Origin of the sequence: Yersinia sp. Marseille-Q5920 (assembly GCF_946902935.1) — a bacterium.
GTDB lineage: Bacteria > Pseudomonadota > Gammaproteobacteria > Enterobacterales > Enterobacteriaceae > Yersinia > Yersinia rochesterensis.
The window spans coordinates 1-115,343 of the sequence record NZ_CAMPQA010000013.1 but is presented as its reverse complement, the minus strand read 5'-3'; the positions used below and the strand labels follow the sequence as shown (position 1 = coordinate 115,343).

The window sequence follows — 115,343 nt, the reverse complement described above, 5'->3', positions numbered from 1 at the left end:
GACCCGTTGATTAAGTTGCATATCAATCCGAGTCCCAAGCCGAATAACTATCGCGCTGCGAATCCATTCAAGTAAGCCAATAAATACAAATATTCCCAGTACCAAAATAGTGAGCATCAATAATGTCATGGTATTCGCTGACGCCAAAACGCGATCATAAACCTGCAGCATATAAATAGCGGGGGCCAACATTAAAAGATTAATTACTGCGGTAAATAGCCCTATTCCCCAGAGACTCTTCTTATGATGGGCTAAAACAGAAAGGATAGTCAGAGACTCCGAGGAAGTCTCTGGGATTTTATATGATTCCATGGCGTCCATTCCCATACTAAAAGTAGGATTACTGTCTGAGTTAGCGCTGTTTTATTTCTCAAATACAATAATTTAAACCCTTAGTGATACAAATATAACCAGTATCATCCAAGGTATGACGGTAATATTATCAACTCACCAAAAAAATAATTTTTACAATCTTTATTAAGCAGCTAATAATATTTCAACATTAGCGGCGGTCCCGACAGTATCAATTACTGGCGCGTCATTGATAACTTCGCTGGCGGCCTCAAACTGACTGGCAATAGCCATATCTTTAAGCGGTGTATCTACGTCAATACCTTGCGCTTTCAGCTTTTTCAGTATCGGTTCGGCATCGCCTCTTAATAAACTGTATACGCCGAGATCTTTACCACTTAGGCAGTCATGATGAATGTAGGAATGGAGCAACATATAAAATGAACTTTCTATATCATCTGCAATATCTAGTCCGTCAAATTTTAACTTCTCATTCTTAAGTCGATAATATATTTCATGGTCGAGCTGGCCTTTACTTAACTCAATATTAGAAAGAGACGATATTTTCTCACCAAAATACAAGCTTCCGTTGATGCCCGCAGTGACTTGCTGATTAAATAGATCATCACCTACCATTGATGTGGTTGCTACATACCCAGTGGTTATCGCTACATTATTCTGCTGAGGATTGATTCTTCCATATGCATAGAGACTCCCTGAATCGGCTGGGCTGTATGACCCTAACTGAAAAATATAATCTTCATCTGAGTTATCAGACGGTGCTAGCGTCATATCGCCGAAATAATTAGCCCATTTACGTGTATATGAAGAAATAGACTCATGACTGATTTTTTTATCATATGTGATAGTAACGGCCATAATAATATCCTTTTAATTATGCGGCTAATAACTCTTGTGGCACACCGACAGTTTCAATATCTAATGTATCGACCATAATATCGCTGGCAATATCAAACTGACTGGCGATAGCCATATCTTTAAGCCGAGTGTGCACATCAATGCCTTGTGCTTCCAGCTTCATTAATATGGGTTCTGCATTACCTCTTAGTAAGTTGTATATTCCAAGATCCTCTCCACCTTGATAGTTTTTATCCTCATTCAGTACATAAGATAAAGTATAAATAGAATTAGTTATATCATCTGCAATATCTAATCCGCTGAACTCCAATTGCACTTCCTGAAGTTGCAACTGTTCAAATCCTATACCTTTCAGATCAGATGTAGGGAATAAATTTTCACCTAACTCTAAACTCCCGCTAATATCTGGAATTAAGTGCTGATCGAGTAAATCCTCTATATCTATATTAATCGTTGCTACAAACTCTGTCACTATTGCTGCTTTTTTCTGATCGTAAAGATGGGAGCTGGCCGCAGCAATTTTTCTACCGGAAACTGGAGGGGAGGGTTTAGTGGAGGAGATAATACTGTATTCTATATCTGGTTTAATCAAAACCATATCATCAAATTTAGTTGCCCATTGATGAAGATAGGAAGAAATTGTTTCATTTTTAATTTTTGGTTGATACTTTATTTCCACAGTCATAATAGTATCCTTTCATTTGACCATTAATAATATATAACTCGCCATTGAGTTATATATCTCTACGGAATAAAATAAAGTTACAATGTCTACCGCAAGCGGTATACGCCAAACCAACCAGAGTCGCTCGCGGTGGTTTTGTTTTATTTATCTAAAAATGATATTATCATGATCTTTATTACTATTATGCTGCCATCAATATTTCGGCACTATCATATGAACCGATAGTATCAATAATTGGCGCATCAGCCATCATTTCACTTGTGGTATCCAACTGGCTGGCAATCGCCATATCTTTCAGTGGAGTATTGATATCAACACCTTGGGCTTTGAGGAGTTCCAACATTGAGTCGGCATTGCCTCTCAGCAAATTGTATGTGCCTTGATCGGCCCCATCTTGGTAAGGTTTGCCTGGTTCAGCGTGTATCGCACGAGATAATGAACAGGCTGAATGATAAAAATCACCTTCAATTTCTAAGCCATCGAATCTCAACTGCACTTGTTCAAGTTGTTTAGCGGTATTATCAGTATTAGAAATTAATGACTCACCAAACTCCAAGGATTGAATATAATTATCAATCCCCATTCTTCCATTATCACCCAAGAGCGTCCCACCAATAATTATTGCTTCGCTCTGATAAGGGCTTTTAAAACCAGCAAGAACGATTTCATTATTATCATTAGCGTCGATATCGCTAAAGAAATAATATAGCTCATCAATATTACTGGCCTGAACTAAGTCACCGTAAGCAGTAGCCCACTGCTGGGTATAAGAAGATATGGTGTGGTCTGCGAATTGACTGTGATATTTAATAGTTACTGTCATAATAATATCCTTTTAATTGACAATGAATCTATATCCCATCAATGAGTCATATATATCTACGGGATAAAATTACAGTAACCACCGCCAGCAATATATGCCAAACCAACCAGAGTAGCTCGCGGTGGTTTATTTTATTTATCTAAAAATCATATTATGATGGTATTTATTACTATTATGCAGCCATCAATATATCGCCACCATCATATGCTCCGACAGTATCAATCATTGGCGCATCTGCCATCATTTCACTGCTGGTATCGAACTGGCTGGCGATAGCCATATCTTTCAGTGAGGTATTGATATCAATACCTTTGGCCGCGAGTATTCCCAACAGGGGTTCTGCATTGCCACGCATCAAACCATAAGTGGCTTTATGCATCTCGCCTTGGTGGTTTTCTGCCATGGTTTTGTTAACATCATAGTCACCGGTAATATCTATATTGCACAATTTCAGTTGCACATCATTAAGCTGCTTACCAATACCATTTTGATTATCAGCCAATGATTCACCTAACTCCAAGCCTTCCATTTTGCCGTAGAAAGTATGCTGAGGCATAAAGGAGTACTTCAACTCGCCTTCAACAATTATCGCGGTACCCGTACCGTGCGAGCTACTCACTGAATATTGGGTCCCATCAAAAAATCCACCACCAGCGAATTGACCAAAATCCTTGGAGTATCCTTCAGCCCCAGTGTCTTTGATATCGCCATGCTTAGTGGCCCACTGCTGAAGATATGAAGAAAGGGTATAATCTTTAAATTCGCTATTATATTGAATACTTACTGTCATAATAAATCCCTTATATTAAACAACAAATATATGACTCATCATTGAGTCACTTCGACCGACAGATAAAAATAACACTTCACCTGAAGACTTTACATTCAATATCTATATCTATTCTCTGTATTTTAGTTTTGTATTAAAAACTAAAATTTATATTCAAAACCACCCTGAATAGTTCGGCCCCGATTCGGGGAAAAAGAAATTGAATCACCATAACTAACAAGATAAGCACGATTGGTTATATTTTCTATTGAGCTGCGCAAAATTAAATTATTAGTTAGCTTATAACTGGCATAAAGATCAAATATGGTATATTTCGGCCAATCTGCAACATAAGCGGTATTTGCATACCCATAGTTATTAATGACTGAACTATCTTGGTGTCCTTTGTTATAACGAATAACGGTACCGAGATCCAGCTTTTTATCAAAAATTCTACCACCTAAAGTTAAACTACCGCGATCACCAGGTAAATAAGCGGAAGATCCAAATAAGTTTCTTGCTGCCCGGCAGTCAATAATATTGTTTATTTTATTATTAATAACACTATAATGCCCATATTTATTATTACCGGCAAGATTTTTCACCCCCCCTAACCAAGCCCTTTTTGAACAAATACTATTGACACCAATCATTCTGGTATAATTAAGGTTGGTATAAAATAAACCCATATCATAACTTAATTGATATTCCAGACCACGAAATTGGGTTGCCAGTAAATTATTAATATAGGTGGCATTAGCAAAGCTACCCCCTCCATGCAAGGGCTTTTCTTTGGATAGCTCAAGATTGACATAATTAGTCACACGGGTATCAAAGTAGGCCAGTTTGGCCACCAGACGATCTTCTTCAATAAACAGATTACTGTGCTGGATATTAATGCCGGTTTCCCAGGCTTTGGAATGCTCTGCTGCCAGCAGCGGATTGGGCAAAATCCAGCCGTGACCATGGGCGCTGCCGGTGGCCAGCACTTCGGTAATCGCCGGTGGCCGCCAGGACTTACCGTAATTGCCAAAAAACTCCAGCCATTGCACGCCAGGTTTGATACCAATGGCTGCCGTGGGTGACAGTTGCTGTTCACGGCGATCGACCTCCCAGGCCATTGTCATCGGTGTAATTACACACCGCTTCCATTCGTTGGTAACATGTTGCTCATGTACCTTTTTGTTACAGCGGTTTTCACGGGTATAAGCTGCTCGGAAATCTTCGCTCTGCATCCAGGTATTTCCTTGTAACCTAAATTGGTCGTGACGCAACCCCCCCTCCAACCGCAGCCAATTATCATAATCATAATTCAACTGAGCAAAAGTGCTGGTAATGGCGCGCTTACCCGGAGGGGTGATGCCTAGCATCGACTCATGAGTGGAGTTGCCAGAGGAACGGTCACTAAACCACTCAAGACCATAATTGAGGCGGAATTGGTGGTGGTCAGCAAGGGTAAAAAAACTGGTGTTTTGCAGTTGTAAACCCCGGGTACTCAGCCGGGTTTGAGTCCAGAATTTATCGCGGAAAACAACATTGGCATTATGAGTATTAGTTTTATCATCAGTATCAACGTAATAGATTTTCGCCGTTAGATCTAGCCAGGCGATATGCTCGGGCTTGAGGCTATAATCCAGCCCAATATTGCGATTCGCCACGTTACTCACACTGCTGCTTACCCAGCCATGCTTTCCTATTCCTGGCCCTTCTTTTACCATGGTCATAAAGCCGGCATTAGGGCTATGTATTTGGGTTTGCAGATAACTGAATGTTAACCGTTGGTCGGCGGATAAATTCCAACCCAACTTGGCCAGTTGTGAGTGCATTTTATAATTAGTGAATGGCACTTTATTATTTTTAATATCATAACTTAATTTTTCTGTGGCTGTGCCAAAACGAATATCGCCCAGAATTCCTTTATTGCCCGGCCAATAATCGCTTAAATTTCGCTCGCTGGCAGCGATTAATAGATCGCCATATTCATTACCCATTGCCAACACGGCACTGCCAATAAGATTAGTGCCATTATCACCGTGCATAGCGCGGATTTTTCCGCCTATCTCTTTACCCGACTCGAGGAAATCACTGGCATTAATAGTATTAAAAGTGGCAACCCCACCAATAACTCCCGCTCCGCCAACACCGCTGGGAGCGCCCTTTTCAATCACTACATTACTTAATATTTCTGGATCAATATACATCACGCCATTGCGTTGACCATGACCACTTTTCATAAAATTCTGACGCATGCCGTCAATATTCATATTGACGCGACCATAATCCTGCATGCCACGGATATTCACTGATAACGCCGGGTCTTGCTGACTCACACTGGAATAGACTCCCGGCGTTTGTTCTAATATATCTGCCGCATGGCGCGCGGGCCGGTTATCTAATTGCTCGCGGGAGATTTCACTGACCGAATGGAGTTCATCATAAACCCAGTCCCCCTCCTGCGCATTACTGGCTCCCTCTACTTTGAGCTTATCCAATACCATGTCATTTTCTTTCGATGATGGCACGGTATCATCAGCTTTGACATGCTCTGAATAACCTTGTGCCGCGATCGCTAACAATATCCCAAATGCAATCTTATTCATTGCATTTATTGTCACTTTTTTATCTCTAACTATACTTTCCATTTATGAGATTCCATCCTTATTAATACAAACTAATATATATATTAATTATTTAGCATCACTTTAATTATATAAAAACCAATATAGGGTAATAGAAAATCACCCCGAATAATATAAATCTCCGAGGTATTGATATGTTATGGCTTGATATAAAACAAATAAGTTAATGGAGTTAATAAAATAAATCGTTAAAAAAACTTAATATTATTATTTAGTGAACAGGGTAATATATCGAGTCAATACTTCCTTTTATGTTTCCACATTAAATTCCTTTAATATTTTTTAATACTAGTAGAAGTTTTACTACAACGCCACGATTTGATAATGATTATCATACCCATTTGTGAGTGTGAACTCAACGGTACATTAAAAATAATGCAGCATCGAGTTAAAAATTAAGGCTCTTGGCAGAATAAGGAATAACGAAATAATCATTACTGTAATAACAATAAATATATTTAAGTTTCTATAATGTAAAATGGGCCACTATAAAAGTGGCCCATTGCTAATATTAATACTTGGCGAACTAAAACAGTCGCGTTTTAGCCTCTGCAATGGCTGAAGCCACTTGCTGCGGTGAAACACCGCCTTTAGCAACCCGCTTATCTAAACAAGATTGCAATGACAAAATCGGATAAACATCATCGCCAATGACGGCACTGAATTTTTGCAAATCGCTCAGCGATAAAGCCTCTAATGCTTTCCCCTGACGAATCGCCTCAACCACGGCCTCACCGACAATATGGTGCGCTTCACGGAAAGGTACACCTTTGGCGACCAGATAATCCGCTAATTCAGTGGCATTGGCATAACCTTGCTCAGCCGCTTCTTTACAGCGCGGGCGTTTTACCTGAATGCCATCCAACACCAGCGCCGCCATATGCAAGCAGTCGAGCCAAGTATCGAGTGCATCAAACAGGCCTTCTTTGTCTTCCTGCATGTCTTTGTTATAAGCCAGAGGCAAGCCTTTCAGCGTCATCATCATCCCGGTCAATGCGCCTTGTACTCGGCCACATTTCCCACGGATTAATTCCAGCGCATCGGGGTTTTTCTTTTGCGGCATCAGAGAGGAACCTGAGGTTACGCGGTCAGATAAATCGACAAAAGCCGCTTCGCCGCTGTTGAAGAAGATCAAATCTTCGGCAAAACGCGACAAATGCACCATACCAATGCTGGCGTCAGACAGTAATTCCAACACATGGTCACGGTCAGAAACACTGTCCAGACTATTGCGAGTCGCCGAGGCAAAACCTAACCAGCCCGCCAATTGTTCGCGATCGATAGCATAGGCGGTACCCGCCAATGCGCCACTGCCTAACGGGCTGACATCAAGGCGTTTTAGGGTATCTTGCAGCCGACTTTCATCACGGGCTAACATTTCAGCATAAGCCAAGCACCAGTGGGCAAAGGTGACTGGTTGAGCACGCTGTAAATGGGTATAACCCGGCATCACTGCATCCTGATTGGCTTCGGCAGTCATAACCAGCGCTTGCTGCAACTGTTGCACAGCCGTTTTTAATTCGGTTATCTGGAATTTGCACCACAACTTCAGGTCAGTCGCCACTTGGTCGTTACGGCTGCGCCCGGTGTGCAGTTTCTTACCTAAATCGCCCACTTTATCAATCAGCTTGGTTTCTACCCAGCTGTGAATATCTTCAGCATCACTGGCTAAAATGGCCTGTGGATCGGCCTGAACTTCCTCTAATAAAACAGAGAGCGCCTGCTCAAGTTGTTGCTGTTCAGCCGCCGTTAAAACGCCAACCGTGACCAGTGCTTTAGACCAGGCAACAGAACCGATAATATCCTGCTCTGCCAGCCGGTAATCAAACCGCAGAGAGTCATTAAATTGCTTAAAACGCTGATCTGCCGCCTGACTGAACCGCCCGCCCCATAATGCCATCGTCTTACTTCCTTAAGTTCTCCCCTTCGCCTTTGAAGCTACAGGGTTGTTAGCTGCGCTCGCTCACCCGAATCACTTACTTGAGTAAGTTCATCGGGATGAGTTTGCTGGCTGCCTACCTGTAACTCCAATGACTTTGGGTTATAAAAATTTATAATAAAATAAACAGTATTAGGCCAAAATACGCGTGCCAATCGGCACCCCATTAAACAATGCTGGTAGTTGGTCGGCATGACGCCAACTGGCGATATCCACCGGACGGCCCAATGAGCGAGCCGCATCCAGCGCTGCATTCACTTTAACCACCATACCATCAGTAATGATGCCCTGAGCAATCAATTGCTCAGCTTTTTGTGCCGTCATTTCAGCAATACGCTGGCCTTTGCCATCTAAAATCCCGCTGACATCCGACAGCAAAATCAAATCGGCTCCCAGTGTCGCGGCCAAAGCTGTTGCAGCTTGATCGGCATTGACATTCATCAATTTGCCATCAGCAGTAATACCAATAGAGCTGATGATTGGCATGTAATTCGCGGCCAGTAAGGTTTGCACTAAAGCCGGTGAGCCAGCTTCGGCTTTACCCACATGACCGAGTTCTGCCTCCAGCGGAGTGACCGACACGGTATGGCCATCGCCCAAGCATAAGCCAACAGCATTGATGTCATGCTTCACCGCCCAAGCCAGCAATGTTTTGTTGGCAGTACCCGCTAATGCACCCGTAATAATGTCAATTTGATCAGCTGGAGTCACACGCAGGCCGTTTTTCTTCACCACCGGCAACGCGAGTTTTTTCATCAAATCATCAACCAGACAACCACCGCCGTGCATAATCACCAGCGGGCGCTCATGCTTCTCGCGATAGGTCACCAATGCAGTAAACAGGCGCTCCAGCGCTTCTTCGCTGTCCAGCAACACGCCACCTAATTTAATGACCAACGGATTCATCATGTTTCGCCTCAATATAATTGGATAAAAATGTCAGTTTCGACTCTGTTACAACCCTCCAGTTACCTACAACAGGGATTGGGTTTCCACAAAACCAAAACGTATATTCATGCATTGCACGGCCTGCGCCGCAGCCCCTTTCAGCAGGTTATCTTCTGTCGCGACAATAATTAAATACTCGCCCTGCACAGAAAAACCGATATCACAGAAAGGTAAACCGACCACCGCTTTCAGTGCTGGCACACCTTGCTTATAAAGCCGAACCAGGGGCTTATCTTGGTAAGCATTGTGGTATGCCTCGGCGATATCTTGTGCCGTCACACCCGCTTTCAGGCGGCAGGTAATGGTTGCCAAAATACCGCGGGCGAAATTCCCCAAATGCGGAGTAAAAATGACCGGAGTGCCAAGGTGGGCGACAATTTCTGGCTGATGACGATGATTAAACAAACCATACGGCTGCAAACTCACTTCACAGAAACTGTTGCTAATGCTGGCTTTACGCCCCGCGCCACTGACACCACTGACGGCGTTAATCACTGGCCACTGCGCCTCATTGAGTAAATCGCCATCGACCAACGGCTTAAGCGCCAGTTGGGATGCGGTGGGATAGCAGCCTGGTACCGCGATCAATTGGGCCTGCTTAATTTTTTCAGCCTGCCATTCAGCTAATCCATAGACTGCTTTGTCCAGCCAATCGGCATGTTGATGCTCAAAACCGTAATATTGACTGTAAAACTCCGCATCCTGAACCCGGAATGCACCGGAGAGATCGAATACGACACAACCCGCCGCCAGGAATTGTGGCGCTAAATCATGGCTGACTTCATGGGCGGTGGCGAGGAAGACAACATCAACGCCTTTTGCCGCCAGAGCCACATCCACCAAGGGTTGTAGCGGAAGATCAATAATGCCTTTTAGCTGCGGATGCAGATCAGAAAGTAATTTCCCTGCATCTGCACTTTGCGCTGAAACCGTTAAACCGGTTATGTTCATATGTGGGTGACGATTCAGGTAAGCCGTAAGTTCTGCTCCGGCGTAGCCACTGGCACCTACAATTAGCGTATTCAACATGGGTTCAGTTCACCTTGCCCTTCGTACTTGAAGCTGCGGGGTTGTTAGCTACGCTTATTCACCCGAATCACTGACCAGTGTCAGCTCATCGGGATTCGTTCGCTTGCTGCCTACCTGCAACTCCAATGACTTTGGATATAAAAATGTTATTCGGTATAAAGACATAAGTAGTCAAAACCGGCATTTGGGTTATCAGCAAGGTCTTACTGTTCCCCCACGTGATTGAGTATTGACTTTTTCGTCAATTTAAGGGTGTTTTTAGGTTCCCTTACGCTCAAGCTTACTGTATTTTTATTCATAATTAATGCATGAATATTGATACTATCCTAACCAAAGGCTGTCAACAGTGAAGATGAAATTACCTCCATTTATTGAGCTGTATCGGGCGTTAATCGCGATGCCATCGATCAGCGCAACCGATAGCGCCCTCGACCAAAGCAATGAGGCGTTAATCAACTTGTTGGCCGGATGGTTTGCAGATTTGGGTTTTCGCGTCGAAATCCAGCCAGTACCTGACACACGCCACAAATTTAACCTGCTTGCCTCTATTGGTGAAAAAAGCAGCGGAGAGGGTAGCGGCGGGTTGCTATTGGCGGGTCATACCGACACCGTTCCTTATGATGAGGGGCGCTGGACGCGCGATCCGTTCACTCTGACCGAGCATGACAATAAATTGTATGGTTTGGGTACTGCCGACATGAAAGGCTTCTTTGCCTTTATTCTTGATGCAGTGCGCGATATTGATGCCAGCACATTGAGCAAGCCGCTGTATATTTTGGCGACTGCCGATGAAGAAACCACCATGGCGGGCGCGCGCTATTTTGCCGCCTCCACCCAGTTGCGCCCTGACTTTGCCATTATTGGTGAGCCAACATCACTGCAACCCGTACGGGCGCACAAAGGGCATATTTCCAATGCTATCCGCATTACTGGCCAGTCCGGCCATTCCAGTGATCCCGCTCGTGGTGTGAATGCTATTGATTTGATGCATGAATCCATTACTGAGCTAATGAAGCTGCGCACCAGCTTACAAGAGCGCTACAACAATCCGGCATTTGCTATCCCATACCCGACCATGAATTTCGGTCATATTAATGGTGGTGATGCTGCAAACCGTATCTGTGCTTGCTGTGAATTACATATGGATATCCGCCCATTGCCGGGTCTGACACTAAGTGATTTGAATGAGTTGATGACTGAAGCACTGGCCCCCGTCAGTACGCGCTGGCCGGGCCGCTTGAGTATTGATGAACTGCATCCGCCGATTCCAGGCTATGAATGCCCAACAGATCATCATATGGTCGGGGTTATCGAAAAATTGCTGGGTGAGCGCACGGCGGTGGTGAACTACTGCACCGAAGCGCCATTTATTCAGCAAATTTGCCCAACATTAGTGCTGGGGCCAGGTTCCATCAATCAAGCCCACCAGCCGGATGAATTTATCGATATGGCCTTTATCGAACCCACTCGCGAGCTGATTGGCCAATTAGTTGACCATTTCTGTCAGCAGAAATAACTCGTATGGGGTAGGCGGATCAATATTACCGATTAGCCAGACTGATAATCTGGCTGTAGTAATTAAATTTCAGCAATATCCCTAAAAATGATGTTTTTTTGCTAGAAATAGTGTCAATTGGGGTATGGAATTGAACGCGGCGAGTGGATTTGTCCATCTCAGTCTTTTGGGTGAAATTAATTTACATACTCATCAAGTTACGAAGGGTACTAAAAGAAATCATATGAACGAACAATATTCCGCAATGCGAAGTAACGTCAGTATGCTCGGCACGCTACTCGGGGACACCATCAAGGAAGCGCTCGGCGAACACATCCTTGAAAAAGTAGAAACCATCCGTAAATTATCTAAATCTTCGCGTGCTGGTAATGAAGCGAGCCGTCAGGAACTGCTGACAACGCTGCAAAATTTATCCAATGACGAGCTGCTGCCGGTAGCCCGCGCTTTTAGTCAATTTCTCAATTTGACCAACACAGCGGAGCAATATCACAGCATTTCGCCACATGGTGAAGCCGCAAGTAATCCGGAAGCCCTGGCCCAGCTATTCACCCGTTTGAAAGACAAAAAGCTGAGCGAAAAAGACATGCGCAGCGCGGTTGATGAGTTGTCTATTGAGCTGGTGTTGACGGCTCACCCAACCGAAATTACTCGCCGTACCTTGATTCATAAACTGGTCGAAGTGAATACCTGCCTGAGCCAGCTGGATCACAATGATTTAGCCGATTACGAACGCAACAAGATCATGCGTCGTTTGCGGCAGTTAGTCGCACAATCATGGCATACCGACGAAATTCGTAAAATTCGCCCTTCCCCGGTTGATGAAGCCAAATGGGGCTTTGCTGTGGTTGAAAACAGCCTATGGGAAGGCGTGCCCGCTTTCCTGCGTGAGTTTAACGAGCAGTTGCAAAACTCCCTCAATTACCGCTTGCCGGTAGAAGCCGTGCCGATCCGCTTCACTTCATGGATGGGTGGCGACCGCGATGGTAACCCTAATGTTACTGCCGAAATTACCCGCCATGTGCTGCTACTGAGCCGCTGGAAAGCCACTGATTTGTTCCTGCGTGATATTCAGGTCTTGGTATCAGAGCTTTCCATGTCGGAATGTACGCCAGAATTGCGTGAATTGGCGGGTGGCGAAGAGGTGCTCGAACCTTATCGTGAACTGATGAAGCGCATGCGCACCCAGTTGACGAACACCCAGACCTATCTGGAAGGCCGCCTGAAAGGCGAGCGTGTATTGCCACCGACTGATTTGCTGGTCAGTAATGACCAATTGTGGGACCCGCTATACGCCTGTTATCAATCGCTAAAAACCTGTGGCATGGAAATCATCGCCAACGGCCAATTACTGGATACCCTGCGTCGCGTGCGCTGTTTCGGTGTGCCGCTGGTGCGTATTGATGTGCGTCAGGAAAGTACCCGTCATACCGATGCCATTGCTGAACTGACCCGCTATTTAGGTCTGGGTGATTATGAAAGCTGGTCTGAAGCGGACAAACAAGCCTTTCTGATCCGTGAGTTGAACTCCAAGCGCCCATTAGTTCCACTGAAATGGGAGCCAAGTGCCGAGACTCAAGAAGTGCTGGAAACCTGCCGAGTCATTGCCGAAGCACCGCAGGGTTCCATTGCTGCTTACGTGATTTCCATGGCCAAAGTGCCATCGGACGTGCTGGCAGTGCATTTACTGCTGAAAGAAGCCGGTTGCCCGTTCACTCTGCCAGTCGCGCCATTGTTCGAAACTCTCGATGACCTGAATAATGCTGACGATGTGATGACCCAGTTACTGAATATCGACTGGTATCGCGGCCTGATCCAAGGCAAACAAATGGTGATGATTGGCTATTCTGACTCAGCGAAAGATGCCGGCGTGATGGCTGCGTCTTGGGCGCAATATCGCGCGCAGGATGCTCTCATCAAAACCTGCGAGAAAGCTGGCATCTCTCTGACACTGTTCCATGGCCGTGGCGGTTCTATCGGCCGTGGTGGCGCGCCAGCGCATGCTGCACTGCTTTCTCAGCCTCCTGGCAGCCTGAAAGGCGGCTTACGTGTCACTGAACAAGGCGAGATGATTCGCTTTAAGTTTGGTTTACCGGAAGTCACTATCAGCAGTTTGGCGCTTTATGCTGGTGCGATTCTGGAAGCTAATTTGTTGCCGCCGCCGGAGCCGAAAAAAGAGTGGGTGGAGGTGATGGATATTCTGTCTGATGCTTCCTGCGATATGTATCGTGGCTATGTACGTGAAAATCCTGAGTTTGTGCCTTACTTCCGTGCCGCGACGCCAGAACTGGAATTAGGCAAATTACCATTGGGTTCACGCCCAGCTAAGCGCCGTCCGAACGGCGGAGTAGAAAGCCTGCGTGCTATTCCCTGGATTTTCGCCTGGACGCAAAACCGCCTGATGTTACCCGCCTGGCTGGGTGCCGGTGCCGGTTTGCAGAAAGCGATCGACGCCGGGAAACGGGAAGAGTTAGCCACTATGTGCCGTGACTGGCCGTTCTTCTCAACCCGGATTGGTATGCTGGAAATGGTGTTCGCCAAAGCAGATTTGTGGCTGGCAGAATATTATGACCAACGTCTGGTAGATAAATCGCTGTGGCCGTTAGGTCAGCAACTACGCGACCAACTGGAAGCCGATATTAAAGTGGTGCTGGCGATTGCCAACGATGACCATTTGATGGCGGATCTACCGTGGATTGCGGAGTCTATCGCGCTGCGTAATGTCTACACCGACCCATTAAACGTGCTGCAAGCCGAGCTACTGCACCGCTCGCGCCAGCAAGAACACCCAGATGCCCGCGTTGAGCAAGCATTGATGGTGACTATTGCCGGTGTGGCGGCAGGGATGCGCAATACAGGTTAGCCATTGATTTTAAGGGGAAGAAATTCCCCTGATTATCTTTTTTTGGTTGATAGAGCACCGGACCATTATTTCGGTTGTTAGAATTTCAGTGACCACTTAATCCCAGTAGCCTCAACCGAGCAGGAGGGCTAGCCGGCCCTCCTGCACCTGCGGCTTGCGCGAAATATTGCCCTGTGGGTAAACCTCCTACGTCTTTCGGGCTGACGAGCCAGCGCGATTTGCTCCTGCTCAAGCGCGCTTTTCGCGGCCGTCCATGGCCGCTCACTCTACCCTCCATCCTTGTCGGCAATATTCCTGATTGCGCTCAAGGTCAAAAGCCCATTCAAAACCCTGTTTTTAGGTTTTGATCTTAAAAAGCACATTTGAGCCGCCGAGTGAAGAGTGGAGGTAGGACGCGAGGTATGGACGCCGAGCGAGGGCCGCTTGAACAGGAGTGAATCGGCCCGTTCCGTCAGCCGAAACGATGAGTAAGGGAACCCACGCAGTGAGCAGGCGATACGTGCGAAGCGCGGGATTCCACAAGGGTGCGCGCCCGCACCCTTTGGCGGTTGGTTCGTCGGTGGCTAAGCTAACTAGGTGCTTTAACAACCGAACTATTCACTCTGCGAATATCAACCGAAATCAGATCCGATCAAACTGAATGACTAATCAAAGCCAATGGGGATTAAAAGGGGCCACCGCCACTTTTTAAAAAACTATGGCCTCACCCCAAGGGTATGGCAGATCGCATAACTCAATTCTGCGCGATTCAGGGTGTAGAAATGGAAATCCTTCACCCCTTCGCGGCTGAGAATCTTCACCATATCCATCGCCACCGATGCCCCGACCATTTTGCGTGTCTCAGGGTCATTATCCAGCCCTTCAAATATACGGGTCATCCAATTAGGCACCCGTACATTGGTCATGGTGGCAAAGCGCTGGAGCTGTTTAAAATTAGACACCGGCAAGATACCCGGCACGATCTCAACGTCAATACCGGTCGCAACACAGCGGTCGCGAAAACGCAGGTAACTTTCTACATCAAAAAAGAACTGCGTAATGGCACGGTTAGCACCGGCATCAATCTTGCGTTTCAGGTTAATCAGGTCAGCCTGTGCACTTTTGGCTTCTGGGTGTACTTCCGGATAGGCGGCAACCGAGATATCAAAATCACCCACATCTTTCAATAAGCCCACCAAATCAGAAGCATACATTTCTGGCTTGCCACTGTTCGGTGGTAAATCACCGCGCAGGGCAACAATATGGCGAATACCACTATTCCAATAATCGGTGGCAATCTCACGTAATTGAGTCGGAGAAGCATCAATGCAAGTCAGATGCGGCGCGGCTTCAAGGCCAGTGCGTTCTTTAATACCCTTAATGATGCTGTGGGTACGATCGCGCTCACCGGAGTTTGCACCATAAGTCACTGAGACAAACTTCGGTTTCAGAGTGCTCAGACGGTCAATAGAGCTCCACAGGGTGTCTTCCATCTCGCTGGTACGCGGCGGGAAAAATTCAAAAGAAACATTAATCTGGCCTTGCAGCTCTGCCAAACTTTGATTCAGCGCTTCCCGCTGGTTTGCGTGGAAAAAACTCATACCCTGTTACCCCATTGCCTGTTGTCATCATTTTGATGACTTATGTTATCTGTCATTTTTTATAAGCGTCTATACGTTTAGACGTCTAAATAGAAAATGACCGAAGTTGGCTAAAGAGTCAACTTTTAAATAAGTTTAGAACGATGATTAATATTCACACGCAATGTGCGGAAAATTCATATAGGGGAAAATGTGGCGGTTTCGCCTCCCCTGCGGCGGGCAGAGGAGGTGAATAAAGGCAAATTACAGCAGTTGAGAAAGGCGGTTTAAATCAGATTGAATAGCGCCAGCGGTGACATCACGCCCAGCGCCAGGGCCACGGATGACCAACGGGTTGTCGCGATACCAACGGCTTTCAATGGCAAAAACGTTATCGCACGGCAATAAAGAAGCCAATGGATGGTCAGCACGTACTGCTTCAACGCCCACCCGCGCCTTACCATTAGCATCAAAGCGTGCAACGTAACGTAACACCAGACCCATTTCATTCGCAGCTTCTAAGCGCTGAATCATTTGCTGATTCAATGCCTCGCCATTTTCAAAGAATTGATCCACGGAACCAACATCAGCACCGGCAGGTACCAGCGACTCCACCCGCACCTGATTTGGTTCAATGTCGTAACCGGCTTCACGGGCCAAAATCACCAGCTTGCGCATCACGTCTTGCCCGGAGAGATCCACGCGCGGATCCGGTTCTGTCAGGCCCTGCTGCCAAGCTTGATCCACCAGCTCGGTAAAGGGCACCGTGCCATCAAATTGCAGGAATAACCAAGATAAAGTACCGGAGAAAATACCGCTGATCGCCAGAATACTGTCGCCGCTATCACGCAGGTCGCGCACCGTGTGGTTCACCGGCAAACCTGCCCCCACCGTGGCATTATACAGCCAGTGGCGGCCTGTTTTGGAGAAAGCATCGCGAATTTGGCGGTAGTTATTGCTGCTGGAAGCTCCGGCTAATTTATTGGCGCTGATAACGTGGAAACCGTAGCTGGCGAAGTCCAAATATTGCTCGGCCAGTGATTCGCTGGCGGTCACATCCAACACCACCAAATCATCAAATGGATGCGCGCGCATCCACAAGAACAAGGATTCTTCATCCTGCTCTTGAGCTTCGTCATCATAAAATGCTAACGTCCGGCTGGCATCCAGCCCATCATAACTCAATAGACTGCGGCGGCTATCCACAACACCGGCCAGCACGAACTCAAAACCACTGCGCGCCGAGATATTCTTTTGCTCACGGGCGAAAAGCTCCAACCAGCGAGCGCCAATATTGCCTTTACCGAACAGCATCAAGCCAATCCGTTTTTCGGCGCGGAATAGTGATTGATGTAAACCTTGAATCAGGTGCTCAGTCGGCCCTAGACGCAGCACGGCGACCATGCTGATACCATCTTCAGCTTGCCAGATAAACTCGACCGGCTGGTCTTTCAGTTGTTGGTAGAAACGATGGCTGTGCAGTGGGTTCTTACTGACCCCCGCCCCCACCAGAGCAACCAATGCCAGCCCCTCGCGCAGAGATAATTTCCCCGGCAGCGTGGCATCTTCCAGCACTCTTAGCGCGCTATCGACCACTTCTGAGGTATAGCAAAGTTGCAATAAGTTACGATCAGGGTGAATACCGGTCGCCAATGGCTTGATTTGCGCGCGTTTGAGCAGTAAATCGATCTCTTTCTGCGCCAGCGAGAAATCATGGTGACTGGCAATCTGTAATTCGATTAGGCAAACATCATCATGGCTGGTGACAATTTTGGCACCCGAGCCTGAAGCCAGCACCCGCTCAATTCGGGTTGAACCTTGTTCTGGCTGATAGCTACAGCGCAACTGCAAATCGATATCACTGCCGGAAACCGGCTGTAATGTGCGGGTATGCAGCACCGGTGCCGCCAGGCGGGCCAGTTCACTGGCTTCATCCAAGCGCAATAAGGGCAGCAAACAAGCATCTTTCACTTTGCGCGGGTCTGCACTGTATACCCCCGCCACGTCACTCCAGATGGTAACGCGTTCGACTCCCGCCAGCGCCCCGACCTGAGTAGCCGAGTAGTCACTGCCGTTACGCCCCAACAACACGGTTTCGCCGGTGTTATTGCGTGAGATAAATCCAGTGACCACCAGACGTTGATGTGGATGCTGCGCTATCAATTGTTGCAACAACGGATAAGAACGACCTTCGTCGATTTGTGGCTGCGCTGCACGTTCAGCACGCAGAAAGCTGCGAGCATCAAGCCAGGTAGCTTTCATGTCGAGTTTGTTCAATACCGCAGACATCAAGCGAGCAGACCAAATCTCACCATGGCCGACCACTTCGGCATAAATTGCCTCGTCGATTTTGTTATCCAACAAGCCCGCCAAGCGCTCCAAATCATGGATAAACTCACTAATCAGCGGCTCAGCCATTTCTGGCGATAATAAGCCGCTAATCAGGTCATGTTGGTAACGACGCAAATTCTGCTGCACCTGATGGGCAGAAAGACGATCACTTTGGCTGAGTTTCAACCAACTAATCAATTGGTTAGTGGTGCTACCTGCCGCAGATACCACCATGAGATCGCCGGGATGGCTATAGTTGGCCATAATATTGGCCACCCGCAGGTAACACTTCACATCCGCAAGACTACTGCCACCAAATTTATGCAGTTGACGGCCAGTCACCGCCGCTGCTACCGCTGTTGCATTCATACTTACCTCAGTCTCTCGCCAACCGGAAAGCATTGTCCAAATCGGCAATCAAATCTTCGCTGTCTTCGATACCCACGGAAATTCGCAATAAACTATCAGTAATACCTGCGGCAGTGCGCGCTTCTGGCGCCATACCGGCATGGGTCATGGTGGCGGCATGGGAAATCAGGCTTTCAACGCCCCCCAAGGATTCTGCCAAGGTAAACAATTCAAGGGCAGAGAGGAAACGGCGCAATACCTGTTCATCACCATCCAGCTCAAAACTGAGCATCGCACCAAAACCAGACTGCTGACGGCAAGCAATTTCGTGGCCGGGATGTTGTGGCAGAGAAGGATGATACAGCTTTTTCACTAAAGGCTGCTGCTGTAAATAGCGAACAATTTCATCTGCGTTGCGCTGCTGTTGAGCCATACGTGGGGATAATGTGCGTAACCCGCGTAATAACAAGTAGCTATCGAATGCAGCGCCAGTCACGCCAATATTGTTCGCCCACCATGCCAATTCGACAGCGAGTTCAGGATCTTTGGCAATGACCGCGCCAGCAACCACATCTGAATGGCCATTCAGATATTTGGTACAGGAATGAACCACCAGATCCGCGCCTAAAGCAAGCGGCTGCTGCAACGCGGGGCTAAGGAAAGTGTTATCGCACAGGGTTAATGCGCCGACGGCATGAGCGGCTTTACAGATAGCGGCAATATCCACCACCCGTAACAGCGGGTTACTCGGAGTTTCAATCAACACCAGCTTGGGCTTTTCCGCCAGTGCCTTGCTCAGCGCCACTTCATCGCCCTGGTCAACAAATAGCACCCGATAGGCACCGCGCTTGCTTAAACTATCGAATAGACGGTAGCTGCCGCCGTAACAATCGTGGGGGGCCAGCAGTAAATCACCCGGTTTAAGAAAAGTGGTGCAAACCAAATGAATCGCCGACATCCCGCTGCTGGTCATTACCGCACCCGCACCACCTTCCAGCTCAGCTAATGCGCGCTGCACGACATCACGCGTCGGGTTGCCGCGACGTGAATAGTCATGGGCGCGAGGCTGATTAAAATCGATAAAATTATAGGTACTGGAGAGGTGAATCGGGGGGACAACGCAGCCGTATTGCTCGTCATCGTTCAACCCGCTACGGACTGCTATTGTTGCCTGTTTACGCGTCATATGGATTTCCACCAGCCGGATATCGAAAAAATGTTACGTCAGAGTAGACTCACAAATTACGGACGTCAATACATCTGGACATCTAAACTTCTTTGCGTATAGATTGAGCAATGGGATAATAACCGCTAAAATTATAGAGGTTTTAGATATCCTCATGATGTCAGTCAGGTTTCAATGGTGCCTTATATATACCCTAAATAATTCGAGTTGCAGGAAGGCGGCAAACGAGTGAGCTTACTCTCGTAAGTGATTCGGGTTATAGAGCGCAGCCAACGCACATGCAGCTTGCAGAATAACGGGTATAACCGCAAAGATGATAGAGAAAGGTAATAGCTATCAATAAATAGCAAAAAAGGTTATTTAAGTGATATTAGTCTAGTAAAATCGACATTTATTTAGTGAGAACAGTGAAGATCGGGCATAATTAGCCGGTTTTCAGAATTTAGTATTTTTCCGACAAATTTAAGGTGTCCCATGGCTGAGTGGAACGGCGAGTATGTCAGCCCTTACGCTGAACACGGTAAGAAAAGCGAACAGGTCAAAAAAATTACGGTATCCATTCCGCTGAAGGTGTTAAAAATCCTCACCGATGAACGGACCCGCCGTCAGGTGAATAACCTGCGCCACGCCACCAACAGTGAATTGTTGTGTGAGGCTTTTTTGCATGCATTTACCGGCCAGCCGCTGCCGAATGACGAAGATCTGCGTAAAGAGCGCAGTGATGAAATCCCGGAAGCTGCAAAGATTTTAATGCGTGAGTTGGGTGTTGATCCCGATACCTGGGAATATTGATTTCTCGCAGCAGTTCAGTTCTATTCATAATGTGAACTGGGTTGTAGAAATGAAAAAAGGCGCCTAAGGCGCCTTTTTCGTCTGACGGGCAATTATGCTTTAGTCGCACCCGGCACGCTGAAACGCTTGTTAAAGCGGTCAACACGGCCACCGGTCGCAACATCACGCTGCTTGCCAGTGTAGAACGGGTGGCATTCGCCGCACACGTCCAGATTCAGGTCATGACCAACAGTTGAGTTGATCTTGATAACGTTACCGCAAGAACAAGAAGCAGTAACTAAATCGTATTTAGGGTGGATACCTTTTTTCATGGAAAAACCTCTATATTTAGGCCGCGTCGCTATCCAGCCCTACTCCGCCAGACACCACACGATTGATAAATAACCATTTGTCGTTAAATAATCATTTATCGTTAACGAATAGTTGATTGCTAACGAACAATCGCTGATAAAACAAACAACGGTTGTTAGCAGAATTTGATATCGAATTATATCAAAGGCGGCAAATAATACAGAATTTGACCAAGCCGCGCAATCGAATCCGCACATTGTGAGGTACGCAGTGTAAACTGTTCAATCTTTATTTAGACCATTTTATTTATACCCTTTTATTTAGCAGGATAAAAATACATGTCCGTTGTTCAAGTGGCATTACCCGTACCGCTAACTCGCACCTTTGATTACCGCCTCGACAGTGCTATGGCCTGCCCGGTAGTTGGGGCCCGCGTCAGTGTGCCATTTGGTAAACGTAATGCCATTGGAATCGTAGTGGGTATCAGTGATACCAGCGCATTCCCTCTTGAACAACTCAAAGCCATTGATACGGTTTTGGACAGTGACAGCTTATTCCCACCCAGCTTGTGGCGCATTCTGTGTTGGGCAACCGAATATTATCATTATCCGATCGGCGAAGTGCTGTTCCATGCTTTGCCCATCTTATTGCGCCAAGGAAAGCCCGCGAAATCCGCCCCTTTGTGGCAATGGTTTGCCACAGAACAAGGCCGCGCTACGCCGCCGGAAAGCTTAAAACGCGCGCCCAAACAACAACAAGCTCTTGCGGCGTTATTACAAAAACCGGTTTATCGCCATCAAGTAAATGAAATGGCATTAACTGAAAGCGCGCTGCAAACATTGCGTAGCAAAGGGTTGATTGACCTGCGAGCGCAAGAAGTGGCGACCACGGACTGGCGTAATGGGTTTTCGGTGCTGGGCGAACGTCTGCGGCTCAATACCGAGCAAGCTACCGCCGTCGGGGCGATTCGCAGTGAAGATACCCAGTTTGCCGCCTGGCTACTGGCTGGGGTGACCGGCTCCGGCAAGACTGAAGTTTATCTCAGCGTGCTGGAAAATATTCTGGCACAGGGCCGCCAGGCGCTAGTTTTAGTCCCTGAAATTGGCCTAACCCCGCAGACCATTGCCCGTTTTCGCGAGCGTTTTAATGCGCCGGTTGAGGTGCTCCATTCCAGTTTAAACGACAGCGAGCGCTTATCTGTCTGGCTACGGGCGCGAAACGGCGAAGCCGCGATTGTGATTGGGACTCGCTCTGCGCTGTTTACCCCGTTCTCCCGGCTGGGCGTTATCATTATTGATGAAGAGCATGATAGTTCCTATAAACAGCAGGAAGGTTGGCGCTACCACGCCCGAGATTTAGCGGTGTTCCGCGCCCGTGAAGAAGGCATTCCTATTGTGATGGGGACAGCCACTCCCGCGCTGGAAACTTTACATAATGTTCAAATGGGTAAATATCGCCAGCTAACACTGTCAAAACGGGCGGGTAATGCCAAGCCAGCAGTGCAGCACTTACTGGATCTCAAGGGGCTGCCATTAAAAGTTGGCCTTTCTCAGCCGCTGCTAAAACGCATGAAAGCCCATTTGCAAGCCGACAACCAAGTGATTTTGTTTCTCAACCGCCGCGGTTATGCACCTGCTTTGCTGTGCCATGAGTGTGGTTGGATTGCGGAATGCCAGCGCTGTGACCACTATTACACCCTGCATCAGAATCACCGCCAATTACGCTGCCATCATTGCGATAGCCAACGCCCAGTGCCACAACAATGTCCGAAATGCGGCTCGACCCATATGGTCTCCGTGGGTGTCGGTACCGAACAGTTGGAAAACGAATTAGCGCCTTTATTCCCAGAGACCCCGATCACCCGCATTGACCGCGATACCACCAGCCGAAAAGGTTCGCTGGAACAACACCTGGCTGATGTGCATCAAGGGGGGGCGCGGATATTGATTGGTACCCAAATGTTGGCGAAAGGCCACCACTTCCCGGATGTCACTCTGGTGGCATTGCTGGATGTCGATGGCGCGTTGTTCTCGGCCGACTTCCGTTCTGCGGAGCGCTTTGCGCAGCTTTACACTCAAGTATCAGGCCGCGCAGGCCGTGCGGGTAAACAAGGCGAAGTCATTTTACAAACTCACCACCCTGAGCACCCGCTGCTGCAAATTCTGCTACAGCAAGGCTACGACGCCTTTGCCAAACAAGCATTGGCGGAGCGAAAAAGCGTATTTTTACCGCCCTATACCAGCCATATCATTGTGCGCAGTGAAGACCATGATAACCAGCAATCAGCGCTGTTTTTGCAGCAATTACGCAATTTGTTGGAAGCCAGCCCACTGAAAGACGAGGCATTATGGATTATGGGGCCGGTTCCGGCGTTACAGGCTAAGCGCGGCGGGCGCTTCCGCTGGCAATTACTGTTGCAGCACCCCTCACGGCAATTCCTGCAACGGCTGATTAAAACCTCTCAGCCACTTATCAATACTTTGCCGCAAGCACGGAAAGTGAAGTGGACATTAGATGTTGACCCAATAGACAGCTAATTGACCGATGTCACCTTGATGTTAGCGGTAATGCCAATGATTCTTGGAGTAAAACCGCATCATAAAGCAATCGATTACCCCATTTTCTGCGAGTCAGTTCGAAAAAACCTACTTATGTCACACTTTTTATGCAAATTAGGTAACAAATTGCCCCCACGATCTGTATAGAATGACGGAAAGCCTGCATAAGCATTAGTGCTGACTCGGAGTCAGAGCAAGGAGAAAGGCGTTGGAACATAAGAAAGAATTCACGATGGCCACCATGAAGGACGTTGCCGAAATGGCCGGTGTTTCAACTGCGACGGTATCGCGCGCATTGATGAATCCGGAAAAGGTTTCAACAATGACTCGGCAAAAAGTGGAGCAAGCTGTTCTGGCTGTCGGTTATTCTCCCCATGCTTTATCTCGCAATATCAAACGTAACGAATCGCGCACTATTCTGGTTATTGTACCGGATATCAGCGACCCCTTTTTTGCTGACATCATCCAAGGCATTGAACATGCCGCTGCCCAACAAGGCTATCTGATATTAATTGGTGATTGCGCACAACAACCCCAGCAAGAGCGTAGCTTCGTTAACCTGATTATCACCAAGCAGATTGATGGCATGTTGTTGCTAGGCTCCAATCTACCTTTCGATGCCAGCAAGGAAGAACAACGTAATTTACCGCCGATGGTGATGGCAAATGAGTTTGCACCCGAGTTAGAACTGCCCACCGTCCATATTGATAACCTTACCGCGGCCTATGAAGCGGTAGAATATCTGATTAGATTGGGTCACCAGCGCATTGCCTGTGTTGCGGGGCCTGAAAACTTTCCGCTATGCCAATATCGACTACAGGGCTATATCCAGGCGCTACGCCGTAATGGTATCGAGGTCGACAGCAACTATATTATACGCGGTGATTTTAGCTATGAAGCGGGTGTTGATACCTTTATCAAGCTGATGGACCTGCCAGAACCCCCTACCGCAATATTCTGTCACAATGATGTCATGGCGATAGGCGCGATGTGGCAAGCGAAGAAAATGGGCCTGCGCATCCCGCAGGATGTCTCTGTCGTCGGCTTCGACGACTTAAAATTGTCACAGTATTGCGATCCCCCCTTGACCACCGTGGCACAACCACGTTATGAAATTGGTCGGCAAGCCATGTTACTATTACTCGAACAGTTACAAGGGCATCCAGTACAGAGTGGCTCCCGCTTGTTAAATACCGAATTAATTGTCAGGGAAAGTACTGCTGCGCCTAAACGCTAGGCAAATATTCAGGGGTTCAGTAACATGACGGGCTTATTCCATCATCACGACGCAGCGAAACGATAGTGGCACAAAGAGATTATGTAAGCCGAGGGCGCTCAGGAGCGCGGCGCAAAAGCACCAGCCGGAAAAAACGCAGTGCTCCAGCAGTATCCAAAACCGTGATGGCACTGGCCGTCGCGCTATTAGTGGTATTTGTTGGTGGCCTTTATTTCATTACCCACAATAAGCCGGGCGAGCTTCCGTTACTGCCTAGCCATGATCCGCGCACGGGCAATGGCTTGCCGCCGAAACCCGAAGAACGCTGGCGTTATATTAAAGAGTTGGAAAACCGTCAGATTGGCGTCCCAACACCGACAGAACCCTCTGCCGGTGGCGAAGTTAATTCTAAAACGCAACTGACCAATGAGCAGCGCCAATTGCTTGAACAGATGCAGGCGGATATGCGGCAGCAGCCGACCCAGCTTTCAGAGGTGCCGTATAACGAAGGGATGCAGGTGCCACGTTCTGCGGTGACCATCAAACCCCCGGTCACCAATATACAGCAGCAGCCATTAACGCCACCGCGTCAGACGGTTGCGCCAGTACCAGCACCGCAGACACAAGTGCCGCCGCAGGTCACGACACCACCGCGCACTCAGCAACCGGTGACTCCAGTAGCGCCAGCAGTGACACCGCCGAAACCGGAAAAAGAGAAAGAAAAAGCGCAACGCTGGATGGTGCAATGTGGTTCATTCAAAGCCGCAGATCAGGCGGAATCTATTCGCGCCCAATTGGCATTCGAGGGTATCGAAAGCCGTATTACCGCCGGTGGTGGCTGGAATCGCGTGGTGCTCGGCCCTTACAGCACCAAAGCTGCAGCGGATAAAGCTTTACAGCGTTTGAAAGGTGCGGGCCAATCAGGATGCATTCCCCTCGCAGTTGGGGGTTGAAAAGTAGTAATCCTCCCCCATTTATAATCTCAATATACCCCGTATTGTTTTGCTGAAAGGCAATACGGGGACTCATTCAGTCCGCAACGAGGATCCGCTCGTGACAACAATTGTAAGTGTACGCCGTAATGGTCATGTAGTTATCGGTGGTGATGGCCAGGTCACTCTGGGCAATACCGTAATGAAAGGCAACGCCAAGAAAGTACGCCGCCTTTATAACAATAAAGTCATTGCTGGTTTTGCTGGCGGTACTGCCGATGCCTTTACGCTATTTGAGCTATTTGAACGCAAACTGGAGATGCACCAGGGCCACCTGACTAAAGCAGCGGTTGAGTTAGCCAAAGATTGGCGCACTGACCGCATGTTACGCAAACTCGAAGCACTTTTGGCTGTTGCTGATGAAACCGCATCACTCATCATCACCGGTAATGGCGATGTGGTTCAGCCTGAAGATGACCTGATTGCTATTGGTTCCGGTGGGCCTTATGCCCAGTCTGCCGCGCGCGCGCTGCTAGAAAATACTGAATTGGGTGCGCGGGATATCGTGGAAAAATCACTGAGCATTGCGGGGGATATTTGTATCTACACCAACCGCTTCCAAACCATTGAAGAATTAACGTACGAAACGTTATCAACACATAAAGCGTAAGGATAGAGTGACATGTCTGAAATGACCCCACGCGAGATTGTCAGCGAACTTGATAGCTATATTATCGGCCAGGATAAAGCTAAACGTGCAGTGGCCATTGCCCTGCGTAACCGCTGGCGTCGGATGCAGCTTAACGAAGAGCTGCGCCACGAAGTTACTCCTAAAAATATTCTGATGATCGGCCCGACCGGCGTGGGTAAAACAGAAATTGCCCGCCGCCTGGCAAAACTGGCCAATGCGCCGTTTATCAAAGTAGAAGCCACCAAGTTCACCGAAGTTGGCTATGTGGGTAAAGAAGTTGATTCTATTATCCGCGATCTAACCGATGCAGCGGTGAAAATGGTTCGTCATCAATCCATTGAAAAAATGCGTTATCGGGCGGAAGAATTGGCCGAAGAACGTATTCTGGATGTGCTGATCCCACCAGCCAAAAATAACTGGGGCCAACAGGATGAAACTCAAGAGCCATCCGCGACCCGCCAGGCTTTCCGCAAAAAACTGCGCGAAGGTCAACTGGATGACAAAGAGATTGAAATTGATCTGGCTGCATCACCAGTAGGTGTTGAAATCATGGCTCCTCCGGGCATGGAAGAGATGACTAACCAACTGCAATCGATGTTCCAGAACATTGCTGGCCAGAAACAAAAACCGCGCAAAATCAAAATCAAAGAAGCATTTAAACTGCTGATTGAGGAAGAAGGCGCGAAGTTAGTCAATCCAGAAGAGCTGAAGCAACAGGCGATTGATGCGGTTGAACAACACGGCATCGTGTTCATCGACGAAATCGATAAAATCTGTAAACGCGGCCAGACTTCAGGCCCGGATGTGTCCCGTGAAGGGGTACAACGTGACTTGCTGCCATTGGTTGAGGGCTGCACCGTATCAACCAAACACGGCATGGTGAAAACAGACCATATTCTGTTTATTGCCTCCGGCGCATTCCAGGTCTCCAGCCCGTCAGATCTTATCCCGGAATTGCAAGGTCGCTTGCCAATCCGTGTAGAATTGCAGGCGCTGACCACCGATGATTTTGAGCGCATCTTGACTGAGCCGAGTGCTTCGTTGACTGAACAGTACAAAGCACTGATGGCAACTGAAGGGGTGACGGTTGAGTTTACCCGTGAAGGTATTCGCAAAATCGCGGAAGCGGCATGGCAGGTTAATGAGCGCACCGAGAATATTGGCGCACGTCGCTTGCATACCGTGTTGGAACGTCTGATGGAAGATATCTCTTATGACGCAAGCGAAAGTAATGGTCAATCCATCACTATTGACGCGGCATATGTGGGTAAACATCTGGATGAACTGGTAGCTGATGAAGATTTGAGTCGTTTTATCCTATAATTCGCTTTATAAGCCGTTGCTGGATAAAATGGTTCGCCAAATTAATATTGAGTGGGAGGCGATGCCTCCCACTCTTATTTTTATTAACTCGCCGATATGGGCGGACCAGACTCCTATAAAATGAAGCAGAAAATGAGCCTATCACCTAATACCCGCTTAACTAGCACCAGCCAGACCCAGGCTTGGCTGGAAAGCCTGCGGCCAAGAACACTGCCCCTGGCCTTTGCCTCTATCGTTACCGGTTCAGCACTGGCTGTCTGGCTCGATAGTTTTAAACCCGCCGTCGCCTTGCTCGCCTTATTAACCGCCGGCCTGTTGCAAATTTTGTCCAATCTCGCCAATGATTACGGCGATGCTATCAAGGGCAGTGATACCGAAGAACGTATCGGGCCATTGCGCGGCATGCAAAAAGGGATGATTACTCGTCAGCAAATGAAAGTCGCGCTTATCATCACTGTTAGTATGACTGTTATTTCAGGTATCGCGCTCATTGCCGTGGCCTGCGAAAAACCCAGCGACATTTTAGGCTTTTTACTGCTTGGGCTGATGGCCATTGTGGCCGCAATCACCTACACCGTGGGTAGTAAACCCTATGGTTATATGGGCTTAGGTGATATTTCAGTATTGGTTTTCTTCGGCTGGCTGAGTGTCGCCGGGACTTACTATCTTCAAGCCGGGCACTTTGACAGTATCGTCATGCTACCCGCCACTGCCTGTGGTTTACTGGCGACAGCCGTTTTAAATATTAATAATTTGCGTGATATCGAAAATGACAAAACCAATGGCAAAAACACACTGGCAGTGCGTTTAGGCCCGGTGGTCGCACGTTATTATCATGCCCTGCTGATCGCCGCCGCCATCTTCTGCCTGGCATTATTCAATATTCTGTATCTGCATAACTGGGCGGGTTGGCTCTTTATTTTGGCGGTTCCCTTACTGGCCAAACACGCGCTATTTGTGCTGCGTGAACCCACCGCCGCGGGGATGCGCCCCATGCTCGAGCATATGGTCAAAGCCGCGTTGTTGACCAATATTCTGTTTGCTATCGGCCTGGTGCTCAGTTAACCCCGCCTGTTTCTTTCTCCGGGCAACAGTCGATAAACCTGTCCGGAGAAATTTAACAATTGATGATTTTGCCAACAGCGGCCAGAAAGGGATATACTTAACATCCCAGCCGCAACCAGACGTTAATCCTATGAAATATGATACTTCCGAACTCTGTGACATCTATCATGAAGAGGTCAATGTGGTAGAACCTCTGTTCTCCAATTTTGGCGGGCGCACTTCATTTGGTGGCAAGATTACTACTGTAAAATGTTTCGAAGATAACGGCTTGTTGTTTGACCTGCTCGAAGAAAATGGTCTTGGCCGTGTTTTAGTCGTCGATGGCGGTGGCTCAGTGCGCCGGGCATTAATCAATGCTGAACTAGCTGATCTGGCTTTGAAAAATGAGTGGGAAGGCATTGTTGTTTACGGCGCTGTCCGTCAGGTTGATGAACTAGCCGAATTGGATATTGGTATCCAGGCGATGGCCGCTATTCCGGTCGGTGCCGCAGATGAGGGTATTGGTGAGAGTGATATCCGCGTTAACTTTGGCGGTGTCACATTCTTCTCCGGTGACCATTTGTACGCAGACAACACCGGGATAATCTTGTCAGAAGAACCTTTGGATATTGAATAATATCTCTCTGGTTTATCAACTAAAAAGGGCGATATCAATATCGCCCTTGTTGCCTTTCGTACTCGAAGAAGCTGCGTAACTAGCGGCTTTCAGCAATATATTGATGATGCTTTAAGCCAACTGGTACTCAGACTTCTTCCATCTTTCCCAACAGAGCACGCAGACGATCCTGCCAAACATGCTGTTCTTGTTTCAATTGCTCATTTTCGCGCACTAGCGCTTCACGGCCACCTGCCGCTTCCTGAACTTCTTGGGACAAGGTGTTATTCTTCTCTTTCAGCTCTTCAATTTCCATCTGTAACAGAGTGATGGTATCAATCGCCTGCTGAACTTTAACTTCCAATTTCTCAAATACTTCAAATGACATTCTTCGGTCCCCTTATGAGTCGCAAGGCGTACATCTTTTGGTCGCAGTTATCATTTCTCACTTCAGTTACCGCGTAAACCGCAGTCACTATCGGCAAATGAAACTGCTGTGAATACTTATCGCGCTATATATCCATCGAACAACTATAACAAGCGCTATGTTTTAGGCGTCCCATCACACAGGTGACGCAATATGATAAAAACGATAGTCTTAGGCGATGCCCTTGTAGAGCGATTGTATGTAGCCAGTCTCCCCCTGTCTAGCGCCATACCGGTACAAACCACACTCTGTAGCAATTTCGTGTCAGTAACTATCAGTGAATACCGAAAAACTATCAGTGAATACCGAAAAAACATCAGCAAAAACCGAAAAATCCCTACGACCTATCCTGCTAAGTTATACACAGCTTTAACAACTGGGAAAGAAAGCACTGGTCTGATCACACTTTCAAAGTCCCTTAACATCCGCGAATAACGCGAAATCGCTCATTTTTATGACACACCACACACATTTCGATTTCGCTATTTCTCGTTTGTGCTCGTTAACGATAAATTTACATCACCCCCTCCGTACTCCGGAGGGCAAAAATAAGAAATACCCTATAAATCTCTGTCTCTAGGACATCTACTATGAGCCAAACCGCTAGTTCGACCTTGAAGGGCCAATGTATCGCGGAGTTTCTCGGTACTGCTCTACTTATCTTTTTTGGTGTGGGCTGTGTCGCTGCATTAAAATTGGCAGGTGCCAGTTTTGGGCAGTGGGAAATTAGTATCATTTGGGGCCTGGGCGTTGCTATGGCCATTTATCTCACAGCAGCAATTTCAGGTGCTCATCTTAATCCAGCAGTGACTATTGCCTTATGGCTATTTGCCTGCTTTGATCGCAGTAAAGTTATTCCCTACATTTTGGCACAGATTGCCGGTGCATTTTGTGCTGCGGCCTTAGTGTTCGGCCTCTACTACAACCTATTCATCGATTTTGAACAGACTCATCAAATAGCACGCGGCAGTGTTGAAAGTCTGAATCTGGCTGGTATTTTCTCTACTTATCCAAATCCACATATTTCTGTTTTCCAAGCTTTCTTGGTTGAAATGGTCATTACCGCTATTTTGATGTGTCTTATCCTGGCATTGACTGACGATGGTAACGGTATTCCACGCGGCCCACTGGCACCGCTGCTGATTGGTATTTTGATTGCCGTTATCGGCGGCTCAATGGGGCCACTGACTGGGTTCGCATTAAACCCGGCACGTGACTTTGGTCCAAAACTATTTGCTTATTTTGCAGGTTGGGGCGAAATCGCCTTCACTGGCGGGCGTGATATTCCTTACTTCTTAGTCCCTATCTTAGGGCCAATCGTCGGCGCATTAGTGGGTGCATTCGGTTATCGTGCTCTGATTGGTCGCCATTTGCCATGCGACGTGTGTGCCATTGAAGATGAAGAAACCACGGTTACGACCACAGAACGCAAAGCGTAAATATTAGATACTGTCACTTAAAAAGTAGGCTAACTATGACAACTGAAAATACTACTCAAAAGAAATACATTGTCGCGCTTGATCAAGGAACCACCAGTTCCAGAGCAGTGGTGTTAGACCACGATGCTAATATCGTGAGTGTTTCTCAGCGTGAATTTACCCAAATCTACCCGAAAGCGGGTTGGGTTGAGCATGACCCAATGGAAATCTGGGCCACGCAAAGCTCCACATTGGTCGAAGTGCTGGCCAAAGCCGGCATCAGTTCTGACGAAATTGCCGGTATCGGTATTACCAACCAACGTGAAACCACCATTGTTTGGGACAAAGCGACCGGTAAGCCGGTGTATAACGCCATTGTTTGGCAATGCCGCCGTACCGCTGAAATCTGCGAGAAACTGAAAAAAGAAGGTCTGGAAGAGTACATCCGCCACAACACTGGGCTGGTGGTTGACCCTTACTTCTCCGGCACCAAAGTGAAATGGATCCTTGATAACGTAGAAGGCGCTCGTGACCGCGCTGAGCGCGGCGAATTGCTGTTTGGTACCGTAGACACTTGGCTGGTGTGGAACATGACACAGGGCCGTGTACACGTAACGGATTACACCAACGCATCACGCACTATGATGTTTAATATTCGCACCAAAGAGTGGGACGAACGCATGCTGAAAGCGCTGAATATCCCGCGCGCCATGCTGCCAGAAGTTCGCCCATCCTCAGAAATTTACGGCCAGACCAACATTGGTGGTAAAGGCGGGACGCGTATTCCTATCGCCGGTATCGCCGGTGACCAACAAGCCGCACTGTTCGGCCAGCTTTGTGTACAACCGGGCATGGCAAAAAATACTTACGGAACAGGCTGCTTCCTGCTGATGAACACCGGCACAGAAGCCGTTCAATCCAATCATGGACTACTGACCACAATTGCCTGCGGCCCACGCGGCGAAGTTAACTATGCGCTGGAAGGCGCGGTATTTATTGGCGGCGCATCCATCCAATGGCTGCGTGATGAGCTGAAACTGATCAGCGATGCCACCGACTCCGAGTATTTCGCCACCAAAGTGAAAGACAGCAACGGTGTATATGTGGTGCCTGCTTTCACTGGGTTAGGTGCTCCTTATTGGGACCCGTATGCCCGTGGTGCGATCTTCGGCCTGACCCGTGGTGTTAACAGCAACCACATCATCCGCGCAACCCTCGAGTCCATTGCTTATCAAACTCGCGATGTACTGGATGCGATGCAAGCTGATTCTGGTGAACGCCTGAAGTCACTGCGTGTTGATGGCGGTGCAGTCGCAAACAACTTCCTGATGCAATTCCAAGCCGACATTCTGGGCACACGTGTTGAGCGCCCGGCAGTGCGTGAAAGCACAGCACTGGGTGCCGCATTCCTCGCGGGTCTGGCGACGGGCTTCTGGAATGATTTGGATGAAGTTAAGAGTAAAGCCACCATTGAGCGCGAATTCCGTCCAGGAATCGAAACCACCGAGCGCGATTTCCGCTATAAAGGCTGGAAGAAAGCAGTGGCCCGTGCTCAAGCTTGGGAAGATCACGAAGAATAACGGCCCGCCGGTAAAATATGGCCTGTTTTAAGCTCTCTATAATGCGCCATCATCCCCCGATGGCGCGTTTTTTATTGTGAAAAATATCATCCCCCCAAAGACACCCTACGGCTTCACATCACAAAGATGATAGAATTCCTGCTTACATTCTTCTTCTATTACCCTAAATAATTCGAGTTGCAGGAAGGCGGCAAGCAAGAGACGCTCCAAGAGCTTACATTAAGTAAGTGACTGAGGTGATGAGTGTAGCCAACGCACATGCAGCTTGAAGTATTACGGGGATACAGGTCTAACCATGAAACGTGAATTAGCCATCGAGTTTTCCCGTGTCACCGAAGCAGCTGCGCTGGCAGGCTATAAGTGGCTGGGTCGGGGCGATAAAAATGCTGCCGACGGCGCTGCTGTTCAAGCCATGCGTATTATGCTCAATCAGGTCAATATTGATGGGCAAATTGTTATCGGCGAAGGTGAAATCGATGAAGCCCCAATGCTGTTTATTGGTGAGCACGTCGGTACTGGCCAAGGCGATGCCGTTGATATTGCCGTTGACCCTATTGAAGGTACCCGTATGACTGCCATGGGCCAGGCCAATGCACTGGCCGTGCTGGCGGTGGGAGATAAAGGCACATTTTTACATGCGCCCGATATGTATATGGAAAAACTGGTGGTTGGCCCTGGCGCTAAAGGAGCAATCGACCTGAACCTGCCGCTGGAACTCAACTTGCGCAATGTTGCCATCAAGTTGAATAAACCACTGACTGACTTAACTGTTATCACGCTAGCCAAACCGCGTCATGACGGCATCATCGCCGAAATGCAGCAACTTGGGGTCAAAGTGTTTGCTATTCCCGATGGCGATGTCGCGGCCTCTATTTTAACCTGCATGCCAGAAAGTGAAGTGGATGTGATGTATTGCATCGGCGGCGCACCTGAAGGGGTGATTTCTGCTGCGGTAATCCGTGCATTGGACGGCGATATGCAAGGCCGTTTATTAGCGCGCCATCAAGTCAAAGGCGATAATGAAGACAACCGCCGCATTGGCGAACAAGAGCTGGTGCGCTGCAAGTCAATGGGCATCGAAGCCGGTAAAGTGCTGTTACTGGGGGATATGGCCCGCAATGACAATGTGATTTTCTCTGCCACTGGGATTACCAAAGGTGACCTGCTGGAAGGTATTTATCGCAAAGGAAACATGGCGACCACCGAGACACTGCTGATTCGCGGTAAATCCCGCACGATTCGCCGTATCCGCTCGACTCATTTCCTTGACCGCAAAGACCCAACATTGCATGAATTCTTGCTGTAATTCGGCTCACGAAGAGCATTAACGATAATAATATTCGCGATAAACAACAATGGGCGCAACATTCACGTCGCGCCCATTTTAGTTCAGTATTTTCAACCGACTACACACGGTGTTCTTGCGGCTGCATCCGGTGAGATAAAGGCCACCAGCACAACAAAATCAACACCGCCATGGCAAACATCAACAGCCCCAAGCTGAATTGCCCTGTTTGTGGCAGCATGGCTGACAACCAAGTCGCCAGACCTGACCCGACATTCTGCAACCCACCAATCAAAGCCCCCGCAGCACCCGCCAGATAAGGGAAAGGCTCCATTGCCCCGGTGGTGGCCAGCGGAAACAGCATCCCAGCCCCAAAGAAGAATAGCGCTGCCGGTATAATCAGCGTCCAAATATTCATAATGCCAAACCAACCGGGTATCCACATCATCAAACCCGCCAGCAGACAGCTGATCACCGAGTGCCACATCAGGTTATGGAAAGTTTTACTGTCGCGACCGGCATACCACGCACCAAAAAACGCTGCCGGAATAGGTAGAATAAATAAAATACTGACCGTCATCCCACTTAGCCCCAGCACGCCCCCCATCAACACGCCCGCACTGGCTTCAAATACCGCAATACCCGCTAATGCACCAATCAACATCACCAGATAACAGCTAAAAGCGCGGTCAGAGAACAATAAGCGGAAACTGGCCAGCATCCGTCGTTTTTCAGTTTGTTGTGGCCGAGTTTCCGGTAACCAGCGAAACATGCAAAATGCCACTCCGCCACATAAAAAAAGCAGAAATGCGTAGCTTGCGCGCCAGCCAAACAGACTCGCCAGCACTCCACCAATAATCGGGGCCAAGAGCGGGCTGACCAAAATCCCCATGTTCAACATACTGTTGGCGTAGCGCAGCGCCGTGCCGGCATATAAATCTCGCGGCATGGTTCGCGCCATCACTCCCGCAACCCCTGTCCCCATGCCCTGCAAAGCACTGGCCGCGACCAGCATAGACAAACTATTTGCCAGCCAAGCCCCCAATGCGCCCAGCATAAATATCATCATGCCCACCAGAATGACCGGCCGACGTCCAACCCGGTCAGACAGTGGGCCATAAATCAGTTGCGAGAAGCCATAAGTCAACAGATAGGCCGCCATGACGCGCTGCACCGTACCAGTACGCACTGAAAAGTCGCGGGCGATATCCGCAATAACAGGGACGTAAATGGTTTGCGCCATCTGACCGACAGCTACCAACAGAATCAACATCACCAGCAGGTGGAAATTCTCTATTTTTCTCATTATCTTAACTATGAACAAATTGTTAGCCGGACCTTGTGCCGCACCCATCTGGCCGTAAAAAGCCATTTTTTGCGAGCACCCCACTATTTTTGTGACACAACTCACTTAGCGCATAAGCTAACAAATTCAGATTTTTTAGCGAGCCAGCACGACATATTGCTAAAGGGGCGACTGGCAGATAAAAACACCATTGGCGTAAAGTTAACTGTCCATATATTTGTTTCCGGCCGCCAAAGAATACAGTGGCACTCATGGCGCAAGGAGATAACATTTAATCGATAATATTTTCTACTAATATCCCCTAAAATACCGCCAGCGCTTTAGGTACTACTTTCGATAAGTATTTGAATAAAGGGAATCAGAATTATGGCTGCATGGGTTAGTGGCAAAATTACTCACATTGAACACTGGACTGACTCGTTGTTCAGCATTCGGGTCAATGCGCCAATTGATCCCTTTACCGCCGGTCAATTTGCCAAGCTGGCATTAGATATCAACGGCGAGCGGGTACAGCGGGCCTATTCCTACGTCAATGCGCCAAGTGACGATAATCTGGAGTTCTATCTGGTCACCGTGCCAGAGGGGAAACTCAGCCCGCGACTTGACCAACTGCCGGTGGGTGGCGAAGTGATGGTGACCAAGCAAGCGGCGGGCTTCTTTGTGCTGGAAGAAATTCCGGATTGCGACACGCTATGGATGCTGGCAACGGGCACCGCGATTGGCCCGTATCTCTCTATTTTGCAGGAAGGTCGCGATTTAGAGCGCTTTAAAAATCTGGTGCTGGTTCATGCTGCACGCTTTGCCCGCGACCTCAGCTACCTGCCATTGATGCAGCAGCTTGAGCAACGTTATAACGGCAAACTGCGGATTCAGACAGTTGTCAGCCGCGAAGAGTCACCGGGGTCATTGACGGGCAGGGTTCCGGTACTGATTGAAAATGGTGCGCTGGAAGCCGCTGTCGGCTTAAAAATTGATGCGCAAGACAGCCATGTCATGCTGTGCGGTAACCCGCAAATGGTGCGAGATACCCAGCAATTGTTGAAAGAACAGCGGGAAATGCGTAAACATTTGCGTCGTAAACCGGGGCATATGACCAGCGAGCAGTATTGGTAATAAACCGTATGGGTAAAGGGCCATATGGCCCTTTTTTACCTTATAAAACCCTATTTACTGCGGTGTTTTTTCAGCCAGAAACTTCACCGGTACCGCTTCTGGGCCAAAACGATTGTCACCCTCGGTACCGAGAAATGCACCACAATCAATAAACATCATGACAATAATTAGCGTGGGAACAAACCGCCCAACCCCCCATTGCCAGATGGGCGCTAGCATCTGCCAGTTACCCGCCATTAGCATCCAGGCCAACACCACCAATAGCGCCCACCAACCGGCTTTATTGCGGTCATGTAGCCGCTTGACGATCACCGTGGCTGTGGGCCACAGTAGAAAAACAACAGCAAAAGCAGCGGTCTGAGTGGAAAGCCAATTCTGCCCGGCCAACGTAAAGATAACCAGCATTGCCAGTAACCACAGCCCAATCCAAATCCAAAAATCACGCCGCCCGATACGGCCTTTTAGCGAGAAACACCATTGCTGTATTGTCATCAATAACCTGATCCATTTAACTGATATAATGTGAAGTTGGTATGGACAATAGAGTAACTCAACGCTGTAACTAACCTATACTCTTTGCAGTGAATTTTGACAATCACCCCCAATTACCGCTTTAATCCCCTACACAAACTGCAAACAACGGCATAAGTCATGAGAAAAGAAATAATCGCAATGCTGACAATACTGCTGCTAATAGCAACAGTTAGCCGCGCTCATGCCGCTCCCGAAGCTGGCGATGAACGGCCGGCTGAAGACACTCAGCCAACAGCTCCCTATCTGCTTTCCGGCGCGCCAACCTTTGATTTAACGCTGGTTAAATTCCGTGAAAGTTATAATCACGCCAACCCGACGCTGCCTATCAGTGAGTTTCACGCCATCATCGTAAAAGATGATGTGCCGCCGCTGACCCGTGCTGCCAGTAAAATTAACGAAAATCTCTATGCTTCAACCGCATTGGAAAAAGGCACGGGTAAAATTAAAACCTTACAAATTACCTATTTGCCAATCAAAGGGAGCGAAGAGAAAGCGGCCCGGCTGATCGCGGTAAATTATATGGCGGCCCTGATGCGCCAGTTTGAACCCACACTCACACTCGAACAAAGTGTCAGCAACGTGCAACAATTGCTGACGCAAGGCAAAGGCTCACCTTTCTTCGTCCATCCTGTCGGAGCAATTCGCTATGTTGTGGCAGATAATGGCGAAAAAGGGCTTACTTTCGCTGTTGAACCGATTAAGCTTTCACTATCTGAAGCATAATCTCGCCGCAATTAATGACGAAAAGCAAAGCCATTGCCGCTAATCATCTCTATACTGTTGGACAGGTAAACTGCCTGTCGGGCAGTCATTATTATTGACCCTCGCGTCCCCTTGTTGGAGGAAGAAACATGCGTCATCCATTAGTTATGGGTAACTGGAAGCTGAACGGTAGCACTCACATGGTTAACGAGCTTATCGCTGGCCTGCGTAAAGAATTGAGCACTGTTGACGGCTGTGGCGTTGCTATTGCCCCACCTGCTATCTATCTGAATCAAGCTAAGCATGAACTGTCAGGTAGCCGCATCGCGCTGGGCGCACAAAACGTTGATGTGAATCTGTCTGGCGCATTCACCGGCGAAACTTCTGCTGAAATGCTGAAAGATGTTGGTGCTCAATACATCATTATCGGTCACTCTGAGCGCCGCACTTATCACAACGAAAGTGATGAATTCATTGCGAAGAAATTTGGCGTACTGAAAGAAATCGGCCTGATCCCCGTATTGTGCATTGGTGAAACTGAAGCAGAAAACGAAGCGGGTCAAACTGAAGCAGTCTGCGCTAAACAACTGGACGCAGTGCTGAATACCTTGGGTGTGAAAGCATTCGAAGGCGCGGTTATCGCTTATGAGCCAATCTGGGCTATCGGCACCGGCAAGTCAGCCACTCCAGCACAGGCTCAAGCGGTTCACAAATTTATCCGTGACCATATTGCCAAGCTTGATGCCGCGGTTGCAGCACAAGTTATCATCCAGTACGGCGGTTCCGTGAATGATAAAAATGCAGCAGAACTGTTCACCCAGCCAGACATCGATGGTGCGCTGGTTGGCGGTGCATCACTGAAAGCGGACGCATTCGCCGTTATCGTGAAAGCCGCTGCAAAAGCTAAAAAAGCCTAATTCAGGTTCTAAGCAACTGATTAAGCTGGGGCAGATGATGCTCCGGCTTTTTTATTATCTGGCTGTTTAAAAATTTTCTCATATAAATCGATTCCATCCGTTCCTACCGAACCAAAGAATTTACTTATCTGAGCTTTCTGGCGTATCTGACTAGACAGCCTTATTTGTTCTTCACAATCTGCAATCTCTTCCTCCTTATAAAGACTGAGATCGTATTTTATATATGTCTTCTTCTGAGTATCGAGAAAATGGATAAAATTACTGCCTTCAAATTTAATCACATTACAGGCGTGACCTTCTGTCACCCATGGCAATATGCTCCATAAAGCTGGACGTTTAATCACAAGAACACCATATAAGGCTTCATCACGCTGATAGCTATGTAGCTGAGTCACCAACTGAGTAACCGATTTTTTTTCATAAATAAGCCGGTCCATATTTCCTTTAACATCAGCCCCCCTTAGATATGGCAATGCTAGATGTAGCTTATTTTGCTCTAATGTATCGATAACCGCTGTAGCACAAGAAGCACAGTTAGTTTGACCAAAACCATGGATACCAAATAACGCCAGCAAAGCGGCCAATGGCCGTAGCCATAAAGGTGCTTTACCATCACAATTCACTTTATCTAATAAATAGTCTGATAAGTAATTTTCCAGACTTAGGGGTGATTCTCCATTTTTATCAACAGGATAACTTTTCGGTCTTAAAGCGTCTTCAACTTGCCTGTTTATTATTTTAGGTGGTGTATAGCTCTCAGTAATACCTGCTGAACCGATATCCCATTCATCATTTTCATATATAATTGACGCGTTACTATGCAGTGATTCAAAACTACCACTGCGCGATAAAGATCTTAATGGCGGAGTGTGTGAATCCCCCGAAACTTGCCCGCCCCCTGAATCCGTACCAGAAATGCTACTAATATTCATAATCTTTTCCCCTGACTCACTAAGTTTTATTATTCCGCCACGATTCAATAACGCATTTGACACGCGCTGGCGAATTAGGCGGTTTTTATCTGTAAGAAAGAGAAGAATTATAAAAATAATCAGAGGGTTAAAATGGCTAATAAAACAAAGCGCCCGTAAGCATTAACTTACAGGCGCTGAGTCAACTACTGCTATCAAATCATTATGTTATTTTTTCTTATTTCATTGTTTACAGACTTTATCGCTTACTGATTTCGTCAAATACGCCGCCAGTCGCAAAATGCACCTGTTGGGCTTTAGTCCAGCCACCGAAGACGTCATCAATGGTAAACAACTGCAGTTTCGGGAACTCATTAGCAAACTTAGCGGCGACAGCCGGATCACGCGGACGATAGTAATTCTTAGCGGCAATAGTCTGGCCTTCCGGTGAATACAGGTATTTTAAGTAAGCATCGGCCACTTCACGGGTACCGCGCTTATCAACCACTTTATCCACCACCGAGACTGTCGGCTCAGCCAAAATAGAAACGCTCGGCGTGATGATATCAAACTGGTCTTTGCCCACTTCATTCACCGCCAGCAGAGCTTCATTTTCCCAGGCAATCAATACATCGCCAATCCCACGCTCGACGAAGGTATTAGTCGCCCCACGCGCACCAGAATCCAGAACTTCCACATTTTTATACAGCTGTTTGACAAATTCTTGCGCCTTGGCCTGATCATTATTGTTGTGCTCTAACGCATAACCCCATGCAGCCAAGTAGTTCCAGCGCGCACCGCCGGAGGTTTTCGGATTCGGCGTAATGACCGAGATGCCCGGCTTCACTAAATCTGACCAATCATGAATCTGTTTTGGATTCCCTTTACGCACCAGGAAGACGATAGTTGAAGTGTAAGGCGCGGAGTTATCAGGCAGGCGCTTGATCCAGTCTTTATCAATACGACCACGTTCAGCAATAGCATCTACGTCGTAAGCCAGAGCCAGGGTCACGACATCAGCCTCAATACCATTAATAACCGAGGTCGCCTGCTTACCAGAACCGCCATGTGATTGGCGCACCGTCACCTTATCACCGGTTTTCTCTTGCCAATATTTGCTAAACGCTTGGTTATAATCTTGATAAAATTCACGTGTCGGATCATATGACACATTCAGCAATTGGATATCTTTTGCCATGGCACCTGATGCCAGCAGCAGTAATGAAAGACCTACACCCCATTTACGCATTGACCCGCTCCCCAGATTTGTTATTAATTGAAATTGTTATTAACTGTAATTGTTATTAACTGAAATCTTAATCAACCCAATTGGTTGGCCTGATACTGAGCGTGCCAGAAACTTTCTGGTCAATTAAAGAATAAAAAAGTTTTGATTATATCAATACGGAATATATGAGTGACTGGAAATAAAAAACCCCCGCAATTGCGAGGGCTTAGCGATCGAGCAAATGGCTGTTTTAGAACAATTTCTTCGCAGTATCGTACCAATCTTCTTTAAATTTACTTTTCTTATTTTCTGGCGCGATACAAACGGAGATTAATTCATGCACCATCTTCTCGTTTTGTACCCCAACGCAGAAGCCGCCGCGCGAATAATCATGATTTTCCAACAGCAGATCAACAGCATAAGCGCCCATACGAGAAGCTAGAATGCGGTCATAGGGAACCGGTGCCCCACCGCGCTGGATATGGCCCAAGACAGTACCACGGGTTTCGCGACCGGTTTCTTTCTCAATGTATTTAGCCAGCTCGTCGATATTGTCTAGTTTTTCAGTAATTGCCACGATCGCGTGCTTTTTACCTTTCTCGATGCCCGCTTTAATTTCAGCAACCAAATCTTCACGTTTGAATTCAACTTCAGGGATAGCAATAAACTCGCAGCCCCCGGCAATAGCAGCCGCCAGAGTCAAATCGCCACAATAACGGCCCATCACTTCAACGATGGAAATACGCTGATGCGAAGAGGAAGTATCACGCAAGCGGTCAATAGCTTCCACCACCGTACCCAATGCGGTGAAGAAACCGATGGTATAGTCAGTCCCGGCGACATCGTTATCGATAGTGCCCGGCAAGCCGATACAGTGAATCCCACCTTCTTTGGTGAGTAAGTCTGCACCTGCATAAGAACCGTCACCACCGATAACCACCAGGCCATCAATGCCGCGGTCTTTCATATTCTGTAGCGCGACTTTGCGCTTTTCCGGATCTCGAAACTCAGGGAAGCGCGCAGAACCCAAGAAGGTACCACCACGGTTAATCATATCGGACACGCTATAGCGATCCAGCTTCCTCATACGATTCTCAAACAAGCCAAGGTAGCCATCTTCAATACCGTAAACTTCTAATCCTGCTGACAAAGCTGCACGAACAACCCCACGAATGGCTGCATTCATACCTGGCGCATCACCGCCGCTTGTTAGTACACCGATTTTCTTGACCATGACTACCTCTGAACTTGTAGATGCGATTTTTTAAAATTATTTATTTGCCGATTATGTCTTGCACAGGCGAACAGTACAGAAAATCAGCTTGATGAGCTTAATATTGAATATTATAGCAAAAACACCAAGCTGAATTGATTCAAGTCATGCCATTTGGCGGTATTTTCTTCATGACTGAACCATTATGTAACCACAGTTTACCTGTAGTTAATGTAGCAATAGTTAATGTAGCAATAACGGATGAATAAATTATAACTCCCAATGCGCATGGCGTTCTTTGGGTACCACAGCAGTAGGATCTTGATGGATAAGGACATCTGCGCCAGGAAAACGGTGCAATAATGCCCGCTCCACTTGATCAGCTAAAATATGCGCCTCCATCAATGGCAGCATATCCTCCATTTCAAGATGGAGTTGAATAAAGCGTGTTGGCCCCGACTGGCGAGTACGCAAATCATGAGCGCCAATCACGCCCGGCCATGACGTCACAATATTGATAATTTCCTGCCGCTCATCATCTGGCAAGGCGCGATCCAGCAAAGCTTGCACCGCGTCATAACCCATACGCAGTGCGCTATAGAGAATATAAACCCCAATCCCCAAGGCAAACAATGCATCCGCACGATGAAAACCATACCAACTTAATGCTAATGCAATAAGAATAGCACCATTCATCATGACGTCAGATTGATAGTGCAACATATCGGCACGAATGGCCTGACTCTGAGTTTTTCGTACCACCCAGCGCTGAAATGTGACTAATATCATTGTACTGAATAATGCAATTAATGTTACCCAGATACCTATACCAGGATCTTGCAGCGGTGTTGGTGATGCTAAATGTTGGAAACCAGTCAGGAACAGGAATAACGCCGAGCCGGAAATAAACATGCTTTGCGCCAGCGCAGCCAGCGATTCCGCTTTACCATGGCCAAAAGTATGTTCTTCATCAGCCGGTTGCAGCGAGTAGCGCACCACAAAAAGATTGGTTAAAGAGGCGGCCAGATCCACCAGTGAGTCAACTAACGCAGCCAACAAGCTCACCGATCCAGTATGCCACCAGGCAAAAATTTTAATTATCAGTAAGATTGATGCCAGCACAGTGGCGCTGAGCGCAGCAGCTTTCACCAAGCGCGCATATTGCGGATCCATAACTCATTCCGAATAATATTCAGGGGTTATGAGTATAACGGAAAAGAGACAAAAAAAAGCCCTCCATCATGGAGGGCGAAAGACAGGGATGGTGTCTATAGCAAGGAAAACAGGGTATTACAGGGTACTACTTACTTCTGGGCAGAAGAGGGTTGTGCTGCTGGCGCCTGCTGCATTTTCTCAATGCGCTGCTGGTGCTTTTGGTTCAAGACAGCTTTTTGCTCTGGAGTGAGCAAGTTAAACATTTGGTTGCGTACTTTGGCCATTTCGACCTGACGTTCAATCTGGTCTTTGGACATTTTCTCGGCCTGCGCTCTTACAGCGGCTTCGTCGAATTTATCCGCAGTGACCAACTTGTGCATGGTTTCGCGCTCAGCCAAATCGGCACGCGGCTTCTCTTGGCGAGACTGGCGCATCAGGTCACGCATTTGCTGGCGTTGCTGTTCTGTCAGATTGACGCCATCAAACATGTTATGGTGACCACGTCCATCTTTCTTGTTCATCATCGCACCGTCACCGTGGCACCAGCCATCAGTGGCTCCGGACTTATCAGCAGCGAAGGCGGCTTGAGAACCGATAACTAACATTGACGCCATTATTAACGTTACTACTTTATTTACTTTGCGCATTATTTAACTCCTAAGTTCTATCTGCTAAGCGGTTTATTGCCCTGCGATTCAATAAGGAGCAGTCTACTGGCCCGGCTGCAAACTAGCGTCAGTGGATGTAAAACTGGAGTCAGGGCATGTAAAGCTAAGTAAAGTCATGGAATACCGGCAGTTGATAACGTATTTTGCGTCAAGAGGAGAAACAATCATGCATAAAATCCTATTAGTTGATGATGATCGTGAACTGACGTTACTGTTGAAAGAATTACTGGAAATGGAAGGTTTTAATGTTGTCGTTGCTCACGATGGTGAACAAGCATTAAACCTGCTGGATAATTCTATCGATTTGTTATTATTGGATATTATGATGCCGCGCAAAAACGGTATCGAAACCTTGAAAGAGTTACGCCAGCACCACCAAACTCCGGTGATTATGCTGACGGCTCGGGGGAGTGAGCTGGATCGGGTACTCGGCCTGGAGCTAGGTGCGGACGATTATCTGGCGAAGCCCTTTAATGACCGTGAGCTGGTAGCGCGCATCCGAGCCATTTTACGTCGCTCTAACTGGAGTGAGCAGCAGCAAAATGTCGACCAGGGCGCGCCAATACTGGACGTTGATTGCCTGCAATTGAACCCAGGCCGCCAGGAAGCTAGCTTTGAGGGCCAGTCGCTGGAATTAACCGGCACGGAATTTACCTTACTCTACCTGTTGGCTCAGCACCTCGGCCAAGTGGTCTCGCGCGAACATCTCAGCCAGGAAGTGTTGGGGAAACGATTAACACCTTTTGACCGCGCCATTGATATGCATATTTCAAACCTGCGCCGTAAGTTGCCGGATCGCAAAGACGGGCTACCTTGGTTTAAAACTCTGCGCGGTCGCGGGTATCTGATGGTCTCTGAAACATGATTAACAGTTTAACGACGCGAATTTTTGCGATTTTTTGGTTTACCTTGGCGCTGGTATTGATGCTGGTGCTGATGTTGCCGAAACTCGACTCGCGTCAAATGACCACCTTGCTCGACAGCGAACAGCGTCAGGGAACGATGCTGGAGCAACATATTGAAGCTGAATTGGCCAGTGACCCGGCCAATGATCTCATGTGGTGGCGCAGACTTTATCGCGCCATCGAAAAGTGGGCACCACCCGGCCAGCATTTAGTGTTAGTGACCACTGAGGGCCGCGTTATTGGTGCCCAGCGCCACGAAATGCAAATGGTGCGTAATTTTATCGGCCAGTCAGATAACTCAGACCAGCCGAAAAAGAAAAAATATGGTCGCGTTGAGATGGTCGGCCCCTTCTCCATCCGTGATGGCGAAGATAACTATCAGCTCTATTTGCTGCGCCCAGCAAGTAGCCCGCAATCCGATTTTATCAATTTGATGTTTGACCGGCCGCTGCTGCTCTTGATTGCAACTATGTTGATCAGTGCGCCACTGCTGTTATGGCTAGCATGGAGTTTGGCGAAACCGGCACGTAAGTTGAAAAATGCCGCTGATGACGTGGCGCGTGGCAACCTGAAACAGCACCCTGAGTTGGAATCTGGCCCACAAGAGTTTTTGGCAACCGGCGCGAGTTTCAACCAGATGATCAGTGCGCTCGACCGGATGGTTGTGGCCCAACAACGGCTGATTTCTGATATCTCCCATGAGCTACGCACTCCACTGACCCGCTTGCAACTGGCCACTGCGCTAATGCGCCGCCGCCATGGCGAGGGGAAAGAACTGGAGCGTATTGAAATGGAAGCGCAACGATTAGATAGCATGATCAATGATTTGCTGGTGTTATCCCGCAGTCAGCATAAAAACGAGCTACACCGCGAGCCAATCAAGGCTAATGAACTTTGGTCTGAAGTGCTGGAAGATGCGCAGTTCGAAGCTGACCAGATGGGGAAAACACTGGAAGTGACCGCACCTCCGGGGCCATGGACCTTATTTGGCAACCCGGCGGCCCTCGACAGTGCGTTGGAGAATATCGTGCGTAATGCGCTGCGTTATTCCCATCATCACATTGCCGTGGCGTTCAGCTCGGATAATCAGGGAATAACTATCACTGTCGATGATGACGGACCCGGTGTCAGCGAGGAAGACCGTGAACAGATCTTCCGGCCATTCTACCGCACTGATGAAGCGCGAGATCGCGAATCCGGCGGGACAGGTTTGGGGCTGGCGATTGTAGAAACTGCGGTTAATCAGCATCGTGGTTGGGTTCGGGCCGAAGACAGCCCATTAGGGGGTCTGCGGCTGATTATCTGGTTGCCGCTGCATCCACTTAAATCTTAATGAAATGATAAAACCGGCTGCCCGACCATATTGGATCGGGCAGCCTATTTCTGGCGTTCTTTCTCCAGCAAATATTTTTTGCGCTCAATCCCCCAGCGATAGCCTGATAATGCGCCATCCTGACGAATGACTCGATGGCAGGGAATGGCGACCGCCAGCATATTGGCAGCACAGGCGCCCGCCACCGCGCGCACCGCTTTTGGTGAACCAATTTTAGCGGCAATATCGGCATAACTGGCGGTCTCGCCTACCGGAATTTCCCGCAATGCCTGCCAAACCCGCTGCTGGAATGCCGTGCCGCGGATATCCAAGGGCAAATCTAGCCCAAGCTTAGGGGCCTCAACCAAGCCAACCACCCGCGCGAACCATTGTTCAAACTCGGCATCCCCGCCAATTAACTCCGCCTGTGGAAATGTATCCTGCAATTGTTGCACCAGCAGGGCCGGTGAGTCACCCAACAAAATGGCGCATATTCCCAATTCACTTTTCGCCATCAAGATAGCCCCGAGAGAACTTTCCCCCACAGCAAAATGCAGTGTGACATCGCGGCCACCTTGCCGGTAGCGGGTCGGCGTCATGCCCAATAACTGATTGGATTGCTCATAAAAACGGCCATTGGAGTTGTATCCAGCATCAAATATTGCGTCAGTCACCGAGCCTTCGCCCGCCAATTGGCTGCGGACTCGTGCACTGCGGGTCGCGGTGGCATACGCCTTGGGCGTTAATCCGGTCATGAATTTAAATAATCGATGGAAATAAAAAGTGCTGAGATTCAGCTCGGCTGCCAACTCACTGAGTTTAAGCGGTATTTCAGCTTGCTCAATTAAACGGCATGCCTGGCTAATTTTTTCTGCATGCAGTTGCGCTTGAGATAACTGAGTGGGTCGGCAGCGTTTACAGGGCCGGAAACCGGCAAGTTCAGCGGCATCATTATCAGCAAAGAATTCAATGTTTTCTGCTTTCGCCTGACGGGAAGAACATGAGGGCCGGCAATACACACCGGTGGTTTTCACCGCATAAACAAACTGACCATCGGCGGTTTTATCGCGATTAACAATAGCGGCCCAGCGTGGGTCTGACAAACTGTCTATTACGCCCCGAACTGATGTCATGATGAATACTCCATTAATACTGACTGTGGCGACCAGCATATAAAATCACCACATTTGGCGCTCTCCGCTCCTTGCTTTCAAATTTTTATTTTATCGCCCCTATTTATTTTACAAATCCTATTTATTTTACAAACTGATGGGGTGGTCGACAAAAATGGGTAACCGCTGCACTGAGCGGGGGTTTCTGATATCCTGCGCCCCTTATTATTGGGGGACATATGCTTAATATCGTTTTATTTGAACCCGAAATCCCGCCGAATACCGGCAATATTATCCGGTTATGCGCGAATACAGGTTGCCAACTCCATCTGATAAAACCTTTAGGTTTCACTTGGGATGACAAACGCTTACGCCGTGCGGGTCTTGATTACCATGAGTTTGCCAACATCAAACATCACCATGATTATCAAGCATTCCTCGACAGCGAAAAGCTGGATGGCGCACAATCTACTGGTGCACCATCTGCCGGAACAAATGTTGCCCGCTTATTTGCTCTGACCACCAAAGGGACACCCGCCCACAGCGCCGTCAATTATCAGCTAAATGATTATCTGCTGTTTGGCCCAGAAACTCGCGGCTTACCGCCCAATGTTCTGGATGCATTACCCGCGCAGCAAAAAATCAGAATTCCAATGCTAGCCGCTAGCCGCAGCATGAACCTGTCAAATGCCGTGTCCGTGGTGGTGTATGAAGCCTGGCGGCAATTAGGTTATCCGGGAGCATTACTGAAAGAATAGCAAGATAGTAGCCCGGGATTGGGGTCTACCAATATAAAATAGATCCCCAAAGGCATTGGAGTTGCAGGTAGGCGGCAAGTGAACGAGTCCCGATGAGCTTACATAAGGTAAGTGATTCGGGTGAGCGAACGTAGCCAACACCCCTGCGGCTTCAAGGACGCAGGGGATCAGATGCCGTCGCCGTACTCAAACCCGTGACTAACGCCATTGAAATGCTGATCCATATCCAATGAGGGTTTATCACTCTCTGGCTTGCCGACAATTCGAGCGGGGACACCTGCGGCTGTCGTATGGGGAGGCACGGCCTGCAACACCACTGACCCGGCACCAATTTTAGCACCACGCCCGACTTCAATATTGCCCAGAATTTTTGCACCCGCGCCAATCATTACACCTTCACGAATCTTCGGATGACGGTCGCCACTGGTTTTCCCGGTACCGCCCAGAGTGACGGATTGCAGGATGGAAACATCATTCTCAACCACAGCGGTTTCACCAATGACAATTCCGGTGGCATGGTCTAGCATGATGCCGCAACCAATGGTTGCCGCTGGGTGGATATCCACACCAAAAGCGACAGACACTTGATTTTGCAGGTAAATAGCCAGTGCTTTACGATCCTGCGCCCATAGCCAGTGGCCAATACGATAAGCTTGTAAAGCATGAAAACCTTTCAAGTACAGCAATGGCGTAGAGTATTTATCCACTGCGGGGTCGCGCAAACGTACCGCCAGAATATCGCGGGCAGCAGAGATAATCATCTGTTCATCAGCACGATAAGCATCTTCAACCACCTCACGGATGGCAATGGCGGGCATGATAGGATTAGCCAACTTATTCGCCAGAATATAGCTCAGCGCACTGCCTAAATTTTCATGCTTCAGTAATGTCGCGTGAAAAAAACTTGCCAGCATGGGTTCACACTCGGCCAGTGCTCTTGCTTCTGATTTAATGCTACTCCAAACCAGCTCTAACTCTTCTGACGACATTGCGTACTCCTGCCCATAAACAAGCGGCTTCGGGGAACGACCGAAGCCACTGACACCCTAATTCCTTGACGCGGCAATGCCAACGCCAAGGATTGGCACTATATATTTATTATTTTATTACTGCTGAACAAGCTAAATGCCGCTTTTTTCATCTTTTCTGGTCCGACCCAATAAGGTCAGCGCCGCTTCACGCGCATTCTTGTGGCTGTATAGCACCTGATAAATTTGTTCAGTAATTGGCATTTCAACACCGTAGCGTTGTGCCAGCGCCAGAACTTCCTTGGTATTGCGGTAACCTTCGACCACTTGACCAATTTTATCCTGTGCTTCTTGTACGCCTAGCCCCTGCCCAAGCATGATGCCAAACCGGCGATTACGAGATTGGTTATCTGTGCAGGTTAGCACCAAATCACCTAACCCCGCCATGCCCATAAAGGTGGAGGGATCAGCGCCTAATGCCGCGCCCAAACGGGTCATTTCCGCCAAACCACGGGTTATCAATGCGGTTCGCGCATTGGCACCAAAACCAATACCATCGGACATCCCGGCACCAATCGCAATTACGTTTTTAACCGCACCACCGAGTTGGACCCCGATAAAATCAGGATTGCTGTACACGCGGAAACTTTTGCCACAGTGCAACAGTTGTTGCAGGTCTTCACTAAATTGCATATCGGTCGATGCCAGTGCAATCGCGGTGGGTAAACCGGCAGCCAGCTCTTTGGCAAACGTCGGGCCGGAGACCACTGCTAGCGGAATACTCTCGCCCAGCACTTCCCGCGCCACATTCGCCAGCAAGCGGCCTGTTTCTGCCTCAAGCCCTTTAGTCGCCCAAACAATACGCGCATCTGGGCGTAAGTGTGGTTTGAGCTGATTTAATACCGCACCGAAAACATGACTGGGCACCACCACCAGCACATCACGGCTAGCTGCCAGCGCACGTGCCAAGTCGGTTTCCAGTAACAGAGTGTCGGGGAAAGGGACATCGGGCAGGAAAGCTTGGTTACAACGGTCTTGTTGCAGAGTTTGAATATGCTTAGGGTCGTGGCCCCATAACACAACTTGATGGCCATTACGCGCCAGCGTAATGGCTAATGCGGTGCCGTAAGATCCGGCACCGATTACAGTCATTGAAGCATGGGTGGTGTTCATCAGGCATCCTGACGTTGTTCAGCACCTTCAACTTCACCTTCAGCCTGCTGTTGCAGATAGTTCATGAACAGGGCATCAAAGTTAACCGGTGCCAAATTCAGCTGTGGGAAAGTACCGCGAGATACCAAGCTGGTGATGCATTCACGCGCATACGGGAACAGAATGTTCGGGCAGTATGCACCTAAGCAATGCGCCAGTTGGGTGCCATCAATACCAGCGATGGAGAAGATGCCGCCCTGCTGTACTTCACACAGGAATGCAGTTTCTTCGCCCAAAGAAGCCGTGACAGTCACACGCAGTACCACTTCATACACATCTTCAGCCAGCTGACTGGAAGCAGTATCAAGATCAAGTTTAACTTCTGGCTGCCAATCCTGCTGGAAAACCTGCGGAGCATTAGGTGCTTCGAAGGAGATATCTTTGGTGTAGATACGTTGGATCTGGAAAGCCATCTCGGTGTTATTTTGTTCTGACATGTGTATAGATACCCTAAAGTTAGACGTCCTTATTAAACAACACTTCCGCCGCGGGCTCTTTCCATTACAATCATGGGGCCCACTGGCGAGTTAAAGCAGCGGGTCAAGCCCACCGCGCGCATCCAGGGCATGTAAATCATCACAGCCGCCGATATGCTGCCCATCAATAAATACCTGAGGCACCGTTGTCCGCCCGCAACGAGCAATCATCTCTTCACGTTTGGCAGGGTCATTATCAATTGCGATTTCATGAAAAACGGCACCTTTGCTGTTCAGCAGTGCTTTAGCACGATGGCAGAACGGGCATGTTGCTTTGGTATAAATCTCAATCTTCGCCATGGAAACACCTCAAATTTACACTTTATTGATATAGCGATTTTTATAGCAATTACTTGCCGCGCGCTAGTGGCAGATTCTCACCACTCCAGCCAGAGATACCGTCTTTCAAGGTAAACACTCGCTCAAAACCGGCTTTATTCAGTAGCTCAGCGGAGGCACGGGAGGTCGTCCCTGTGGCACAAACTACTATAATAGGCTGTGCTTTGTGTTTTTCCAATTCAGCCAGGCTGCCACTTTTGATATCACTTGGCAGTAAATTAATAGAGCTGGCGATATGGCCCTTGCGATAATCATCACGTGTGCGGAGATCAACCACCACCGCATCTTCTTTGTTAATCAGACGCGTCGCTTCACCACGAGTGATTTCTTTCACTTTTGACAGAGAACTTTTAAAAGTGGTGAAAATTACGGCGACGAACAACGCCACCCAAGCCAAACTCAAAACCGGATGCTGGCTAATGAATTGCATAATTTCTTGCAACATGGGGGTAAAAACTCCCGTTAGTTAGGGGATAATATTCAAGGCCACAGAGTATACCTGCGCGTTGCGGCAAATACAGCCAATATGCAAGTGCCATTGCAGAAACTGCGAACAATCTCTGGAAGTTTTGTCGTCTCTTTGATGATTTTTACGCAAAACCCCACACCAATGTTGATCTCTTTGGGCTATTTTTAACCGGTTCTGTAGTAAATTACCGCCTTTCTAATAAGAAAGAGGTTCTGCAATGTCGAGCACTAAAAAACCGCTGGTTCTGACTATTCTGGATGGCTATGGCTACCGCGAAGAACAGCAAGATAATGCCATTCTGAATGCCAATACTCCGGTGATGGACCGTTTATGGCAACAACAACCTCATACATTAATTGCCGCTTCAGGTCTGGATGTTGGTTTGCCCGATGGGCAAATGGGTAACTCTGAAGTCGGTCACGTCAATCTGGGGGCTGGCCGTATTGTTTATCAGGATTTAACCCGCCTCGACAAAGAAATCAAAGAGGGTGACTTTTTCACCAACCCAACCCTGACCACAGCTATTGATAACGCGGTTAAAGCGGGCAAAGCAGTGCATATCATGGGCCTGCTGTCTGCTGGTGGTGTCCACAGCCACGAAGACCACATTCTGGCGATGGTTGAGCTGGCGGCCAAACGAGGGGCGACGACCATTTATCTGCATGCATTCCTCGATGGACGTGATACCCCGCCGCGCAGTGCTGAACCTTCACTGAAACGATTCACTGAAAAGTTTGCTGAGCTGGGCAAAGGCCGCATCGCGTCTATTATTGGCCGTTATTATGCTATGGACCGCGATAATCGCTGGGATCGAGTACAACTGGCCTACGATTTACTGACTCAGGCAAAAGGCGAATTCACCGCAGATAACGCGGTTGCTGGCCTGCAAGCGGCCTATGCCCGTAATGAAAATGACGAATTTGTTAAACCCACCGTGATTAAAGCCGCGGGCGAAGCTGATGCTGCCATGAATGATGGTGATGCATTAATCTTCATGAATTTCCGTGCAGACCGTGCTCGCCAAATCACCCGCACCTTTGTGAATGCCGACTTTGACGGCTTCAAACGCGATAAAGTGGTTAACTTCGGCGATTTCATCATGCTGACGGAATATGCGGCTGATATTAAAGCGGCTTGTGCTTACCCACCGGCATCACTGAGCAATACTTTCGGTGAATGGCTGATGAAGCATGACAAAACACAGTTGCGCATTTCTGAAACTGAAAAATATGCTCATGTGACTTTCTTCTATAACGGCGGCGTGGAAGAGCCATTCAAAGGCGAAGATCGCATTCTGATTAACTCACCGAAAGTGGCAACCTATGACCTGCAACCGGAAATGAGTTCCGCAGAACTGACTGAAAAATTGGTCGGCGCTATCGCCAGCGGCAAATATGATGTGATCATTTGTAACTATCCGAATGGCGATATGGTCGGCCATACCGGTGATTATGATGCCGCCGTGAAAGCAGTAGAAACTCTGGATAATTGCATTGAACAAGTCGTTGCTGCGGTGAAAGCAGTTGATGGGCAATTGCTTATCACCGCCGACCACGGCAACGCTGAGCAGATGAGTGACCCGGCAACTGGCCAGGCACACACCGCCCATACTAGCCTGCCGGTTCCCCTGATTTATGTCGGTAATAAAGAGGTTAAAGCCGTCTCCGGTGGCAAACTTTCAGACATCGCACCGACCATGCTGTCACTGATGGAAATGGAAATCCCGCAAGAGATGACTGGTAAGCCGCTGTTCATCGTGGAATAATCCTTCGTTATGAAGGAAAAGGCGTCATTCGCGATATCAATGGTTACGGAAGATAGCATCAGCGGCGATACAGAGGGCTTCTCTGCATTGCCGAATAGGTTGGTGCCTCGCCCGTGGTCAGCACTGTACGCCAGCGTTTTTTGCGCTGGCGTATTGCTGTTTCCATTATCCAGCCATGCCGCTGATGCCCCTTCAACGATAAAAACAGCAGAAAACAAAAGTCAGTTGAAAACACTTCAGCAAGATATCGCTGAGAAAGAAAAAAGTGTTCAGCAACAAAAACAACAACGCAGTTCCTTGCTCGACCAGTTGAAACAACAGGAAAATACCATTGCTCAGGCGAGCCGCAGCTTGCGTGAAACCCAAGGTACCCTGAGTGAACTGGATAAAGAAATCTCCAGCCTTACCGCCTCGATTGGCAAACTACAAAGTAAACAATCTCAGCAACAAGATATCCTGTCAAAACAGCTTGATGCGGCCTTTAAACAAGGTCAGCACAGTGGCTTACAACTTGTTTTAAGTGGTGAAGAGAGCCAGCGCAGTGAGCGCATTTTGGCGTATTTCAGTTATCTCAATGAAGCTCGTCAGAAATCCATTGAAACACTGGAGCAGACCCGCACCAACCTGTCTGCTGAGAAAAAAGTGCTGGAGCAAAAGAAAAACCAGCAAAAAGCTTTATTGGATGAGCAGAAAACTCAGCAGCAAAAGCTGGAAGAAGCGCGAACTGCCCGCAAGAAAACGCTAACTTCGTTGGAAGCCTCGCTGGAGAAAGATCAGCAGGGTCTGGCGGAGCTGAAACTCAACGAATCCCGTTTGCGCGACCAAATCGCCAAAGCTGAGCGCGAAGCCAAAGCCCGTGCAGAGCGGGAGGCTAAAGAAGCGGCCCGCGTACGCGAACAAGTAAAAGTCAAAGAACAGCAAGCCAAGAAAACCGGTTCCAGCTATAAACCAAGTGAAAGTGAGCGCTCATTAATGGCGCGAACTGGCGGGCTGGGTCGCCCGGGCGGCCAAGCTATGTGGCCCGTTAGGGGGAATGTGACTCACCGCTTTGGCGAGGCCTTGCAAGGTGAACTCCGTTGGAAAGGCATGGTTATTTCCGCGCCAGAAGGCAGCGAAGTCAAAGCGATTGCGGATGGCCGAGTGCTACTGGCAGACTGGTTGCAGGGCTATGGACTGGTCGTCGTCGTTGAACACGGCAAAGGGGATATGAGTTTATATGGCTACAACCAAAGCGCGCTGGTCAATGTCGGCGCTCAGGTAAAAGCTGGCCAGCCAATTGCGCTCGTTGGCACCAGTGGCGGTCAAGGTGAGCCATCACTCTATTTCGAAATCCGCCGTCAAGGACAAGCGGTTAACCCACAGCCTTGGTTAGGAAGATAGAGAACAACATTAGGGAACACCTATTGCGCTATTTCAATACACGTCGGTTTATCATAGTAAGCACCCTACTCATTGCTAACGCCGCGCAGGCGGGCAAACTTTCAATCGTTATTGATGACTTTGGTTATCGCCCTCAGAACGAAAACAAGGTATTACAGATGCCGCTGCCGATCTCAGTGGCGATTCTACCTAATGCCCCTTATGCCAAAGAGATGGCCATCAAAGCCCATAATCAAGGGCGCGAAATTCTGATTCACCTGCCGATGGCCCCGCTGAGCAAGCAACCGCTGGAGCGCGATACATTACAGCCATCAATGAGCAGTGAAGAAGTCCAGCGGATCATTCGCCAGGCGGTGAATAATGTTCCTTACGCCACCGGCATGAATAATCATATGGGCAGCGCGATGACTTCCAGCTTGCCGGGCATGCAAAAAGTGATGCAGGCACTGGAGCACTACCAGCTCTATTTCCTTGATAGCGTGACTATTGGCAACAGCCAGGCCAGTAAAGCGGCCGAAGGTACTGGCGTCAAAGTGATTAAGCGCAAAGTTTTTTTGGATGATTCACAAAATGAAGCCGCGATTCGCCAACAATTTAACCGCGCAGTAGAATTAGCCCGTCGTAATGGTTCGGCCATTGCAATTGGGCACCCGCATCCAGCCACTATTAAAGTGCTGCAACAAATGTTGCCTCAATTACCTGCGGATATTGTTTTGGTCAGACCTAGCGCGCTGCTGAATGAACCAGTGCGCAATATTACTGAACATAATAATAGCGGCAGTGGCACTGTCTCACCGGGCAAATCAAAACCGCGTGACCCGGCCAAAGGCGAGCGCCTGAAAGCTATCAAGCAATGCAACGCGAAAGCCAGTTATGTTCCGGAGAAAATCTACGCCGATAAGATGTTTATTGTCTTAGGTGAGAGCTTGATGCAAAGCCCAGCAGTGACCTTTGTTAAGAAGCATTGGCAGCAATATTTCCCGCCAGTCGCGCCAGTGACTCCGGTTGATAAACCGGCAGTCGATGAATCTAAAGCTAAAAATCCGTAATTTGCTTAATAAAAACGAAGCCATCATCATCTGATGGCCGAGGTTAATGACAAAGTGCCCGTATCGGTGAAAACAGGCAGATCGTAAAGACGCCGTAAACCCTTCCCTGGGGGCTCGAGCCGCGCCATCCCTGGCGCGGACGCTTTACTCTTCTCCCTGTCCTCACCTTGCAAGATCGAGCCGTTAGAGTTTGTCAGCAGTCTGATCAATCCCAGTTTAATATTACCTTACCTGATTTCCCCGAGCGCATAGCATCAAAACCTTGCTGGAACTCATCAATGGAGAAACGGTGGGTGATAATCGGGGTTAAGTCTAAACCGGATTGAATCAGAGCTGCCATTTTGTACCAGGTTTCGAACATCTCACGGCCATAAATCCCTTTGATAAACAGCCCCTTGAAAATCACCTGATTCCAGTCGATAGACATATCCGATGGCGGTATCCCCAGCATCGCAATACGGCCACCGTGATTCATTGAGTTAAGCAATGTGCGGAAGGCAGGCGGCGCACCGGACATTTCCAGACCGACATCAAACCCTTCAGTCATGCCCAGTTCAGCCATCACATCATTCAGGTTCTCTTTGCTGACATTAACTGCGCGGGTTACCCCCATTTTTCGCGCCAGATCCAGGCGGTATTCATTCACATCAGTGATAACAACATGGCGAGCGCCGACATGCTTACAGACCGCAGCGGCCATGATACCAATCGGGCCAGCGCCGGAAACCAGCACATCTTCCCCAACTAAATCAAAGGATAACGCGGTATGCACAGCATTACCGAACGGATCAAAAATAGCCGCGAGTTCATCAGAAATATTGTCGGGAATTTTGAAAGCATTAAAGGCCGGAATCACCAGATATTCGGCAAAAGAACCAGGGCGGTTTACGCCGACACCCACGGTATTGCGGCAAAGGTGGGTGCGCCCACCCCGGCAATTGCGACAATGTCCACAGGTAATATGCCCCTCGCCAGACACCCGGTCACCAATATTAAAGCCTTTAACTTCCTGACCGATAGCCACCACTTCACCGACATATTCGTGACCAACCACCATAGGGACAGGAATAGTTTTTTGTGACCATTCATCCCAGTTATAGATATGCACATCAGTGCCACAAATAGCCGTTTTACGAATTTTGATCATGATGTCATTGTGGCCCAGCTCCGGCTGCGGCACATCGGTCATCCAAATACCTTCTTCTGCTTTTAGTTTGGATAGTGCTTTCATAGACAATGTTTCCGTAGACAATGCTTTCATCAAAATCCCTTACGCAATAACGTTAAGCTGCTTGCCAATACAGATGAAGGCTTCAACAGCCCGCTCCACCTGCTCTGGCGTATGATCTGCCGACATCTGAGTGCGGATGCGCGCCTGACCTTTCGGCACTACCGGATAGAAGAAACCAGTGACGTAAATACCCTCTTTCAGCAATGCATTGGCAAATTCTTGCGCGAGTGTCGCGTCGCCCAGCATCACCGGAATAATGGCGTGATCGGCACCGGCCAAGGTGAAACCGGCGGCACTCATTTTCTCGCGGAATAAACGGGCATTCGCCCATAGGCGATCACGTAGCTCAGCGCCGTCTTCCAATAGCGATAACACTTCAATAGAAGCCGCGACTATTGCTGGAGCCAATGAATTTGAGAACAAATAAGGCCGTGAGCGCTGGCGCAACCACTCAACCACTTCTTTACGACCCGCGGTATAACCGCCTGATGCCCCACCCAGCGCCTTGCCTAATGTGCCGGTGATAATATCCACGCGATCCATTACTTCGCAGTATTCATGAGTACCACGGCCATTTTCACCCACAAAGCCCACTGCGTGGGAGTCGTCGACCATCACTAGCGCCTGATACTCATCCGCCAGGTCGCAAACTCCTTTCAGGTTGGCAATCACGCCGTCCATGGAAAACACGCCGTCGGTGGCAATCATGATATGCCGCGCGCCGCCTGCTTTGGCTTGTTCTAGCTGGGCTTTCAATTCGCTCATATCATTATTGGCATAGCGGTAGCGCTTGGCTTTACATAACCGCACTCCATCAATGATTGAAGCGTGATTCAGTGCATCGGAAATAATGGCATCCTCTGGCCCCAACAGAGTTTCAAACAAACCGCCGTTGGCATCGAAACAGGAGGAATAAAGAATGGCATCTTCCATACCGAGGAAGCTGGCCAGTTTCTGTTCCAGCTCTTTATGGGTATCTTGAGTGCCGCAAATAAACCGCACCGAGGCCATACCAAAGCCATGAGTATCCATGCCTTTTTTAGCCGCCGCGATCAGCCGGGGGTGGTTTGCCAGCCCTAAATAGTTGTTGGCACAGAAATTAATGACATGGCGGCCATCCGCCACAGCAATATCAGCTTGCTGCGCGGAAGTAATTATCCGCTCATTTTTATACAGCCCTTCAGCACGGGTTGTTTTGAGTTGTTGTTCTAATTGCTGATAAAAGGCATTTCTATCACAAGGCAGGGACATGCAGTTATCTCCAGAATGAGCATTTTCACCCTACATTTTACTGCCTGATGGATGAACTGACGAGAAACCTTGTCTTATATTATAAAAAATGCAGCACATATCACGGTGAACATTCCTAAAGCCGCATAGAAACAGAGAGATTAGCCCCTTCCGGCTGTGCGCTATCCTATGAAATGTTATGATAACGGCAAATAGAGTGTGGGGCATTGTGCCCGACCAAGAAGATTAACAAGGGTGAACCTGATGATTATCGTCACTGGCGGCGCCGGTTTCATTGGCAGCAATATCGTTAAGGCACTGAATAATATCGGTTATAAAGATATTTTGGTTGTGGATAACCTGAAAGACGGCACTAAATTCGTCAATCTGGTTGATCTCGATATCGCCGATTACATGGATAAAGAAGATTTTGTTGCCAGCATTGTTGCCGGTGATGATATGGGTGATATCGACGCGATTTTCCACGAGGGTGCCTGTTCTTCCACCACCGAGTGGGATGGCAAGTACATGATGGATAACAACTATCAGTATTCTAAAGATATCCTGCACTTCTGTCTGGATCGCAGTATTCCGTTCCTGTATGCCTCTTCCGCTGCCACCTACGGCGGGCGTACTGATAATTTCATTGAAGATCGTCAGTACGAACAACCGCTTAATGTTTATGGCTACTCCAAATTCTTGTTCGATCAGTATGTGCGCGAAATTTTGCCTGAAGCTGATTCACAGATTTGCGGGTTCCGTTATTTCAATGTTTATGGCCCACGTGAAGGCCATAAAGGCAGCATGGCGAGTGTAGCTTTCCATCTGAATAACCAGATCAATGCGGGCGAAAACCCTAAATTGTTCTCCGGCAGTGAAAACTTCAAACGCGACTTTATTTATGTCGGTGATGTTGCTGACGTTAACCTGTGGTTCTGGCAAAACGGCGTATCCGGCATTTTCAACTGCGGTACAGGTCGTGCAGAATCTTTCCAGGCGGTTGCCGATGCGGTGGTGGATTTCCATCAAAGCGGGCCTGTGGAATACATTGAATTCCCAGAAAAACTGAAAGGTCGCTATCAGGCATACACGCAAGCTGATTTAACTAATTTGCGCGCTGCCGGTTATGACAAGCCGTTCAAAACCGTCGCCGAAGGCGTCAAAGAATACCTCGCCTGGCTCAATAGCTCAGTCTAAATAACTTGCTGCAAGGAATTGATAAACGGTATGAAAATACTGGTCATCGGCCCTTCTTGGGTTGGCGATATGATGATGTCGCAAAGTCTTTACCGCACCCTGAAGGCCGAATATCCGGCAGCAGAAATTGATGTGATGGCGCCCGCATGGTGCCGTCCGCTTTTAGCTAGAATGCCAGAAGTTCGCCATGCCGTCCCGATGCCATTAGGCCATGGGATTTTTGCTTTTGAGGAGCGCCGCCGCTTGGGTCTGGCCTTACGTGAAACAGGTTATGATCGCGCTTATGTATTACCGAACTCATTTAAATCGGCCCTAATACCTTATTTTTCAGGGATTAAACAGCGAACAGGCTGGCGTGGCGAAATGCGCTATTTCTTACTCAATGATATGCGCATTCTGGATAAACAAGCTTTCCCGATGATGGTTCAGCGCTATGTTGCATTGGCCTACGATAAAGAGCGTATTCACTCAGCCGATGATTTACCACAGCCTTTGCTACGGCCTCAATTACAGGTTCAGGATGAAGAAATTGCCGAGATTACGGCATCATTCAACCTAACGGATAACCGCCCAATTATTGGCTTCTGCCCTGGTGCAGAGTTTGGCCCGGCAAAGCGCTGGCCACATTATCACTATGCCGCGCTGGCCCAGAAACTGATTGATACAGGCTATCAAGTCATCTTGTTGGGGTCAGCCAAAGATAATGAAGCTGGTGAAGAAATCCGCCAAGCGCTGGATGAACCCGCCCGCGAGTATTGCCTCAATTTCGCAGGCCAGACCTCGCTGGATCAAGCCGTGGTCATGATTGCCGCCTGTAACGCCGTGGTCAGTAATGACTCCGGTTTGATGCATGTTGCAGCCGCATTAAATAAGCCGTTAGTCGCTTTATATGGCCCAAGCAGCCCGGACTTCACTCCGCCACTGTCTGACAAAGCCACAGTTATTCGCCTGATTACCGGCTATCACAAAGTGCGTAAAGGCGACAGTGCGCAGGGTTATCATCAGAGTTTGATTGATATCCAACCTGAACAAGTGATGGCTGCCCTTGAGAAGCAGCTCTCGGCACCCACCTGTTCAGCGAAAGAGGCCGATTAATGCATGTATTGATCGTTAAAACCTCTTCAATGGGCGATGTTTTACATACATTACCCGCGCTGACTGATGCCATGAATGCCATTCCCGGCATTCGCTTTGATTGGGTGGTAGAAGAGGGTTTCAGCCAAATCCCCAGTTGGCACCCGGCGGTGGATAAAGTTATTCAGGTTGCCATCCGCCGTTGGCGGAAAAATTGGTTCGGCAGTGATACCCGGCAAGAGCGCTGTGATTTTAAACGTGTGGTGCAGCAGCGCAGCTATGATGTGGTGATTGATGCTCAGGGGCTAATTAAAAGTGCCGCATTGATTACCCGCATCGCTAAAGGAATAAAACATGGGCCGGACAGCAAAAGTGCCCGTGAACCCTTTGCTAGCTGGTTTTACAACTGCCGCCATCAGATTGATATCAAACAACATGCTGTCGAACGCATCCGCCAGTTGTTTGCGGAGAGCCTCGGCTACGATAAGCCGGAAAGTTATGGTGACTATGCTATCGCACCGCGTTTTTTAAACCACTTACCTGCCGATGCTGGCCAATATCTGGTTTTCTTGCATGCAACCACCCGCGACAGCAAACACTGGCCGGAGAGCCATTGGCTAAAACTGATTGAATTGGTTGCTCCGACGGGTTTAAAAATAAAATTACCCTGGGGGGCGGAACATGAGTATCAACGTGCTTTGCGGTTAGCGGAGCATTTTTCTCATGTTGAGGTCTTACCTAAACTCAGTCTCCAGCAAGTGGCCGAGGTGCTGGCGGGTGCAAAAGCAGTGGTTTCCGTTGATACCGGTCTCAGCCATCTGACCGCCGCTCTGGATCGCCCCAATATTACCTTGTTCGGCCCAACCGACCCTGGTTTGATTGGTGGCTACGGCAAAAACCAGATTGCGGTAATCTCCGAGCAAAAAAGTATGGATACCATTACGGCTGAAACCATTATGACGCAATTGGAACCGCTTATTTCATAAGCAATTATTTCTAGCCAGTTATGCCCGCTTAAAAGATCCGTAAGCCCGCATTTACTGTGTAATAACAGTCAGCGCTGGTAATTATCAGAGCTGGCTGTTATCAGAACTAATAGTTGTCAGTATTCTGATAGTTAAACATTGTTAATCTGTTATTCAAGCTATTAACGAAGCTCATTAATTCACTTTTTGCTAATAACAGCTCATTGATTTCTCTATGTTCTTAATTAATGGCTCAATACCATCCCAATAAAACTTAATTTTCCTGAGTGCGTGATAAACCACTAAATAACAAGGTATTATTAGCTGAAAATAGCATCATTGAATAAGCTGATGATATCTACAGCTACCTCATTAATTACACCTCATCGTAATGAAAATCATTCTCACTCTTAAACAAGAAAAATCAATTTCCCCCCCTCTCATTTGTTGAAAGTTTATATTCTTTTTTATAAATAGCCTGACCCTGCTCGGGTTATCAAGCAGCCCCAGTGGAAAAGAGCCTTTCTTGCTCAAATATGGTATTATTCTTAATAATCCATATAAATGAAATTGATAGAATGTTACTGCGTTTATATCAGGTATTACTCTACCTTATTCAACCACTGATTTGGCTGCGGTTGCTGTTACGCAGCCGTAAAGCCCCCGCTTACCGCAAACGCTGGGGGGAGCGCTATGGTTTTTGTGCCGGTAAAGTTGTTGCTGGCGGTATTATGCTGCATTCAGTTTCAGTCGGTGAAACACTGGCCGCTATCCCTTTAGTCCGAGCATTACGCCACCGTTATCCATCATTGCCCATTACCGTGACCACCATGACACCTACCGGCTCCGAGCGTGTTCAATCCGCTTTTGGCAAAGATGTCCACCACGTTTATCTGCCCTACGACCTTCCCGGTTCTGTGAACCGTTTTCTTGATCAGGTGAATCCCAAGCTGGTCATCATCATGGAAACTGAACTGTGGCCGAACCTCATCAATGCGCTGCATCGCCGCAAGATACCGCTGGTCATTGCCAATGCGCGCCTTTCGGCACGCTCTGCCGCTGGCTATAAAAAAATCGGTAGTTTTATCCGTAATATGCTGCAGCGGATCACTCTAATTGCCGCGCAAAATCAAGAAGATGGCGACCGTTTTATTGAATTGGGCCTTCGGCGCTCACAGCTTACAGTCACCGGCAGTCTGAAATTTGATATTTCGGTAACCCCCGAATTAGCCGCCAGAGCCATCACCTTACGCCGCCAATGGGCACCACATCGCCCTGTCTGGATAGCGACCAGTACCCATGACGGCGAAGAAACTATCTTGTTGGAAGCTCATCGCCAATTATTACAACACTTCCCGACATTGTTGCTGATTCTGGTACCGCGCCATCCAGAGCGATTCCCGAAAGCCATTGAATTAACACAAAAAGCCGGGCTAAGTTATACATTGCGTAGCAAAGGCGAAGTGCCTTCGAGTAGCACACAAGTGGTGATCGGCGATACCATGGGTGAGCTAATGCTGCTGTATGGCATTGCTGATTTAGCTTTTGTTGGCGGTAGCCTGGTTGAGCGCGGCGGCCATAATCCATTGGAAGCAGCAGCGCATGCCATCCCTGTGTTGATGGGGCCACATACGTTTAATTTTAAAGACATTTGTGCCAAGCTGGAGCAGGCTGAAGGGTTGATTACTGTCACTGATACCCTGTCACTGGTGAAAGAAATTACCATGCTGCTGACTGATGAAGATTGCCGCCTCTATTATGGCCGCCATGCGGTTGATGTATTGCATGAAAATCAGGGCGCGCTACAACGGCTATTGCACTTGCTGGAGCCTTATCTACCGCAACGGAGCCACTAAATGAGTGTCAAAAAACGCCTGTCAGTGGTGATGATTGCTAAAAATGAAGCCGCACTGCTGGCGGATTGTTTGGCATCCGTTATCTGGGCTGATGAAATAGTGGTATTAGATTCAGGCAGTGAAGATGAAACCGTCGCTTTGGCCAAGCAATATGGCGCAAAAGTCTACAGCAACACAGAATGGCCGGGTTATGGTAAACAGCGACAATTAGCCCAGCAATATGCCACTGGCGATTATATTCTAATGCTCGATGCTGATGAGCGAGTGACTCCCGAGCTAAAAACTGCGATTGAAGCCGTGTTATTGGCACCAGAAGAAGGCGCGGTTTATAGCTGTGCACGGCGGAACCTGTTTTTAGGCCGCTTTATGCGCCATAGCGGTTGGTATCCTGATAGAGTGACCCGCTTATATCCGCGCGATCAATACCATTACAACGATAATTTAGTCCATGAATCACTTGATAGCGGCTCCGCTAAAGTTATCCCGCTAGCTGGGGATTTACTGCACCTGACTTGCCGTGACTTTTTCACCTTTCAGCAAAAACAACTCAACTATGCGCAGGCTTGGGCGCATCAGCGCCATCAAGAAGGCAAAAGCTGCAGCTATTTTTCAATTCTCAGCCATACTCTTGGGGCATTCTGCAAAACATGGCTATTACGTGCCGGTTTCCTCGATGGTAAACAAGGGCTATTGCTGGCGGTGGTCAACGCGCAATATACTTTTAACAAATATGCGGCTCTGTGGGCATTGAGCCATCAATATCAGAAAAGCGAGAATTCATGACCACCAAAGCCATCTATCCGGGGACCTTTGATCCTATTACCAATGGGCATTTAGACTTAGTCACCCGCGCCTCAGCAATGTTTAGTCATGTCATCTTGGCAATCGCCGACAGTTCCAGTAAAAAACCGATGTTTACCCTAGACGAGCGGGTCGCCTTGGCAAAACAAGTGACTGCATCACTGAAGAATGTGGAAGTTTTGGGTTTCAGTGAGCTAATGGCGGAATTTGCCAAAAAAAATAACGCGAATATTTTGGTGCGGGGTTTACGCTCGGTATCAGATTTCGAATATGAATGGCAACTGGCCAATATGAACCGCCATCTAATGCCAAAGCTGGAAAGTGTCTTTCTGATGCCATCAGAAAAGTGGTCATTTATCTCTTCGTCATTAGTGAAGGAAGTGGCGCGCCATGGTGGAGACATCTCGCCATTCCTTCCTGCGCCCGTAACCGCAGCGCTGATGGCTAAGTTGGCGTGATTCTTTATTGACACCAATACCCACGTAATTGGAGTTGCAGACAGGCGATCACTCCCTATGGCTTCAAATACGAAAGAGATAGATTAATGCTGGCAGTGGCGGCAAAAAAACGTGCTACGCTGCCCGTGCTTCGCAATTTCAATCACATTCCCACAGCGCCGACATAACTCACCCGCTCGCCCATATACCTGTAACTCTTGTGCAAAATAACCCGGTTTGCCATCTGACTGTAAAAAGTCGCGCAATGTAGTGCCACCCTGCTCAATAGAGTGCAATAACACGGCTTTAATTGTTGCCACCAACAGTGTGACCTCGGCTTCGGTTAATGAACCAGCGGCGCGTTCCGGCAGAATACCCGCAGTAAATAGTGATTCGCTGGCATAGATGTTGCCCACCCCGACCACCACTTTATTATCCATTAGCCACTGCTTAACTACAGTGCGTTTGTTACGTGACTTTTCAAACAGATACCCAGCGGTAAATTCATCACTCAGAGGTTCTGGCCCTAAGTGTGCGAGTACGCTACTGGTTGCAAGGTCTTTTGCCCATAGCCAGGCACCAAAGCGGCGCGGGTCGGTATAACGCAGGATTTTGCCATTGCTGATAACCAAATCAACATGATCATGTTTCTGCGCTTCGGTTTCTTCCGACAAAATACGCAGGCTACCTGACATCCCTAGATGGACGATAATCCAGCCTGTTTTCAGCTCTATCAGTAAATATTTAGCTCGGCGTTGGACACTGAGTACCGGTTGGTCACTGAGTGCCAAGATTTCATCAGATACTGGCCAACGTAAGCGGGCATTTCTGACCACAGCATAAAGAATTGTTTGGCCGACAAGATAAGGTTCGATCCCGCGTCGGCTGGTTTCAACTTCTGGTAATTCAGGCATGCGACCCCCTTAGCGTGTCTCACTAGACTTTATATAATAAAAAACCCGGCCGAGGCCGGGTTTTCTTAATCCACCAAAATTAAAATTACTTAATTTTAGCTTCTTTATAGATCACGTGTTGACGGACAACTGGATCGAATTTCTTCAATTCCAATTTTTCCGGCTTAGTACGCTTGTTCTTCGTGGTGGTATAGAAGTGACCAGTACCAGCAGAAGAAACCAGCTTGATCTTCTCGCGAACACCTTTAGCCATGATTCAGTTCCTTAATACTTCTCACCGCGGGCACGAATTTCGGCCAAGACCGTTTCAATACCCTTCTTATCAATAACACGCATACCTTTAGCAGATACACGCAGAGTTACAAAGCGCTTCTCGCCCTCAACCCAAAAACGGTGAGAGTGAAGGTTCGGCAGAAAACGGCGTTTGGTCGCGTTCATTGCGTGGGAACGGTTGTTACCGCTCACCGGGCGCTTGCCAGTAACTTGGCAGACTCGGGACATGTCTATTCTCCAAAAATCAAATCAGCTCGAGCTTCGTATAGGATTTGGCCGCCTCGTCAGGCTTTAGAGCCCATCTCAGCAAATTCACTGAGAAGACTCACTGTCATCAGGTCAGAAACCCCTGTCACCAGGCTATAAACCTGTTGAGATAGGCTCTTCACGCCAAACCCAAGATTCTCAAAGGTGGCGTAGTATACGCTCTGAAGCGTAAGTGCTCAAGTCCCGAACAGCTAAAGATCCCGAAAGGATCAATTATTATTTCTCTAAAGCCATCCGCGTTCGGCAAATGAGACACATTCACCCCGTCCAACCACCAAATGATCGAGCACTCGAATATCTAATAATGAACAGGCTTTTATCACCTGCGTAGTCATCAAACGGTCAGCTTGGCTCGGTTCAGCCTTACCCGAAGGGTGATTATGCGCCAGAATCAGCGCGGCGGCATTAACCTTCAACGCTTCACGCACAATTTCCCTCGGATGGACTTCAACACTGCTGATGGTACCAGTAAACATCTCCTCATGGCGAATAACACGATGCTGGTTATCCAAAAACATCACTAAAAAAACCTCTCTTTCACGATGAGAAAGGATATTTTGTAGAAATTTTTGTGTAATGTCGGCATTAAGCAGGGCACTTTCCCGCATTAGATGAGATGAAAAGCAGCGACCAGCCAGTTCTGCGATAGCCTGAATCTGACTATATTTCGAAATACCAATCCCCTTTTTTGCACATAACACCTGATAATCCGCCGAGATAAGCTCATGCAACGAGCCAAACTCATCAATCAAATATTCAGCCATTCTCATTACATGCATGCCTGGGATGCCCGTGCGCAGAAAAATAGCGAGCAATTCGGCATCAGTCAGTACCGCAGCACCGTATTTCAGCAGCTTTTCTCTTGGGGCCATATGCCCATACCACTCATCCATTCCTTGGCTCCTGTTTATCCCTGAACAGCACAAACAGCATGACAGAAGGCTTTATGAGCCGCGACTCCATGGTGAGCAGCATGCGTAACGCCTCGCAAATTTGATGATTGATGGCATCAGGAGATGCCCTGATAGCTAATCTACCCGGCGGTTATGCTAAAATATCGCCTCTTATGACTTTCATTCGGACAATCATGATGACGGGACTTTCCGGCGAACATCTTTCTGGTAAAAAGATTGTGCTAGGGATTAGCGGGGGTATTGCCGCATATAAATCTCCTGAGCTGGTACGCCGCTTACGCGACAGAGGTGCAGAGGTACGTGTGGTGATGACCCACGCGGCCAAAGCATTCATTACACCACTCACGTTGCAGGCAGTCTCGGGCTATCCCGTCTCTGATGATTTACTCGACCCTGCGGCAGAAGCAGCAATGGGGCATATTGAGCTGGGTAAATGGGCTGATTTAGTGATAATGGCCCCCGCCACAGCAGATTTACTGGCGCGAGTGGCCGCTGGCATGGCGAATGACTTGCTAACAACAGTTTGCCTGGCAACCGCATCTCCTGTTGCTGCAGTGCCCGCCATGAATCAACAGATGTACCGCGCAGCTGCTACTCAAGCCAATCTACAGACCCTAGCCAGTCGTGGAATGCTATTGTGGGGGCCTGATAGCGGCAGTCAAGCTTGTGGTGATGTTGGCCCAGGTAGAATGCTGGACCCTCTGGAAATTGTCGCGCTGGCGCATGAACATTTTGCAGCAAAACAAGACCTGAAACATTTGAGTGTCATGATTACCGCCGGGCCAACGCGTGAAGCGCTTGATCCCGTGCGCTTTATCAGCAATCAAAGTTCGGGGAAAATGGGCTTCGCGATCGCTCAATCGGCCGCTGCCAGAGGGGCGAAAGTCACTCTAATTGCCGGGCCAGTAAACCTTCCCACACCTGCTGCGGTGAATCGCATTGATGTTGTCAGTGCGCTGGAGATGCAACAAACAGTTCAGAACTTAGCCGCCCAGCAGAATATTTTTATTTCTTGCGCTGCGGTAGCGGATTACCGCGCCGAGCAAGTTTCTGACGAGAAAATAAAAAAACAGGGTGACGAAATTACCCTTAAGTTAGTGAAAAACCCGGATATTGTCGCCGGGGTGGCTTCGATGGTTAAAAAACGTCCATTTGTTGTTGGATTTGCTGCCGAAACCCAGAATGTGGAAGAATACGCGCGACAAAAACTAGCGCGGAAGAATCTGGATCTTATTTGCGCTAATGATGTATCGCTCGCAGAGCATGGTTTTAACAGTGATACCAATGCCTTGCACCTTTTTTGGCCGACTGGAGAGAAACGTTTACCGCTCAGCGATAAGCACCTCCTCAGTCAGCGTTTAATAGACGAGATTGTCAGCCGTTATGATGAAAAAAATCGACATTAAAATTCTGGACCCACGTGTTGGCAAGGAATTTCCTTTACCAACGTATGCTACAGAAGGTTCTGCTGGGCTGGATTTACGTGCTTGTCTGGACGAAGCAGTTGATTTACTGCCGGGGCAAACTACATTGTTACCCACTGGTTTAGCGATACATATCGGTGATAACACTCTGGCGGCGGTCATTCTGCCGCGCTCAGGTTTGGGACATAAACACGGGGTGGTATTGGGTAATTTGGTCGGGCTGATTGATTCCGATTATCAAGGTCAGTTGATGGTGTCAGTCTGGAACCGTGGTCAACAACCGTTCATCATCGAACCCGGCGAACGTATCGCACAAATGGTATTTGTTCCCGTAGTACAAGCAGAATTCAATTTGGTTGAAGATTTTGACCTTACTGAACGTGGTACCGGTGGTTTTGGTCATTCTGGGCGCCAATAACCTACCCTAGACCCTAATACCGTAAAAAAGCTATCACATAAGCCGCCGGGACTTGGTATCCAGTGCGGCCGGTATTGGGGTTTTTGTTATTAAGTCATTTTTAGCAAGGGTCTACTCGGACATGGCAGAAAAAGAAAATACGAAAAGGAATAGGCGCGAGGAAATTTTGCAGGCTTTAGCGCAAATGCTGGAATCCAGCGATGGCAGCCAACGCATTACTACCGCCAAACTCGCCGCGAATGTGGGAGTTTCGGAAGCCGCGCTTTATCGTCATTTCCCCAGCAAAACGCGGATGTTTGATAGCCTGATCGAGTTTATTGAAGACAGTCTGATGTCCCGCATTAATTTGATTCTGCAAGATGAAAAAGAGACGTTTAATCGCCTCCGGCTGATCCTATTGCTGATATTAGGCTTTGCGGAGCGCAATCCAGGGCTAACTCGCATCATGACCGGGCATGCACTGATGTTCGAGCAAGACCGCTTACAAGGGCGAATTAACCAGCTGTTTGAACGAATTGAAGTACAGCTACGTCAGGTGCTACGCGAGAAAAAACTGCGTGATGGGCAAGGTTTTATCCATGATGAAGCGCTATTGGCAACACAGCTATTAGCATTTTGTGAAGGGATGCTTTCACGTTTTGTTCGCTCAGAATTTCGCTACCGACCGACGCAAGAGTTTGATTCCCGCTGGCCTTTGATTGTGGCTCAGTTGCAATAAGCCACAAAGTCGCTGTGATAGTCATATAAAAAGGGCCAAACGGCCCTTTTTTGTATTTTCATAATGAGGAAATCTTAAACACCATATTGCTCACGATATTGGCGCACCGCCGTCAGATGAGCCGCCATCTCCGGTTTCTCCTCCAAATAACGGATCACATCATTCAACGTCACAATCGCGATGACTTTACAGTGATAATCATGTTCAACTTCCTGAATCGCAGAGATTTCACCACGACCACGCTCTTGACGATCTAATGAAATCATCACACCAGCTAGGGTGGCGCCCTGCGCATTGATAATTTCCATTGATTCACGAATCGCAGTACCAGCGGTTATCACATCATCCACCAGCATGACTCGGCCTTTTAACGGGCTCCCCACCAAGCTGCCACCTTCACCGTGATTTTTGGCTTCTTTACGGTTAAAGCAGTAAGGAACATCACGACCATGATGCTCAGCCAAGGCTACGGCGGCGGTGGTGGCAATAGGAATGCCCTTGTATGCTGGCCCGAATAAAAGGTCAAACTCCACACCACAATCCATTAACGCCGCGGCGTAGAAACGCCCGAGTTTTGCCAGATCAAGCCCGGTATTAAACAACCCTGCATTAAAGAAATAGGGGCTAATCCGCCCAGACTTCAGGGTAAATTCGCCAAACTTCAACACCTGCTTGTTAAGCGCAAACTCGATAAAATCGCGCTGATAGGCTTTCATTGGTACGTCTCCTCTAGATTGTGGCTACTGTCATTAATTACTTTGTTGAATGATTCGGTGCCTAAATTGCAGGAAAAAAAAAGGCGACTAGCAAGTCGCCTTTATCAATTATTGTTCTAACGCCGCCTTCTGCGCCAGGAAGATAGTTTCTATCCCTCCCCGAGCCAGTTCCAACAACGCCAGTAACTCTTCGTGACTGAACGGCTCGCCTTCTGCGGTGCCTTGCACCTCAATCATCCGGCCATCTTCCATCATCACCACATTCATATCAGTTTCTGCTGCAGAATCTTCTATATATTCCAGATCGCAAAGGGCTTCACCTTTCACGATACCAACAGAAACCGCAGCTACCAGCCCTTTCATCGGGTTAGCTTTCAATTTACCGGCGGCAACTAAGTTATTTAATGCATCAGCCAGAGCGACACAAGCGCCACTGATTGAGGCTGTACGGGTGCCACCATCAGCCTGCAACACATCGCAGTCTAACGTAATGGTGAACTCACCCAATTTCTTCAAATCAACTGCCGCACGCAAAGAACGAGCAATTAGGCGCTGAATTTCTAAAGTGCGACCACCTTGTTTGCCTTTTGCGGCTTCACGCGCATTACGGCTGTGGGTCGAACGTGGCAACATGCCATATTCAGCGGTTATCCAGCCCTGACCTTGGCCTTTCAGAAAGCGCGGAACACCCTCTTCGACCGTGGCGGTGCACAATACTTTGGTATCGCCAAACTCAACCAACACGGAACCTTCAGCGTGTTTCGTGTAATTACGGGTCAGGGTCAATGGGCGGACTTGTTGTGCTGCTCGGCCTGCTGGGCGCATGGGGCTTTCTCCGGCTTTAAATCGATATTGGTCGCGCATTATACGGCCTTAGTGATGTAATGCCTATCCTGCCTGCGCCTCGGAGGCTATAATCCCTGCATCTTTTCTTGAAAACGGGTACGCAACAATGATCCGCAGCATGACCGCTTACGCTCGACGTGACATTAAGGGTGAATGGGGTAGCGCAGCCTGGGAGCTGCGTTCCGTTAACCAACGCTATTTAGAAACTTACATTCGCTTACCTGAACAGTTCCGTAGCCTGGAACCGGTTATTCGCGAACGTATCCGCGGCCGCCTGACCCGTGGCAAAATTGAGTGCAGCTTGCGCTTCGAGCTGGATGCTAACTCACAAAGCTCTTTGATCCTTAATGAGAAACTGGCAAAGCAACTGGTTGAAGCTGGTCAGTGGGTCAAGATGCAAAGTGATGAAGGCGAAATTAATCCAGTGGATATTCTGCGCTGGCCGGGTGTTATGGCCGCAGAAGAACAGGATCTGGATGCCATCAGCACTGAGCTGATGCAGGCACTGGATATTGTGTTGGATGACTTTATCGTTTCCCGCGAAACTGAAGGTGCAGCACTAAAAGCGCTTATTGAACAGCGGCTGGATGGCGTTAGTGCGGAAGTGGTTAAAGTCCGTGCGCATATGCCAAATATCTTGCAATGGCAGCGTGAGCGTTTGCTCAACAAACTGGAAGAAGCACAGGTTCAGTTGGAAAATACTCGCCTGGAGCAGGAATTAGTGCTGATGGCACAACGTGTCGATGTAGCTGAAGAGTTGGATCGACTTGAAGCGCATGTCAAAGAAACACACAATATTCTGAAGAAGAAAGAAGCCGTTGGCCGCCGCCTTGATTTTATGATGCAAGAATTCAACCGCGAGTCGAATACGCTAGCATCAAAATCTATCAATGCCGAAGTTACCAATTCAGCTATTGAGCTGAAAGTGCTTATCGAGCAAATGCGCGAGCAGATCCAGAATATTGAGTAACTTCTTTTATTCATCCGTTTTACTAAAGCCCGGAGAAATTTGGGCTTTTATTACTCTACCTGCGCCAAGTGAAGCAGTGAAAAAGCCTTTCCCTCGCCGCCCAGTTCTGAACTGACCAGTTTTTACAAATCCAGATTTCAAGTAAAAAGCTAACGCAGCGGGATTTTGTTCATTCACACTGAGCTTTCCCTTTAAATGCTGAGCATGCGCCAACAGCGTTTTCCCAAAACCTTTACCGTGATAGATGGGATCAATGAATAACACCTCCACTTTATTACCATCGAGGCCAATAAGCCCTACTGCCTATCTGCTATTTTCAAATAACCAAACTTCTAGCCCAAGCAAATAAAATTGAATATCAGCCTCAGTTAGAAACAAATACGATTCCCTTACTGCTTTTTCCCAAATCTCAACTAAGCGCGGAATGTCCTCAGATATCGCTCTTATTATCATTAGTTTCTCAAACTCTCATCTGTATAGGATAATTATCACTAGCCATTGAAAGCTTAAACAAACCTGCACCTAATTTTAAACAACATAGGACATTCGTTGTTTTTCCCCCGTTATATGAAGTATGTTGAACAAACAAAACTAGGTGCCCATATTTTCGAGTAATTCCTGCGGAGAGGTTATGATCGCCACAACAACTTTACTGCTGTTTTCCGGTGCTTGTGTAGCACTTGCAGGTATTCAGTTAGGAACTTATTACCACACGTTGGCGGCAGCATTAGGGCTTTCACAACTTTTTATAGTGGTACCACTAGCTTACGATGCAGTGCGGATACTCGGTGCATGCTATTTACTCTATTTGGCATGGAAAATACTCACCTCAGCCCACGGTGTCCCGATAAAAGCAGCGTTATCACCCGCTCCCGTATATAAGGCCTTCCGGAAAGGATTATTCACCAAATTGCTGAATCCCAAGATGGCTCTATTTGTACTGGCGCTATTCCCACAATTTATCACCCCCAGTCAGGTTCAGTGATTGTGCAAATGCTGTTATTGGCAACCATCCTGAATGCTATTGGCTTGATTATTAATGATAGCCTGATTTTAGTGGTCAGTAATATGAGTAACCGCTTTAAAACCGGGGCGTTTTCAGCTCGCTGGCCAAACTATTTGCTAAGCGTAGTCTTTACCGGATTAGCGTGTAAATTACTTTTCGATAGCCGCAAATAAAACTAGTGTCGGAATAATGTGAGTAAACAAGGAAAAGGATATGCAGTTAACTGTGCTGGTTGATAACAACACCCTAATAGACAAATATCTTATAGCCGAACCGGGGGTTTGTTATCATATTGAAATTAATGGAAAAAATTTTCTTTTTGATACTGGTTACTCTGACGTTTTTCTATGTAATGCGGCAATTCTGGGTATTAATATCAGCAATATCGATAGTGTGATTTTCTCCCATGGTCATAACGACCATAGCGGGGGCTTAACCCATCTTGCACAATATCTAGACCGAACAAATCACTATAGTGAGCAGAAAATAAAACTTGTGGCTCACCCCAATGCATTTACCCCTAAATACTACGAAGATAAATCAATAGGTGCTCATTTTCCGGCTGATGGCTATTCCACCTTTTTCAAACGAATTGATCAGTCCGGTGTTTATTACATTACGGATAATTTACTTTTTTTAGGTGAGATAGAACGTAGTAATGATTTTGAAGGGCTGCATCCTATAGGGAAAACTATCAATTGTTGTGGCCATGAAGTTGACGACTTTGTCATAGACGACAGTGTGATAGTTTATACCAGCCCAGAGGGCATTGTAATTATTACTGGCTGCTCTCACTCTGGGATCTGCAATATTATTGATTATGCTATTAAAGTGACCGGTGATAAGCGCGTTCGGGCTGTTATTGGTGGTTTTCATCTATTAAATACAGAGAAATCCATCCTCACCAGAACATCAGACTATTTCAAGCAGCTCAGCGCACAAGCACTGTATCCCTGTCACTGTACTGACCTAAAAGCTAAAATAGCATTAGCCGGTGCGGTTGATATAGAAGAGGTCGGGGTTGGAATGGTACTTAACTTTAAGTAAAAATATTATCCGGAAAGGGGATTATATATATTTCACAATAAGTAATGTGTGGTCACGAACTTAAAATTAATACATAATCACTACCGAAATTTGAACATTTAAAGATGAAGGATTATGTAATGCTTAAGAATGTACTTTATTTTGATTCAATGCTGACACCAAAAATTCTTACTATTTTATATTGGCTCTCACTGTTTGGCATCATTGTATCCGGCGTACTGGCGATGTTTGGTAGTTTCTTCATAGGGATTGCCATCATCATCGGCGGTGGCATTAGTTCACGTATTGGTTTTGAGATGATCATGATTGTATTCAAAAATAATGAGTATCTGAAAAGAATCGCAGAAAAACCATAATCGTGATTTACCTCGGGTATTCTCATCTTGTTTCGAAATGGAATACCCAGATTGCTTACCACTGACATACTTCCATCATTAACTCACTAAAAACCATACTATCCCCACTACACTCCAATAAACCATGTCTCATCTTTCTTTTCTCATTTTAGGATTTAGCCTAAATGAACGTAACAATATAAAAAATAGTGTCTTTTATTTTTTCATGCTTAACTTTCATCACAACCTTAAAGTAAAAAAAGCATTTAATATGATTATCACTACTATCTACGATCTGGTATGAATAAATTACACATATACTTTATTCGGTAGGTGATCTGGATAGAGTCATGTTCTACAGGTCAGGATGATTATTCATCACTGGGAGGGTTAGGAATAGGGCCTTCTGAGTTTCCGGCTAAGGTAAGTAAAAGACTCATATACACTTTTAGGGGGTCGCATATGTTCGAAAACCAAGACACGTCGATCCTCAATGCTTACTTTGGTACTCATAGCCCATTTTGGCGGCTTGCTTTTGATAGCCAAGCTTTAGAGTTATCTGCAGTTAAAGGGACAACAAATATCGCAATATCCCTTAATTTAGTCCAAACAATGAGAATCCGGAGCTTAACCGGAATTACTGCAAGTTTAGATATTGAAATTGAAATTTATGGTCACCCCCTTCATCTACATCTTGTCGGCCGCAAGATTAATAAGAAAGAATGGGGAGGTACTGCCTCAGCCTATGCTGATACTGAATCTGTAGCTCGTGACTTGGTCATAGGTCTTTCCTTTGCAGAGCAGGTCGTTTCTGAAGCTAATTCAGTGATTGTTATTCTTGATAAAGATGGGTGCGTACAACGATTTAACCACCTTAGCGAAGAATATACCGGTAAGAAAGAGCAAGATGTTATTGGTAAAAACGTCTATGACTTATTTATGACAGCCAAGGAAGGGGCGTCGTCACGGAAAAATATTGAGGGATTCTTTCAGCGTGGTGCATCTTATGAAGCAGAGCGTTGGGTTAACACCGTTAAAGGAAAGCGCCTATTTTTATTCCGCAATAAGTTTGTTCATAGTGGTAGCGGTAAAAATGAGCGCTATCTCATCTGCTCTGGCACTGATATTACCAAAGAGAGACGCGCTCAAGAACGCCTTAGGATTCTGGCCAATACCGATATGATTACTGGTTTACCTAATCGCCATGCTATTCATGAACGCATAAACAGCGCAATCCAAACCCGTGTTGACACCTCTGTAGGTATTATTTATCTCGATCTCGATAACTTCAAAAAAGTGAATGACCATTACGGCCATATGTTTGGTGATCGGTTACTGAAGGATGTTTCTCAGGCTATTTTAAGTTGCCTGGGTGACAACGAAATGCTTGCCCGGTTAGGAGGTGATGAGTTTATTGTTTTGGTCGAAAACGCTACGATAAACTTGCTTGAAACAACTGCACAGAGAATTCTCAACCGTATGAAATCGCCTTTCCGGATTGGATTGATCGAGGTATATACCGGCTGTTCAATTGGTCTTGCACTATGCCCTGAGCATGGCGACACATTGGAAAATATTATTCGCAGCGCAGATACCGCTATGTATACCGCAAAAGAACATGGAAAACAGACCTATTCAATTTTCTCGCAGCAAATGAATAAAAAAGTATCCGAATATGTTTGGCTCGATACCAATTTACGCAAGGGTTTAGAACAGCACCAATTACATGTCTATTACCAGCCAAAAATATCAACCAAAACAGGAAAAGTGCACAGTGTAGAAGCACTCGTCAGATGGTTATCGCCTGAACGAGGTTTGATTGCTCCTCTGGAATTTATCTCCTATGCCGAAGAATCCGGACTTATCAGGCCCCTGGGTAAATGGGTACTGCAAACATCGATGCAACAAGCCGTCGATTGGAGAAAACGCGGGATTAACCTACGAGTTGCCGTCAATGTTTCTGCTCGACAATTGATAGATGAGGCTATCGTTACCAGCTTTATTGAATCTCTCGAAGCCAGCGAACTGGAATCTAGCTTGGTCGATGTTGAATTAACGGAAAGTTGCTTAATTGATAATGAAGACGCCGCTATCAATATAATTAAACAGCTACGCTACTTAGGTGCTCAAGTTCACTTAGATGATTTTGGTACTGGTTATTCTTCACTCTCTCAGTTAGCGCGCATCCCTATTGATGCCATTAAGCTGGATCAAAGTTTTGTTCGCCATATTGATACTAATCCTATTTCACAATCTCTGGTACGAGCCATTATCGTTGTCGCCGAAGCACTTAAAATGCAAGTGATCGCCGAAGGGGTAGAAACTAAAGAGGAAGAAGAATTTCTGGATTCTATTGGCATTGATGAAAAACAGGGATTTCTTTATGCTAAACCAATGCCCGCAGATGAACTGGAGCATTGGCTGATAACACAACACCCTCACCTTTCACTGGATTAGGTGCAAAAACTATATAGCTTTTGGTATTCCTGAAGCATGTCTGTCTTGCAACATAACCAGCCGTTCAATATAGGCGATATCTTTCGGTTCAATAGACAATGCAGAATCAACCCAGTCTTCTGTAATATCCATTAATTCAGAACGCGTTAATTGTAGAACACGCTGCCGCACTCGAATCATAGCTCGTATGGCATTTAATTTAGGCTTGATAGTGTCTATAAATGTGCGTGTCGCAAGATAAGCATCCCCCGGCTGAAATAACTTATCTATTAATCCACGGCTCTCATACCATTCCGCAGCATGGGGTTCACCTGTCCAAATCAGTTGTTCTGCCACTTTCATACCCGCTTTTCTGGCAACTAGTGAATATCCCCCCATACCCGGAAATAAATTAAATGCAATTTCCGGAAATCCCATTCTGGCGGTCGTTTGTGCTAATACAAAGTGATGAGCTAATGCCGCTTCAAATCCCCCACCCAGTGCACTCCCTTCAATCATTGCAATAGAGATAGCACCAGTATCAAACCCACGAGAAGCCGCATGAACACAATCTACGCAAGCACGAGCATAAGCCATTAGCGCTTCCCGCTTACGATTTCTGATCATTTGGGCAAAAAAGTTTAAATCCCCTCCTACATTAAACATATTAGGCACCATCGAACCAGTTACCCAAAAATCGATAGGTAATTTTGATTCTTTAGCGGCCTGTACCAATGTCATAATATTTTCAATTAACTCCAGATTAAAACAGGGGCGGGGATGAGCACGCAGCAACATCCACATGGTATTGCGACCTTCTTCGTAATAAGCCGATATTTGAGATAAATGGCCGGCCTCAGTAAAAGCGCGGCAACTAGGGAGATTAATCATGTTCATATTCTATCCTATGGGTGAGTTAAACACAGATGGTGCTATCGCCTCGGCCTTCTTGAGGAAGTGCTACATTTGCCTTAATGGTGGCAATTTAAGCGGGCAGATAAATAGTGAGTCACCCAATGGATAAATGATGAAAATAATCTGCCGATAGCTCGTCGCGCAGAATGTACACCATGGCGGCCACTGCAATGTCGACTGTCTCCATGTCGATTTTCAGTGTTTATATGACCATGCTCGATCAAAAATTTGTAGTAACAGCGCTCAAACTAAATATGTTTAGTGCTTTTATTATACTTTCAATTATTAACTCTTATCCGGTCACGGAAGAACCTGAATTAAAGCTAAATAAGCTTCATGAAGATCAAATTTTTTTGAAATGCTTGGAGAATATATTTTGGCTGGCTTTAAAATTGCGATGACTATAGCCGCAATGTTAATAGGTTTGTTGCTATAACTTCAGCCACTAATGCTTTATTTAGCACCTTATTCAACATCAGTTTCCAAGGCATACTGGGATATCTATTTTATCCGCTAGCTCTACTAATTGGCATCCCCGCTCAAGATGCTTTGTATGCAGGGAGTATTATGGCGACTAAACTGGTGGCAAATGAGTTCGTTGCATGATTGAGCTGAAAAAAGTTGCCGCCGAAATGTTGCCGAGAGATTTGGGTATTCTTTCTGTATTTTTAGTCTCTTTTGCTAAATTAGCCTCTATTGAAATTGTTACTGGTGCCATTAAAGGGCTAAATGAGCAGCAAGGTAATGTAGTTTCACGATTCGGATTAAAACTAGTATATGGTTCAACTTTGGTTAGCTTACTTTCTGCTGCTATTGCCGGACTGGTCTTGTAACAAAAATACGGTTTATCCATATAAAGTTAATGATATTACAGGCCTTTTACTTCCAATCGGGAGGTAAAAGACCATAAAGCTCAAACTCAATATTTACCTTTAGAAATCAACATATACAATAGTATCAACACGCATAACAGACTCTTGCGCAAACTGCTGTTTATACTGGGAGCGCAGCGCTTCTATTGTATTCTCTTTGTCATCTTTTATGGATAAGCACTAACGCCTTACTATTTTCTTTAGCCACATTCCCATCATTTCCCAACCATTGCCCTTTAGCATCAATAACTGTCAGGCAATCCTTGAAGCGGCTGGTGACATCATTATCAACAAAAGACTGTCATTCAGTGGTGGAAATAGCTAGGTCATGAGGGCGGCTCAAACCGAAAAAGAGGGTCGTTTGTGTCATCGGTTCACCTTTAATACAGCCGGAGACGTTACTTTCACCGTTGCTGTATTGGCTTGACCTGTTCTATCAATCAACCATCCAGCAATGCTCCGATAGCTACCATACCAGCCAAGAATACAGCCCGATATTGGCGCTAATTAACACACTTACCCATGAAAAACTCCACTGAAACAAAAGATAAAATAGAGATAAAAACCACCACTCGATGAGTTACTCTGCAATCAAGTAGAATAATCATCACATGACCTTTAAGCTCTCCCACACTATCTTAATAATTGATTTTCACCCTAAAACAACTAATGAATAACAAACCAATAGTTATTTTTTTATATAAAAATATCAATAAGATAATTAATATTTCAATTAGATTAAATAATTTTAAACGCACGGTTTAGAAAATCTCAGTCGCGACGTTTTTGCTTAGTGACTAAGCTGCCCCCCTTTACTGCCCTTAAGAAATTACATTCAATATGCTACTCAGTGTTCTTTATATTATCGGTATCACCGCTGAAGCCATGACCGGTGCACTGGCCGCAGGCCGCCGTCAGATGGATATGTTTGGCGTCATTATCATTGCATCTGCAACTGCTATCGGTGGCGGCTCAGTTAGAGATATATTGCTGGGCCACTATCCGCTTAGGTGGGTTAAGCACCCTGAATACATTGTTATTGTCGCTGTTGCTGCGATCGTCACAACCTGGATGGCTCCGTTAATGAAGCATTTGCGCCATTTGTTTTTAGTGCTTGATGCCATCGGACTAATTGTTTTTTCTATTATTGGCGCACAAATCGCCCTCGATATGGGCCACAGCACAATTATTGCTGCCATAGCCGCTGTGATTACCGGCGTATTTGGCGGTGTTCTGCGCGATATGTTCTGTAACTGCATTCCATTGGTGTTTCAGAAAGAAATTTATGCCGGTATATCATTTGCTGCTGCATGGATCTACATAGCGCTACAGCAATACACGCCGCTATCCCATAACTGGGTTATTATTATTACACTGGTCACTGGGCTAAGCGCACGATTGCTGGCTCTGAGATTCCGCCTTGGCCTGCCCGTATTCAAATATGAACATTCAGAACATTAAGCTCATCCCGGATGATTACTCTTCGGGCCGAAACCCTGTAATTCCCTGTTGCGATAAGAAATCAGCCATCGTTTGGATTTCTGGGTGATGTAAAAAATGATTAATTTGTTTTGCCCGCACTGCCCCAATACCTGATATCAAGCGCCATTCGGCAATACTCCATTGTTGTAAAGAGTGCCACTGAGAATCAATAGGTATTGCCTGCGGGAATCCCAAAGCCTGTAACCATTGAGGAAAAGGCTGTTGTCTGGCGCGTTGAAATTGCAGATAAATCTTCTCTGCTCGACCTTGCCCAATACCAGGAACGGCCGCAATCTGCTCTACAGACAGTGACAACCAATCGACCAAGCTATTAATAAGCCCATGGTGGACAAGTTCTCGCCAGAGCCCACTTCCCACACCCTGCATATCTAACCCGTTAGCACCACTAAGCCATGCTAAGCGAGATAGAAACTGGGGTTTGCACTCAAGAGGTAAAAGGTGAAAACAACTTAACTGATGGAACTTATTTGCAGCAGGCGGGGTGATTTCGTGCCGCTGGCTTACTCGCCAGATAACATTATCCAATCGTGGAATACCCTGCCCAGCCAATGTGATAGTGACTTGATCACCCGGCACAATATCCCACTGTTTCCAGCGGGCAATAGATCCAATATTTACTCGACGAATCCATTTGTCATCAATTTTTACCGGAGCTACCTGTAAAATAGCGGTAACTTTACCAGTGCGACCAACGGTAAAATGGATATCTTTTATTTCAGTTATTTGCTGGGGAGGTGGATATTTCCATGCTACAGACCAGTTTCCTGGTGTTGCATGCCAATGACGCCCTGCTGGCTCATCTTCTTGACGGATAACCACGCCATCAGTCACAAAAGGTAGCGGCATTTGAAACCAGAGCTTTCGCCAATGAGCAACATCGCTACTGGAAAAGACGGGTTCGCTGTAATAAGCAGTTAAAGGAAATCCCATTTTTTTTAATAATGCAGTTTTTTCCTTCATACTTTTTGGCCCATCCGGCCATGCCCAAATAAAAATACCCAATTTGGTCAGGAATGGAGTTGTAGACTTGCGCATCAGTGCACCTGCAACAGAAGCTCGGGCATTGACACCTCCCGACTGCACTTGTTGATGCCCCTCCATTTGTAAGAATAATTCCCCCTGTAGAGTTAACGAAGGGGGCGCTGCGGTAATATATTGAGGAATAGCAGAAATAAGCGGTGCTTTATCCGTCCAGTCCTGACCTTTCAAGCCATTTCCTCGACTCAAAATTTGAGTCAGGTTTCCTGACTGATAAACCAGTGTGACCGCAACGCCATCTATTTTGGGCTGCACCCAGAGATTCTTCCGCCCCGCCATCCAGTCAATAAGTGCAGTTTCATCTTTAAGCTTTTTTAAGCCGGTGTGAGCAACAGGATGAGGACTCTTCCCGTTACCCGCTATCAACGTGCTATTCTTCGTATCCGGTAGCCCATGACATAATCGCCACCCATGCAGTTTGTCCTGCAATTGATCGTAAATATTATCAGAAAGCAGGCTAATACCTTGCTGGTGATATGCCAAATCCCACTGAAAGAGCTGCTTCGCCAAAAGATCAATTTCGCCTGACATTCTTTCTTCTGACCATTCAGGGCACACAGACTCCGCTCTGGCCCCCCAATTTATAAAACCAAGAATCAGTAGGCTTAGTATTTTCAATTTTTTGCGCATTCATCAGTACCTCCCTTTGCTGGCGGGCAGTAAAACCTGAAATGGCTCGTCCGTCGAAGGGGAAAAAACTTAAATGCGTAAGTGACCGAATAATACTTTTGCACTTGCTGCAACAAGCTGAAATTACGCAATGCTCCCCGCAAAATCATAAAAACGTGCTGTTTATGGGCGAAACATTGAGGTGAAATGTGTTGTAACGCTGCATGACGCGTTACAGCCGTGTATACTGTGCGGAGATTCACACTTCTGCTTTCTACATATCAACCTAATCAACTGAAACGTCATCATGGTTCAAGGCACGCTATACATAGTTTCTGCACCTAGTGGGGCAGGGAAATCAAGTCTGATTCAGGCTTTGTTAAAAACACAACCTTTGTACGACACGCAGGTTTCTGTTTCTCATACCACACGTGATATACGTCCAGGGGAAAATCACGGCGAACATTACTTCTTTGTTTCTAAAGAAGAATTTTGCCAAATGATTGATGACGATGCTTTTCTTGAGCATGCCAAAGTTTTTGAAAATTACTATGGCACCTCACGTCTGGCGATTGAGCAGATTCTCGCAACCGGTGTCGACGTGTTTTTAGATATAGACTGGCAAGGCGCGCAGCAAATTCGCGCAAAAATGCCGACCGCGCGCAGTATTTTTATTTTGCCTCCATCCAAAGAAGAATTGGATCGCCGCTTGCGTGGCCGTGGGCAGGATAGCGAGGAGGTTATTGCAAAGCGAATGGCGCAAGCTGTCGCGGAGATGACCCACTACGCAGAATATGATTATTTAATCGTGAATGATGATTTCAATCTGGCATTGTCTGATCTGAAAACCATTATTCGCGCTGAACGACTGCGTTTAGGCCGCCAGAAACAGCGGCATGACGCTTTAATCACCAAATTATTGGCAGACTGAACAGAGTTTCAGTATCATGCCCAGTCATTTCGTCACCTGTGGAGTAGCAGAATTATGGCACGCGTAACTGTTCAAGACGCTGTAGAGAAAATTGGTAACCGTTTTGACCTGGTGTTGGTCGCTGCTCGTCGGGCACGTCAAATCCAGTCCGGCGGTAAAGACGCACTGGTTCCAGAAGAAAACGATAAAGTCACTGTGATTGCGCTGCGCGAAATCGAAGAAGGCCTGATTACAAATCAGATTCTCGATGTACGTGAACGCCAAGAACAGCAAGAGCAGGAAGCCGCAGAGATCCAAGCGGTAACCGCGATTGCTGAAGGTCGTCGTTAATTAGACAGCGAGTCTACTTTGTACCTGTTTGAAAGCCTGAATCTGCTGATTCTACGTTACCTGCCAGAGGAGCAGATTAAGCGCCTCAAACAGGCATACCTTGTCGCACGTGATGCTCACGAGGGTCAGACACGCTCCAGTGGTGAGCCCTATATCACTCACCCGGTTGCTGTGGCCTGTATTCTTGCGGAGATGCGGCTCGATTACGAAACCTTAATGGCGGCGCTGTTACATGACGTCATTGAAGATACCCCTGCTACTTATCAAGATATGGAGCAGTTGTTTGGGAAAAGCGTAGCCGAGCTGGTCGAGGGCGTTTCTAAACTCGATAAACTGAACTTCCGCGATAAGAAAGAAGCCCAGGCGGAGAACTTCCGCAAAATGATCATGGCGATGGTGCAGGATATCCGCGTCATTTTGATCAAACTGGCTGACCGCACCCATAACATGCGAACGCTGGGCTCTTTGCGCCCGGATAAACGTCGCCGTATTGCCCGCGAAACCCTTGAAATATATAGCCCACTGGCACACCGATTGGGTATTCACCATTTAAAAACTGAGCTGGAAGAGCTGGGTTTTGAAGCGCTTTATCCTAATCGCTACCGCGTGATTAAAGAAGTGGTGAAAGCCGCACGCGGTAACCGCAAAGAGATGATCCAAAAAATCTTGGCGGAGATTGAAGGGCGTCTGACAGAAGCAGGAATACCTTGCCGCGTCAGTGGTCGAGAAAAGCATCTCTATTCCATCTATTGCAAGATGAACCTGAAGGAGCAGCGTTTTCACTCCATCATGGATATCTATGCCTTTCGGGTTATCGTTAAAGAAGTTGATACTTGCTATCGCGTGCTGGGGCAAGCTCATAGCCTGTATAAACCCCGCCCTGGCCGAGTAAAAGACTATATTGCCATCCCTAAGGCTAACGGCTATCAATCATTGCATACCTCATTAATCGGCCCTCATGGGGTTCCGGTAGAGGTACAAATCCGTACTGAAGATATGGATCAGATGGCCGAAATGGGGGTTGCGGCACACTGGGCTTATAAAGAGCAAGGTGAGTCCGGTACTACCGCACAGATCCGCGCTCAGCGCTGGATGCAAAGCTTGCTGGAATTACAGCAAAGCGCGGGCAGCTCGTTTGAATTTATTGAAAGTGTAAAATCTGATTTGTTCCCTGATGAGATTTACGTTTTCACCCCGGAAGGGCGCATTGTTGAATTGCCTGCCGGTGCAACGCCTGTCGATTTTGCTTATGCCGTGCATACCGATATTGGTCATGCCTGTGTCGGTGCACGCGTTGATCGCCAGCCCTATCCGCTTTCTCAGTCACTAAGCAGTGGCCAAACTGTTGAGATCATTACCGCTCCAGGTGCACGACCAAATGCCGCCTGGCTGAATTTTGTTGTCAGCTCGAAAGCTCGCGCCAAAATTCGTCAATTGCTGAAAAACCTTAAACGTGATGAATCGGTAAGCCTTGGCCGCCGATTATTGAATCATGCTTTAGGTAATGGTCGAAAACTGTCTGATATTTCTGAAGAAAATATCAAACATGAACTGGATCGTATGAAGTTGGCGACGCTGGATGACTTGTTGGCAGAAATCGGGTTGGGTAACGCAATGAGTGTGGTGGTGGCGAAAAACCTATTGGGTGACCCCTCCACCTTGGCGAGTTCTGGTACCCGTAACCTGGCAATTAAAGGTGCTGATGGTGTCCTGATTACCTTTGCCAAGTGCTGCCGTCCAATTCCAGGTGACCCAATTATCGCCCATATAAGCCCCGGCAAAGGTTTGGTCATTCATCATGAATCCTGCCGTAATATCCGTGGCTACCAAAAAGAGCCAGAGAAGTTTATGGCGGTTGAATGGGACCAAGAGACTGAGCAAGAGTTTATTGCTGAAATTAAAGTCGATATGTTCAACCAGCAAGGTGCCTTGGCCAATCTGACTGCGGCAATTAATGCGGCCGAATCGAATATTCAGAGCCTGAATACTGAAGAGAAAGATGGCCGGGTATACAGTGCCTTTATTCGCCTGACTACTCGTGACCGAGTCCATCTGGCTAACATTATGCGTAAAATTCGTATCATGCCAGATGTGGTCAAAGTCAGCCGCAACCGTAATTAACGCCTATGAATCCTCAACGCTATGCGCGGATTTGTGAAATGCTTGCTACCAGGCAGCCGGACCTGACGGTTTGTCTGGAGCAAGTACATAAACCTCATAATGTCTCCGCGATTATTCGCACTGCTGATGCCGTCGGTATTCATCAGATTCACGCGATTTGGCCTACCCCTGAAATGTACACGCGACTCTCTTCGGCGGCCGGTAGCAACAGTTGGGTTCAGGTAAAAACACATTCTGATATTACCGAAGCCATAACTCATCTAAAATCGCAAGGTATGCAAATACTCGCGACTCATCTATCTGATAAAGCAGTTGATTTTCGTGAAATCGATTATACTCGTCCCACCTGTATTTTAATGGGGCAGGAAAAAACAGGGATATCTAAAGAAGCTTTGGCAATGGCGGATAAAGATATCATTATTCCGATGATCGGGATGGTGCAATCCCTGAATGTATCAGTCGCTTCAGCACTCATTTTATATGAAGCCCAACGGCAGCGGCAAAATGCCGGTATGTATCGGCGAACACAAAGTGTTTTGTCAGAGGATGAGCAACAGCGGCTATTATTCGAAGGTGGCTACCCGGTGCTGGCGCAAGTGGCTAAACGCAAAGGGCTTCCCCGGCCTCATATTGATGAGCAGGGCCAGGTTATCGCTGATGAGCAATGGTGGTCCGCCATGCAATCCAGGAGTCTTAAATGAAAGGCCGCCTACTGGATGCCGTACCCCTCAGTACACTTTCCGGTGTTGGCGCGAGTCAGGCCGGAAAACTGGCTAAGATGGGTCTGGAAACCATTCAAGACCTACTGCTTCACCTTCCGCTACGTTACGAAGATCGCACACGACTATACCGAATTGGCGATCTGTTGCCCGGCCTTTCCGTCACTGTTGAAGGTGAAGTTCTCCGCTCTGATATCAGTTTTGGCCGCCGCCGCATGATGACCTGCCAAATCAGCGACGGTAGCGGTGTGCTCACCCTGCGCTTTTTCAATTTTAATGCCGCAATGAAAAACAGCTTATCGCCGGGTAAGCATGTAATTGCCTATGGTGAGGCTAAACGGGGAAATACTGGCCCTGAAATCATTCACCCAGAATATCGGGTGCATGGCGAAAATATCGGTGTTGAATTACAAGAGTCATTGACGCCCGTTTACCCCACAACGGAAGGTATTCGCCAGGCAACTTTGCGTAAACTTATTGATCAAGCTCTGGCGATGCTGGATTCCAGCGTCATTGCTGAATTGTTGCCGATTGAATTAAGCCGCTCGCTGATCAGCCTGCCAGAAGCGATTCATACTTTGCATCGTCCACCAGCAGACATTCAACTAGCCGAGTTAGAACAAGGCAAGCATCCTGCTCAACGGCGGCTGATAATGGAAGAACTGCTGGCCCATAACCTCAGCATGCTGGCAGTCAGGGCGGGAGCACAAAGTTATCGGGCGCTATCCTTATTGCCCGAAGAACAACTTAAACAACGTTTTCTTGCGGCACTGCCTTTCACGCCAACCCAAGCCCAACAGCGGGTTGTGGCGGAAATCGAGCAAGATATGACACATAATTTCCCGATGATGCGGCTGATTCAAGGGGACGTTGGCTCGGGTAAAACATTGGTTGCCGCACTGGCCGCACTGCGTGCTATTGCCCACGGTAAGCAGGTCGCGTTGATGGCTCCCACTGAGTTACTGGCTGAACAGCATGCCAATACTTTTCGTCAATGGCTGGAGCCGTTAGGTTTACAAGTCGGCTGGCTGGCTGGGAAACAAAAAGGCAAAGCACGGCTGGCACAGCAAGAAGCGGTTGCCAGCGGTCAGGTTTCTATGGTCGTGGGTACTCACGCCATGTTTCAGGAACAAGTACAATTTTCTGGATTAGCACTGGTTATTATTGATGAGCAGCATCGTTTTGGTGTTCATCAGCGGCTCGCATTATGGGAAAAGGGCGAAGAGCAAGGCTTCCACCCACACCAGTTGATTATGACGGCAACCCCCATCCCCCGAACGCTGGCCATGACGGCTTATGCTGATCTCGATACCTCGGTCATTGACGAACTTCCCCCAGGTAGAACCCCAGTCACGACAGTGGCAATTCCAGATACTCGCCGCAGTGATGTGATTCAACGGGTCAAAAATGCCTGTTTGGAAGAGGGCCGCCAAGCTTATTGGGTCTGCACCTTGATTGAAGAATCTGAGCTACTAGAAGCCCAAGCCGCGGAAGTCACCTGTGAGGAGCTGAAAATCGCCTTGCCGGAGATTAAAGTCGGTTTGGTGCACGGCCGGATGAAAGGGCCAGAAAAACAGGCGGTTATGCTGGCTTTCAAACAGGGTGAATTGCAATTATTGGTGGCCACCACAGTGATTGAAGTTGGGGTTGATGTCCCGAATGCCAGTTTGATGATTATCGATAATCCGGAGCGGTTAGGGTTAGCGCAATTGCACCAGTTACGTGGCCGTGTGGGCCGCGGAGCCGTCGCTTCACACTGTGTTCTGCTGTATAAAACACCGCTGAGTAAAACGGCTCAGATGCGCTTGCAAGTGCTGCGTGACAGTAATGACGGTTTTGTTATCGCCCAGCGGGATTTAGAAATACGTGGCCCCGGCGAATTATTAGGGACGCGCCAAACCGGCAGTGCCGAGTTTAAAGTGGCTGATTTACTGCGTGATCAGGCCATGATTCCAGAAGTGCAAAGAGTAGCTCGCCACCTGCATCAACAATATCCCGAACATGCACAGGCATTAATAGAACGCTGGCTACCAGAGCGAACGCGTTATACCAATGCTTGATGATTAAGGAGCGGTTTTGTCCGCCCCTTAAGACTATTCTTACAACAAAATTATCCCACTACCGCCGGGAAGATTGGCAGCAACAGATAAAGCTTAATCACGATCACATTGACGATATCAATAAAGAACGCACCGACCATCGGCACCACCAAGAAAGCTAAATGTGATGGACCGAAACGGTCAGTAATGGCCTGCATATTCGCAATGGCCGTCGGTGTCGCACCTAAACCAAAACCACAATGGCCCGCCGCTAACACGGCCGCATCATAGTTTTTACCCATCAACCGATAAGTAACAAAGATAGCGTACAGCGCCATCGCCAATGCTTGTACCGACAAGATAACCAACATCGGCAATGCCAGTGAAGCCAGTTCCCACAGTTTCAGGCTCATCAAGGCCATTGCCAGAAACAGTGACAAACTGACATTCCCCAACACCGAAACCGCGCGATCAAAGACTTTATAGAAGCCGATTACCGCGAGTGTGTTACTGAGAATAACCCCGACGAATAACACGCAGACAAAGGTCGGTAACTCAAACATCGTGCCCTGTAACGCACTAGAAATCACTTGGCCAGCCATCAGGCAAATCGCAATCATGGCGATGGTTTCGACCAAGACCAATGAAGTTATCATGCGGCCCGCCGAAGGCTTTTCAAAAGCGGAGGGTACTTCGCTGTCTTCTGGGGTGCCATCTGGTGTGGAAGAGTGTTTGACCAGATAGCGAGCCACTGGGCCACCAATCAACCCGCCCAAAACAAGGCCAAATGTTGCACAAGCCATGGCCACTTCAGTTGCATTTTCAAAGCCATAGCGTTCAACAAACACTTTGCTCCATGCTGCGCCGGTACCGTGCCCACCGGATAATGTAATTGAGCCAGCCAATAAGCCCATGAGCGGATCTAAACCCATCAGCTTCGCGAGAGCGATGCCAATTGCGTTCTGCATCAGTAGCAAGCCAACGACCACAAAGACAAACACACTCAAGGCCTTGCCACCGGCGCGTAAACTCGCCAAGTTAGCATTCAGGCCAATTGTTGCAAAGAATGCCAGCATCAAGGGGTCTTTCAGCGACATATCAAAACTGATTTCCCAACCGAGGGTCTTTTGCATCAGCAGCATCATGAAAGCCACCAGCAGGCCACCGGCAACAGGTTCTGGAATAGTGTACTTTTTTAGAAAAGGGACTGTTTGTACGAGTTTTCGGCCTAACAATAAAACCAGACAGGCCGCGACTAGCGTGCCGTAGGTATCGAGATGAAACATCTTGGTACTCCATGCGATTAAAATATCGAATAAAAATATGACGTTAGACAGTTCCTTAATAAACGCCAAAGCAGTAAGAAGAGGATTAGAAAAAAAAATCCTCTCGATTACAAGTTTAGTAAAAGAAAAACATGAACTAGCGGCAAACAAGAATATTTAAGAAAACACAGCGCAACCGATTGCTTTTGTGAGGCGGATCATTAAAATGCCCTCTTTGCCGATCCGGGAATGCCACTCCATGTCTACGCAATCCGCCGAACTTGATGCACCGCAGCAAACAACAACTCGCCCCAGCGAACTCATTTATCGTTTAGAAGACCGCCCGCCACTCACCCAAACTTTGTTTGCCGCATGCCAACATTTATTGGCTATGTTTGTCGCGGTGATAACCCCCGGCCTGCTAATTTGTCAGGCGCTAGGGCTGCCAGCGGAAGATACCCAGCGCATTATCAGCATGTCACTGTTTGCCTCCGGCCTGGCGTCGCTGCTGCAAATTAAAACTTGGGGGCCGGTGGGCTCTGGCCTGTTATCCATTCAGGGCACCAGTTTTAACTTTGTTTCTCCGCTGATTATGGGCGGTTTGGCGCTGAAAAATGGTGGGGCTGATATCCCGACCATGATGGCGGCCTTGTTCGGTACCTTGATGGTTGCGTCCTGTACCGAAATTATACTTTCCCGTTTCTTGCATCTGGCGCGCCGCATTATCACCCCTCTGGTATCCGGTATTGTGGTGATGATTATCGGCCTGTCATTGATTCAAGTTGGGCTGACATCTATTGGTGGCGGTTATGGTGCGATGAGCGACCATACTTTTGGCTCACCTAAAAATCTCTTATTAGCCGGCTCCGTGCTGTTAGTCATTATTTTACTGAACCGCCAGCGCAATCCGTATCTACGAGTGGCCTCTTTGGTTATCGCCATGGCAGTGGGTTATCTGTTGGCGTGGGCGCTAGGTATGTTGCCTGAAAGCCGCCCAGTCGTAGACACCGCCCTGATTACCATCCCAACGCCGCTGTACTATGGTTTGTCTTTTGACTGGAACCTGCTGGTGCCGCTGATGCTTATCTTCATGGTGACCTCACTTGAAACCATCGGGGATATCACCGCAACCTCAGATGTATCAGAGCAACCGGTTCGTGGCCCGTTGTACATGAAACGCCTGAAGGGCGGTGTGTTAGCAAATGGTTTGAACTCCATGCTTTCCGCCGTGTTTAACACTTTCCCGAACTCCTGCTTTGGCCAAAACAATGGAGTTATCCAGTTGACCGGGGTTGCCAGCCGCTATGTCGGTTTTGTGGTTGCACTGATGCTGATTGTTCTGGGCCTATTCCCTGCGGTGGCTGGGTTTGTGCAGCATATTCCAGAACCCGTGCTGGGCGGTGCAACTCTCGTGATGTTCGGCACGATTGCCGCTTCCGGAGTGCGGATCGTTTCTCGCGAAACCCTTAATCGCCGCGCGATTATGATTATGGCGTTGTCATTGGCGGTCGGTATGGGTGTGGCACAGCAACCACTGATTCTGCAATTTGCACCTGACTGGATTAAAACCCTACTTTCTTCTGGAATTGCAGCTGGCGGTATTACTGCCATCGTACTTAACTTACTCTTCCCAGAAGAAAAATAATCTTCACGCTAATACGTCACTGAAATGGCCGGTCGTAAACGACACCGGCCATTTTTTTATGCTCCAATAACTGATTGTCTATTGAGCTAATGGACAATTTGCGGCATAAACAGAGTTCCGTATACAGACAGGCGTGGAAATACCGGATGAAATTTCTCGGGAAAGTGCTGCTAACGTTATTACTGCTATTAGTACTGTCTATAGTGCTGTGCTATGTATTGCTTCAGACTAGCTGGGCTGCTGGTTGGTTAAGCCGTTGGGTCAGTGATAACAGCGAATATCGCCTTTCTCTGGGGAAAATAGACCACTCATGGTCACAACCTGGGCAAGTCAGCTTGACTGATATCACGCTCGGGCGGGCCAATCAGCCTGCGTTTCTTATTGCCCAGCAGGCCGTATTGGGTCTGAGCTGGCAGCAACTGACCGAGCCTCGCCATCTTCTCAGCCTTAATTTGCAAAATGGTAGTTTAACTCTCAATAACAGCACATCACCGCTACCCTTGCAGGCTGATACTTTAAGGCTGACCAATATGGCGCTCAATACCACTATTGAGCCGCAAAATCAGGCAGGTCAGTGGACAGTGGCTGGGCAACAAGTTAATGGCGGCCTGATCCCTTGGCAACCAATGCCCGGTAATAGTCTGGGTGAAAATGCCCAATTTCAGTTCAGCGCGGGTTCTTTGAGCATCAATGGCATCACAGCTGAAAAACTGTATTTGCAAGGCTCAATACAGAAAAACACACTTACTTTGAATAACTTCGGGGCTGATATCGCGCAAGGGGAGCTGACTGGCAATGCCAGTCAATCCGCTGATGGAAGTTGGCTGGTCGGAAGCTTACGCTTGAGTAATATTCGTCTACAAACCTCGGCAGCATTAGAAGATGTCTGGAATACATTTTTACAACTTCCGCCCATTACGCTGAAACGCTTTGATTTAATTGATGCGCGGGTTGAAGGGAAAAATTGGGCGTTTAATGACTTAGATCTCACCCTTAAAAACATCACGTTTAAGCAAGGTGACTGGCAAAGTGATGATGGGGAATTATCCCTTAATGCCGGTGACATTATTAAAGGTAATATTCATCTGATTGACCCTATCGCGACATTAGCATTATCACCAGCAGGGATAGCAATTAATCAGTTCTCCACTCGTTGGCAAGATGGTCTATTAAGAACCCAGGGGAACTGGGCGCGGGATACCCACCGCCTACAACTCGATGAGCTGACACTGGTGGCTCTGGTTTATACCCTTCCCACTGACTGGAAGCAGCAATGGCAACAAACACTGCCAAACTGGTTGTCTGAGGTCTATATCAGCAAGTTAAGTGCTAACCGTAACTTGTTGATTGATATCAGCCCAGATTTCCCGTTCCAAATTACGTCACTGGATGCCGCGGGGACTCATTTACTGCTCGCCAAAAATCATCAATGGGGAGTATGGTCTGGTTCATTGATGTTGAATGCCGGGAATGCGACCTTTAATAAAAACGATGTCCGCCGCCCATCATTAGCTCTAAGCGCTAATGAACAACAAATTACAGTGAGTGATTTAAGTGCTTTCACTACAGAGGGATTGCTGGAAGCCAGCGCCACGATTGACCAAACACCCGCCAGAACCTTCTCACTCGCGCTGACTAGCCGCTCTGTCGACCTTAACATTTTACAAAATTGGGGCTGGCCAATATTATCGCGACAAGGACTACCGCTGCAAGGGCTGGGTAATTTGAAATTGCAGATAAAAGGTAACTTGGCAGCAGATAAGCCATTGAAACCAACCCTTAATGGCTCTCTGCAAGCCACTGATAGCCACGGGCAGCAAGTTAACCAAACAATGCAGCACGGCGAGGTGCATGGCATAGCAGGGCAATAAGGGCGGTTAATACTGTCTTACCGGATTGCCATTGAGTAACAACCGCCGATTACGCTAAATACCCCATGTAATCGGCGCAGCGGCTTATCCCTGTATAAGCGGGAAAGAACCTGAATATTCAAAGAAGCTTTGCGGGACATAATTATTGATATTATTTTCATAGCAATAATCCACTATCTGCCGCCGACTGGAAACACCAGCCTTATCATATATTTTCTGAGTAATATTACTGACAGTTCTGGATGATAAATGGAGCTTTTTCGCAATATCTTTACTGGAGAATGAGTGTAAAATATAAAATAAAACCTCCCATTCCTTTTTGGTAAATAATTCTGATGGCGGAGTGAATACAAGAGATGTGGGTACTTTTATCTTATTTAAATGAGTTAATATGAGATCCTGCACCGGCCTGGCATGGCAAATAACCCCTTGTGAAATGCCGTTTTCATCGATTAAAGGATATTTATCACAAAAATAAGCTGTGAAATAAGAAAGTCCATTAAGTAGATGTATTTCAACCGATGTAACACGATCCTGTATTAACTCCACCTGCCTATCTTGCCTCTGAAATTCGACTTCAAACTCTGAGACTGGAGTAGGAAGTTCACCATCAAACCGCCCTTCCACATTATATTTTTTAGGCAAATCTAAAAATTCATTGAATTTAGGATTTGCATAAATATATCTTGATTGATTATCTTTTACCTCCCATGGTTCTGAACTGTGTTCCCAAAATCTTATTAGTACATCCAGTGAATTCTTTAAGTTTTCATCCATTATAACCTCCAATTATATTTTAACTTTCCTTATGTTAATGGGAAAGAACCTGAATATTCAAAGAAGCTTTGCGGGACATAATTATTGATCTTATTTTCATAACAATAATCTATGACCTGATTTTTACTGGTAACTCCAGCTTTGCTATAGATGCTTTGGATTATATTGCAGACTGACCTAGGTGATAAATGGAGTTTTTTAGCAATCTCTTTACTTGAAAAAGCATGCAAAACATAAAACAACACTTCCCATTCTCTTTTCGAAAATGATTCTGATGGAGGAGTAAATATAAGCGACGTTGGGACTTTTATTTTATTTAAATGCATCAGAATGAGATTTGGCACTGACCTTGCGTGAAAAATAAGGCCCTGAGCGATGCCGTGTTCATCTATTAATGGATATTTATCACAAAAATAAGGCTGAAAATAAGTTTGCCGTTCAAATGCATGAATTTCGATGGTTGTCGCTCGCTCTTGCGATAATATAGCCTGCCGGTCATGCTCTTGAAATTCAGCTTGAAAGTCTGCTGTAGGAGCAGGAAGTTCCCCATCTAACCGCCCTTCCACATTAAATTTATCAGGTAACCCTAATAACTCACAAAATCTATTATTAGCATAGATGAATATTGATTTACAATCCTTTACTCCCCAAGCCTCTGAGCTATTTTTCCAAAATGGGATTAACATTTTAACTGAATCTAATAACGATTTATACATCGTCTTACCCTCCTAGATTTTTCTTATTCTTCGAATAATGCTACATCCGCGATAATCGATAAATCGACTAGGCCATATTTCTTGCGGAGTAATACCAATAGCGTTTGCAATAATCATCTCGCCCTTTGGCCATGGGCGTGTCAGTGCGTTAGCCAGTGTTCCGGGGGAAAGCCCGCTCTCTCGTGATAATGCTGAGAGAGAGCCTTTCTTTTTGCGTATAGCGGCTAATATCTCTTGTCTATGCCAGTCCTTATTCATCTTAATTCCCTCTTTAATAAAAATTAAAAACATCAATAAACTTAATAATCCGACAATCAAATTAGCTTATTAATAACAACCTAAGATAGGGTAAAAATTAAAAAATAAAATAAAACGTCGGGTGATGAGTAATTAAATAACGATTACCACGCATCGTCTAGTGTATTAGTTACTCTATTTACTGCTAGGTAATATTGAGAAATGGTTAAGAAATAAATATGAAATTTTCTAGCGATAGGAATAAAAAATTATCACCACTGTATTAATCAAAACAAACAGTGTAGAACTAAAAACTAGAATATATTTGATAATATTATGAAAGGTTAGAACATTAAATCACACTTCACTGCCATCATTTATCGCGCAACCCGCTCATCAGTTATCAATGAACGGGTAAGATAATAATTAGTTAACCCCATCACTCCCTGCTTCGACGGGTAGAACCATGTAAGTTCCTGAGAATACGGCACCAGCATCTTCATCGCCAAATAAGTTCACATCTAGCTGCACTCTGGCACGGCGGCCACGCGCCAATCTATCCAGATCCCCACTGAGTGAACTCAGCTCTGCAACCGCTCGTGGTCGTCCAGTGACGGGGGAACTGTAGCGAATATGAGCATCAGCAAGAATAATTGTGCCGCCCAAATGACGTTCTCGCAGTAATAACCAAATCAACCCCCAGCCCGTTAACGTCGCTAACGAAAAAAGGCTGCCGGCAAATAAAGTATGATGAGGGTTCTGATTGCCCGCCTCTGGCATCGTGGTCACAAACCGCTGGCCAGTATATTGGCTGATGCGCACACCCATTTTTTCGCTGAGTGGGATATGGTCGTACCAAGCCTGCTGCAACTGGCCGCACCAATCTGGGCGATGCAGGATATCATCCATGGTTGCCACCGGTTTAATCATTAAAAAGTGACGAACGGGTGTGGTCTGCGGGGCCGTTATTTCCCCTTGGCTGACAAAACCTAACTTGGCAAAGAAATCGACCGCATCTTCACGAGCACTACACACTACCCGCTTTACCCCTTCTTGGCGCGCCACAGACTCCAACGTCATCGCGACTAACGTCCCTAACCCCTTAGCACGAACTGAAGGGTCCACAGCCAGAAAGCGAATAGCGGCCTCATTATCAGCATTTATATATAAACGGCCAATAGCAACAGGCTTCCCTTGCTCATCCACCACCATTTGATGATGGGCCATCGCGTCATAAGCATCTTTTTCAGAGCCTATCGGTTGATGTAGCGGCTTGCGTAACATTTCCCAACGGAATTGATAATAATCTTTAAGTTCTTGTTCTGTTGTGGGCACACGCAAGTGATACATAGGAGCATTCTCTCTTTAAAATTATCAATAAAATCTATATTAGATTCCTCAATCTTGGGTGAAATCCTGTCTCTATACTTGCAACCAGAAAGTCACTGGGCCATCGTTGACCAAGCTAACTTTCATATCCGCTGCAAATATTCCCGTTTCAGTTTTTACACCACGCTCGCGGCACTGAGCAACAAAATACTGATAAAGCCGGTCAGCTTCTGCAGGAACTGCACCTCGTGAAAAGCTCGGTCTCATACCTTTTTGCGTATCAGCCACTAACGTAAATTGTGAAACCACCAGCACACTGCCCCCAGCTTGCTGGACATTCAGATTCATTTTGTCGTCTTCATCACCGAAAACCCGGTAACCCAATACCTTTTCACATAAGCGCCGTGCTTTTTGCTCGGTATCCTCTTGTTCGACACCAAGTAATATCAACAAGCCAGGGCCAATTTCACCCACAACCGTCCCATCAACCACGACATTGGCGCTGAACGCCCGTTGAATCAACGCAATCATAATGCCTTACATCTCCTGACTCTGGCTTTCCTCGATATTCGTTTTATCTCGCTGAGCACGATATTCCCCCAAGGTGACGGTAATTTCCGCCCCCAGCAACACAATGCACCAGCTCCAGTAAACCCAGAGGAATAAAATAGGGATGACGGCCAGCACCCCGTAAATCAGCTGATAAGACGGAAACAGAGTGATGTACATTGTGAATCCTTTCTTACCTAACTCGAAAAGCAATGCGGCAATCAGCGCGCCAATCACAGCATCTCGGGCTGGCACCCGTACCGTTGGCACCACACTGTACAATAACCAAAACGAAACCCAAGAAATCAGCAATGGAAATAACCGCAGTGTTTCGTCGATCATGCTGTCTACCTGGGCATTTGCCAGCCATTGCAATGACAGCAGATACGAGCTGATCACCATGCTGGCCCCGACGAGAATCGGCCCTAACGTCAGTACCATCCAATAAATAGCAAATGAAAAAACCAGTGACCGGTGAACTTTACTGCGCCAGATAGTGTTGAGCACACTGTCGACAGAGTAAATCAGCAGTAGCGCGGTCACAATCAAGCCGCAAGTGCCCACCACCGTCATGCGATTTGAGTTCGCCACAAATTGCTCAAGATAACTTTGGATGATATCGCCAGTGGCAGGCATAAAATTAGCAAATATGAAGGCTTTCAATTTTATGCTGATATCGGCAAACATCGGAAAAGCCGCAAACAGGGCAAAAATCACAGTTATCAAGGGCACCAGAGAAAGCAATGATACATAGGCCAAATGCCCAGCCAGTATTGTTAACCCGTCTTTATCAATTCGGGTGTAAAGCATTCGCCCGAATGTAATACTGGGTTTTAAAGATGCAGATAAGCGAAAACGCGGAAAATTCGCCATGTTTATCTCTCAGTCAACACAGTTAAGCTCGGTTATGGGCTAGCTTAAGGCTAACCCATTAATCACTCGAGTAAGAACTTATCAGGAAAAATAAGCAGGAATAACCTTTCGGTCAGTGACATGAATACCGGTAATGCCCTCAATTCTGGCTGCAACAATATTCGCCTCAACATCATCAAAAAACACAGCTTGTTCCGCAGGGATATTTTCCGCGCTCAATACATGTTGATAAATCCTGGCTTCAGGTTTGCGCATCCCCAAGTCTTGGGACAAATACAGATGATCGGCAGCAGCGGCAACTTCAGGGTAGTGCTGTGGCCAGTAATTGCAATGCAGGCGATTAGTATTAGATAGCACCACTACCCGGTGCCCTTCTGCCCGCAACTTTTGCATAATCGTGATGACTTCAGGACGTAAGGCCACAAATACCGCCTGCCAACCCTCAGCAAACTGTTCAAAACTCAATGATAGCCCCATCTCGTCACTCAGCTGGCGGGCAAAATCCTCATCGCTGATTTCACCGCGCTCATGCTGCTGGAAGACCTCTCCCATCGTAAAGCGCTCGCTCAGTGTCGCCAACGGGACACTGCTTAATTTACTCCAAACGCCCAACACACGTTTGAAGTCGATATCAACAATCACATTCCCTAGATCAAAGATATACAGCATGGCGCTCTCCCAATTAGATGGTGAGTTTTACTGTAACGGGAAAAAAGAAAACTGAATAGAGAGAGTGGCAAAAAGGAGGGGTCAGTCAGGAAAAATAATATTTTTACCGTTATGACAAAAAACAAAAAGTATCGTCAAAGGCATTGGAGTTGGAGTTGCAGCTTCAAGGAAGCAGATGATAGAACTCAGGGCGCTGCTAGCGCCCTAAGTATCAGTGAAACTAAGAAGAATTAACCTTCTTTAGGACCACGACCTGCACGCTTACGATCGTTTTCCGTTAAATGACGCTTACGGATACGGATTGATTGCGGGGTAACTTCAACCAATTCATCGTCATCAATGAATTCCAGAGCCTGTTCCAGAGTTTTCTTCAGGAAAGGAACCAGAGTGGTTGCTTCGTCAGTACCCGATGCACGCATGTTGGTCAACTGCTTACCCGTCAAACAGTTTACAGTCAGGTCGTTAGAACGTGAGTGAATACCGATGATTTGGCCTTCATACACTTCTGTACCGTGACCGATGAACAGTTTGCCGCGGTCTTGCAGTTTGAACAATGCAAACGCAACAGCTTTACCCTGACCATTAGAAATCAGTACGCCGTTTTGACGTTGGCCGATCTCGCCTGGACGCACATCATCATAATGACTGAATGTGGAGTACAGCAGGCCAGTACCTGAAGTCATGGTCATGAATTCAGTACGGAAGCCAATCAGGCCACGGCTTGGGATCATATAATCCAGACGAATACGACCTTTGCCGTCCGGAACCATGTCCTTCACATCGCCTTTACGTTCACCCATGGCTTGCATCACTGAGCCCTGGTGCTGTTCTTCGATATCCAAAGTTACGCTTTCAAATGGTTCTTGATTGCGGCCGTCGATAACACGGTTGATAACTTTAGGACGAGATACAGCCAGTTCGAAACCTTCGCGACGCATGTTTTCGATCAGAACCGACAGGTGAAGTTCACCACGGCCAGATACGCGGAACGCATCAGAATCTTCAGTTTCTTCAACACGCAATGCTACGTTATGAATCAGCTCTTTGTTCAGGCGGTCAAGAATTTGACGTGAAGTCACGTACTTACCTTCTTTACCACAGAACGGAGAGGTGTTAACGCAGAAATACATGGTAACGGTTGGTTCATCAACAGACAGTGCTGGCAATGCTTCAACAGCATTAACGTCACAGATAGTGTCGGAGATATTCAACTCACCCAGACCGGTGATAGCCACGATGTCGCCAGCTTCAGCCTCGGTCGCTTCGATACGCTCCAGACCCATGTGAGTCAGAACTTTACCGACTTTACCGTTACGCGTCTTGCCTTCGCTATCAATGATAGTGACTTGCTGGTTTGGCTTAACTTTACCGCGTTTGATACGACCGATGCCGATAACACCAACATAGTTGTTGTAATCCAGCTGAGAGATCTGCATCTGGAACGGCGCTTCAAGCTCAACTTGTGGCGCAGATACATGGTCAACGATAGCTTGATACAACGGAGTCATATCTGCCGCCATATCATTGTGGTCTTCACCCGCGATACCCATCAATGCAGATGCATAAATGATAGGGAAGTCCAGTTGTTCGTCAGTTGCATCCAGGTTGACGAACAGGTCAAACACCTGATCCACAACCCAGTCAGGACGCGCGCCAGGACGGTCAACTTTGTTGATTACCACGATTGGTTTCAGACCATTAGCAAAAGCTTTTTTGGTCACGAAACGGGTCTGCGGCATCGGGCCATCCATTGCGTCGACGACCAACAGCACAGAGTCAACCATAGACATTACGCGCTCAACTTCACCACCGAAATCGGCGTGTCCTGGAGTATCCACGATGTTGATGCGGTAGTCTTTCCATTTAATGGCAGTATTTTTTGCGAGGATAGTTATCCCACGCTCTTTCTCCAAATCGTTGGAGTCCATTACACGTTCAGTTGCTTCAGTACGTTCACCGAAAGTACCAGATTGTTGTAGCAACTTATCAACCAGGGTAGTTTTCCCATGGTCAACGTGCGCAATAATGGCGATGTTACGCAGATTCTCGATCACAGCTTTTTTGCCTCAGGCATTTAGAAATAGCGCGCTATTGTACACGTATTAGGCGAGGGACTAAACAAGATCACAAACTTCTCTTATAAACAACCTAACGACGGTGTGTTTGTGATCCCTTTCACGGTGCAAAAACAGCCTCTCGGCCCACTTTTGCACCAATACGGTGCCCAATGGCGCAAATGAAGCACCAAAATAGTGCAATATAACTATCCTGGTGCATACTGAATATCAGCAGACCCCTATGATATGGCATAAACGGGGGGTTTGGAAAGTTGGCATAGATTTCGCAATGTATTTTAGCATGAATAACGGTCATGAAAAATCAGCATGGACGTTAGCCTGCATAAAAAGATAACTGAACACCCTAACGGTAATCGTTCCACGACGACGACTATGACAAATCCAGGAGATATAAGTATGTCCGCTGAACATGTTTTGACGATGCTGAATGAGCACGAAGTGAAATTTGTTGATTTGCGCTTCACCGATACTAAAGGGAAAGAACAGCACATCACTATTCCAGCTCATCAGGTCAACGCTGACTTCTTCGAAGAAGGCAAAATGTTTGATGGCTCCTCGATTGGTGGCTGGAAAGGCATTAACGAATCCGACATGGTACTGATGCCAGACGCCAGCACCGCTGTTATGGACCCGTTCTTCGAAGATTCCACACTGATTATCCGTTGTGACATTCTCGAGCCAGGCACCCTGCAAGGTTATGACCGCGACCCGCGTTCTATCTCCAAACGCGCAGAAGAATTCCTGAAATCTTCTGGTATCGCGGATACCGTGTTGTTTGGGCCTGAGCCAGAATTCTTCCTGTTCGATGACGTTCGTTTTGGTAGCAGCATCCGTGGCTCCCACGTCGCTATCGATGATATCGAAGGCGCATGGAACTCCAGCACCAAATACGAAGGCGGCAACAAAGGCCACCGTCCAGCAGTAAAAGGCGGTTACTTCCCTGTCCCTCCGGTCGATTCTTCACAGGATCTGCGTTCTACCATGTGTTTGACCATGGAAGAAATGGGCCTGGTTGTTGAAGCACACCACCATGAAGTGGCAACAGCCGGTCAAAACGAAGTGGCTACTCGCTTCAATACCATGACCAAGAAAGCTGACGAAATTCAGATTTACAAATACGTTGTGCACAACGTGGCACACGCGTTTGGTAAAACCGCGACTTTCATGCCAAAACCTATGTTCGGTGATAACGGTTCCGGCATGCACTGCCATATGTCTTTGTCCAAGAACGGCACTAACTTGTTCGCAGGTGACAAATACGCGGGCCTGTCTGAAATGGCGCTGTTCTATATCGGCGGTATCATCAAGCACGCAAAAGCAATTAATGCCTTGGCTAACCCAACGACAAACTCCTACAAGCGTTTGGTCCCAGGCTACGAAGCACCGGTAATGCTGGCATACTCTGCCCGTAACCGTTCAGCTTCTATCCGTATCCCTGTGGTTGCCAGCCCGAAAGCGCGTCGTATTGAAGCGCGTTTCCCAGACCCAGCGGCTAACCCGTACCTGTGCTTCGCAGCGCTGCTGATGGCTGGCCTTGATGGCATCATCAACAAAATTCACCCTGGTGATGCGATGGACAAAAACCTGTATGACTTGCCACCGGAAGAAGAAGCTGAAATTCCAAAAGTTGCAGGCTCACTGGACGAAGCAATGGCTGCACTGAACGAAGACCGCGAGTTCTTGACCCGTGGTGGCGTGTTCACTGACGACGCTATCGATGCTTACATCGAACTGCGTAAAGAAGAAATGGACCGCGTTCGTATGACTCCGCACCCAGTTGAGTTCGAACTGTACTACAGCGTTTAATTGTTTTTAGTTTTTTGTTGCCGTGGAAACTTTTGGCCCATTTCATAATGGGCTTTTTTCTCCACTTTTCGTTTTCATACCTCTGGCTCAGTGGTGACTGAACTGGAGTAAAATACAACCCAAAATAATTCGAGTTGCAAGAAGGCGGCAAGCGAGAGAGTCCTGATGAGCTTACATAGGTAAGTGATTCGGGTGACAAATCTGCCAGGAGCAGGTTTGAACGCTGCGTGCAGCGGCCTCGCAGAGGCGAGGGCCAGGGATGGGCCGAGTAACGAACGCAGCCAACGCACATGCGGCTTGAAGTATGACGGGTTAGGAGTCTGCGTAATGGCAACAGGCACGCTGCCCGATGCTGGGCAGATCCTTAATTCTCTCATTAATAGCATCCTGCTATTAGATGATGATTTGGCTATCCATTATGCCAATCCCGCTGCCCAGCAACTTCTGGCGCAAAGCTCCCGTAAACTTTTTGGTACACCTTTGCCAGATTTATTAGGCTATTTTTCCCTCAATATCGACTTGATGCGGGAAAGCCTACATACGGGGCAAGGTTTTACCGATAATGAAGTGACATTAGTGGTTGATGGCCGTGCGCATATTTTATCGCTGACCGCGCAGTCATTACCGGAAGGTTTTATATTGCTGGAAATGGCACCGATGGATAACCAACGTCGGCTAAGCCAAGAGCAACTACAGCATGCACAACAAATCGCTGCACGCGATTTGGTTCGTGGGTTGGCACACGAGATTAAAAATCCACTGGGTGGCTTGCGCGGTGCGGCGCAGTTATTGTCAAAAGCTCTGCCCGATCCGGCGTTGCTGGAATACACCAAAGTCATCATTGAGCAAGCGGATCGCTTACGCAATCTGGTTGACCGCTTATTAGGCCCTCAGCGGCCCGGTCAACATGTGACACAAAGCATCCATCAGGTTGCTGAACGGGTTTGCCAACTCGTATCACTAGAAAAACCGGATAACGTGACGTTAATCCGTGACTATGACCCCAGTTTGCCGGAGCTGGCGCATGATCCCGACCAAATTGAACAAGTGCTGCTGAATATCACCCGCAATGCATTACAAGCTTTAGGTGAAGCTGGCGGTACCATTACACTGCGCACTCGCACTGCATTTCAGATAACACTGCACGGTGTGCGCTATCGCTTGGCCGCGCGAATTGATATTGAAGATGATGGCCCAGGTGTACCAACGCAATTACAAGATACCGTCTTCTACCCGATGGTCAGTGGCCGCGAGGGAGGAACCGGCCTTGGCCTGTCGATTGCCCGCAGTCTAATTGATCAACATTCGGGTAAAATTGAATTTAACAGTTGGCCGGGACACACCGAATTCTCGGTTTACCTGCCTATTCGCCAGTGAGGTTTCTATGCAACGAGGGATAGTCTGGATCGTCGATGACGATAGCTCCATCCGCTGGGTGCTTGAGCGCGCACTGACTGGAGCGGGTCTGAACTGTGTAACATTTGATTCCGGTAATCAGGTGTTGGATGCATTGGCGACACAAACTCCGGACGTGTTGTTATCAGATATTCGTATGCCCGGCATGGATGGATTGGCACTGCTGAAACAAATTAAACAGCGCCACCCAATGCTCCCGGTCATCATAATGACGGCACATTCTGATTTAGATGCGGCAGTCAGCGCCTATCAGCAAGGGGCTTTTGATTACCTGCCCAAGCCCTTTGATATTGATGAAGCTGTCGCGCTGGTTGAACGGGCGATTAGCCATTATCAAGAACAGCAACAACCGCCCCGTAGCCAGCCTGCAAGCGGCCCAACCGCAGATATCATTGGTGAAGCGCCGGCGATGCAGGACGTTTTCCGCATCATTGGGCGCTTATCCCGCTCCTCTATCAGCGTGCTGATTAACGGCGAATCGGGAACCGGTAAAGAGTTAGTGGCCCATGCACTACATCGCCATAGCCCTCGGGCTAAAGCGCCTTTCATCGCGCTGAATATGGCGGCGATCCCGAAAGACTTAATTGAGTCCGAGCTGTTTGGACACGAAAAAGGGGCCTTTACCGGTGCTAATCAGGTGCGCCAGGGCCGTTTTGAACAAGCTGATGGAGGCACACTGTTTTTAGATGAAATCGGTGATATGCCGCTGGATGTACAAACTCGCCTATTGCGCGTTTTGGCTGATGGCCAGTTTTATCGGGTTGGCGGTTACGCGCCGGTCAAAGTGGATGTGCGCATCATTGCCGCGACCCATCAAAATCTGGAACTGCGGGTTCAGGAAGGGAAATTCCGTGAGGATTTATTCCATCGTCTGAATGTGATTCGAGTGCATTTACCGCCGCTGCGTGAGCGCCGTGAAGATATTCCGCGCCTGGCACGCTACTTCTTGCAAGTGGCCGCTAAAGAGCTTGGGGTGGAAGCCAAGATTCTGCATCCTGAAACTGAAGTCGCGCTAACTCGCCTCCCCTGGCAGGGTAACGTTCGCCAACTGGAAAATACCTGTCGTTGGCTGACTGTGATGGCGGCTGGGCAAGAAGTGCTGGTACAGGATTTACCTTCCGAGCTATTTGAAACCAGCACCCCGGATGCTTCTGGTCAACGCACACCGGACAATTGGTCAACACTGCTGGCGCAATGGGCTGATCGCGCATTACGTTCTGGTCATCAGGATTTGTTGTCAGAAGCACAGCCAGAAATGGAGCGCACGTTGTTAACCACGGCACTACGTCACACTCAAGGGCATAAACAGGAAGCTGCGCGCCTGTTGGGCTGGGGCCGTAATACCTTAACGCGTAAGTTGAAAGAGTTGGGAATGGAATAAATTTTATTTGAAAGTCACCCTCATCACTGAGGGTGACATCATCAGATCACTCGGGAAAACTGTTGCCGACGTGCTTGTTTGCGTAAATAGATATCAAAGCACATACAAATATTACGAATGAGTAAGCGCCCGCGCGGTGTCACACGAATGCCATCATCATCCCGCTCCACCAGCCCGTCTTGTTCAAAGGGGGCCAATAGCTCAAAATCTTCGGCAAAATAATCCGCGAAACGAATACCATAATGCTGCTCAATTGGCTGATAACTGATTTGGAAATTACAAATCAGCGTTTTAATCACATCACGGCGCAAGCAATCATCTTCAGTCATGGTCAGGCCACGCCACAATGCATTGCCTCGTTGCTCGACAACGGCATAGTAAGTCTTCAAATCTTTTTCGTTTTGCGCGTAACTGTCACCTAACATACTGATGGCAGAAACCCCCAATCCGAGTAAATCACTCTCACCTTGGGTGGTATAACCTTGGAAATTACGATGTAATTTCCCTTCCCGCTGGGCAACGGCTAACTCATCATCTGGCCGGGCGAAGTGATCCATCCCGATAAACTGATAGCCGGATTCGGTTAAGAAACTGATGGTATGCTGCAAGATATCCAGCCGCTGCTCGGCGGTGGGTAAATCAGCATCTTTAATTTTGCGCTGTGCGGCAAACAAGCTCGGCAGATGGGCATAATTGAAGACACTCAGGCGGCCGGGGCTAAGTTCAGCCACCCGCTTGAGGGTAAACGCAAAGCTTTCTGGCGTCTGTTTTGGCAAACCATAAATCAAATCAATATTGGTTGAGTTAAAACCAAGAGCTTTAGCGCGAGCAATCAGCGCGAAGATAAAGTCTTCATCTTGCTCACGGTTAACCAACCGTTGAACTTCCTTATTGAAATCCTGCACCCCCATGCTCAGGCGGTTAAACCCCTCAGCCCGCAGGTGATCGAGCACATCCAGCTCAATTTCACGTGGATCGACTTCAATTGACTGCTCAGCACCGGGCAGAAAATCAAAGTTTTCACGCAACAGATTCATCAAATGAGTGATTTGTGTTTTATTTAGATAAGTGGGTGTCCCACCGCCCCAGTGCATCTGGCTAACCTGACGCCCGGCAAACAACGCGGCGCGCTGGCGGATCTCTTTTTCTAAGACCGCCAAATATTCATCAGCTTTATGTTGTTGACGTGTCACCAGCTTATTACAGCCACAGAAATAGCAAAGTTTATGACAAAACGGGATATGCACATACAGCGACAAAGGCCGCTGCGGGTAGCGTTTCACCGCCTGCTCAAAAGCAGATTCATCATAATCTTCACTAAATTCAAGGGCTGTGGGGTACGAGGTATAGCGCGGCCCTGAATAATTATATTTTTGAATCAGGGACAGATCCCAAACTATGGCGTTTTCAGACATGTTCATTCCTTCCGATATTTTCGCTTACCGGGCCGGTTAGGGGGCAGATGTTTTCGTTGTCTGGCCGCAGTAGCGCTGCGCAACCGCTTTCTTCGTTGCGACAGCCGCCATAGTTTACCCAATAACCACAATAGATAACATGTAAGTAGTAGGGCTATTATCGGGATCACCCACGCCATAATTTAAAATGTGTCTTTTGGATTACCGCTCTTCAGTAATTTTAGAATGTCTTCCTGCTTTTCTTCTTTCTCTTCTTCTTCGTCGTCACCCAGTTCAATACCCAGTTTTTCCATCAGGACATCAATACGGTCCAACGTCAGATCAACATAAGCTTGGTCTTCTTTGCTCAATACTTCGTCGTTATCGAGTCTATCCAGCAATGCATCCAGACGCTCATCGTTTTCCAGCTTAGTCAGCTCTTCTTCCGGCGTCAGGCGTGGCTTGGCTTCGACTTTCGCCACCGGCTTAGTGGTTGGCTTAGCTTTTATCTTACTGTCCACCACCAGAGGCACAGGCACTTTGCTGCCAATACGTGGATCTTTCTCTTGAGTCTCGGTTTGACCTTTCTTATTGCTGCCCTCGACATTAGTTCTCGCACCTGAGCGATTGCCACTGTGTCTTTTCTGACGTTTACGCTCGCGGGCTTCAATATCAAGCTCTACACGGGTTTTTTTATGACGCTTTGGTGTTGCGGTGCCTTTCGGGGCCGCACGGTCAGCGCGTGGTGCTTTATTGGGTTGTTTCATAACCTGTGCTCTTAAATGAATATGGGATCGGATTGAGTATATACCCGTCACCTTTCAAGTTGCAGATGCTCTCACTTGCCGTTTTCCTGCATCTTGAAATTTATTAGGTATAGGATTGGGCGGAATCTAGCAGAAAGAAGAGAAAGAAAAAAGGCGGCAGATTAACCTGTCGCCTTTTTTCGCACCTTCTGCGGAAGGATATCCTTACAGCGCACTCCCTGCACTTACATAACGTCCCGGTTTCTCCCTCCTGCAATTCGCTATCCTTGCCATCCCTCCAACCCTGAAGGAGACTCACCCGGCGCTCCAGCCTGTGTCCCTGAACATCCCTTTATACCCGTCACACTTCGACTCAAATTATTTAGGGTATATAAGCTCCTTGATCATCCCTGGCTCACCGTATATCCATTACATTCCTTAAGCATAGGCCACTCTCCCTGAGTGTTTATGCTCCTTGCCAGCACATCCCGCACTGTTCAAAACCATGGTTTACAAAAAGTAGTCATTTGTTTTTATTCATAAAATAATGATAAAAACAAACTAACTGCTGACAATTGTAGCCTACTTTTAATAAAATTTTTCTTAACAATCATTCAATGATAAACAATTAATTGCCCCTACAATGGCCACCTACTCACAAAACTGTTATTTCATCAAAAAAAACAGATTAATGGACATCACGGATCCCTGCACAAAAGCTATATGAGATAAACCCCCTTTTTTTGGCCCGATGCAGTTATAATCGCTCCATGTAAGCTATCTCTCACGGAGACGACAAATTTTGACTATCAGAAATTATAACTATCACATGACTCACTTCGTCATCAGTGCTCCGGATATTCGCCATCTGCCGCGTGATGAAGGTATTGAGGTGGCATTCGCTGGCCGCTCAAATGCAGGAAAGTCGAGCGCTCTCAATACATTGACCAACCAGAAAAGCCTGGCCCGAACCAGTAAAACACCGGGCCGTACTCAACTGATTAACTTATTTGAAGTGGTTGATGGTATCCGTCTGGTCGACTTGCCGGGGTATGGTTATGCCGAAGTCCCGGAAGAGATGAAACTCAAGTGGCAACGCGCACTGGGCGAATACTTACAGAAGCGTAACTGTCTGAAAGGGTTGGTTGTTCTGATGGATATCCGCCATCCGTTGAAAGATTTAGACCAACAGATGATTACGTGGGCTGTCGCCGTCGGTACCCCAGTGATGTTGTTGCTGACCAAAGCAGATAAGCTGGCATCTGGCGCTCGTAAAGCCCAATTGAACATGGTGCGGGAAGCTATCATTCCATTTATGGGTGATATTCAGGTTGAAGTTTTCTCATCATTGAAAAAGATTGGTGTCGATAAGTTACGCGAAAAACTGGATACCTGGTTTAGTGAGATCCCGCCGGAAGTGATGGTTGACGAGTATGACGACGAAGGCGAGTAATTGATGGTAAAAGCAGCCCGTAAGGGCTGTTACTTCAGGGGATGATGCTCCGATCTCCGCTTCAGGTTTCTCTGATAAAAACCGCCAACAGCCCTTTTCTATCCGCCAGTGGCTGGCCCATTTTCTGGCCTATTTTCTGACAAAGACCCAATAAAAAACGCCCCAGTCAATAAATGACTGGGGCGGCTAATATACAGCCAAATCCGATTACGTGAAGTAAAAGGTCTGAAAGATAGAACATCTTACCTCTGTACCCTACATCTGTAACTCTACATCATTTTTTCGCAGGGCAAAAGAATTTTTTGTTGTATAGTTACACAAATTGGCACGATTCAGCTTGCATCATCCCCGCATTATCACCACTAAATGTAGCTTAATTACATAAAGTGCTTTATTTATCGCCACTTACCCGCATAGATTACTTTCATAGATAAATAGTTAGTGCGCTTGATCCCAGTTATCACCCACACCGACATCCACTTTTAATGGCACGGCCAATTGCATACTCTGTTCCATCAGCTCACGAATTTTCTGCTCAGCGCTTTCCAATACACTTTCATGCACCTCAAACACCAATTCATCGTGTACTTGCATGATAACCCGCACCAAAGGCTCAGGTTCTTGCTGCAACCAAGCATCCACTGCAATCATTGCGCGCTTAATAATATCAGCGGCAGTGCCTTGCATCGGCGCATTGATAGCTTCACGCTCGGCCGCCTTACGGCGCGTGGCATTGCGTGAGTGAATATCAGGTAGATAGAGGCGGCGGCCATCCAGCGTCGTAACATAACCTTGTTCAGCGGCTTGCTTGCGCGTGCGTTCCATATATTCCAGCACACCAGGGTAGCGCTCAAAATAGAGATCCATATAGCGCTGCGCTTCCCCACGAGGAATATTCAGCTGTCGCGCTAAACCGAATGCGCTCATGCCATAAATCAGACCAAAGTTAATGGCTTTAGCACTGCGGCGTTGGTCGTTTGTGACTTTTTCCAATGGCAAACCAAAGACTTCAGCCGCAGTCGCGCGGTGGATATCCTTCCCAGCAGCAAATGCAGTCAGTAATCCTTGGTCTTGCGACAAATGGGCCATGATGCGCAACTCAATCTGTGAGTAGTCAGCCGCCATGATGCGGTAACCCTTTGGCGCAATAAAAGCCTGACGTATACGACGCCCTTCTTCATTTCGCACCGGAATGTTTTGCAGGTTAGGATCACGGGAAGATAAACGCCCAGTCGCCGTGACAGCCTGATGATAAGAAGTATGAACTCGCCCAGAAACCGGGTTAATCATCAACGGCAATTTATCGGTATAAGTGCTTTTCAGTTTCGCCAAGCCGCGATACTCAAGAATCACCTTCGGCAGAGGGTAATCCAGTGCCAACTCAGCCAGCACCTCTTCATTGGTTGAAGCCGCGCCTCCTGGTGTTTTCTTCAAGATCGGCAATTTTTGTTTTTCATACAAAATGGCCTGAAGCTGCTTCGGTGAGGCGAGATTGAATGGCTCTTCAGCCAATTCATGTGCTTGTTTTTCCAATTCATCAAGGCGAATAGTCAGTTCTTTGGAGTGTGCCGCCAATATATTTTGGTCAATCAATACACCAGTCCGCTCAATGCGGGACAATATTGGTAACAGCGGCATCTCAATTTCTTGGAATACTCGCTTAAGCCCCTCACTTTGCTGCAATTTTGGCCACAAGACTAAATGCAACTGTAAGGTGACATCAGCATCTTCTGCCGCATAAGGCCCAGCTTGCTCTAACGCAATTTGGTTAAAAGTGAGCTGATTTTTGCCTTTGCCAGCAATTTCTTCAAAGGTAATGGTCTTATGATTGAGATAGCGCTCCGCCAAGCTATCCATATCATGTCGGCCAGCAACACTGTCTAAAACATAAGATTCCAACATGGTATCGAAAGCAATACCACGCAGATCAATGTCATAACGCGCCAGCATGCTTTGGTCAAACTTAAGATTCTGCCCGACTTTCAGGGCCTTTTCATCTTCCAGTAAAGGTTTAAGCTGGGCCAGAACCCAATTTCTATCAAGCTGGGTAGGGGCGTCCAGATAATCATGAGCTACAGGCAAATAAGCGGCTTCACCCGGTGCCACGGCAAAAGAAAAACCAATTAAATTACTGCTAAGGGTATCAAGGCCGTCAGTTTCAGTATCAAACGCAAAAACCTCCGAGTTTCTAAGCCGTTCAATCCAGTCGCTTAAAGATTTCTCATCCAAGATAGTTTGATAATTTTCTTGTGAGAGCACCGCGGTAACTTCAACCGCAGGAGCTGATTCTGCTGCGACAAAAACTTTATTGCTGCTCTGCCCTGTTGGCCGATCTTTTTTACCCTCCAGCCATTTCCCTGCTTCAACATCCGCCAGCCAGCGCTTAAATTCATAGCGGCTAAATAATTGATGTAGCTGATCATCATCAGGAGCCGTGACTTTCAGCTCATCACAAGTCACATCCAGTTCAACATCCGTTTTAATCGTGGCTAATTTATAGGAGAGATAGGCAACATCTTTATTCTGCTCCAATTTGGCCGACATCGTTTTTGCACCACGAAATGTCAGCGAGGATATTTTATCCAAATTACTGAATAGCGCATCCAGACCACCCAGACCTTGTAATAAAGCCTGTGCAGTTTTCTCACCAACACCCGGCACTCCAGGAATATTATCTGAGGAATCCCCCATCAGGGCGAGAAAATCAATAATCAGCTCAGGGGGAACGCCATATTTCTCACATACCTCCTGTGGCCCTAAAATAGCGTTATTCATTGTATTGATGAGAGTGATATTCGGCGTAACTAATTGCGCCATATCTTTATCACCAGTACTAATTAATACAGCATGACCTGCTTTTTCAGCTTCTTGTGCCAAAGTGCCAATAACATCGTCAGCCTCAACGCCGGAAACGACCAATAAAGGTAATCCCATAGCCTTAACCATTTGGTGAAGTGGCTCAATTTGAGCGCGTAAATCATCCGGCATAGGGGGTCGGTGAGACTTATATTCAGCGAAAAGCTCATCGCGGAATGTTTTACCTTTAGCATCAAAAACTACAGCGACATGGCTTGGACGATATTGCAGCAACAAACTGCGCAACATGTTCAACACGCCATACATCGCGCCCGTTGGCTCACCGCTGCCGTTGGTCAGCGGCGGGAAAGCATGGTAAGCACGATAGAGGTAAGAGGAACCGTCAACGAGGATCAATGGATTTTCTGCAATCTGGGCCATAGAGTTTCTTCATCTTTATTCAGCAAGGTCTGACGCTAAGAATGCCATAGCTGGCAGCAAGAGACGAATCTTAGCGTCCATTCTTGTGCGAAAGAGAGCATTTTCACATTGTGATCTTAAAGATCTAACTTGTGGATAAGTTTGTGAATAAAAATATGAGTAGATTATAGTTATCGACCAGTTTCTTTAGGGCTATATTTTAATATGATTAAAATCATAAAGTTATAGTTATTGTTTTTTTCTTTACTGTCATAATTTATTTATCTAAATTGTGGATATTACTTATTTAGTTACCATCATAAGGTCAGTAAATTTTACTTATAAGAAAGTTATCGACGCCATTTTTTTATTACACAATGCAAACTCATTCTATCTTTTTTTCACTGTGAATATGGTCCATTACCTATCACTGGAATAGATGGGTTAACTAAAAACAACACCAAAACAAATAAAAATCATCACTCAATCGCATGAATATCACATTAGAGAAGGTAATATTTTCATGGCAAAGAGAGAAACAAACTTGAAATATACGGATATAAGATAAGTGAAAAAGGGGCTAATAAAATCCAGCCCCTTTTTTTATACGATTACTTTTGAGTCAGTAGGAACTTAACAACATCCGCATACTGTTTAACATAGATATCCATTGAGCTGGTATCCATGCCATCATTCTTAATCATATATTTGCCATTAACAAACATTGCTGGCACACCACGTAATTGCAAATCTTCAGCGGCTTTTTGCTGCTGAACAACCAGTGATTTAACCACAAAGCTGTTTAATGCGGCGTCATAGTCTTCACCACTCACACCTGCTTTGATGAATACATTACGGATGTCACCAGGTGTTTGTACAGTTTGTGTTTTCTGTACACCTTCAAACATCAATGGAGTGACTTTTTCCTCAACACCCAACGCCATAGCGACAGCCCATGCTTGAGTCAGTTCCTTGCCCAATGGACCGAGGAAATCAACATGGTAACGGGTCATTTTAGTCCCTTCTGGCAATGCTTTTTTGACTGCCTGAGGAACATGATAAACCTCTTCAAACTGGTAGCAGTGCGGGCAATAGAAAGAGAAAAACTCTAAAACCTGAGGCTCACCGGTTAATGGTTTGTTTAACGTCTGATACTGGGTGCCATCAGTAAATTGTGCTGCCGATGCACTGAATGCCATCACTATGCCAACAAGTGCTAACCATACATTTTTCATACTATAACAATCTCCATTATCTTAGCTTTAGTACATTGGCATTAGCTGCAGAGGGGGTGCCTGCAACAGCTTAACCTGTTCTGTAAATGAGGCAGTCTGTTGTAACCAGAAATCAGACTCCGCCATCCACGGAAAACTTTTAGGAAATGCAGGGTCTTGCCAACGCCTGGCGACCCATGCAAGGTAATAAACCATCCGCATCGCGCGTAACGGTTCAATGAGTGCAAGCTCGCGCTGATCAAAATCAGCAAACTCACCATAGGCTTCAAGCAAAATATCCAGTTGGATTAATTGCTCACTGCGTTCACCGTGTAACAACATCCAAAGATCCTGAACTGCAGGGCCATTTCGGGCATCATCCAAATCAACAAACATCGGCCCATCACGCCACAAAATATTCCCTGGGTGACAATCGCCATGTAACCGCAATGGCCGCCAATCTGTATGCCAATACTGCTTGATGGTGCTAATCAGTAGGTCAGTTGCCGCCAGAAATCTATCTCGCTGCTTTGCTGGCACTAACTCGCTACTGGCCAGTAACTGACGCGGTTCTGTTAGATACTCCTCAATGCCTATTGTTGAGCGAGCGACAAAAAGAGCATCACTACCCACCTGATGAATTCGGCCTAAATAACGCCCAACCCACTCTAATTGGTCAAGATTATCTATTTCATACTGCCGCCCGCCAACACTCGGAAAAACAGTAAAGAAAAAGCCACCGTGAGTATGCAAGGTGCGCCCGTTGAGCTGCAATGGGGCTATCACCGGGATTTCCGCTTCAGCCAAATCAAGCGAGAATTGATGCTCTTCTATGATTTGCTCACTGCTCCAGCGCTCAGGGCGATAAAACTTCACCACGTACCGTTTACGATCTTCATCCATAAACTGATAAACGCGGTTCTCATAGCTGTTAAGCGCGGTTAACCCTGAATCCACCCGTAATCCTACCCCTTCAAGGGCATCCATAATCAGGTCAGGCGACAAGGTCTGAAAATTAAAAGCAGAGCTGTTCATAACAACATTCAGTCTTTATAAGTGACAGCAGCGCGCTGAGAATAATAAATAGTATCATCAAAAGTCCCTATCTCCGCAGACAGGAGCATGACTAATCTTTAATGATGCCACGGGCACGCAATATGGCAGTTTTAAAGTCTTCCTCGTAATCTTTTTTCAGACCAGGAATGACTTCCGTTGATGCTGAACCACGCATTTTTAGATGATAAATAAGAATATCGTCCGTGAGTTCTGAAAGCCCACCTTTAAAACCGGCCTCATCTGATAGTTTTTGTAAAAACTGCACCAGATTTAAATCGGGTTCTTGCTGCCAGGCTGGATGTAAAAGCTCAATCAGTTCATTAACACGATGGCATTTCATAGCAAATTTATCCTATTCAAAAATATGCTGACAAAGTAGCAGGGATATTCACATAGGGAAAGAGAGCCTATTGTCAATAAAAGTAAATCCTGACCCGCCGTGCTATTTAAAGATACAATTCATCCGTCGGTTGAATGCAGCGGAGTGATAAAAATGAATCCCAATATTACAGGTGTTATTCTTGCCGGAGGCCGTTCTTCCCGAATGGGAGGCAATGATAAAGGACTTATTCTTCTTCACAATAAGCCGTTGTTTCAACATGTCATTGATAGATTAAAACCCCAAGTTAACGATCTCCTTATTAATGCAAATCGTAATCAAGAACTCTACCAACAAAGTGGAATTCCGGTCATTAACGATATCATTACTGGCTTTGTGGGGCCGTTGGCGGGTATGCACACAGGGTTGAGCTATTCAGCTACGGAATGGGTTGTATTTGCTCCTTGTGACGTCCCAGCGCTTCCAAGCAATTTAGTGTCTCAACTTTGGCAAGGAAAGCAGCAAGCACTTGCGGCTTATGTTCACGATGGCGAGCGAGCACACCCAACATTAGCGCTCATGCATGTTAGTCTGAAATCACTGCTTGCGGAGTATTTGGCAAAAGGTGATCGTAAGCTAATGATATTTATGGAAAGTGTTAATGCTAAATCCATAATATTTAGTGGGCAAAGAGACCAATTCAGTAACCTGAATACTCCCACAGACTGTGATTTATGGGAACAGAGTAAAAGAGGGGAATTATGAGCCGGAAAACACCACCACTATTAGGGATTGCTGCATACAGTGGTACAGGAAAAACAACATTACTCAAAAGCCTAATTCCTTTATTACAGCAGCGCCAAATCCGGGTTGGTCTGATCAAGCATACACATCACAATATGGAAATTGATACACCGGGTAAGGATAGTTATGAATTGCGTAAGGCCGGTGCACATCAGACCTTAGTTGCCAGTGATTGCCGCTGGGCGTTAATGACAGAAACACCAGAACAAAAACTATTGGATCTGCACTATCTTGCTAGCAGGTTGGATGCTTCAACTATCGATTTAATCTTAGTTGAAGGCTTTAAACATGAATCAATCAATAAAATCGCTCTATATAGAGAGGCGGTAGGCAAGCCGTTCTCAAGCCTGATTGATGAATATGTCATTGCTTTAGCAAGTGATAAGCCGATTGCCACTGATGTCGCACAACTGGATATTAATCAGCCAGAACAGATTGCAGACTTTATTTGTAGCTGGTTAGAAAAAACCAGAAAGACTGAAGAAAGTATTTAATCAGCACTATTACTCATATTAAGTTTCATCCGAACTAAACGCAAAAAGGCCACCCATCAGGGTAGCCTTTTCGTCTATTGGGTACTTCAAATACAAAATCTACGCCAAATTCCATTGCAAAATAGCCATATCTTTTAGCAGTTTTCATATTTTCCACATAGCAAAAACCCCACGCTTTTGGCATGGGGTCTCGGCTTTATTTGATGCCTGGCAGTGTCCTACTCTCGCATGGGGAGACCCCACACTACCATCGGCGCTACGGCGTTTCACTTCTGAGTTCGGCATGGAGTCAGGTGGGTCCACCGCGCTATGGCCGCCAGGCAAATTCTGTTTCAATTAACCCGCTATGCAATATCACACAGCCAGCCAATCCAATCTCGGAACTTCGCTGAAAATCTTAATTTCTCTCAAATCAC

Annotated in this window: 102 protein-coding genes, 1 rRNA gene and 3 pseudogenes (1 of these 106 running past the window's edge); 51 read left to right on the top strand and 55 right to left on the bottom strand. The window is 47.2% G+C overall.

Features of this window, described 5'->3' with window-relative positions; translation table 11 throughout:
* The 9 genes from OVO64_RS17195 to argC form a co-directional block, all read right to left on the bottom strand.
* Nucleotides 1–312, bottom strand: partial view of a type I secretion system permease/ATPase gene (locus OVO64_RS17195; RefSeq protein ID WP_038638054.1) — the 5' portion only. It extends 1,494 nt beyond the left edge of the window; the window shows 312 of its 1,806 coding nt (coding positions 1–312); the start codon lies at nucleotides 310–312; the stop codon falls past the left edge of the window.
* A gap of 165 nt (nucleotides 313–477) precedes the next feature.
* Entirely contained in the window at nucleotides 478–1,170 is a 693-nt protein-coding gene (locus tag OVO64_RS17190; protein ID WP_267248912.1) for a heme acquisition protein HasA, read from the bottom strand.
* A gap of 16 nt (nucleotides 1,171–1,186) precedes the next feature.
* Nucleotides 1,187–1,855 (bottom strand): heme acquisition protein HasA, encoded by a 669-nt coding sequence (locus OVO64_RS17185; protein WP_038638048.1) that lies wholly within the window; start codon nucleotides 1,853–1,855, stop codon nucleotides 1,187–1,189.
* Nucleotides 1,856–2,036: 181 nt separating this feature from the next.
* Nucleotides 2,037–2,678 (bottom strand): heme acquisition protein HasA, encoded by a 642-nt coding sequence (locus tag OVO64_RS17180; RefSeq protein WP_038638045.1) that lies wholly within the window; start codon nucleotides 2,676–2,678, stop codon nucleotides 2,037–2,039.
* Nucleotides 2,679–2,850: 172 nt separating this feature from the next.
* The gene (locus OVO64_RS17175; protein WP_267248911.1) at nucleotides 2,851–3,468 is read right to left on the bottom strand and encodes a heme acquisition protein HasA; all 618 of its coding nucleotides are present in this window, start codon (nucleotides 3,466–3,468) and stop codon (nucleotides 2,851–2,853) included.
* 140 nt (nucleotides 3,469–3,608) lie between these two features.
* Nucleotides 3,609–6,089 carry a TonB-dependent hemoglobin/transferrin/lactoferrin family receptor gene (locus tag OVO64_RS17170; protein WP_267248910.1) on the bottom strand — a complete coding sequence of 827 codons (2,481 nt, stop codon included), beginning with the start codon at nucleotides 6,087–6,089 and terminating at the stop codon, nucleotides 3,609–3,611.
* A gap of 523 nt (nucleotides 6,090–6,612) precedes the next feature.
* On the bottom strand, nucleotides 6,613–7,986 hold the full coding sequence (argH, locus tag OVO64_RS17165) for an argininosuccinate lyase (RefSeq protein ID WP_038638036.1): 1,374 nt from the start codon (nucleotides 7,984–7,986) through the stop codon (nucleotides 6,613–6,615).
* A 171-nt stretch (nucleotides 7,987–8,157) separates the two neighbouring features.
* Nucleotides 8,158–8,931 (bottom strand): acetylglutamate kinase, encoded by a 774-nt coding sequence (argB, locus tag OVO64_RS17160; RefSeq protein ID WP_038638033.1) that lies wholly within the window; start codon nucleotides 8,929–8,931, stop codon nucleotides 8,158–8,160.
* 66 nt (nucleotides 8,932–8,997) lie between these two features.
* Nucleotides 8,998–10,002, bottom strand: a complete 1,005-nt coding sequence (argC, locus tag OVO64_RS17155) for an N-acetyl-gamma-glutamyl-phosphate reductase (protein ID WP_145510194.1) — start codon at nucleotides 10,000–10,002, stop codon at nucleotides 8,998–9,000.
* A gap of 352 nt (nucleotides 10,003–10,354) precedes the next feature.
* On the opposite strand from argC, the gene argE reads away from it, so the two are divergent.
* Both argE and ppc read left to right on the top strand, forming a co-directional pair.
* On the top strand, nucleotides 10,355–11,518 hold the full coding sequence (argE, locus tag OVO64_RS17150; RefSeq protein WP_038638027.1) for an acetylornithine deacetylase: 1,164 nt from the start codon (nucleotides 10,355–10,357) through the stop codon (nucleotides 11,516–11,518).
* Between the two features lie 223 nt (nucleotides 11,519–11,741).
* Nucleotides 11,742–14,378 carry a phosphoenolpyruvate carboxylase gene (ppc, locus tag OVO64_RS17145; protein WP_145586509.1) on the top strand — a complete coding sequence of 879 codons (2,637 nt, stop codon included), beginning with the start codon at nucleotides 11,742–11,744 and terminating at the stop codon, nucleotides 14,376–14,378.
* A 695-nt stretch (nucleotides 14,379–15,073) separates the two neighbouring features.
* Here the strand turns inward: ppc and metF are convergent.
* From metF to metB, 3 genes are all read right to left on the bottom strand, one after another.
* Nucleotides 15,074–15,958, bottom strand: a complete 885-nt coding sequence (gene metF, locus OVO64_RS17140) for a methylenetetrahydrofolate reductase (protein WP_004392252.1) — start codon at nucleotides 15,956–15,958, stop codon at nucleotides 15,074–15,076.
* Between the two features lie 243 nt (nucleotides 15,959–16,201).
* A complete protein-coding gene (locus OVO64_RS17135) occupies nucleotides 16,202–18,637 on the bottom strand; it encodes a bifunctional aspartate kinase/homoserine dehydrogenase II (RefSeq protein ID WP_038638020.1) in 2,436 nt (811 codons plus the stop codon).
* Between the two features lie 7 nt (nucleotides 18,638–18,644).
* The gene (metB, locus tag OVO64_RS17130; RefSeq protein ID WP_038638016.1) at nucleotides 18,645–19,802 is read right to left on the bottom strand and encodes a cystathionine gamma-synthase; all 1,158 of its coding nucleotides are present in this window, start codon (nucleotides 19,800–19,802) and stop codon (nucleotides 18,645–18,647) included.
* 474 nt (nucleotides 19,803–20,276) lie between these two features.
* On the opposite strand from metB, the gene metJ reads away from it, so the two are divergent.
* Entirely contained in the window at nucleotides 20,277–20,594 is a 318-nt protein-coding gene (gene metJ, locus OVO64_RS17125) for a met regulon transcriptional regulator MetJ (protein WP_004392248.1), read from the top strand.
* 92 nt (nucleotides 20,595–20,686) lie between these two features.
* Here metJ and rpmE read toward each other — a convergent pair whose 3' ends face one another.
* Nucleotides 20,687–20,905 carry a 50S ribosomal protein L31 gene (gene rpmE / locus OVO64_RS17120; RefSeq protein WP_038638012.1) on the bottom strand — a complete coding sequence of 73 codons (219 nt, stop codon included), beginning with the start codon at nucleotides 20,903–20,905 and terminating at the stop codon, nucleotides 20,687–20,689.
* A 318-nt stretch (nucleotides 20,906–21,223) separates the two neighbouring features.
* On the opposite strand from rpmE, the gene priA reads away from it, so the two are divergent.
* The 7 genes from priA (at nucleotide 21,224) to rraA (ending at nucleotide 29,286) form a co-directional block, all read left to right on the top strand.
* Nucleotides 21,224–23,422, top strand: a complete 2,199-nt coding sequence (priA, locus tag OVO64_RS17115) for a primosomal protein N' (RefSeq protein ID WP_038638010.1) — start codon at nucleotides 21,224–21,226, stop codon at nucleotides 23,420–23,422.
* A 229-nt stretch (nucleotides 23,423–23,651) separates the two neighbouring features.
* Nucleotides 23,652–24,680: a DNA-binding transcriptional regulator CytR gene (cytR, locus tag OVO64_RS17110; RefSeq protein WP_032820704.1), complete on the top strand. Its 1,029-nt coding sequence runs from the start codon at nucleotides 23,652–23,654 to the stop codon at nucleotides 24,678–24,680.
* 65 nt (nucleotides 24,681–24,745) lie between these two features.
* A complete protein-coding gene (ftsN, locus tag OVO64_RS17105) occupies nucleotides 24,746–25,612 on the top strand; it encodes a cell division protein FtsN (protein ID WP_038638004.1) in 867 nt (288 codons plus the stop codon).
* A gap of 100 nt (nucleotides 25,613–25,712) precedes the next feature.
* Nucleotides 25,713–26,261, top strand: coding sequence for an ATP-dependent protease subunit HslV (hslV, locus tag OVO64_RS17100; protein ID WP_038638000.1), 549 nt, complete (start codon nucleotides 25,713–25,715; stop codon nucleotides 26,259–26,261).
* Between the two features lie 12 nt (nucleotides 26,262–26,273).
* Nucleotides 26,274–27,605, top strand: coding sequence for an HslU--HslV peptidase ATPase subunit (gene hslU, locus OVO64_RS17095; protein WP_050292138.1), 1,332 nt, complete (start codon nucleotides 26,274–26,276; stop codon nucleotides 27,603–27,605).
* Nucleotides 27,606–27,737: 132 nt separating this feature from the next.
* Entirely contained in the window at nucleotides 27,738–28,670 is a 933-nt protein-coding gene (locus tag OVO64_RS17090) for a 1,4-dihydroxy-2-naphthoate polyprenyltransferase (RefSeq protein ID WP_038637994.1), read from the top strand.
* Between the two features lie 130 nt (nucleotides 28,671–28,800).
* Nucleotides 28,801–29,286 (top strand): ribonuclease E activity regulator RraA, encoded by a 486-nt coding sequence (rraA, locus tag OVO64_RS17085; RefSeq protein WP_038637991.1) that lies wholly within the window; start codon nucleotides 28,801–28,803, stop codon nucleotides 29,284–29,286.
* 127 nt (nucleotides 29,287–29,413) lie between these two features.
* Here rraA and zapB read toward each other — a convergent pair whose 3' ends face one another.
* On the bottom strand, nucleotides 29,414–29,653 hold the full coding sequence (zapB, locus tag OVO64_RS17080) for a septal ring assembly protein ZapB (protein ID WP_004392238.1): 240 nt from the start codon (nucleotides 29,651–29,653) through the stop codon (nucleotides 29,414–29,416).
* A gap of 629 nt (nucleotides 29,654–30,282) precedes the next feature.
* On the opposite strand from zapB, the gene OVO64_RS17075 reads away from it, so the two are divergent.
* The 3 genes from OVO64_RS17075 to glpX all read left to right on the top strand — a co-directional run bounded on the left by OVO64_RS17075 (nucleotide 30,283) and on the right by glpX (nucleotide 33,996).
* Complete coding sequence (locus OVO64_RS17075) at nucleotides 30,283–31,131, top strand: MIP/aquaporin family protein (RefSeq protein WP_038637988.1); 849 nt, start codon at nucleotides 30,283–30,285, stop codon at nucleotides 31,129–31,131.
* Nucleotides 31,132–31,166: 35 nt separating this feature from the next.
* A complete protein-coding gene (gene glpK, locus OVO64_RS17070) occupies nucleotides 31,167–32,690 on the top strand; it encodes a glycerol kinase GlpK (protein ID WP_038637985.1) in 1,524 nt (507 codons plus the stop codon).
* Nucleotides 32,691–32,985: 295 nt separating this feature from the next.
* On the top strand, nucleotides 32,986–33,996 hold the full coding sequence (gene glpX / locus OVO64_RS17065; protein ID WP_038637982.1) for a class II fructose-bisphosphatase: 1,011 nt from the start codon (nucleotides 32,986–32,988) through the stop codon (nucleotides 33,994–33,996).
* 100 nt (nucleotides 33,997–34,096) lie between these two features.
* On the opposite strand, the gene emrD is transcribed toward glpX, so the two are convergent.
* On the bottom strand, nucleotides 34,097–35,281 hold the full coding sequence (gene emrD, locus OVO64_RS17060; protein WP_050292173.1) for a multidrug efflux MFS transporter EmrD: 1,185 nt from the start codon (nucleotides 35,279–35,281) through the stop codon (nucleotides 34,097–34,099).
* A gap of 366 nt (nucleotides 35,282–35,647) precedes the next feature.
* Between emrD and fpr the strand changes: the two genes are divergently transcribed.
* Nucleotides 35,648–36,394, top strand: a complete 747-nt coding sequence (gene fpr, locus OVO64_RS17055; protein ID WP_145509911.1) for a ferredoxin--NADP(+) reductase — start codon at nucleotides 35,648–35,650, stop codon at nucleotides 36,392–36,394.
* Between the two features lie 54 nt (nucleotides 36,395–36,448).
* Here fpr and OVO64_RS17050 read toward each other — a convergent pair whose 3' ends face one another.
* The gene (locus OVO64_RS17050) at nucleotides 36,449–36,886 is read right to left on the bottom strand and encodes a DUF805 domain-containing protein (protein WP_050292144.1); all 438 of its coding nucleotides are present in this window, start codon (nucleotides 36,884–36,886) and stop codon (nucleotides 36,449–36,451) included.
* A 159-nt stretch (nucleotides 36,887–37,045) separates the two neighbouring features.
* On the opposite strand from OVO64_RS17050, the gene OVO64_RS17045 reads away from it, so the two are divergent.
* Entirely contained in the window at nucleotides 37,046–37,651 is a 606-nt protein-coding gene (locus OVO64_RS17045; protein WP_186368367.1) for a DUF1454 family protein, read from the top strand.
* A 128-nt stretch (nucleotides 37,652–37,779) separates the two neighbouring features.
* A complete protein-coding gene (gene tpiA, locus OVO64_RS17040; RefSeq protein ID WP_004392229.1) occupies nucleotides 37,780–38,547 on the top strand; it encodes a triose-phosphate isomerase in 768 nt (255 codons plus the stop codon).
* Nucleotides 38,548–38,567: 20 nt separating this feature from the next.
* On the opposite strand, the gene OVO64_RS17035 is transcribed toward tpiA, so the two are convergent.
* The 5 genes from OVO64_RS17035 to cpxP form a co-directional block, all read right to left on the bottom strand.
* A complete protein-coding gene (locus tag OVO64_RS17035; protein ID WP_050292155.1) occupies nucleotides 38,568–39,479 on the bottom strand; it encodes a toxin glutamine deamidase domain-containing protein in 912 nt (303 codons plus the stop codon).
* Between the two features lie 238 nt (nucleotides 39,480–39,717).
* Nucleotides 39,718–40,707: a sulfate ABC transporter substrate-binding protein gene (locus OVO64_RS17030; protein ID WP_038637969.1), complete on the bottom strand. Its 990-nt coding sequence runs from the start codon at nucleotides 40,705–40,707 to the stop codon at nucleotides 39,718–39,720.
* A 229-nt stretch (nucleotides 40,708–40,936) separates the two neighbouring features.
* Entirely contained in the window at nucleotides 40,937–41,920 is a 984-nt protein-coding gene (pfkA, locus tag OVO64_RS17025; RefSeq protein ID WP_038637966.1) for a 6-phosphofructokinase, read from the bottom strand.
* Between the two features lie 249 nt (nucleotides 41,921–42,169).
* Entirely contained in the window at nucleotides 42,170–43,072 is a 903-nt protein-coding gene (gene fieF, locus OVO64_RS17020; RefSeq protein WP_038637963.1) for a CDF family cation-efflux transporter FieF, read from the bottom strand.
* Between the two features lie 131 nt (nucleotides 43,073–43,203).
* Entirely contained in the window at nucleotides 43,204–43,701 is a 498-nt protein-coding gene (cpxP, locus tag OVO64_RS17015) for a cell-envelope stress modulator CpxP (RefSeq protein WP_038637960.1), read from the bottom strand.
* 187 nt (nucleotides 43,702–43,888) lie between these two features.
* Between cpxP and cpxR the strand changes: the two genes are divergently transcribed.
* Nucleotides 43,889–44,587 carry an envelope stress response regulator transcription factor CpxR gene (cpxR, locus tag OVO64_RS17010; protein ID WP_038637957.1) on the top strand — a complete coding sequence of 233 codons (699 nt, stop codon included), beginning with the start codon at nucleotides 43,889–43,891 and terminating at the stop codon, nucleotides 44,585–44,587.
* Nucleotides 44,584–45,960, top strand: coding sequence for an envelope stress sensor histidine kinase CpxA (cpxA, locus tag OVO64_RS17005; protein WP_038637953.1), 1,377 nt, complete (start codon nucleotides 44,584–44,586; stop codon nucleotides 45,958–45,960). Before cpxR ends, cpxA begins: the two co-directional genes overlap by 4 nt.
* 44 nt (nucleotides 45,961–46,004) lie before the next feature.
* Here the strand turns inward: cpxA and ada are convergent, their stop codons facing one another.
* Entirely contained in the window at nucleotides 46,005–47,072 is a 1,068-nt protein-coding gene (gene ada, locus OVO64_RS17000) for a bifunctional DNA-binding transcriptional regulator/O6-methylguanine-DNA methyltransferase Ada (protein ID WP_416371396.1), read from the bottom strand.
* 218 nt (nucleotides 47,073–47,290) lie between these two features.
* Here ada and trmL point away from each other — a divergent pair, with 218 nt between their 5' ends.
* On the top strand, nucleotides 47,291–47,809 hold the full coding sequence (trmL, locus tag OVO64_RS16995; protein WP_038637947.1) for a tRNA (uridine(34)/cytosine(34)/5-carboxymethylaminomethyluridine(34)-2'-O)-methyltransferase TrmL: 519 nt from the start codon (nucleotides 47,291–47,293) through the stop codon (nucleotides 47,807–47,809).
* Nucleotides 47,810–47,976: 167 nt separating this feature from the next.
* Here trmL and cysE read toward each other — a convergent pair whose 3' ends face one another.
* The 5 genes from cysE to OVO64_RS16970 all read right to left on the bottom strand — a co-directional run bounded on the left by cysE (nucleotide 47,977) and on the right by OVO64_RS16970 (nucleotide 51,249).
* Nucleotides 47,977–48,798, bottom strand: a complete 822-nt coding sequence (cysE, locus tag OVO64_RS16990) for a serine O-acetyltransferase (RefSeq protein ID WP_004392219.1) — start codon at nucleotides 48,796–48,798, stop codon at nucleotides 47,977–47,979.
* Nucleotides 48,799–48,930: 132 nt separating this feature from the next.
* Nucleotides 48,931–49,950, bottom strand: a complete 1,020-nt coding sequence (gene gpsA / locus OVO64_RS16985; RefSeq protein ID WP_038637943.1) for an NAD(P)H-dependent glycerol-3-phosphate dehydrogenase — start codon at nucleotides 49,948–49,950, stop codon at nucleotides 48,931–48,933.
* Nucleotides 49,950–50,426, bottom strand: a complete 477-nt coding sequence (secB, locus tag OVO64_RS16980; RefSeq protein WP_032820633.1) for a protein-export chaperone SecB — start codon at nucleotides 50,424–50,426, stop codon at nucleotides 49,950–49,952. Before secB ends, gpsA begins: the two co-directional genes overlap by 1 nt.
* Before the next feature lie 90 nt (nucleotides 50,427–50,516).
* Nucleotides 50,517–50,765, bottom strand: a complete 249-nt coding sequence (gene grxC / locus OVO64_RS16975; protein ID WP_038637938.1) for a glutaredoxin 3 — start codon at nucleotides 50,763–50,765, stop codon at nucleotides 50,517–50,519.
* Between the two features lie 49 nt (nucleotides 50,766–50,814).
* The gene (locus OVO64_RS16970; protein ID WP_038637936.1) at nucleotides 50,815–51,249 is read right to left on the bottom strand and encodes a rhodanese-like domain-containing protein; all 435 of its coding nucleotides are present in this window, start codon (nucleotides 51,247–51,249) and stop codon (nucleotides 50,815–50,817) included.
* 241 nt (nucleotides 51,250–51,490) lie between these two features.
* Between OVO64_RS16970 and gpmM the strand changes: the two genes are divergently transcribed.
* Genes gpmM through OVO64_RS16955 form a run of 3 tightly spaced genes read left to right on the top strand, consistent with a single transcriptional unit; the run spans nucleotide 51,491 to nucleotide 55,467 of the window.
* On the top strand, nucleotides 51,491–53,038 hold the full coding sequence (gene gpmM, locus OVO64_RS16965) for a 2,3-bisphosphoglycerate-independent phosphoglycerate mutase (protein ID WP_038637933.1): 1,548 nt from the start codon (nucleotides 51,491–51,493) through the stop codon (nucleotides 53,036–53,038).
* 9 nt (nucleotides 53,039–53,047) lie between these two features.
* Nucleotides 53,048–54,418, top strand: a complete 1,371-nt coding sequence (envC, locus tag OVO64_RS16960) for a murein hydrolase activator EnvC (protein ID WP_038637930.1) — start codon at nucleotides 53,048–53,050, stop codon at nucleotides 54,416–54,418.
* Nucleotides 54,419–54,441: 23 nt separating this feature from the next.
* The gene (locus OVO64_RS16955) at nucleotides 54,442–55,467 is read left to right on the top strand and encodes a divergent polysaccharide deacetylase family protein (protein WP_038637927.1); all 1,026 of its coding nucleotides are present in this window, start codon (nucleotides 54,442–54,444) and stop codon (nucleotides 55,465–55,467) included.
* A 205-nt stretch (nucleotides 55,468–55,672) separates the two neighbouring features.
* Here the strand turns inward: OVO64_RS16955 and tdh are convergent, their stop codons facing one another.
* Nucleotides 55,673–56,698, bottom strand: coding sequence for an L-threonine 3-dehydrogenase (gene tdh, locus OVO64_RS16950; protein ID WP_038639959.1), 1,026 nt, complete (start codon nucleotides 56,696–56,698; stop codon nucleotides 55,673–55,675).
* A gap of 39 nt (nucleotides 56,699–56,737) precedes the next feature.
* The gene (gene kbl, locus OVO64_RS16945) at nucleotides 56,738–57,949 is read right to left on the bottom strand and encodes a glycine C-acetyltransferase (protein WP_050292158.1); all 1,212 of its coding nucleotides are present in this window, start codon (nucleotides 57,947–57,949) and stop codon (nucleotides 56,738–56,740) included.
* Nucleotides 57,950–58,192: 243 nt separating this feature from the next.
* Here kbl and rfaD point away from each other — a divergent pair, with 243 nt between their 5' ends.
* The 6 genes from rfaD to coaD all read left to right on the top strand — a co-directional run bounded on the left by rfaD (nucleotide 58,193) and on the right by coaD (nucleotide 64,279).
* A complete protein-coding gene (gene rfaD / locus OVO64_RS16940; protein WP_038637918.1) occupies nucleotides 58,193–59,125 on the top strand; it encodes an ADP-glyceromanno-heptose 6-epimerase in 933 nt (310 codons plus the stop codon).
* A gap of 30 nt (nucleotides 59,126–59,155) precedes the next feature.
* On the top strand, nucleotides 59,156–60,220 hold the full coding sequence (rfaF, locus tag OVO64_RS16935) for an ADP-heptose--LPS heptosyltransferase RfaF (RefSeq protein WP_267248909.1): 1,065 nt from the start codon (nucleotides 59,156–59,158) through the stop codon (nucleotides 60,218–60,220).
* Nucleotides 60,220–61,185, top strand: a complete 966-nt coding sequence (gene rfaC / locus OVO64_RS16930; protein WP_038637911.1) for a lipopolysaccharide heptosyltransferase RfaC — start codon at nucleotides 60,220–60,222, stop codon at nucleotides 61,183–61,185. Before rfaF ends, rfaC begins: the two co-directional genes overlap by 1 nt.
* A gap of 557 nt (nucleotides 61,186–61,742) precedes the next feature.
* On the top strand, nucleotides 61,743–63,020 hold the full coding sequence (gene waaA / locus OVO64_RS16925; RefSeq protein WP_038637908.1) for a lipid IV(A) 3-deoxy-D-manno-octulosonic acid transferase: 1,278 nt from the start codon (nucleotides 61,743–61,745) through the stop codon (nucleotides 63,018–63,020).
* Nucleotides 63,021–63,803, top strand: coding sequence for a glycosyltransferase family 2 protein (locus OVO64_RS16920; protein WP_050292160.1), 783 nt, complete (start codon nucleotides 63,021–63,023; stop codon nucleotides 63,801–63,803). It begins immediately after the preceding gene.
* Nucleotides 63,800–64,279 carry a pantetheine-phosphate adenylyltransferase gene (gene coaD, locus OVO64_RS16915; RefSeq protein WP_038637901.1) on the top strand — a complete coding sequence of 160 codons (480 nt, stop codon included), beginning with the start codon at nucleotides 63,800–63,802 and terminating at the stop codon, nucleotides 64,277–64,279. The genes OVO64_RS16920 and coaD overlap by 4 nt, the downstream gene beginning before the upstream one ends.
* Before the next feature lie 83 nt (nucleotides 64,280–64,362).
* Here coaD and mutM read toward each other — a convergent pair whose 3' ends face one another.
* From mutM to radC, 4 genes are all read right to left on the bottom strand, one after another.
* On the bottom strand, nucleotides 64,363–65,172 hold the full coding sequence (mutM, locus tag OVO64_RS16910) for a bifunctional DNA-formamidopyrimidine glycosylase/DNA-(apurinic or apyrimidinic site) lyase (RefSeq protein WP_038637899.1): 810 nt from the start codon (nucleotides 65,170–65,172) through the stop codon (nucleotides 64,363–64,365).
* An 85-nt stretch (nucleotides 65,173–65,257) separates the two neighbouring features.
* A complete protein-coding gene (gene rpmG / locus OVO64_RS16905; RefSeq protein WP_004392084.1) occupies nucleotides 65,258–65,425 on the bottom strand; it encodes a 50S ribosomal protein L33 in 168 nt (55 codons plus the stop codon).
* A gap of 11 nt (nucleotides 65,426–65,436) precedes the next feature.
* Nucleotides 65,437–65,673, bottom strand: a complete 237-nt coding sequence (rpmB, locus tag OVO64_RS16900; protein WP_005164747.1) for a 50S ribosomal protein L28 — start codon at nucleotides 65,671–65,673, stop codon at nucleotides 65,437–65,439.
* Between the two features lie 263 nt (nucleotides 65,674–65,936).
* A complete protein-coding gene (radC, locus tag OVO64_RS16895) occupies nucleotides 65,937–66,605 on the bottom strand; it encodes a RadC family protein (RefSeq protein WP_038637895.1) in 669 nt (222 codons plus the stop codon).
* A 194-nt stretch (nucleotides 66,606–66,799) separates the two neighbouring features.
* Between radC and coaBC the strand changes: the two genes are divergently transcribed.
* The 3 genes from coaBC to slmA all read left to right on the top strand — a co-directional run bounded on the left by coaBC (nucleotide 66,800) and on the right by slmA (nucleotide 69,186).
* A complete protein-coding gene (gene coaBC, locus OVO64_RS16890) occupies nucleotides 66,800–68,032 on the top strand; it encodes a bifunctional phosphopantothenoylcysteine decarboxylase/phosphopantothenate--cysteine ligase CoaBC (protein WP_186377450.1) in 1,233 nt (410 codons plus the stop codon).
* Nucleotides 68,010–68,468 carry a dUTP diphosphatase gene (gene dut / locus OVO64_RS16885; RefSeq protein WP_038637890.1) on the top strand — a complete coding sequence of 153 codons (459 nt, stop codon included), beginning with the start codon at nucleotides 68,010–68,012 and terminating at the stop codon, nucleotides 68,466–68,468. Before coaBC ends, dut begins: the two co-directional genes overlap by 23 nt.
* 121 nt (nucleotides 68,469–68,589) lie before the next feature.
* The gene (gene slmA, locus OVO64_RS16880; protein ID WP_004392079.1) at nucleotides 68,590–69,186 is read left to right on the top strand and encodes a nucleoid occlusion factor SlmA; all 597 of its coding nucleotides are present in this window, start codon (nucleotides 68,590–68,592) and stop codon (nucleotides 69,184–69,186) included.
* 74 nt (nucleotides 69,187–69,260) lie between these two features.
* On the opposite strand, the gene pyrE is transcribed toward slmA, so the two are convergent.
* Together pyrE and rph are read right to left on the bottom strand one after the other, a co-directional pair.
* Nucleotides 69,261–69,902, bottom strand: coding sequence for an orotate phosphoribosyltransferase (pyrE, locus tag OVO64_RS16875; protein ID WP_038637885.1), 642 nt, complete (start codon nucleotides 69,900–69,902; stop codon nucleotides 69,261–69,263).
* A 108-nt stretch (nucleotides 69,903–70,010) separates the two neighbouring features.
* Nucleotides 70,011–70,727 (bottom strand): ribonuclease PH, encoded by a 717-nt coding sequence (gene rph / locus OVO64_RS16870; protein ID WP_038637882.1) that lies wholly within the window; start codon nucleotides 70,725–70,727, stop codon nucleotides 70,011–70,013.
* Between the two features lie 127 nt (nucleotides 70,728–70,854).
* Between rph and OVO64_RS16865 the strand changes: the two genes are divergently transcribed.
* The gene (locus OVO64_RS16865; protein WP_038637879.1) at nucleotides 70,855–71,718 is read left to right on the top strand and encodes a YicC/YloC family endoribonuclease; all 864 of its coding nucleotides are present in this window, start codon (nucleotides 70,855–70,857) and stop codon (nucleotides 71,716–71,718) included.
* 6 nt (nucleotides 71,719–71,724) lie between these two features.
* Here the strand turns inward: OVO64_RS16865 and OVO64_RS16860 are convergent, their stop codons facing one another.
* Nucleotides 71,725–71,988: a GNAT family N-acetyltransferase gene (locus OVO64_RS16860; protein WP_230852397.1), complete on the bottom strand. Its 264-nt coding sequence runs from the start codon at nucleotides 71,986–71,988 to the stop codon at nucleotides 71,725–71,727.
* A gap of 361 nt (nucleotides 71,989–72,349) precedes the next feature.
* Here OVO64_RS16860 and OVO64_RS20565 point away from each other — a divergent pair.
* The 4 genes and pseudogenes from OVO64_RS20565 (at nucleotide 72,350) to pdeR (ending at nucleotide 76,563) form a co-directional block, all read left to right on the top strand.
* Nucleotides 72,350–72,897 (top strand): annotated as a pseudogene (locus OVO64_RS20565) (LysE family translocator).
* Between the two features lie 40 nt (nucleotides 72,898–72,937).
* Nucleotides 72,938–73,771: an MBL fold metallo-hydrolase gene (locus tag OVO64_RS16845; RefSeq protein ID WP_038637876.1), complete on the top strand. Its 834-nt coding sequence runs from the start codon at nucleotides 72,938–72,940 to the stop codon at nucleotides 73,769–73,771.
* Nucleotides 73,772–73,890: 119 nt separating this feature from the next.
* The gene (locus tag OVO64_RS16840; RefSeq protein WP_038637873.1) at nucleotides 73,891–74,127 is read left to right on the top strand and encodes a DUF4282 domain-containing protein; all 237 of its coding nucleotides are present in this window, start codon (nucleotides 73,891–73,893) and stop codon (nucleotides 74,125–74,127) included.
* A 441-nt stretch (nucleotides 74,128–74,568) separates the two neighbouring features.
* Nucleotides 74,569–76,563 (top strand): cyclic di-GMP phosphodiesterase, encoded by a 1,995-nt coding sequence (gene pdeR / locus OVO64_RS16835; protein ID WP_038637870.1) that lies wholly within the window; start codon nucleotides 74,569–74,571, stop codon nucleotides 76,561–76,563.
* Nucleotides 76,564–76,572: 9 nt separating this feature from the next.
* On the opposite strand, the gene OVO64_RS16830 is transcribed toward pdeR, so the two are convergent.
* On the bottom strand, nucleotides 76,573–77,439 hold the full coding sequence (locus tag OVO64_RS16830; protein WP_038637867.1) for a crotonase/enoyl-CoA hydratase family protein: 867 nt from the start codon (nucleotides 77,437–77,439) through the stop codon (nucleotides 76,573–76,575).
* A gap of 152 nt (nucleotides 77,440–77,591) precedes the next feature.
* Between OVO64_RS16830 and OVO64_RS16825 the strand changes: the two are divergent.
* Nucleotides 77,592–78,290 (top strand): annotated as a pseudogene (locus OVO64_RS16825) (nucleoside transporter C-terminal domain-containing protein); the annotation flags it as partial.
* 99 nt (nucleotides 78,291–78,389) lie between these two features.
* Here OVO64_RS16825 and OVO64_RS16820 read toward each other — a convergent pair.
* Nucleotides 78,390–78,802: pseudogene (locus tag OVO64_RS16820) on the bottom strand (DUF3574 domain-containing protein).
* 367 nt (nucleotides 78,803–79,169) lie between these two features.
* On the opposite strand from OVO64_RS16820, the gene OVO64_RS16815 reads away from it, so the two are divergent.
* Nucleotides 79,170–79,790 carry a trimeric intracellular cation channel family protein gene (locus OVO64_RS16815; RefSeq protein WP_267248906.1) on the top strand — a complete coding sequence of 207 codons (621 nt, stop codon included), beginning with the start codon at nucleotides 79,170–79,172 and terminating at the stop codon, nucleotides 79,788–79,790.
* Between the two features lie 15 nt (nucleotides 79,791–79,805).
* Here the strand turns inward: OVO64_RS16815 and ligB are convergent, their stop codons facing one another.
* Nucleotides 79,806–81,500 (bottom strand): NAD-dependent DNA ligase LigB, encoded by a 1,695-nt coding sequence (gene ligB, locus OVO64_RS16810; RefSeq protein ID WP_038637861.1) that lies wholly within the window; start codon nucleotides 81,498–81,500, stop codon nucleotides 79,806–79,808.
* Nucleotides 81,501–81,786: 286 nt separating this feature from the next.
* Here ligB and gmk point away from each other — a divergent pair, with 286 nt between their 5' ends.
* Genes gmk through recG form a run of 5 tightly spaced genes read left to right on the top strand, consistent with a single transcriptional unit; the run spans nucleotide 81,787 to nucleotide 87,640 of the window.
* Entirely contained in the window at nucleotides 81,787–82,410 is a 624-nt protein-coding gene (gene gmk, locus OVO64_RS16805; protein ID WP_038637858.1) for a guanylate kinase, read from the top strand.
* A gap of 54 nt (nucleotides 82,411–82,464) precedes the next feature.
* A complete protein-coding gene (gene rpoZ / locus OVO64_RS16800) occupies nucleotides 82,465–82,740 on the top strand; it encodes a DNA-directed RNA polymerase subunit omega (RefSeq protein ID WP_004392061.1) in 276 nt (91 codons plus the stop codon).
* An 18-nt stretch (nucleotides 82,741–82,758) separates the two neighbouring features.
* Entirely contained in the window at nucleotides 82,759–84,861 is a 2,103-nt protein-coding gene (gene spoT / locus OVO64_RS16795) for a bifunctional GTP diphosphokinase/guanosine-3',5'-bis pyrophosphate 3'-pyrophosphohydrolase (RefSeq protein WP_267248905.1), read from the top strand.
* 5 nt (nucleotides 84,862–84,866) lie between these two features.
* A complete protein-coding gene (gene trmH, locus OVO64_RS16790; RefSeq protein ID WP_004392059.1) occupies nucleotides 84,867–85,562 on the top strand; it encodes a tRNA (guanosine(18)-2'-O)-methyltransferase TrmH in 696 nt (231 codons plus the stop codon).
* Entirely contained in the window at nucleotides 85,559–87,640 is a 2,082-nt protein-coding gene (gene recG, locus OVO64_RS16785) for an ATP-dependent DNA helicase RecG (protein WP_267248904.1), read from the top strand. The genes trmH and recG overlap by 4 nt, the downstream gene beginning before the upstream one ends.
* 50 nt (nucleotides 87,641–87,690) lie before the next feature.
* Here recG and gltS read toward each other — a convergent pair whose 3' ends face one another.
* Nucleotides 87,691–88,905 (bottom strand): sodium/glutamate symporter, encoded by a 1,215-nt coding sequence (gene gltS / locus OVO64_RS16780; protein ID WP_038637848.1) that lies wholly within the window; start codon nucleotides 88,903–88,905, stop codon nucleotides 87,691–87,693.
* Between the two features lie 238 nt (nucleotides 88,906–89,143).
* Here gltS and OVO64_RS16775 point away from each other — a divergent pair, with 238 nt between their 5' ends.
* Together OVO64_RS16775 and OVO64_RS16770 are read left to right on the top strand one after the other, a co-directional pair.
* On the top strand, nucleotides 89,144–90,529 hold the full coding sequence (locus OVO64_RS16775; RefSeq protein ID WP_038637845.1) for a uracil-xanthine permease family protein: 1,386 nt from the start codon (nucleotides 89,144–89,146) through the stop codon (nucleotides 90,527–90,529).
* Between the two features lie 146 nt (nucleotides 90,530–90,675).
* Entirely contained in the window at nucleotides 90,676–92,400 is a 1,725-nt protein-coding gene (locus OVO64_RS16770) for an AsmA family protein (protein WP_267248903.1), read from the top strand.
* A gap of 84 nt (nucleotides 92,401–92,484) precedes the next feature.
* Here OVO64_RS16770 and OVO64_RS16765 read toward each other — a convergent pair whose 3' ends face one another.
* The 8 genes from OVO64_RS16765 to typA all read right to left on the bottom strand — a co-directional run bounded on the left by OVO64_RS16765 (nucleotide 92,485) and on the right by typA (nucleotide 99,604).
* A complete protein-coding gene (locus OVO64_RS16765; protein WP_050292164.1) occupies nucleotides 92,485–93,177 on the bottom strand; it encodes a helix-turn-helix transcriptional regulator in 693 nt (230 codons plus the stop codon).
* A gap of 29 nt (nucleotides 93,178–93,206) precedes the next feature.
* A complete protein-coding gene (locus OVO64_RS16760) occupies nucleotides 93,207–93,893 on the bottom strand; it encodes a helix-turn-helix transcriptional regulator (RefSeq protein WP_267248902.1) in 687 nt (228 codons plus the stop codon).
* 12 nt (nucleotides 93,894–93,905) lie between these two features.
* Nucleotides 93,906–94,151: a helix-turn-helix domain-containing protein gene (locus OVO64_RS16755; protein ID WP_038637833.1), complete on the bottom strand. Its 246-nt coding sequence runs from the start codon at nucleotides 94,149–94,151 to the stop codon at nucleotides 93,906–93,908.
* Between the two features lie 405 nt (nucleotides 94,152–94,556).
* A complete protein-coding gene (fabY, locus tag OVO64_RS16750; RefSeq protein WP_038637829.1) occupies nucleotides 94,557–95,480 on the bottom strand; it encodes a fatty acid biosynthesis protein FabY in 924 nt (307 codons plus the stop codon).
* 72 nt (nucleotides 95,481–95,552) lie between these two features.
* Entirely contained in the window at nucleotides 95,553–95,990 is a 438-nt protein-coding gene (dtd, locus tag OVO64_RS16745; RefSeq protein ID WP_145509453.1) for a D-aminoacyl-tRNA deacylase, read from the bottom strand.
* Between the two features lie 6 nt (nucleotides 95,991–95,996).
* Nucleotides 95,997–96,881 (bottom strand): virulence factor BrkB family protein, encoded by an 885-nt coding sequence (locus tag OVO64_RS16740; protein ID WP_038637824.1) that lies wholly within the window; start codon nucleotides 96,879–96,881, stop codon nucleotides 95,997–95,999.
* An 81-nt stretch (nucleotides 96,882–96,962) separates the two neighbouring features.
* Nucleotides 96,963–97,550 (bottom strand): glucose-1-phosphatase, encoded by a 588-nt coding sequence (yihX, locus tag OVO64_RS16735; protein ID WP_038637821.1) that lies wholly within the window; start codon nucleotides 97,548–97,550, stop codon nucleotides 96,963–96,965.
* Between the two features lie 230 nt (nucleotides 97,551–97,780).
* Nucleotides 97,781–99,604 carry a ribosome-dependent GTPase TypA gene (gene typA, locus OVO64_RS16730; protein ID WP_004392049.1) on the bottom strand — a complete coding sequence of 608 codons (1,824 nt, stop codon included), beginning with the start codon at nucleotides 99,602–99,604 and terminating at the stop codon, nucleotides 97,781–97,783.
* A 420-nt stretch (nucleotides 99,605–100,024) separates the two neighbouring features.
* Between typA and glnA the strand changes: the two genes are divergently transcribed.
* From glnA to glnG, 3 genes are all read left to right on the top strand, one after another.
* Nucleotides 100,025–101,434: a glutamate--ammonia ligase gene (gene glnA, locus OVO64_RS16725; RefSeq protein WP_004392048.1), complete on the top strand. Its 1,410-nt coding sequence runs from the start codon at nucleotides 100,025–100,027 to the stop codon at nucleotides 101,432–101,434.
* Between the two features lie 327 nt (nucleotides 101,435–101,761).
* Nucleotides 101,762–102,811: a nitrogen regulation protein NR(II) gene (gene glnL, locus OVO64_RS16720; RefSeq protein WP_038637816.1), complete on the top strand. Its 1,050-nt coding sequence runs from the start codon at nucleotides 101,762–101,764 to the stop codon at nucleotides 102,809–102,811.
* 7 nt (nucleotides 102,812–102,818) lie between these two features.
* A complete protein-coding gene (gene glnG / locus OVO64_RS16715; RefSeq protein ID WP_038637813.1) occupies nucleotides 102,819–104,231 on the top strand; it encodes a nitrogen regulation protein NR(I) in 1,413 nt (470 codons plus the stop codon).
* Nucleotides 104,232–104,272: 41 nt separating this feature from the next.
* On the opposite strand, the gene hemN is transcribed toward glnG, so the two are convergent.
* Together hemN and yihI are read right to left on the bottom strand one after the other, a co-directional pair.
* Nucleotides 104,273–105,646 carry an oxygen-independent coproporphyrinogen III oxidase gene (hemN, locus tag OVO64_RS16710; protein ID WP_038637810.1) on the bottom strand — a complete coding sequence of 458 codons (1,374 nt, stop codon included), beginning with the start codon at nucleotides 105,644–105,646 and terminating at the stop codon, nucleotides 104,273–104,275.
* 182 nt (nucleotides 105,647–105,828) lie between these two features.
* On the bottom strand, nucleotides 105,829–106,392 hold the full coding sequence (yihI, locus tag OVO64_RS16705; RefSeq protein ID WP_038637808.1) for a Der GTPase-activating protein YihI: 564 nt from the start codon (nucleotides 106,390–106,392) through the stop codon (nucleotides 105,829–105,831).
* A 781-nt stretch (nucleotides 106,393–107,173) separates the two neighbouring features.
* On the opposite strand from yihI, the gene yihA reads away from it, so the two are divergent.
* Complete coding sequence (gene yihA, locus OVO64_RS16700) at nucleotides 107,174–107,824, top strand: ribosome biogenesis GTP-binding protein YihA/YsxC (RefSeq protein WP_038637806.1); 651 nt, start codon at nucleotides 107,174–107,176, stop codon at nucleotides 107,822–107,824.
* 438 nt (nucleotides 107,825–108,262) lie between these two features.
* Here yihA and polA read toward each other — a convergent pair whose 3' ends face one another.
* From polA to OVO64_RS16680, 4 genes are all read right to left on the bottom strand, one after another.
* Entirely contained in the window at nucleotides 108,263–111,061 is a 2,799-nt protein-coding gene (gene polA, locus OVO64_RS16695; protein ID WP_038637803.1) for a DNA polymerase I, read from the bottom strand.
* Nucleotides 111,062–111,651: 590 nt separating this feature from the next.
* Complete coding sequence (dsbA, locus tag OVO64_RS16690) at nucleotides 111,652–112,275, bottom strand: thiol:disulfide interchange protein DsbA (RefSeq protein ID WP_038637801.1); 624 nt, start codon at nucleotides 112,273–112,275, stop codon at nucleotides 111,652–111,654.
* Between the two features lie 27 nt (nucleotides 112,276–112,302).
* Nucleotides 112,303–113,289: a serine/threonine protein kinase gene (locus OVO64_RS16685; protein WP_038637798.1), complete on the bottom strand. Its 987-nt coding sequence runs from the start codon at nucleotides 113,287–113,289 to the stop codon at nucleotides 112,303–112,305.
* 91 nt (nucleotides 113,290–113,380) lie between these two features.
* The gene (locus OVO64_RS16680) at nucleotides 113,381–113,650 is read right to left on the bottom strand and encodes a YihD family protein (protein ID WP_038637796.1); all 270 of its coding nucleotides are present in this window, start codon (nucleotides 113,648–113,650) and stop codon (nucleotides 113,381–113,383) included.
* 153 nt (nucleotides 113,651–113,803) lie between these two features.
* Here OVO64_RS16680 and mobA point away from each other — a divergent pair, with 153 nt between their 5' ends.
* Both mobA and mobB read left to right on the top strand, forming a co-directional pair.
* The gene (mobA, locus tag OVO64_RS16675; protein ID WP_038637794.1) at nucleotides 113,804–114,394 is read left to right on the top strand and encodes a molybdenum cofactor guanylyltransferase MobA; all 591 of its coding nucleotides are present in this window, start codon (nucleotides 113,804–113,806) and stop codon (nucleotides 114,392–114,394) included.
* Nucleotides 114,391–114,927: a molybdopterin-guanine dinucleotide biosynthesis protein MobB gene (mobB, locus tag OVO64_RS16670; protein WP_038637792.1), complete on the top strand. Its 537-nt coding sequence runs from the start codon at nucleotides 114,391–114,393 to the stop codon at nucleotides 114,925–114,927. The genes mobA and mobB overlap by 4 nt, the downstream gene beginning before the upstream one ends.
* 205 nt (nucleotides 114,928–115,132) lie before the next feature.
* Here the strand turns inward: mobB and rrf are convergent.
* A 5S ribosomal RNA gene (gene rrf, locus OVO64_RS16665) occupies nucleotides 115,133–115,248 on the bottom strand.
* Nucleotides 115,249–115,343 lie beyond the last annotated feature (95 nt).

What these genes read in the sequence shown, in the direction of transcription:
- OVO64_RS17190 (WP_267248912.1), bottom strand. Translation starts at nt 1,170, where the DNA reads ATGGCCGTTACTATCACATATGATAAAAAAATCAGTCATGAGTCTATT.
- OVO64_RS17185 (WP_038638048.1), bottom strand. Translation starts at nt 1,855, where the DNA reads ATGACTGTGGAAATAAAGTATCAACCAAAAATTAAAAATGAAACAATT.
- OVO64_RS17180 (WP_038638045.1), bottom strand. Translation starts at nt 2,678, where the DNA reads ATGACAGTAACTATTAAATATCACAGTCAATTCGCAGACCACACCATA.
- OVO64_RS17175 (WP_267248911.1), bottom strand. Translation starts at nt 3,468, where the DNA reads ATGACAGTAAGTATTCAATATAATAGCGAATTTAAAGATTATACCCTT.
- OVO64_RS17170 (WP_267248910.1), bottom strand. Translation starts at nt 6,089, where the DNA reads ATGGAAAGTATAGTTAGAGATAAAAAAGTGACAATAAATGCAATGAAT.
- argH (WP_038638036.1), bottom strand. Translation starts at nt 7,986, where the DNA reads ATGGCATTATGGGGCGGGCGGTTCAGTCAGGCGGCAGATCAGCGTTTT.
- argB (WP_038638033.1), bottom strand. Translation starts at nt 8,931, where the DNA reads ATGAATCCGTTGGTCATTAAATTAGGTGGCGTGTTGCTGGACAGCGAA.
- argC (WP_145510194.1), bottom strand. Translation starts at nt 10,002, where the DNA reads ATGTTGAATACGCTAATTGTAGGTGCCAGTGGCTACGCCGGAGCAGAA.
- argE (WP_038638027.1), top strand. Translation starts at nt 10,355, where the DNA reads ATGAAATTACCTCCATTTATTGAGCTGTATCGGGCGTTAATCGCGATG.
- ppc (WP_145586509.1), top strand. Translation starts at nt 11,742, where the DNA reads ATGAACGAACAATATTCCGCAATGCGAAGTAACGTCAGTATGCTCGGC.
- metF (WP_004392252.1), bottom strand. Translation starts at nt 15,958, where the DNA reads ATGAGTTTTTTCCACGCAAACCAGCGGGAAGCGCTGAATCAAAGTTTG.
- OVO64_RS17135 (WP_038638020.1), bottom strand. Translation starts at nt 18,637, where the DNA reads ATGAATGCAACAGCGGTAGCAGCGGCGGTGACTGGCCGTCAACTGCAT.
- metB (WP_038638016.1), bottom strand. Translation starts at nt 19,802, where the DNA reads ATGACGCGTAAACAGGCAACAATAGCAGTCCGTAGCGGGTTGAACGAT.
- metJ (WP_004392248.1), top strand. Translation starts at nt 20,277, where the DNA reads ATGGCTGAGTGGAACGGCGAGTATGTCAGCCCTTACGCTGAACACGGT.
- rpmE (WP_038638012.1), bottom strand. Translation starts at nt 20,905, where the DNA reads ATGAAAAAAGGTATCCACCCTAAATACGATTTAGTTACTGCTTCTTGT.
- priA (WP_038638010.1), top strand. Translation starts at nt 21,224, where the DNA reads ATGTCCGTTGTTCAAGTGGCATTACCCGTACCGCTAACTCGCACCTTT.
- hslU (WP_050292138.1), top strand. Translation starts at nt 26,274, where the DNA reads ATGTCTGAAATGACCCCACGCGAGATTGTCAGCGAACTTGATAGCTAT.
- OVO64_RS17090 (WP_038637994.1), top strand. Translation starts at nt 27,738, where the DNA reads ATGAGCCTATCACCTAATACCCGCTTAACTAGCACCAGCCAGACCCAG.
- rraA (WP_038637991.1), top strand. Translation starts at nt 28,801, where the DNA reads ATGAAATATGATACTTCCGAACTCTGTGACATCTATCATGAAGAGGTC.
- zapB (WP_004392238.1), bottom strand. Translation starts at nt 29,653, where the DNA reads ATGTCATTTGAAGTATTTGAGAAATTGGAAGTTAAAGTTCAGCAGGCG.
- OVO64_RS17075 (WP_038637988.1), top strand. Translation starts at nt 30,283, where the DNA reads ATGAGCCAAACCGCTAGTTCGACCTTGAAGGGCCAATGTATCGCGGAG.
- glpK (WP_038637985.1), top strand. Translation starts at nt 31,167, where the DNA reads ATGACAACTGAAAATACTACTCAAAAGAAATACATTGTCGCGCTTGAT.
- glpX (WP_038637982.1), top strand. Translation starts at nt 32,986, where the DNA reads ATGAAACGTGAATTAGCCATCGAGTTTTCCCGTGTCACCGAAGCAGCT.
- emrD (WP_050292173.1), bottom strand. Translation starts at nt 35,281, where the DNA reads ATGAGAAAAATAGAGAATTTCCACCTGCTGGTGATGTTGATTCTGTTG.
- fpr (WP_145509911.1), top strand. Translation starts at nt 35,648, where the DNA reads ATGGCTGCATGGGTTAGTGGCAAAATTACTCACATTGAACACTGGACT.
- OVO64_RS17050 (WP_050292144.1), bottom strand. Translation starts at nt 36,886, where the DNA reads ATGACAATACAGCAATGGTGTTTCTCGCTAAAAGGCCGTATCGGGCGG.
- OVO64_RS17045 (WP_186368367.1), top strand. Translation starts at nt 37,046, where the DNA reads ATGAGAAAAGAAATAATCGCAATGCTGACAATACTGCTGCTAATAGCA.
- tpiA (WP_004392229.1), top strand. Translation starts at nt 37,780, where the DNA reads ATGCGTCATCCATTAGTTATGGGTAACTGGAAGCTGAACGGTAGCACT.
- OVO64_RS17035 (WP_050292155.1), bottom strand. Translation starts at nt 39,479, where the DNA reads ATGAATATTAGTAGCATTTCTGGTACGGATTCAGGGGGCGGGCAAGTT.
- OVO64_RS17030 (WP_038637969.1), bottom strand. Translation starts at nt 40,707, where the DNA reads ATGCGTAAATGGGGTGTAGGTCTTTCATTACTGCTGCTGGCATCAGGT.
- pfkA (WP_038637966.1), bottom strand. Translation starts at nt 41,920, where the DNA reads ATGGTCAAGAAAATCGGTGTACTAACAAGCGGCGGTGATGCGCCAGGT.
- fieF (WP_038637963.1), bottom strand. Translation starts at nt 43,072, where the DNA reads ATGGATCCGCAATATGCGCGCTTGGTGAAAGCTGCTGCGCTCAGCGCC.
- cpxP (WP_038637960.1), bottom strand. Translation starts at nt 43,701, where the DNA reads ATGCGCAAAGTAAATAAAGTAGTAACGTTAATAATGGCGTCAATGTTA.
- cpxR (WP_038637957.1), top strand. Translation starts at nt 43,889, where the DNA reads ATGCATAAAATCCTATTAGTTGATGATGATCGTGAACTGACGTTACTG.
- cpxA (WP_038637953.1), top strand. Translation starts at nt 44,584, where the DNA reads ATGATTAACAGTTTAACGACGCGAATTTTTGCGATTTTTTGGTTTACC.
- ada (WP_416371396.1), bottom strand. Translation starts at nt 47,072, where the DNA reads ATGACATCAGTTCGGGGCGTAATAGACAGTTTGTCAGACCCACGCTGG.
- trmL (WP_038637947.1), top strand. Translation starts at nt 47,291, where the DNA reads ATGCTTAATATCGTTTTATTTGAACCCGAAATCCCGCCGAATACCGGC.
- cysE (WP_004392219.1), bottom strand. Translation starts at nt 48,798, where the DNA reads ATGTCGTCAGAAGAGTTAGAGCTGGTTTGGAGTAGCATTAAATCAGAA.
- gpsA (WP_038637943.1), bottom strand. Translation starts at nt 49,950, where the DNA reads ATGAACACCACCCATGCTTCAATGACTGTAATCGGTGCCGGATCTTAC.
- secB (WP_032820633.1), bottom strand. Translation starts at nt 50,426, where the DNA reads ATGTCAGAACAAAATAACACCGAGATGGCTTTCCAGATCCAACGTATC.
- grxC (WP_038637938.1), bottom strand. Translation starts at nt 50,765, where the DNA reads ATGGCGAAGATTGAGATTTATACCAAAGCAACATGCCCGTTCTGCCAT.
- OVO64_RS16970 (WP_038637936.1), bottom strand. Translation starts at nt 51,249, where the DNA reads ATGTTGCAAGAAATTATGCAATTCATTAGCCAGCATCCGGTTTTGAGT.
- gpmM (WP_038637933.1), top strand. Translation starts at nt 51,491, where the DNA reads ATGTCGAGCACTAAAAAACCGCTGGTTCTGACTATTCTGGATGGCTAT.
- envC (WP_038637930.1), top strand. Translation starts at nt 53,048, where the DNA reads ATGAAGGAAAAGGCGTCATTCGCGATATCAATGGTTACGGAAGATAGC.
- tdh (WP_038639959.1), bottom strand. Translation starts at nt 56,698, where the DNA reads ATGAAAGCACTATCCAAACTAAAAGCAGAAGAAGGTATTTGGATGACC.
- kbl (WP_050292158.1), bottom strand. Translation starts at nt 57,949, where the DNA reads ATGTCCCTGCCTTGTGATAGAAATGCCTTTTATCAGCAATTAGAACAA.
- rfaD (WP_038637918.1), top strand. Translation starts at nt 58,193, where the DNA reads ATGATTATCGTCACTGGCGGCGCCGGTTTCATTGGCAGCAATATCGTT.
- rfaF (WP_267248909.1), top strand. Translation starts at nt 59,156, where the DNA reads ATGAAAATACTGGTCATCGGCCCTTCTTGGGTTGGCGATATGATGATG.
- rfaC (WP_038637911.1), top strand. Translation starts at nt 60,220, where the DNA reads ATGCATGTATTGATCGTTAAAACCTCTTCAATGGGCGATGTTTTACAT.
- waaA (WP_038637908.1), top strand. Translation starts at nt 61,743, where the DNA reads ATGTTACTGCGTTTATATCAGGTATTACTCTACCTTATTCAACCACTG.
- OVO64_RS16920 (WP_050292160.1), top strand. Translation starts at nt 63,021, where the DNA reads ATGAGTGTCAAAAAACGCCTGTCAGTGGTGATGATTGCTAAAAATGAA.
- coaD (WP_038637901.1), top strand. Translation starts at nt 63,800, where the DNA reads ATGACCACCAAAGCCATCTATCCGGGGACCTTTGATCCTATTACCAAT.
- mutM (WP_038637899.1), bottom strand. Translation starts at nt 65,172, where the DNA reads ATGCCTGAATTACCAGAAGTTGAAACCAGCCGACGCGGGATCGAACCT.
- rpmG (WP_004392084.1), bottom strand. Translation starts at nt 65,425, where the DNA reads ATGGCTAAAGGTGTTCGCGAGAAGATCAAGCTGGTTTCTTCTGCTGGT.
- rpmB (WP_005164747.1), bottom strand. Translation starts at nt 65,673, where the DNA reads ATGTCCCGAGTCTGCCAAGTTACTGGCAAGCGCCCGGTGAGCGGTAAC.
- radC (WP_038637895.1), bottom strand. Translation starts at nt 66,605, where the DNA reads ATGGATGAGTGGTATGGGCATATGGCCCCAAGAGAAAAGCTGCTGAAA.
- coaBC (WP_186377450.1), top strand. Translation starts at nt 66,800, where the DNA reads ATGATGACGGGACTTTCCGGCGAACATCTTTCTGGTAAAAAGATTGTG.
- dut (WP_038637890.1), top strand. Translation starts at nt 68,010, where the DNA reads ATGATGAAAAAAATCGACATTAAAATTCTGGACCCACGTGTTGGCAAG.
- slmA (WP_004392079.1), top strand. Translation starts at nt 68,590, where the DNA reads ATGGCAGAAAAAGAAAATACGAAAAGGAATAGGCGCGAGGAAATTTTG.
- pyrE (WP_038637885.1), bottom strand. Translation starts at nt 69,902, where the DNA reads ATGAAAGCCTATCAGCGCGATTTTATCGAGTTTGCGCTTAACAAGCAG.
- rph (WP_038637882.1), bottom strand. Translation starts at nt 70,727, where the DNA reads ATGCGCCCAGCAGGCCGAGCAGCACAACAAGTCCGCCCATTGACCCTG.
- OVO64_RS16865 (WP_038637879.1), top strand. Translation starts at nt 70,855, where the DNA reads ATGATCCGCAGCATGACCGCTTACGCTCGACGTGACATTAAGGGTGAA.
- OVO64_RS16845 (WP_038637876.1), top strand. Translation starts at nt 72,938, where the DNA reads ATGCAGTTAACTGTGCTGGTTGATAACAACACCCTAATAGACAAATAT.
- OVO64_RS16840 (WP_038637873.1), top strand. Translation starts at nt 73,891, where the DNA reads ATGCTTAAGAATGTACTTTATTTTGATTCAATGCTGACACCAAAAATT.
- pdeR (WP_038637870.1), top strand. Translation starts at nt 74,569, where the DNA reads ATGTTCGAAAACCAAGACACGTCGATCCTCAATGCTTACTTTGGTACT.
- OVO64_RS16830 (WP_038637867.1), bottom strand. Translation starts at nt 77,439, where the DNA reads ATGAACATGATTAATCTCCCTAGTTGCCGCGCTTTTACTGAGGCCGGC.
- OVO64_RS16815 (WP_267248906.1), top strand. Translation starts at nt 79,170, where the DNA reads ATGCTACTCAGTGTTCTTTATATTATCGGTATCACCGCTGAAGCCATG.
- ligB (WP_038637861.1), bottom strand. Translation starts at nt 81,500, where the DNA reads ATGCGCAAAAAATTGAAAATACTAAGCCTACTGATTCTTGGTTTTATA.
- gmk (WP_038637858.1), top strand. Translation starts at nt 81,787, where the DNA reads ATGGTTCAAGGCACGCTATACATAGTTTCTGCACCTAGTGGGGCAGGG.
- rpoZ (WP_004392061.1), top strand. Translation starts at nt 82,465, where the DNA reads ATGGCACGCGTAACTGTTCAAGACGCTGTAGAGAAAATTGGTAACCGT.
- trmH (WP_004392059.1), top strand. Translation starts at nt 84,867, where the DNA reads ATGAATCCTCAACGCTATGCGCGGATTTGTGAAATGCTTGCTACCAGG.
- recG (WP_267248904.1), top strand. Translation starts at nt 85,559, where the DNA reads ATGAAAGGCCGCCTACTGGATGCCGTACCCCTCAGTACACTTTCCGGT.
- gltS (WP_038637848.1), bottom strand. Translation starts at nt 88,905, where the DNA reads ATGTTTCATCTCGATACCTACGGCACGCTAGTCGCGGCCTGTCTGGTT.
- OVO64_RS16775 (WP_038637845.1), top strand. Translation starts at nt 89,144, where the DNA reads ATGTCTACGCAATCCGCCGAACTTGATGCACCGCAGCAAACAACAACT.
- OVO64_RS16770 (WP_267248903.1), top strand. Translation starts at nt 90,676, where the DNA reads ATGAAATTTCTCGGGAAAGTGCTGCTAACGTTATTACTGCTATTAGTA.
- OVO64_RS16765 (WP_050292164.1), bottom strand. Translation starts at nt 93,177, where the DNA reads ATGGATGAAAACTTAAAGAATTCACTGGATGTACTAATAAGATTTTGG.
- OVO64_RS16760 (WP_267248902.1), bottom strand. Translation starts at nt 93,893, where the DNA reads ATGTATAAATCGTTATTAGATTCAGTTAAAATGTTAATCCCATTTTGG.
- OVO64_RS16755 (WP_038637833.1), bottom strand. Translation starts at nt 94,151, where the DNA reads ATGAATAAGGACTGGCATAGACAAGAGATATTAGCCGCTATACGCAAA.
- fabY (WP_038637829.1), bottom strand. Translation starts at nt 95,480, where the DNA reads ATGTATCACTTGCGTGTGCCCACAACAGAACAAGAACTTAAAGATTAT.
- dtd (WP_145509453.1), bottom strand. Translation starts at nt 95,990, where the DNA reads ATGATTGCGTTGATTCAACGGGCGTTCAGCGCCAATGTCGTGGTTGAT.
- OVO64_RS16740 (WP_038637824.1), bottom strand. Translation starts at nt 96,881, where the DNA reads ATGGCGAATTTTCCGCGTTTTCGCTTATCTGCATCTTTAAAACCCAGT.
- yihX (WP_038637821.1), bottom strand. Translation starts at nt 97,550, where the DNA reads ATGCTGTATATCTTTGATCTAGGGAATGTGATTGTTGATATCGACTTC.
- glnA (WP_004392048.1), top strand. Translation starts at nt 100,025, where the DNA reads ATGTCCGCTGAACATGTTTTGACGATGCTGAATGAGCACGAAGTGAAA.
- glnL (WP_038637816.1), top strand. Translation starts at nt 101,762, where the DNA reads ATGGCAACAGGCACGCTGCCCGATGCTGGGCAGATCCTTAATTCTCTC.
- glnG (WP_038637813.1), top strand. Translation starts at nt 102,819, where the DNA reads ATGCAACGAGGGATAGTCTGGATCGTCGATGACGATAGCTCCATCCGC.
- hemN (WP_038637810.1), bottom strand. Translation starts at nt 105,646, where the DNA reads ATGTCTGAAAACGCCATAGTTTGGGATCTGTCCCTGATTCAAAAATAT.
- yihI (WP_038637808.1), bottom strand. Translation starts at nt 106,392, where the DNA reads ATGAAACAACCCAATAAAGCACCACGCGCTGACCGTGCGGCCCCGAAA.
- polA (WP_038637803.1), bottom strand. Translation starts at nt 111,061, where the DNA reads ATGGCCCAGATTGCAGAAAATCCATTGATCCTCGTTGACGGTTCCTCT.
- dsbA (WP_038637801.1), bottom strand. Translation starts at nt 112,275, where the DNA reads ATGAAAAATGTATGGTTAGCACTTGTTGGCATAGTGATGGCATTCAGT.
- OVO64_RS16685 (WP_038637798.1), bottom strand. Translation starts at nt 113,289, where the DNA reads ATGAACAGCTCTGCTTTTAATTTTCAGACCTTGTCGCCTGACCTGATT.
- OVO64_RS16680 (WP_038637796.1), bottom strand. Translation starts at nt 113,650, where the DNA reads ATGAAATGCCATCGTGTTAATGAACTGATTGAGCTTTTACATCCAGCC.
- mobA (WP_038637794.1), top strand. Translation starts at nt 113,804, where the DNA reads ATGAATCCCAATATTACAGGTGTTATTCTTGCCGGAGGCCGTTCTTCC.
- mobB (WP_038637792.1), top strand. Translation starts at nt 114,391, where the DNA reads ATGAGCCGGAAAACACCACCACTATTAGGGATTGCTGCATACAGTGGT.